Source organism: Corynebacterium tuberculostearicum (genome assembly GCF_013408445.1).
GTDB classification, from domain to species: Bacteria; Actinomycetota; Actinomycetes; order Mycobacteriales; family Mycobacteriaceae; genus Corynebacterium; species Corynebacterium tuberculostearicum.
In genome coordinates, this window is the sequence record NZ_JACBZL010000001.1 from 2,066,323 (window position 1) to 2,177,578 (window position 111,256).

Genomic DNA, 111,256 nt, shown 5'->3' on the forward strand with positions numbered 1-111,256 from the left:
GCAATTGTTAAACACGTGGTGGCCAACCACGGCGGCAACATCAAACTGTGGTCCCGGCCCGGTACGGGTTCCACATTCACCATTGAGTTGCCTATCTACAGGGAAGAAAAGCCAGCGCAGGATGCTGGCATGAAGGATAATGAGAAAAAGGATGCCGTCACTGCGGCGGCGCCTGGGCTCCCGCGGGCAGTAGCACGCGTCGCAGCACGTCGAAAGGATAAAGCACAATGACCACCATCCTCATCGTTGAAGATGAAGAGTCGCTGGCAGATCCGCTGGCATTTCTCCTCCGCAAGGAGGGCTTCGAGCCGATCATCGCGCACGATGGCCCCACCGCGCTGGAAAAGTTTGCCGCTAACGACATCGATATCGTCCTTCTAGACCTCATGCTGCCCGGCATGTCTGGCACCGAGGTATGCAAGCAGCTGCGCACTACCTCGTCCGTTCCGGTCATCATGGTGACCGCGCGCGATTCCGAGATCGACAAGGTCGTCGGCCTTGAGCTGGGCGCCGATGACTACGTGACCAAGCCCTATTCCTCCCGCGAGCTCATCGCGCGCATCCGCGCGGTGTTGCGCCGCGGCCACGATTCCGGCGCCGGTGCCGATACCGAGGCGGAGGAAGAAGTAGCCGAGCAGATCCTTGAGGGCGGCCGCGTCAAGATGGACGTGGAACGCCACACCGTTACCGTCGCGGACGAGCCGGTATCCATGCCTCTTAAGGAATTCGACCTCTTGGAGTACCTGCTGCGCAACGCCGGCCGCGTACTTACCCGCGGTCAGCTCATTGACCGCATCTGGGGCGCCGATTATGTTGGCGACACCAAGACGCTCGATGTTCACGTCAAGCGCCTGCGCTCCAAGATCGAGGAGCAGCCCTCCCGCCCGAAGCACCTGGTTACCGTGCGCGGCCTGGGCTATAAATTCGAGCTCTAGCTCTCCGCCTGCAGGCTTCCGGCCTTCACGCTGGCCGGGTGCTGCGTGAGCTGGACGCCGTGCTCGGCCGCCGCGGCGCGGGCCTTGCAGTGCGCGGCCAAAATCTCATAGGACTCCCGGCCCATGAGCGCTACCAGCTCGTCCTCGTGGGATTGCCACATCGGCAGCGGGTTGGCGTGGCAGGCGGCATCGGCCGAGCAATACCAATCAAAGTCTTCGCCGCCATTGCCCCAACCGCGGCGGTCATACTCGCCGATCTGCGTGCGCAAAATCTCCTGGCCATCCGGGCGCTCTTCATAATCCTCGTAGCGGCGCAGCGGCAGCTGCCAGCACACCTCGGGTTTGACCACCGTGAGCTCCTCGCCGGTATCGACAGCCCACTGGTGCAGCGCGCAGCCCGTGCCCGTAGCCCAGCCGGCGCGATTGGCAAAAATGCACGCGCCATCCACGATGGGTGTCTTCAGCGCCGGCTCCGGTTCGCCGTCCTCGCCGTCGAGCTCGTCCCACTCCAGCCACGGCTCCAACTCGTCCGTAGCGTCCTGCGCGAGGAACTCATCTACCCCCGCTGGGCGCAGCTGCCAATACTTGGCGGGCATGCGCGAGACGGCGTCGTAAAGCTGGTCGCGGTCTTCCTCATCGGCCATATAGGCGCCATGCACGCAGCAGCCCACCTCGGGCTGGCTCTTATCGATGCCCCGGCATGCCGACGTCCCAAATTGGCAGCTGTAGTGCGATTCCACCCATGTCAGGTCGATGGAAAAGACGTGGTGCGGGTCGTTCGGGTTGGTAAATTCGAACCACTCCCGCGGGAAATCGGGGGCCTCTTCGCGGCCCGCTCTTATCGACGCCGCCGCGGGCGAGCTCGCGGGAAAACCTAGGTATACCGTGTCAGATTTTGGGCGATTCACACCTAACCACGGTAGACCTACTACGCTATTAGTGTGCGATTAGGTGTATTAGACGTCGGAAGCAATACCGTCCACCTCGTTGCGGTCGATGCCGCGACGGGCGGACGGCCCACTCCGATGAGCGATTGGAAGACCCCGCTCCGGCTGGTAGAACAGCTGGACAAGAAGGGCAACATCCATGAAAAGGGTGTAAAGAAGCTGGTCAGCGCCGTAGCGGAGGCGAGCGAGCTGGGCGATAAGCTGGGCTGCGCTGAATTTATTGCTTTTGCAACCTCGGCGGTGCGCTCTGCGCCCAATTCCGAGGCCGTGCTCGATGAGGTGGAAAAGCAGACCGGCGTACGCCTGCAGATCCTCTCCGGCGTGGAAGAAGCCCAGCTGACCTTCCTTGCTGCCCGTCGCTGGTATGGCTGGTCCGCCGGCCGTATTACCAACCTGGACATCGGCGGCGGCTCGCTAGAGCTGTCCACCGGTACCGACGAGCACCCCGACCTTGCCTTCTCCCTCGACCTGGGCGCTGGCCGGTTGACCCATAGTTGGTTCGACACCGACCCGCCAGAGAAGAAAAAGGTAAGCGCGCTGCGCGATTTCATTGATGCAGAGCTTGAAGACGCCGCCCAGCAGATGAAGGCCATGGGCCCCGCTGGCCTTGCCGTGGGTACCTCCAAAACCTTCCGTACGCTGGCCCGCCTGACCGGTGCCGCACCTTCGTCTGCCGGCCCATACGTCAAGCGCACGTTGACTGCACCGGGTCTGCGCCAGTTGATTTCCTTCATCTCTCGCATGACTGCGGCAGACAGAGCAGACCTAGAAGGTGTAAGTTCTAACCGATCGCACCAAATCGTTGCCGGCGCTCTAGTGGCCGAGGCATCCATGCGGGCCTTGGACATCGAGAAGCTGGAAATCTGCCCGTGGGCGCTGCGTGAGGGCGTCATTTTGCGCCGGACCGACAAGGGATTGGAATAGGAAGAGATCATGGCTGACCAGAATAAGTTGACCGTGGCAGAGCTGCTGGCTCGCAATAACAAAGCCCGCGGCGAGAAGGAAAGCAAGAAAGACAACCGTTCTCGTCGCCACCGCCGCAGCCTGGATGAAGGCGGCATTTCCGTTGCTGAGCTGACCGGCAACCTCAAAAAGGTCAAGGCTTCTCCTGCCGAGGCCAAGCACACCTCCGTCTCCATCGACGAGGACGCTCCCGTCATCCGCGCCCCCAAGGCCGCCGACGCGACCGATGCCGGCGCCGCAAAGAAATCTACCGACAAGCCAGCTTCTCAGTCCGCAGCCACGACCGCCGCTCAGCCTGCCGCGCCGAAGGCTGCACCCAAGGCTGCACCAAAGACCGCCGCAGAGGCAGCACCAAAGGCTGCTCCTAAATCCGCGGACAAGCCCGCAGCCAAGTCTGCTGCCGCCGCGGCACAGGAGGCGCCGAAGAAGAATCAGCCTTCTGCGGATGACACCGCGGTAATCCAGCGCGTGGGTAAGGCGAAGGAGGAGGATGCCAAGACTGCTGCCGCCAAGCCTGCCGGGGCTGAGGCAGCTGCCGCGAAGCCCGTTGCCGAAAAGCCGAAGGCCGACAAGGGCGCGAAGGTGGCCGGAGCGGGAGCTGCGGCAGCTGGCGCTGGAGCGGCCGCTGCGGCGGCGGTGCCGGCGTCGAAGAAGGCGGGCGTCGCTAAGGATGCCGAGGAAACCGGCAACCTGCCCAAGGTCGAGGACGACGAAGAGTGGATCGAGGAAGAGCACGAGAAGCTCAACCCAGTTTCCATCCTGCTGATGATTGTCGCGGGCATCCTGCTGGCGATTGTCATCTTCAAGGGCTTTGAGATTCTGTGGGATAGCTTCCCACGCCTGGTCGTCGCCATCCTGGCGCTGTGCGTCACCGCAATTATGGTGGGCGTGACGCACGCCCTGCGCACCGCGCGCGACGGGTTCTCTATGTTCCTGGCCGGCTTTACCGGCCTCGTCCTTACCTTCGGCCCGCTGCTGTTGGTTATGCTCTAAGCCCCCGCTTGTCGATGCCCCGGTTACCCCACGCGGTAGCCGGGGTTCCGCATTTTTGGCATGGTGGAGGCTATGACAAAGATTGCAATTTTAGGCGGCGGACAAATCGGTGAGGCTTTGACCTCGGGACTCGTAGCTTCGGGCTTTGCGGGCTCGGATATCACGGTCACCAACCGCACCGAATCCCGCAGTCAGGAACTCAAAGAGACTTATGGTGTCACCACCACCAGCGATAATGCGGCGGCGGTAGACGGCGCGGATTATATCTTCGCGTGTGTGAAGCCCTACGCCATCCTGGACCTGCTCGAAGGTCTTGAACCGGCCAAGGATGCCGTGGTGGTGTCCATGGCCGCGGGCCTGACGCTAGAGCAGCTGCAGGGTGCGGCGGGCGAAGGCGTGCCGGTGGTGCGCGTTATGCCCAATACCCCCATGTTGGTGCGCCGCGGCATGTGCACCTGCGCGGCCGGCGAGCACGTGAGCGACGCCCAGATGGACGGCGTGCGCGAGCTGCTGGAGGCCGTCGGCGAGGTCGCGGTCATCCCGGAGAAGAATATCGACGCCGCCACCGCACTGGCGGGATCCTCCCCGGCCTATTTCTTCCTCGTGGCGGAAGCGCTTGTCGATGCCGGCGTGCAGCTCGGCCTTCCCCGCGACGTCGCTGAGAAGCTTGCCGCCCAGGCCGCAGCCGGCTCCGGTGAAATGCTGGCTAGCTCCGGCCGCTCGGCCACCCAGCTGCGCGCTGGCGTAACTTCGCCGGGCGGTACTACCGCGGCCGCTGTCCGCGAGCTGGAGGAGTCCGGCTTGCGCGGCGCGTTCTACCGCGCGGCAGAGGCCTGCTCCGATAAGGCCAAGGAGCTCGGCTAGTGCCGCCGTGTGCGACCTCCCCGTGGTGGGGGTGTACCCACCCGGGAGTGTTGGGGCGGGTGTTAAGCAGCGCTTTTAGGGGAAACCCTAATGAATGCTGTGAAAAAATTTGGCACTTGGGTCGCATTAGTCACATGTTTCACGATAGGCTAGGGCAAGCACGTGCGTGAAGTCCTGTGGGAGGGGAAGCCTACAGCGCGTAACGAGCTGAAGGGTTAGATATATATGGCAAATGAAGAAAAGGGAACCTTTCTGACGATCGCGGAGGTCGCCGAGATTATGCGCGTCTCCAAGATGACCGTCTACCGTTTGGTTCACGCAGGCGAAATGCCGGCTGTTCGCGTCGGACGCTCCTTCCGCGTTCACGAGTCTGCCGTCAACGAGTACCTGGAGGCTTCCGTCTACGGAGCCTAGGCTCGCGCCGCACAGACAGCGCCCACCTCTGTTGGCCCTCGTGGTCAGCGGTGGTGGGCGCTGTTGTTTCTCACTGTTGTTGTCGCGGGCACTTTTTGGTCACGGGCTGGGTGCTGGGTAAGATGGTGTGCATTCGTGTCGGCTCGCTGATGTGGCCCGCGGTCCGTGTGGCCACGGCGGCAAGAGTGCACCTTCGCCGTTTTAGCGCTGACAAGTTTGACAGTACGTACTACACGAAAGTGAGGACTCCATGGGTTCCGTCATTAAGAAGCGCCGCAAGCGCATGTCCAAGAAGAAGCACCGCAAGATGCTGCGCCGCACCCGCGTGCAGCGTCGTAAGCTGGGCAAGTAAACCCCAGCCCGCTTCTTGCCCTCCGCCATTGTGCGGAGGGCTTTTGCATGCTTGCCGACGTCCCCCCAGCGCCCGCTACCGCCCTCGCTACCGCCGGTAGTAGCGCCAGCCGCCATAGGAAAAGGCGGCGGTGGCCAGCGCCGGCAGGCCATAGGTGCGGATGGCGCGGCGCACGGAGCGATAGTCGCGCACGAGCCAGCCGCGGTCGCCAGCGATATCGCGCAGCTTGCGGTCTGGGTTAATGGCCACGGCGGTGCCGACCATGGACAGCATCGGCACATCGTTGGCCGAATCCGAGTATGCGGTGCAGCGCGAGAGATCGAGGCCCTCGATGGTCGCGAGCGCGGCCACGGCGTGCTTCTTGCCGGGCCCGTGGAGGATATCGCCGACCAGTCGTCCGGTGAACTTGCCGTCCTTGACCTCCGCGACGGTGCCGAGCGCGCCTGTAAACCCGAAGCGCCGGGCGAGCACCTGTGCCAGCTGGACCGGGGTGGCGGTGACCAGCCACACCTGCTGGCCGGCGGCTAGGTGCATCTCCGCCAGCTGCGTGGTGCCGGGGTAGGCGCGGCGGGCTAGCGAGGCGTCCACGATTTCCTCGCACAAATCCACCAGCTCGTCGACGCTGCGGCCTTTGACAAACTCCAGTGCCTGCGCGCGGCCGGCGGCCACGTCCTTGGCATTTTCGCTGCCGGAGACGCGGAACTTGAGCTGCTTCCACGCAATCGGCAGGATTTCAGAAAGCCGGAAGTAGCGCTTGCGCGCCAAGCCAAAGGCGAATTCCACGAGGGAAGAGCCTTGGATGAGGGTGTTGTCGACGTCGAAAAACGCTGCCGCGCCCACATCCACCGGCACGTCCGGGTCCTGGGCGGTGATGCGCTGCGCGCCAGCCGCGTCATAGGAGCCGGTCACCGAGTCCACGCCGGAAGCAAAATCCTCCAACTCCAGCCCGAATTCCTCCAGCGCCGCGGCGGCCGCGGCTTCACCGGCGGTGCGCTGCGATTCCTCGTCCAACGGGGCGAGCGCCTGGGTCTCCAAGAAATTGCGCAGGTTACCGCGCGAGGCGGTCCAATTGGCCAAGAAGTCGCGGGGGGATTCGGGGAACCCTGGGGGAGTGGTAGCGGACACGAGTGAGACAAACAGCTTTCGCAAACGCGGGGTGGACTAACGTGTCCATAGTAATGGTTTCGACCGCCGCCGTCCTTGTGAGGAGAATATGTCCCAGCATCTCGTCGAGCTCATGGTGCGCACCACCTGCGGTTCTTGCGCGCGCGTGAGGGAGCAGATCACCCCCGTCGTCAAGCAGGCAGGCGCGGAGCTTGCTGTGCGTAACGTGGATGAGGACGCGGAGCTGGCCATGGAGTTCGGTGACCGCGTGCCCGTTGTGGTCATCGACGGCGAAGAGTTTGCTTGCTGGGAAGTAGACAACGAGGAGTTAGCGGCCGAGCTGGCTGGTTGATTCGGGATCCGCGACACCGACGGGTAGTCTTTTGGAGGATTAAAATCAATCAAAGGGTTGAGGAGTGTTGTGCATGAGCGTGCTCGTCGTGGGCATGTCCCACCAATCGGCGCCGGTGGCGCTGCTGGAAAAGCTGAGCATGGATAGTGCGGTCCAGGATTCCGCCTGCGGGCAACTCGTGGCGGCCGAGCCACTTTCAGAGGCCATGATTATCTCCACCTGCAACCGCATGGAGGTCTACACCGTCACCAACTCCTTCCACGCCGGCGTGCAGGAAGTCGTGCGCGTGCTCACCCAGGTTTCCGGCGTGGGCGAGCAGGAGCTGCGCAACTACCTCTACGTGCGCTATGCCGACGCCGCGGCCGAGCACCTGATGTCCGTGACCTCCGGCCTGGATTCCATGGTGGTGGGCGAGCAGCAGATCATCGGCCAGGTGCGCAGTGCCTACCAGTCCGCCTCGGAGCAGGGCACGGTCGGCCCGCGCATCCACGCACTGGCGCAGGCCGCGCTACGGGCCGGCAAGCGCGTCCACTCCGAGACCGATATCGACGAAGCCGGCGCCTCCATGGTGTCCTTCGCCTTCGACCAGGCCCTGCAGCGCCTCGACGCCGAAGACCTGAGCGGCAAGACCGCGCTGGTCCTTGGCGCGGGCGCCATGGCATCCCTCGCCGCCACCCACGCCGGCCGGCTGGGCGTCAAAGAGCTGGTGTTGGCCAACCGCACCCGCGAGCGCGCCGAGCGCCTGGCCAGCCACGCCGAGGAGGCGGGCGTTGCCACCCGCGTCGTGGACTTTGCTGAGCGCGCCGCCGCGCTTTCCGACGTCGACCTTGCCATCTCCGCCACCGGCGCCGATAACTTCACCATCGAGGCCGCCGACCTCCCCGCCGGCCGCGATCTCATGCTCATTGATCTCTCCCTGCCGCGCGATATCGACGATGCCGCCGCCGCGGCCGAGGGCGTGGATCTGGTCAATATCGAGCGCCTGAGTAAGTCGCTCTCGGCCGCCTCCACCGATCTCGCGGCCGGCACCAGCCCGCACGCGCAGGCCCGCCACATCGTCGACGAAGAACTCGCGGCCTATACCTCGGCCCAGCGCGTGCGCGACGTCGCCCCAGCCGTGAGCGCCCTGCACCGTCGCGCGGCCGATCTCGTCGAGTGCGAGGCCGCGCGCCTGCAGCACAAGCACCCCGAGCTCGCGGGCAAGCAGCTCGAGGACGTTCAGCGCGCGCTCAAGCGCGTGGCCGATAAACTGCTGCATGAACCGACGGTTAGGGCGAAGAAGCTGGCGGCGTCGGAAAGCAGCGTCAGCAGCGAAAGCGCCCTGCAGGAGCTCTTTGGCCTGCAGCTGGAAGGCTCCGGGGTGTCCGTGGCCGTCAATGAATTGCCCACCATGACTAAGGAGGCCTAGATGTTTCAGATTGGTACCCGCGGCTCCAAGCTCGCCACCACCCAGGCCGGCCATGTGCGCGATTGGCTTATCGACGCCGGCTTTGACTCCCAACTCCACATCGTCACCACCGCCGGCGACGTCAACATGGCGCCCGTCGAGCGCATCGGCATCGGCGTATTTACCCAGGCGCTGCGCGAAGCGCTGTATGCCGGTGAATGCGATATCGCCGTGCACTCGTTTAAGGACCTGCCCACCGCGCCCGATGATCGCTTCCGCCTCGTCGTGCCGCAGCGCCAGGATTCCCGCGAGGCGCTCGTCGCCCGCGATGGCCTGAGCCTGGCGCAGCTGCCGCAGGGCGCGCGCGTGGGCACCTCCGCCCCGCGCCGCATCTCCCAGCTGGCCGCCCTCCGCCCGGACCTGGAGATTCGCCCGCTGCGCGGCAATATCGATACCCGCATGTCCAAGGTCACCGACGGCGAGCTCGACGCCGTCCTGCTGGCCTACGCCGGCCTGCTGCGCGGCGGCTACGCAGACCGCGCCACCGAAATCTTTGAGCCTTCCGTCTTCATGCCGGCGCCGGCCCAGGGCGCACTCGCCATCGAGGCCGTGGCCGGCACCGAGGCCGCCGCGGCCCTAGACGCCATTGTCGACGACCGCGCCTCGGCCGCCGCTGCCGGTGAGCGCGCCGTGCTGGCCCGCCTCGAGGCCGGCTGTACCGCGCCGGTGGCCGCCACCTCGCGCTGGGACGGCGACCAGCTCACCGTGCGCGGCGGCGTCTTCGCGCTCGATGGATCCCGCCAGCTCACCGCCACCGCCTCCGGCTCCGCGGCCGAAGCCGCCGATCTTGGCGCGCGCATCTCGGACGAGCTTTTCGCCGGTGGCGCGGCCGAGCTGCTGGGCAAGTAATTTCGCCTTTAGGCGCTAATAATTTAAGGTGTAGATACCACAGATCATTGTCCCGCAATGATCCGGCCCCCTTTAAGGGCATCCCAGGACGCAAGGCCTGGGATTTTGGCCGTTAAGACCGTGTCACCCACCGCCGGCGCGGGGAACCACACCGCATGCGATCATGTCCGTGCGCGGTGCCGCGCGCCCGATTTTAGAAAAGAACTTTATGAGCAATGCCGCGCCAGACACCCAATTGGGCAAGATCGTCTTTGTGGGCGCTGGTCCAGGTAATCCCGACCTGCTGACCGTCCGCGCCCGCGAGGTTCTGGCAAATAGTGCCATCGCCGTGACCGATCCGCAGGTCATGCAGGGCGTGCGCGATGCCGTCGCCGCCGCGCTGCCCGTTCCACAAGAGCTTCTCGACGCCGCCGAGGCCGAATACGCCCAAATGTGCGCCGATGCCAAAGCCAAGGGCGCGCGCCGCAAACCGCCGCGCCCCGCACCGCCGACGGCCGCGGTGCTGTACGAGCCGGCCGCAGATATCGTCGGCCAGCTGCGCGAGTGCTTGGTCGAGGCCGATGGCGAGGATGTGATCCGCCTGGTCACCGGCAACCCGCTGCACCGCGAGTCCATCAAGGCCGAGATCAACGCCGTGGCGTCTGCCGGCCTGGAATTCCAGGTGGTGCCGGGCATGTCCCTGCCATCCACCGTGCCGTCCTTTGCCGGCATTGCGCTCGGTTCGACCTATACCGAAGCCGACGTTACCGACGGCGCCGATTGGGACGCGCTGGCCAATGCCACCCAGCCCATCGTCCTGCAGGCCACCAAGGAAGACCTGCCGGTCATCTCCGACGAGCTGCAGCAGCGCGGCATGCCGGCCGAGACCGAAGCATTTGTCACCGTCCACGGCACCACCCGCCTGCAGCGCACCTACGAGACCACGCTGGGCACCATGGGCAAGCTCGACGCGGACCTCACCGGGCCGCTCGTGGTCACCCTAGGCCGCAGCATCGACGACCGCACCAAGTACTCGTGGTGGGAAAATCGCCCGCTCTACGGCTGGCGCGTGCTCGTCCCGCGCACCAAGGAGCAGGCCGGCCCGATGTCCGCGCGCCTGGCCGGCTACGGCGCTATCCCGCAAAACGTGCCCACCATCTCCATCGAGCCGCCGCGCAACCCGGCGCAGATGGACCGCGCCATCAAAGGCATCGTCGAGGGCCGCTATAAGTGGATCGTCTTCACCTCCGTCAACGCCGTGACCGCGGTGTGGGATAAAATTGCCCAGCTCGGCCTCGACGCCCGCGATTTCGCCGGCGTCCACCTCGCAGCCGTGGGTACCAAAACCGCGGCCGCCATCCGCGCCAAGGGCATGGTCCCGGAGCTCCTGCCACACAAGAAGAAGCAGAACGCCGAGGGCCTGCTCGATGTCTTCCCCAACTTCGTAGAAGACATCGACGCCGTCGGCCGCGTCCTGCTCCCGCGCGCCGATATCGCGGCCGACACCCTGGTTGACGGGCTCAAGGCCCTGGACTGGGAGGTCGACGACGTCGTGGCCTACCGCACCGTCCGCGCCGCCCCGCCTTCGGCCGAAATCCGCGACATGATCAAGACCGGCGGCTTCGACGCCGTCGCCTTCACCTCCGGGTCCACCGTGCGCAATCTGGTGGGCATTGCGGGCAAACCGCACCAGCGGACGATCATTGCGTGTATCGGGCCGTCGGCAAGAGCGGCCGCGGAAGAAATGGGCCTGCGCGTCGATGTGGTGCCCGAAGTTGCGGACGTGCCCGCGCTTGTCGACGCCCTCGCAGACCACGTCGCCGCCCTCCGCGCCGCCGGAAACCTGCCCGCGCCGCGCAAGAAACGCCGTTCGCGCAAGAAGGCTACTAAGGTCGACAAGGCATAAGTTTTAGTCTCGCTCTAAGGAGTACCCAATGAGCACCTTCCCAGCCCGCCGCCCACGCCGCCTGCGCACCACCCCGCAGATGCGCAACCTCGTGGCTGAAACCGAGGTCCGCCCCTCGGACCTGATTCTGCCCATGTTCATCGTGGACGGACTCGACGCCCCGCGCGAGATTCCCTCCATGCCGGGCGTCTACCAGCACACCTTCGACTCCCTGCGCCGCGCGGCCGAGGAGGCGTTGGAGGCCGGCGTGCCGTGCATCGACCTTTTCGGTGTGCCGCTCGATGAGGACAAGGACGACACCGGCTCCGTCGCCTGGGACCCGCAGGGCATTTTGAACCGCGGTATTTCCTGCCTGCACGAGGAATTCGGCGATGACCTTATCGTTATGGCCGATACCTGCCTCGACGAGTTCACCTCCCACGGCCACTGCGGTGTGCTGGATGACAAGGGCCGCGTGCTTAACGACGAATCCGTCAAGCTCTACCAAGACATGGCCCGCTCCCAAGCCCGCGCCGGCGCCCAGATCGTCTCCCCGTCCGGCATGATGGACGGCCAAGTTGCCGCCATCCGCGCCGATCTCGACGAGGCCGGCCACGAGGACGTGGCCATCATGGCCTATTCCGCCAAGTACGCCTCTGCCTTCTTCGGCCCGTTCCGCGATGCCGTCGGCTCCTCCCTCGAGGGCGACCGCCGCACCTACCAGCAGGATCCGCGTAATTTCCGCGAATCCCTGCTCGAGGCCGAGCTCGACATCGAAGAAGGCGCGGACTTCGTTATGGTCAAGCCCGGCCTGCCCTACCTGGACGTGCTCTCGGCCGTGGCGGAGACTTCTCCCGTGCCGGTCGCGGTTTACCAGGTCTCCGGCGAGTACGCGATGGTCAAGGCCGCGGCCGCCAACGGGTGGATCGACGGCGAAGCCATCATGCTCGAGTCCCTGACCGCATTCAAGCGCGCCGGCGCCGGCCAGATTCTGACCTACTTCGCTACCGAAGCCGCCCGCCTGCTCAAGTAAAGGACCCCTGTGACTGCTACGCCCCCGTCGCCCGCCCCTGCCCCTCGCGCGCAACGCCCGCCGCGGCAGCAGCAGCGGCCGGAGTCCGTGACGTACATGCTGTGGCTGTGGCTGGGTGCGCTATGCGGCGAGGCCGTGCACCAGGTGCTCAACGTGGTGCTCACGCTGCTCAACCACGACGTACTCATGTCGCAGGCCAAGGAGATGGCGAAGTCCGCACCGGCCGGCGTGGATGAAGCCCAGCTTTCCGACGCCTTCCTCCGCACCGCCGCCTACGGCTCCGTCGCCCTTTCGGCGGCCATTTCGCTTGCGATTATTGTGCTGCTGGCCTTTCTGTTGCGGTCCCTTGCTAACCGCAGCAAGCGGGCCGGCACCTCGCGCCGCGTGTGGTTCGCCTTCTCGCTCTACTTCGGCTTCCGCATCCTGCTGACCTTCATGGTCACCCCGGCCGGCGCGGACGTGCCCGATTGGCTCTTTGCCGCCGATGGCATGGTGCAGATCCTTGTCGGCGTCGCGGCGGTCCTCGGCCTGATTTTCTCCGTGCGGGCCGAGACCTTGGACTACACCGGCGAACTCGAGCAGATGCGCGAGCTGGAAAAGGAACTCGAGCAAGCGCAGCGCGAGAAGAAGCGCGCCGAGGAAGAGCGCAAGCGCTCCAAGGACGACCAGCGCGGCAACCGCGACGGCAGCAAGCGCGATCGCACCAACCGCACCGACCGCGTCGGCCGGTCTGATCAGGAGGATAAGCGATGAATAACACCGAGCGGCCCGGGCCCCGCGACTATAACCGCGCGGCCCGAAACACCTCCGCCAAGGAGAGCCTCGACGCGTGGCCGCGGCCGCTGCGCTGGGCATATTGGGTGCTCGTCGTCAGCGCCGTGATTATGCTGGTGAGCGGTATGGTGGGCATCTTCGGCTCGGGCGGGCCACAAGCAGAGCCGCAGAATGCGCAGGTCGCGGAGTACCTCCACTCCAATCGCCTGTTTGTCGCGGTGACCAATGCCGTCGGCGCCATCCTGCTTGCGCTCTTCGCAGCGCAGCTGGCCGGCGGGTCCAAGTGGGCGCGCCGCATCATCACCGCGGTCATCGCGTTCGCGCTGTTTACCAATATCGCCGCCCTCGCGCTCGGCATCGGCGGGCTCGGGCTGTTGATTATCCCCATCACCCTGATCGTCGCCCTCGCGCTGCTTTTCCAGCCGCAGTCCAACCGCTTCATCAAGGACCGCAGCCTGCGTGGCTAATTAGCCCTCACTCCAACTTTTGATTCATAATTGGGGCATGTCTCGACTCAATCGTGCCCCGCTTATCGACGCCGCCCTCGGCCGCACCCCCTCCCGACCCCCAGTCTGGTTCATGCGCCAGGCCGGCCGCTCGCTGCCGGAGTACCGCGCCGCCCGCGAGGGGATTAGCATGCTTGATTCTTGCTTCATGCCGGAGCTGCTGGCAGAAATTACCCTCCAACCGGTGCGCCGCCACGACGTCGACGCCGCCATTTTGTTCTCCGATATCGTCGTCCCGCTTAAAGCCGCGGGCGTCAAGGTCGATATCGTGCCGGGTCGCGGGCCGGTGATGGAGCAGGCGGTGAGGAGTAGGGAGGACGTCGGCAAGCTGCCGCTGCTAGAAGCCGACGTCCCCGAGGTTACCGAGGGCATCGCCCGCATCCTGGCCGAGCTCACCGAAACCCAAGCGCTCATCGGCTTTGTGGGCGCGCCGTTCACGCTGGCCAGCTACCTCATTGAGGGCGGGCCATCCAAGAACCACCAGCGCACCAAGGCCCTCATGCACGCAGATCCGGAGACCTGGCACATGCTCATGCGCCGCCTGGTGCCGACCATCACCCGCTTCCTGCAGGTGCAGGTCGACGCCGGCATTGACGCCATGCAGCTTTTCGATTCCTGGGCCGGCTACCTCAACGAGCGCGACTACCGCGAGTTCGTGCTGCCGTACTCCCGGGAAATCCTGGCTGGCGTGGAGATTCCACGCATTCACTTCGGCGTCGGCACCGGCGAGCTGTTGCCGGCCATGTCGGAGGCGGGGTCGGAAGTTATGGGCGTCGATTATCGCGTGCCTATGGACGCCGCGGCCGAGCGCGTAAGCGCCCGCGTATTGCAGGGCAACCTCGACCCGGCCATGCTTTTCGCCGGCGACGACGCCGTGCGTCAGGCCGTGCGCACCATCCGCGGCGAGGTCGATCGGGCCCGCGAGCGCGGCGATATCGACGGCCATATCTGGAACCTCGGCCACGGGGTCTTGCCAACTACCGACGCGGAGGCCATCACCCGCGCCGTATCCATCATCCACGAGGAGGGCTAAATGCGTATTGCGATTATTGGTGCTGGCCTGGCGGGCTTGACGGCCGCCTACGAGCTGCGCGACCACGACGTTGAGGTTTTCGAGGCCGCCGGCCGTATCGGAGGCAAGCTGTACTCCGTGCCGTTTAATGACGGCCCCACCGACATGGGCGCCGAGGCCTTCCTCGCCCGCCGCCACGACGCCGTGGAATTCATCGAATCCCTCGGCCTGGGCGGGAGCTTGGTCGAGCCCTCCGGCCTGCATTCGCTGGTGTATTCCGGCGAGCTTAAGCCGCTGCCGCGCGGCGGGATGATGGGCATTCCTTCGCACTCGGAGCCGGTCGCACACCTGGTCTCGGCTGAGACCGCCCGCCGCATCGATAACGAGGAGCCTTTCGAGTGGACGGCCGGCAGCGACGTCTCCGTCGGCCGCCTGGTGCGCCAGCAGTTTGGCGACGACCTCGTTGACCACGTTATCTCCGCCCTCCTCGGTGGCGTGTACTCCTGTTCGGCCGACGATCTGGGTGTGCGCGCGACCATCCCGGCGCTGGCCGAGACGCTCGACGCACTCTCCGCGCGCGGCCCAGTCACCCTCTCGGCCGCGGTCCGCTCGCTGGAAGAAGCCCGCGCGGCCAAGCCGAGCAGCGGCGGACCCGTCTTTCAGACCTTCCGCGGCGGCTACGCAGAACTCTACGAGGCGCTGGCCGATAAATCCCGTGCCAAGATCTACCTCGATACCTTCATCTCCGGGATCACTCGCGAGGGCGAGAAATTCCGCTTGTCCGGCGCACCCGGTGATACCGCCCCCTTCGACCGCGTGCTGGTGGCCACCCCGGCTCCGACCGCAGCGCGCCTGCTGCCCAAGGTGTCCTCGCGGGCGGCGGAGCGGCTGAAGAGCGTGAAGCTGGCGGCGTCGGCAGTCGTGGGCCTGAAGTTCGAGTCTGACACGGACCCGGCCGGCAACGCATTGCCGCAGAACTCTGGCATCCTCGTGGCTACGGACCAAGACGACGTGCACGCCAAGGCCTTCACGCTGTCCTCTCGCAAGTGGCCGCACCTGGCCGAGCGCGGCGGTGCCTTGGTGCGCGCCTCCTTCGGCCGCTTTGGCGACGACGCCATCGTCCGCGCCGAGGAGGACGACCTCGTTGACTATGCCCTCGACGACCTCCAGCGCCTCACCGGCTTCGACGGCCGCGCCGCGGGCGTTGCCGAGATTTTCACCCAGCGCTGGTTCGGCGGTTTGCCGCGCTTTGATGCCGGCCACCTGGAAACCGTGGCCGGCGCGCGCGGTGCGCTCGCAGCGACGCCGGGCATCGATGCCACCGGCGCTTGGGCCGGCGGGGTTGGGGTGCCAAACGTCATCGCGGACGCCCGCGCTGCTGCGGCTCGTATCGCTCGCTAGCTGCGGGGATCGCTAGCTGCGGGCATGCCAATGCGGCAGCAGGGCATCCTGCTGCCTGGCGGTTTAGGGGGCTAGTGGGCCGGTGACGGTGATGGCGCGGTGTGAGCCCAGGGCGGCTGCCACACCACGCGGCCTCGGCGCCGAACGAGGCGCCCGCGCACCGGTGGGGCATTAGGGTCATCGTCGTTGACGCCGTTGTGGTACGGGCAACAGGTCGCGAGGTTTGCCATATTGGTATCGCCGCCGTGCCGCCACGCCTGCAAGTGGTGCACCTGGCATTTATCCGCCGGATAGTTGCATTCGGCCCACGGGCATACCGGATTTTCCGCGGCGGCCATGAGCCGCTGCTTCTCGTTGGCCATGCGTTCCGTGCGGTAGAGGTTGACCGCGCCCTCAAAGGGGTGGACGAGGGTGATAAGCCCGCGGTCTGCCAGCGTGCGCGAGACAAGTTCCGCGCCAGTGAGGTGGGCGCCGTTGGTGAGCTGGATGGTGATTTCCTCGCCGTCGCCATCGATGATGCGGTCAAGCTCGTCGAGCGTGATGATCGCGTTGGTCGTAATGGTCGGACGGGCAGCCGGCGAGGCGCCGGCAGGGGAGAAGAGCTCCGCAACGGAATCGAGGGGAGCATCCTCATCCAGGCTGGATTCCAAATCCGCGATGAGCGAAGAGGGCCCGGTAATCGCGAGGGTCCACGGCGCGTCCTTGCGGCGGCGGATGCGCACGCCGGGGCGCGGCGGGGTCGGGGGATTGAGCTCGCGCAGCTTTTTGCGCGCCAGCTTTTCCATCTCATCGGTATCGGCGGCGGTGCGGCACAGCTCCACGCGCAGGCGCCAGGCATCGCGCTTGGTCTTAGCGCGGGATGCGTAGCGCTCGATTACCTCCAGCGTGGGCAGCGGGTGGGCGCGGTCGCGGGCGGCGGTAACCGCCTGGCGCTGCAGGCGGGCAAAGGAGGTGGGGGCAAAGAGGGCGTCGGCAAGCGTGAGCAAGGTGTGGGCCGTCTTATTGGGCGCACCGGCAGCGCGCAGCTGGTCTTCAGACATGCCAGCGCACCCGGCAACGATGTCGATGCCGGGCGCCAGGGCCGCGAGATAGGTCTGAAGAGCTGTCATGCCCCGCAGCCTAAGCCACGGCGCGCAACCTGTGCGAGGATGAGCGCGCGAAGCTGTGGATAACTAGGGCCCACAGGGCGAATTTTGGCCCGCACGCCCGACGGGCCTGTGGATAACTAGCCCTTATTGCGGAAAACGAAGATGGAGGAGAAGTCCTGATCGCCGTGACCCATGGCCTGCATTTCCTCAAAACGGCCGATGGCGGCGGTCAGGGCGGGCAGCGGCTTGGTGGAGGTCATCTCCATGAGCTTGGCGTCCTTGGCCAGGGCGTCGACGGTGAAATCGCCCGGGTCGGTATTGCGCTCGCCGGTGATAAACGGCGCCTTCATATTGGCGATGAATGACAAGCCGGTGATATCGAGCATCTGCAGCACCACCTCGGAGTCCAGGCCCTCGGACTCGCCGAGCTGTAGGGCTTCGAGCAGGCCCTCGGCGGTGACGGCGAGCGCGAGGTTCGCCAGCAGCTTTCCGATGGCCGCCGTGGCCGCCGCCTCCACTCCGATGAGCTTGTCTTCGCCCGCCCAGGACTCGGCGAGGGACATGGCTTGCTCGCGGCGGGCGTCGTCAGGCGTGCCCACATAGACGCCGAGCTTGCCCTCGCGGGCCGGGCCGAGCGTGCCGACGACCGGGGCGTGGACGTAGGTTTCCACGGCGGCGGCGAATTCGCGGGCATCGTTGGGCGAGACGGTGGTGGTGTCGATCCACGTCACGCCGGCGGGGATGAGCTGCGGCTCGACGACGACCTCGCGGACATCGTCCGGCCCGAAGAGCGAGGTAATAATGACCTCGGCGTTCGCTACGGCCTCGGTGGGCGAGGCGGCAAGCTCGGCGCCTTCCTCCACCAGCGGCTGGGCGCGCTCGGCGGTGCGGTTCCAGACGGTCAACTCGATGCCGTCTTGCTCGTTGAGCAGGCGGCGGGCTAGTTCGGTTCCCATGCGGCCAGTTCCAAGAAATGCAATCTTCATGGTTTCCTAGTGTGCCATCATTGGGTGCAGGTTCGCCGCGGCTTGCGCGAGCCCCGGACGAGGGAGCCGTACCCGGCAACGCGACAAGACGGCCAGGAAGCAACTATGGCGTGGTTCATCTTGATTTTCTCCGGCGCATTCGAGGCCGTGTGGGCGGCGGCGCTGGATAGGTCCGCAGGTTTTACTCGCCTGTGGCCCTCGTTCATTTTCCTCGTGGCCTGCGCGATTTCCATGGGCGGGCTGGCGTGGGCGATGCGCAGCATCCCGGTAGGCACGGCCTATGCGGTGTGGGCGGGCGTTGGCGCGTCGGTGGCGGTCATCTATTCCTTCGTCGCCGGACACGAGGCCGCGACGGTGTGGAAGGTGCTATTCCTCGCCATGATCATCGGCGGCATCGTTGGGCTGAAAGCAGTGAGCTAGAGGCCCGGAATCCGCGGCGCAGGCGGCAGCGGCGGCGCCGGCGGCGGGGCGGGCGCAGGCATAGCGGGCACCGCCGGCATATCAGGCACCGCGTCCTCGATGCGCCCGCGCACCTCGTGCGGCGGAATATTGAGGTTCGGCAGGCCGCTTTTGTCCCGCGCAGGTGGGCGTGGGGCCGGCGCCGCTGGTTGCGGGCGGGGTGCGGGCGCCGGTGCAGGCGCTGGCGCGGGCCGCTGCTGGGGCGCGGGAGCCGGGGCAGGACGCGAACCAGGCGCAGACTCAGGCGCCGGCGCCGCGGGCGATGGGGAAGGCCGCTCGGTCGGCGGCGAGGGAACCGGGGCGTCCTCCCGAGGCAGGTCGCGCGGGGCGAGCGGGCGGGGAGGGGGCTGCCAGGAGGGGGCGTCGGCAAGCGGGGTGGCACCCACCGAGGTAGGCAGCGGCCGCTCGGGCGCGGGCTGGGCGCAGCCGGCGAGGCAGAAAGCGGCCAGGATGGCGAAAATGAGAGTGCGCTGCATTGAAAATCCCCCCGAATTGAAAAGTGCAACGCCCCGAAGTTTAGCGGCTGACTGTGAATCGCGCACTCCAACTTTTGTATAGCGCGCGAATCGCTAGAATGTCAGACATGCCTAATACTTCCCAGTCGCAACAGTGGTTTGAGCGTTCCTCCAAGGTGATTCCGGGCGGGGTGAACTCGCCGGTGCGCGCGTTTGGCTCCGTGGGCGGCCAGGCCCGCGTGATTGAGCGCGGTGCGGGCTCGCGCCTGTGGGACGTCGACGGCAACGAGTACGTTGACCTGGTCAGCTCCTATGGCCCGATGATTCACGGCAATGCGCACCCAGAGATTGTGGAGGCCGTGCAGCAGGCCGCTGCGGTCGGCTTGAGCTTTGGCTCGCCCACCGAGGGTGAGGCTTTGCTCGCGGAAGCCATCGTCGCACGCACCGCGGCCGATAAGGTGCGCATGGTCAACTCCGGCACCGAGGCCACCATGTCTGCGGTGCGCCTGGCCCGCGGCTACACCGGCCGCGCCAAGGTGCTGAAGTTCGAGGGTTGCTACCACGGCCATGTGGATGCGCTGTTGGCCTCGGCCGGCTCCGGCGTGGCGACCTTTGCGTTGCCGGATTCCCCGGGCGTTACGGGCGCGACGGCGGCCGATACCATCGTCGTTCCTTATAACGATATCGAGGCCGTGCGCGAGGCATTTGCGCAGCACCCGGGCGAGATCGCCTGCATCATCGCGGAGGCTTCGGCCGGCAATATGGGCACCGTGGCACCAGAAGAGGGCTTCAACGCCGCGCTTGCCGACGTCGCCCATAGCGACGGCGCCCTCCTCATCCTCGACGAGGTCATGACCGGCTTCCGCACTTCCTATAAGGGCTGGTACGGCGTCGATGGCGTGGCGGCGGACCTGGTGACCTTCGGCAAGGTCGTCTCCGGTGGCCTGCCGGCCGCTGCCTTTGGCGGCCGCGCCGAAGTCATGGACTACCTCGCCCCGGACGGTCCGGTCTACCAGGCCGGCACGCTGTCCGGTAATCCGGTGGCCATGGCCTCCGGCCTGAAGTCTTTGGAGTTGGCCGATGAATCGCTCTACGAGCGCCTGCAGGCCAACGCGGATCGCCTGACCGGCATGATTTCTTCCGCGCTGTCGGCCGAGGGCGTAGCGCACCACATCCAGCGGGCGTCGTCGATGTTCTCCATCCGCTTTGCCGAGGGCGAGGGCCGCAACTTTGCCGATATGCAGGCGGCCGAGACCTTCCGCTTCACCCCGTTCTTCCACGCCCTGCTGGATAACGGCATCTACGTCGCACCGAGCCCATTCGAGACCTGGTTTGTCTCGGATGCACTTACCGACGCCGACTTTGAACTCATCGAAGCCGCCCTCAAGCCCGCCGCCCAGGCGGCGGCCGCCGCGCGTCCCGCACATTAAGTCCCGCACACTAAGGAGAGACATGACACGCACCATCGTTCACCTCGTGCGCCACGGCGAGGTCCACAACCCGGAGAAGATCCTCTACGGTCGCATCCCGGGCTATCACCTGTCCTCGCGCGGGCATTCCATGGCGGCGCGCACCGCGGAGTCTTTCCGCGACCACGATGTGACCTACCTGGCGGCCTCGCCGCTGCAGCGCGCCCAGGAAACCGCGCGGCCGATTGCGCAGGTAACGGGGCTAGACGTGGACGTCGATAAGACACTCATCGAGTCCGGCAACCGCTTCGAGGGCCTGCGCACAAAAGGCCTGCGTTCCGCGCTGTGGAACCCGCGCCGCTGGCCGCTGCTGGTCAACCCGCTGGAGCCCTCGTGGGGCGAGCCCTATGAGCAGATTGCCGAGCGCATGCTGGGCTCCATCGAGCGCGCCCGCACCGCCGCAGCCGGCCACGAGGCGATCTTGGTCAGCCACCAGCTGCCCATTGTGATGGTGCAGCGTACCGTGCTGGGCCAGCGCCTGCCGCACGCGCCGTGGAATCGCGAATGCGACTTGGCCTCGGTCACCTCTTTGCTTTTTGAGGATAACCAGGTCACCGATATCTTCTATTCCGAACCGGCGCAGGAGATTTAATGGCACTACAACGCAGGCGCGCAGTCGGCGCGGTGCTTGCTGCGGTGGCGGTAGCGCTGCCGCTTGCCGGTTGCTCGCAGGACTCCGATAAAGCGCAAAACGCGGTTGCTACCGGCGGCAACTTCGAGTTCATCACGCCCGGCGGCGAAAAGGTCATCAACTACGAGGAATCTGAGCGCAAGCCGCTGCGCACCTTCTCTGGCGAGGATGTGCGCGATAGGGATAAGACCATTTCCCTGGAGGACTATGACGGCGAAATCGTCGTGCTCAACTCCTGGGGCCAGTGGTGCGCTCCGTGCCGCGCCGAGGCCGATGACTTACAGGAAATTCACACCGAGCTGCAAAAACGCGATCTTGGCACCGTGCTGGGCATCAATGTGCGCGACTATAACCCGCAGGTGTCCAATGACTTTCTCAAGGATAATGGTCTGACCTACCCCTCCATCTACGATCCACCATTTAAGACCGCGGCGGCCCTGGGCGGCGTGCCCACCTCCGTGGTCCCGACCACCATCGTCTTGGACAAACAACACCGCCCGGCTACGGTCTTCTTGCGGTCCATCACCGCTCAAGATGTGATGGACGTAGTGGACAAATTAGAAAAGGAATAAATGGACAACGCAGCGAGCATCGGCAACTCTTTTGCCGAGGCCGCGACCTCCGGCCCACTCATTCTGGGCCTGTTCGCGGCCGCCGTGGCGGGGCTGGTGAGTTTTGCCAGCCCGTGCGTCGTCCCACTGGTGCCTGGCTATATTTCCTACCTGGCCGGCGTGGTGGGCGGCGAGGTTACGTTTGACGGTGAGTTGGGGGTGGGCGTCGGCAAGCGCAGGCAATGGGCCGTGGTACTGGCCGCCGCCTTGTTTATCCTGGGATTTACCGTGGTTTTCCTGCTGGCGACGGTTTCCGTATTCGGCGCGATTTCCGCGCTCCGGCTCAATGAGGAGACGCTCATGCGCATCGGTGGCGGCGTGACCATCCTGATGGGTGTGGTTTTCCTCGGCGCGATCCCGGCGCTGCAGAAGGACACCCGCATGGCGCCGAAGCGTTGGACCACCTGGCTGGGTGCGCCGCTGCTGGGCGGGATTTTCGCGCTGGGCTGGACGCCGTGCCTGGGCCCAACGCTGGCCGCCATTATTTCCGTATCGGCCGGCACCGAAGGCATGACGGCCGCGCGTGGCGTGCTGCTCATTATCTTTTATTGCCTGGGCTTGGGCCTGCCGTTCCTGCTGGTGGCGCTGGGCTCTGCGCGGGCGATGCGCTCGATTTCGTGGGCCCGCAAGCACTCGCATACCATCCAGATAATCGGCGGCGTGGCCATGATCCTCGTCGGCCTGGCCCTGGTAACCGGCCTGTGGGGCGAGTTTATTAGCCTCATCCGCCAGTGGACCGGCAACTTTGGCGCAACCCTGATTTAGGAGAGACGTGAAATATTTCCGCAAAGCCTGGCATTGGCTGACCAGCATGCGCACGGCACTGGCGCTGCTTTTCTTGCTGGCGCTGGCCGCGATTCCCGGTTCTTTGCTGCCGCAGCGCGATCTCAACGAGCAGAACGTGCAGGACTTTATTGAGTCCAATGGCAACGTGGCGAAGATCTACGACAAGCTGCAGCTTTTCGACGTCTTTTCTTCCGTCTGGTTCCAAGCCATCTTCGTCCTTCTCGCTATTTCCCTGGTTGGCTGCATCCTGCCGCGCTCCTGGGATCACTATAAGGCGTGGAAGACCCCGCCGACGCGCGCCCCGAAGTACCTCCACAAGCTGCCGCTGGCGGCCGAGGGGCACTCGGAAAAGAGCGAGGAGGAACTATCCGCGGAAATTACAAAGCGCCTGAAGAGGTGGCGCGTGGCCGAGTATTCCCCGGAGAAGGACCGTGCCGGCGTGCATACCTTTTCCGCGGAGCGCGGATACGGCCGCGAGCTAGCCAACCTTATTTTCCACGTGGCGCTGGTAGCCATCTTGGTCACGGTTGCCGCCGGCAAGCTGGTCAACTACGAAGGCCAGGTCATCGTGGTCACTGAGTCTGGCTCGCAGGGCGGCGACCAGACCCTGGATCAGTCCACGGAGTTCTGCAATACCTCTACGTCCAACTTCGACTCCTTCCGCGCCGGCCCGCTTTTCGACGGCACCGGGCTCCACCCTTTCTGCCTCGTCGCCCATGACTTCGCGGCCGAGTACCTGCCGAACGGCCAGGCCGAGATGTTTACCTCCAACGTCTCCTACGCGGAGGGCGATGAGATCTACAAGGATGACTCCGAGTGGAAGGATTATGAGCTCAAGGTCAACCATCCGCTTCGCCTGGCGCACAACCGCGTTTATTTGCAGGGCCACGGCTACGCGCCGACGGTCACGGTGGAATGGCCCAATGGTGAAAAGCGCACCCAGACCATTCAGTTCCAGCCGAATGACACGACCTTCTTCTTGTCCTCCGGCGCGATGCGCTTCGACCCACCGGCAGGCATGCACCCGGATCTCTATGACCGCCGCCAGAACCAGATCGCCATCCAGGGCCTGTTTGCGCCCACGGCCGAGTGGGCCGGCGAGAACGGCAAGCTGCTGCAGTCCGCATACCCCGGGCTGCAGGATCCGGCGATGGCCATCGATATCTACCGCGGCGATGCCGGCCTGGACACCGGCACCCCGCAGTCCTTCTTCTCGCTGGACCCGAACCTGGTGCAGTCCGGCCAGCTGCAAAAGATTGACCGCGTGAACCTCAACCAGGGCGAGGACGTCACCCTGGACGATGGCACGAAGATCACCTTCGACGGCGCCAGCGAGTTCGCCAATTACCAGGTCTCTTATGATCCTTTCCAGAAGTGGGTGCTGGCCTCCGCGCTGGTGATGCTCATATCCTTGGTGGGATCGCTGATAATTAAGCGCCGCCGCGTCTACATCCGCTTGCGGCCGAACGCGGCCGGCGGCACCGACGTGGAGATGGGCGGGCTTGCCCGCACCGACCGCGCCGGCTGGTCCGAGGAGTTCCACGAGCTGCACCGCGCGCTGCTGGAGCTGCCGGACCCAGACGAGGTCGAAGAAGACGAACTTTATACCGACGATTAGCGCTCCGGCCCGATCCAACAAAAGTTGGATTGGGCCGTTTCGCTGAGTAAGGTAATCAGCACTTATTCCGCACGTGTGAAGGCTAGGAGCATTCATGCAGATCGATCAGAATCTGTCTAATTTCTCGGATATCGCGGTGCAGACCGCCTTTGTGGTGTACTGCGTCGCGCTCTTTTTGTCGCTGTTTTACTACGGCCGCATGCAGGGCATCATCGAGGGCCGCCGCGCCGTGAAGTCTGAGGCCGCGAAGGTCTTGGTGGGGGCGGGCGCTGGGGGCGTCGACAAGCAGAGCTATGCCGGCGAGGTTGCCCAGTCTTCTTCCGGAATCACGGCCGATGAGCTGAAGGAAAAGGAACGCAAGGCCGATAAGCTCGGCGGCATGACCAGCGCGCTGATGTGGGTGGGCATTGCGTTGCACGCAGCGGCGATCGTGCTGCGCGGCCTGGCCACCGGCCGCTTCCCCTTTGGCAACCTGTACGAGTACGTGCTGATGGTGAGCTTCGGCGTGCTGCTGGTGGGTAATATGGCCATGCAGCGCAAGGAATGGCGCACCGTGTGGCCGTGGTTGCTTACCCCGACCCTCGCGCTGATGTTTTATGGTTCCACCAAGCTCTATGCCGAGTCCGCCCCGGTGGTGCCGGCGCTGCAGTCGCACTGGCTGCCCATCCACGTCACCGTGGTTTCTTTGGGCGCGTCCATCGGTATTATCTCCGGCATTGTCTCGCTGCTGACGCTGTTCCGTATGGCGCAACCGAAGCATGCCGAGCATGGCTTCTTCGGTGCGGTGGCCCGCCCGCTGCCTTCTGCCGCAAAGATTGACCAGCTGGCCTACCGCCTGGCTGTTATCACCCTGCCGACCTTGGGTCTGGGCATCATCCTGGGGGCCATCTGGGCCGAGTCCGCCTGGGGCCGCTTCTGGGGTTGGGACCCGAAGGAGACCGTATCCTTTGCCACCTGGATCCTGTACGCCGCGTACCTGCACGCGCGTGCGACGCCGGCCTTCCGCAAGGCGGCGCCGTGGATCAACGTCATGGCGATGGCGCTGATGGTCTTCAACCTGTTCTTTATCAATATGGTCGTCTCCGGCCTGCATTCCTATGCGGGGCTGAACTAGATGGCGGAGCATAATAGCCCGCGCCATAAGCAGGGCAAGCCGGCCGGCGATAATGCGGTGATTTTGGGCCTTGGCGCCCAATTCGCCGAGCGCCGCCGCGAGTTGGGCATTTTGCAGCAGCAGCTTGCCGACGCCGCCGGTATCTCCCGCTCCACCCTCCACACCATCGAGCACGGTGGTGCGGGCGTGCGGTGGGAAAAGATCACCGCCGTGGCTGAGGCCTTAGGCCTAGAGATGCGCTTCGTGCCGAAGGAATCCTAGTCCTTCTCGCCGTCGGCGTCGCGTTTGCGGCGCTGGCGGCGCTTTTCTTCTTCTGCCTCCTGTGCGCGGCGCTGCTTGAAGCGCTCCTTTTCCAGTTTCCAGAGGAATTCCTCGTCATCATCGGGGCCTTTGATAGCGCGGGGTTGTTCCACCTCGCGCTTTTTCCATGTCGAGGGCCCGAAGGCCTTCCAGACGAGGTAGGCGGCGAGGACAAAGAGTAGGAGGAGGATTATTCGGCCCATGCGTGCGATTCTACCTGCACCGCGTACAATCAACCCCCATGACGCATAACCCTGAGCCACCCAAGCCGGACCCAGAACTGCGCCGCCGTTCGCGCGCGGCGCTGTGGAAGTACGGGCTCGCCCGCGTAGTGCTTTTTATCGCTTTGACCGCGGTGATCGAGATTTTGGCCATCGCCATCGGCTTTGCCATCCCGGTGCTCGTTGCGGCGCTGCTGGCGCTCTTCGTGGCGCTGCCGCTATCGATGCTGATCTTTAAAAAGTGGCGCATCGAGGCCACTCAGACGCTGGCCGAGTACTCCGCCCAGCGCAAGGCCCACAAGCGCTGGGTTCAGGCGGAGCTGGAAGGCCGCGCCGCCCAGGACTAGACGATGATGAGTGCGGCGGCCTCGATAACGGCCCACAGCAGCATCGCGCGGCCGGTCAGGCCGAGCACCGGGATGAGCTCTGGGCCTTGGGTGCCGCGGTTGACGGTGCGGATGGCGCGCAGCGCAAGGGGGAAGTAGACCAAGCCAGCGAGCGCGAGCCAGCTGCCGAAGGCGATGCCAATGGTCAGCAGGAATGGCAGCAGGAGCAGCACCGTAAAGAGCAGGCGCGCCTTCTCGTTGCCGAGGCGCACGGCGAGGGTAATCTTGCCGGTCTCGGCGTCGGAAGGAATATCGCGGATATTATTGACTAAGTTCACCCCGGAGCTCATCGCGCCGATGCCCACGGCCAGCGCGAGGCCCGACCACGACAGGCGGCCAGCTTGCGTGAATTCGGTACCGAGCACGGCGACCAATCCGAAAAAGATAAAGACAGCAACCTCGCCGAGCCCGCGATATCCATACGGGTTCTTGCCGCCGGTATAAAACCACGCGCCCGCGATGCATAGCGCGCCCACTAGGATGAGCCACCACGCGTGCGCTGCAAAGGACAGCGCAATGCCGGCGAGCCCAGCCACGGCGAAGGCGGCGAAGGCCGCGAGTTTCACCTGCTGCGGGCGGGCCAGGCCACCGCCGGTCAGGCGCTGCGGACCGGTGCGGTCATCGTCGGTGCCGCGGATGCCATCGGAATAGTCATTGGCATAGTTCACGCCGATGATAAGTGCCCACGCCACGATGAGGGCGAGGAGCGCGCGGCCGAAGTGCGCGCCGTCGGCAGCCGCTGCGGCACCAGTACCAGCGATGACTGGGGCGAAGGCATTAGCCCACGTGTGCGGGCGTGCGCCTTGGAGCCAGTCTTTGGCAGTTGCGGGATAGGCAGAAAGTGACATGTCAGTTATTGTGCCACGCCACCGCGGGCATGCTGTGCACAAGGGACGCACACGGCGGATATATAAAAGCCACGGGTATGGCGGAAGCGCGTCGTACGTACCCAAGAAAGGACGGCTGTGGGCCACACCCGTGACAAAAGTTCAATGCGTTGAACTTTCTTAAAGTTATCATGTGAATCGCTCGCGGGGCAAGGCCTTTACTACGATGAATGTCATGCATTTAAGCGATCTCCCTGAACGTACCCAGGACTACCTCAAAGTCCTGTGGGACCTCTCCGAGCACTCCGGCGGCGCGCCCATCGCGCTCAAGGAGCTGGCGGGGCGATTGAACCAAAAGGTGCCCACGGCGTCGGAAGCCGTAAAGCGTCTCGTTGCCCAAGGGCTGGTGGAACATGAGCGCTACGCTGGCGTTTCGCTGACCCCAGAGGGCCAGGCACTGTCCATGGGCATGGTCCGCCGCCATCGTCTCCTCGAGACCTTCTTGGTCAAAGAGCTGGGGTACACCTGGGACGAGGTTCACGAGGATGCCGATCTCCTCGAGCATGCATGCTCCGATCGCTTCATCGATCGACTCGATCAGCACCTGGGCCATCCTCAGCGCGATCCCCACGGCGATCCCATCCCCGACGCGCAGGGCAGCATCGAGGACCTTGGCACGCTCACGCTTGACGACGTCCCCCTTCACACCCCTGTCACCATCGAGCGGGTATGCGACGGAGACACCGAGCTGTTGCGCTACCTCGACAGCCATGGCGTCGGCCTGGGCGTCGAGGTCGTAGTCGATTCCCGCGTTGCGGGCCTGCTCAACCTGCACGCAGGGGACGAGGAGTTCTCTCTTGCGGAAGTCGCGGCCGCCGACGTGACGGTGCGCGCTAACGAAGTCTAATCAGTTCTTAAAGAGCCCTGCGACACCACGACGGTCCACCTTGCCGGGGCCGGTCAGCGGCATCTCAGCAATGCGGATAATCTCGCGCGGAATCTGCCACCGAGGCAGGTCATCGAGCGCTTCGAGGATGTCGGTGCGCGAGGCCCAGCCGGTGTAAGCTGCGGCGATCATCTGGCCAAGACGTGGATCAGGGATGCCCACCACGCATACACTGTCGACGCCCGGTACCTGCAACAAGAGCTGTTCCAGTTGTTCTGGGTGCAACTTCAACCCGCCCGAGTTGATGATGCTGTCCAGACGTCCAGTGACGGTGAGTTGACCGTGGGCGTCGAGCTCCCCGGCGTCGGAAGTTGCGAACCAGCCACCGACGAAGTCGCGCGATTCCACATTGCGGTAGCCCTGCGCAATGGTCGGCCCGCCCAGGAAAATGCGGTTATCTTCCCCGATGCGCACCTCGGTGCCGGGCAGGGGAGTGCCGTTGTAGACGCAACCGCCCGCAGTCTCCGAGGAGCCATAGGTGGTTACCACGGTGATGTCGAGCTTGCGCGCAGATTCCAATAGCTGGGGATGTGGCGCTGCTCCACCTACCAGGATGGAGTTGAAACGGCGCAGTGCTTGGATGCCGTCCAGCGAATCGAGTGCCTTGTGCAGCTGCATCGGTGTGAGCGCGGTGTACATGCGGTCCTCGGTGTGGGCGAGTTCTTCTGCTGCGCGGGCGAACTCGGTGATGTTAAAGCCTTGGGACAGGTCGAGGCACAGTGGCTCCACACCCGCCACCAACGAACGCACGAGCACCTGGATGCCCGCGATGTGGTGGGCGGGCATGGCCAGTAGCCATTGGCCGGGGCCACCCAGGAAAGAATGGGTGGCATCCGCACTCGCCACCAGGTTAAGCGGGCTTAGCTGCGCACCCTTCGGTGTGCCCGTGGAACCCGAGGTGGACACCACCAAAGCAATGTCCTCAGCAATCGATTCGCCCGCGCGCATGTGGTTGCGCAGCAATTCCGTCCGCGTGCGGTCCGCTGCGGGAAGGGGTAAGAGCGTGGTCTGCCCAGCGATGGCCTTCTCGAGGTCATCCAAAATTCCTGCGGGATTGCGGGGATCGACTGGGAGTGGGGCGAGGATATGAGTCACGAATAATCAGGTTACCCGGGCATATCGCTCGTCCCGGGAGGCGGCGCGCCGGGCGTTTAGAGCAAGGCCCGCAGCCCCATGCTGAGCAAATAGAACACACCCGCCAGCACCGCGATGCAGCCGCCCGCCGACAAACTGAGTGCGGCCGCCAGCAAGAGCCCGCCGCATGCCAGCGCAATGCCCGCGATACCGGCACCGAGCATGAGCTGGGTCGGGCGCTTGATCCACGGCTGCAACGCCGCCGCCGGGGCTACCAGCAGCGCCAGGGACAAGATAGTGCCCACCGCGGGAATCACCACCACCATGGTCACGCTGATAAGCGTGAGGGTAAGCAAGTCATAGCAGCCGGGATTTCCACCTTGTGCGCGGAAGGACGTCTGGTCGAAGTAGAAGGAGACCAACGTCCGGCGAAATGCTACCAGCACGCCAAGGCTGACCACCACCAGGGCGCTGACAAACCAGACATCCTGCGCATTGACAGTGGTCAGCGAGCCCACGAGAAAGCTATCCACGTGGATAGGTAGCGGTTGGAACCAGCGCAGCAACAAGATGCCCAGGGAGAATCCCAGGGTGAGCGTCACGCCGGCGGCAGCGGTCGAAGAAATGCCCTCGACGGTACTCAACCACCGCATAAGCCAGGCCAAAGGTAGGCAGAACAGTGCCGCGCCCACCATCAAACCCGTGGAGAGATCCAAGCTCAGAAGGTTGGCCACCACTACGCCGAGCACCGCGCCGGGGAAGATTCCGTGCGACAGGCTCTCGGCGAAAAAGACGCGCTTGCCCATGACCATCAAGGTTCCAACCAAGCCAGATAAACATCCCACAGCAATGGCCTCAAGGAGGGGCATCCGCAGGATCTCTGGATCAAGATGAGACAGTCCCATTAGCTAAATACCCCCTTCAAGCCCGCTAGCGGCACGGTGACAACCAGCATCAAGCTGACGATTGCCTGCGGCGAAATCTGGTGCGCGGTTTGGGACAGCATGATGGCAAATCCCACCACCACTGCCAGCGTGGACAAGCCCGCAGCCCAGAAGCACATGCTGCGCGGGGATCCTGCGATCAAGCGCGCCGAGAGGCCTGGAATGACAATAAAACCGATAACCAGCAACACACCCACTGCCGAGCTAGCCGCCACCACGATTAGGCCAACCGCGACATTCGCAATGAGCTCATAAGCCGCCACGTTGACGCCCATGGCGCGGGCCGCTGCTGTATCGAAAGCGACGAGAATCTGCATGCGCCAGGTTGTCAGGATGAGCAGTGCCGCAATCACGCAGAGCGTGACGGAGGTTGCCAGCCTGGACTGCGTGACGTCGAGAAGCCGGCCAAACATGAGCGCCTCCAGCTGCCCGGACTTGTCGCCATAGGCCAAACTGATGACCACGCCGATGCCGTACATGAAGGTCAGCACCACGGCCGTTCCGGCTTCTATATCCAGCTTCCGCGCTGACTGGCGCCGCCCAGAACCCAGAGAAGCCAGCACCAGCACCGTCACCGTGGCCACCGCGGCCGCACCCGGCACGATGCCCGGGATGCCGCCCACGATGAGCCCTACCACGATGCCTGGAAAAACCGAGTGCACGAGGGCTTCCACCGTAAATTCCATGCGGCGGAGATTAACGAGGACGCTAATGACAGCCCCCACAATCGATAGGCACAGCAGGAAGAGGAAGGCATTGCGCAGGTACGGGGCGAAGAGAATCTGCTCCATTACAGTCGCGCACCTTGCTCCATATAGGTTTCCACTGCTTCCTCGGTTCCCATGGTGTGGACCTTGCCGTCGAGCACAAACGCCGCCCAGTCGCAGGTGTGCTGCGCCAAGATGGGGTCGTGAGTGGAGACGAGCAGGGCGATTCCTGCTTCCTTGAGATCCGCAATGATCTGAATCAGGATTCGGCGGCTTTCTTGATCAAGCCCGTTGAAGGGTTCGTCGAGAAGCACCAGCTCCGGGGCCGAAACCAACGCGCGCGCGATGAGCACGCGCTGGCGCTGCCCTCCCGAGAGCTGGCCAAACCGCGTCTCGGCGAGGTGCTCCATCCCCACTTGTCGCAGGGCATTGAGTACATGGCCGCGATAGCTACGCATGCTCGTGCACCTATGCCACCAGCTCACTGATGGCAAAAGGCCCATTTCCACGACCTTGTAAGCCGTGACGGGAAAACTCAGGTCGGAGTCTTGGTACTGCGGGACGTAGCCGAGCGAGGCGTCGATGGTGGCCATGCCGCGCAAGGCAGCCAGGCCAGTGATTGCCTTGAGCAGCGTAGACTTGCCCGCGCCGTTGGCCCCCAGGAGCGCCACGGCCTCGCTCGCGCGGATCTCAAGATCAACGTCGGTGAGGATATCCCGGGCGCCATAGCCGCAGGTGGCATTGCGCAGAGTGATTAATGGGGAAGACATATAGAGCTACTTGCGCTTGGCGACGTCGAATGCCTGCAGCGATTCCGGCAACGGTTGCTGTTCGGAGTCCCAGGCGCTGACCAGGGTGTTGATGTTGTGGACGATGGATCCGATGTAGGTCTCGCCCTCACTGCCTGGCACACCTAGCGAGTCGCCGTACAAAGCGTCGTCGGATGTAACCGCCTTGACGCCTGCGGCGCGGGCGATGGCCTCGATGGACTTCGAGCTGTTGGAATTCTCCGCAAAGATGGCCTTGGCACCGGACTCGCGGATCTGCTTTGCCTGCTCGTCGATGTGGCGCGAGGTGGCGTCCTGCTGGTTGTTGAAGTCAGACAGTGCGGAGCCGATGAACTTCACGCCGTATGCGTTTGAGAAGTAGCCGAAGGCGTCGTGGGAAGAGAAGAGCACGCGGTCTTGCTCAGGAACTGCGGACATGGAATCGCTGGCCCACTTGTCGAGGTCCTCCAACTGGTCGGTGTACTTCTTGCCGGCGGCGGTGAAGGCGTCCTTGGCCTGCGGGGAGGCCTGGGACAACGTGTTGACGATGTTGTCGACCTGAATCTTGGCCTGCTTCGGGGAGGTCCACACGTGCGGGTCGTACTTGAATTCTGGGGCCTCGCCGTCCTCCCCCGGGAAAGGCCACGGGCGCGGGCTCACGTGCTCGATGCCCTCGTCGATGGTGTACTTGCCGTTGCCATCGCCCATACCTTCGCTCTTGACGCCCGAGGTCACGGCCATGACGCCGTGGAAGCCGGAGGAGTCCACGGCTTGGTCGAGGAAGTGCTCGAGGTCGACTCCGTTGACGAACATGTAGTCGGCCTGGGAGAGCGCCTGCATCTGCTGTGGGGTCATCTCGTGCTCGTGGGCGCTGGCGTTGGGGGCGAGCAAACAGGTGAGGTCGAGGGTCACTGGGCCCTCGCCGGAGTTGGTCTCCGCACCCTGGGAGTCGACCTTGTGGAGCTTGAGGCCGCCGGCGGCTACCTGGGTGAGGTAGTCGCAGATCTGGGTAGTCGTGGCCACGGCCTTGACGGTGTCGCCGTCCTTCGGCTTTGCAGCGTCGATGGATTCCTTCGAGGCGCTGCAAGCGGCGAGGCTGGCGCCGAGTGCGAGGGCGCAGGTGCCTGCGAGAATGCGCTGTAGGGGCCGGCGTGGGGTGCTGTGATTTGAGCTCATAATGAACTTCCTTTGTATTAGGAGAAGTGAACTCAACAAACACTAGCACCCTTGAACTAGATTGTTCAACGTAATGAACTTAGGTGGTCCTATCTCTCCCTTAAGCTGCCAAAATTTAAAAATGCCTCTCACTTCAATGAGTGAAGTGAGAGGCTAGGAAGCGGTGGCCTTATTTGGCTACTTTTGCCTTTTTGCTGAAGGGGAGCTGATCCAGGGAGCGTATGCCGGGGCCGGCGGCGAGCATCAGGCCCGCGACGGCGACGGTCCATTCGGAGAACTTTTGCCAGCCCTGGGCGATGAGAATTACGCCCAGGGCGACGCGTGCTGCGAGCATGACGAATGAGTTGCAGAGTTTCATGTTCGACACTTTAAGTATTAACTATGGGCATGTCCACAATTGCTTGAGATGTCTCACTCCGGTCCGAGGGCGTCCCACGCCATTTACTCCGCTACATGTATGGATTGCGCGGGGTGTCCTCCTGATCGAAGGGACGCTCCCCGCTGTCCTGCGCATCCTTGATACGCTTGAGCATCCACACTCGCGAGACGATGACGCCCGCCAGTGCAAGTGTGGCCAAGCCGATGGCGAAAATCCACATCGTGCTAACTCCTGGCTAGTAGTAATACGGGAACTGCTCCCACTGCGGGTCGCGCTTTTCGAGGAATGCTTCTTTGCCCTCGACGGCCTCGTCGGTCATGTACGCCAGGCGGGTCGCCTCGCCGGCGAAGACCTGCTGGCCCATGAGGCCGTCATCGGTCAGGTTGAAAGCGAACTTCAGCATGCGCTGGGCTGTTGGGGACTTGCCGTTGATTTCGCGGCCCATCTGGATTGCGGCGTCTTCCAAGTCGGCGTGATCGACAACCTCATTGACCGCGCCCATCTCATACATCCGCTGGGCATCATAGGTGCGACCCAAGAAGAAGATCTCGCGGGCGAATTTCTGGCCCACCATCTTAGCTAGGTAGGCCGAACCATAGCCGGCATCGAAGGAACCCACGTCCGCGTCCGTCTGCTTGAAGCGCGCCTCCTGGCGGGAGGCGACCGTCATATCGCAGACCACGTGCAGCGAGTGTCCGCCGCCGGCCGCCCAACCATTGACCACGGCGATAACCACCTTGGGCATGGTGCGGATAAGGCGTTGGACCTCGAGGATATGTAGGCGGCCGCCTTCCACCTTCTCGCGGGCGGTGTCCACGGTGGATTCATCCGCGGTGGCGTCATCATGGGCGTGCTCGGTGGCGTAGCGGTACCCGGAGCGGCCGCGAATGCGCTGGTCGCCGCCCGAACAAAAAGCCCAGCCGCCATCCTTGTCGGACGGACCATTGCCGGTGAGCAAAATCGTGCCCACATCCGGCGTGCGGCGGGCGTGGTCAAGGGCGCGGTAGAGCTCGTCTACGGTATGCGGGCGAAAGGCATTGCGTACCTCCGGGCGGTCGAAGGCGATGCGCACGATGCCGTTCTTACGGCCCTCGCCGTTGAGCCGGTGATAGGTGATATCCGTGAGGTCTTCAAACCCCTCTACGGAATGCCACAATTCCGGCCGAAAGGGATTATCGGTGCTGTATTTTTTCTGCTCGCTCATAACGGCCAGCTTAGTGGCAAAAGAAGAATAGTCCCCATTCCCAACCCTCACCCACACACGCTGCCCAGCAGGCCGGTAATAATCAATACGCGATACTGCGAGGTTGTTGCCCCGCATAATACCCGTGTACGCCATACCAGCGCGGTACTCCATGCCATGGGGAGACTCGAACTCCCCGCCCCTTAAAGCGCTAAAGGGGGCCAGGGTCCCAGGATTTTCCCCTCCAGGGTGGGGGCCTGCTCGCTGCAGGTGTGTGGGCTACCATCGCGCGCTTTAGGCAGCGCGCGATATGACTATCCGTTTTTCAGTTCGGTATTCCAGTTCAGCTGCTGGATGCGGGTATCCAGCTCGCGGTACTGCTTAGACAAATCATCGACGCGCTTGCGCAGATCCGCCACCGGGATGGTGGAGACAAACTTGATCTCGGTGCGGGAATAGCGATCCGAGCGCGTGCCCGCCCGCTGCGCTAGGTCGTGGTAGATGCGGCGCTTGCGCAAGAGGCCGTCGCGAAGCGCGAGGGCTTCCATCAAGTTCCTCTTCTCATCAAAGGCGGTGGCGATATTCGTCGCATTGATGGCCTGCACCAGCTCATCGATGCGCCCGGCCACGCCGTCGAGCTCGCGCAGCAGCTCCTGCGGATCCTCATCCGGGGTATCGCCCTCCTGCACGCGGGCCACGGTGAGCAACCGCTCGTGCAGGCTATTGAGGCGCTCCTGTGCCTGGGCGCGCTCCGCCAATGCCTCAGCTAGCAGCATAATTCCTCCTTTATTGGTATGGGTTCCCAAAATAGCGCAGAGCGGGGGAGGGGTCAATGGCCGGCGGGCGCTACCATGAAGGCCATGCATATCGATGACGTCCTCGACCGCGCCCACGTAGTCTCCCTCCCGCTCGCCGTGCGTTTCCGCGGCATTACCACTAGGGAGGCCCTGCTCATCGAGGGCCCGGCCGGCTGGGGCGAGTTCGCGCCCTTCCTGGAATACGGCCCGGCCGAGTCCGCCGCGTGGCTGCGCGGCGGGCTCGAGGCCGCCTACGAGGGATTTCCGGAGCCGGTGCGCGATTCCATCGAGGTCAACGCCACCATCCCGGCCGTACCTGCCAGCGAGGTTCCGGCCGTGGTGGAGCGCTACCCCGGCTGCCGCACCTTCAAGATCAAGGTGGCGGAGAAGGGGCACACGCTTGCCGACGACGCCGCTCGCGTCCGCGCCGTCCGCGACGCCGTCACCCACCGCGGCGATATCCCTATCCTGCGCGTGGATGCCAACGGCGGCTGGAGCGTCGATGAGGCGGTTGAGGCCGCGCAGATGATGATGCCGCTGGACTATATGGAACAGCCCTGCGCCACCACCGAGGAGCTCGCCCAGGTCCGCGGCCGCCTTATGCGCGCCGGCCTCTTTGTGCGCGTCGCCGCCGATGAATCCATCCGGAAGGTCGCCGACCCTTATCGCGTCGCCGAGTTGCAGGCCGCGGATGTCGCCGTGGTCAAGCCCGCCCCGCTTGGCGGCGTACGCCGCGTCCTCGAAGTGGCCCAACACCTGCGCCAGCGGCATATGGATATCACGGTGGCCTCCGCGCTCGACACCTCCATTGGCATCAACATGGGCCTCGCGGCCGTCGCCGCCCTCCCGCGCATCTACGACGACGAGGACATCGACGTCACCCCAGCCGCCGCCGGCCTTGCCACCGGCTCCCTTTTTGAAGAAGACGTCACCGCCCCGCGCCCGCTTATCGATGGCCACCTTCCCGCCGATATCCTAGCCCCCGACCCAGACCGTCTCGCTGCGCTCGCCGCCCCCGCCGACCGCCGCGACTGGTGGTTCGATCGCGTTCGCGCCTGCTGGCCGCATCTTTCTGAATCGCACGTTTCTGACTAGGGCCTAGAGCAAGCTCTGGTGAAACCTCCACGCCGGGGTCGCCAGCGCCCGACGCACCTTTTGCGGCCGGCTCTTTAGCCCGCGCACGCTGCGCCGATGCGCCACCGTTTCCTGCACCGTCTCCACCACTAGTTTGAGGTGGTAGTCGGTGCACTCATCCGTAAACTTCAGCGGCGCCCATCCGTGCTGCACCGCGTGATTGGTCTTCCACGTCCCGATGAGGAATTCCCGGTGATTATTCTCCGGCGCGTGATAATAAAGCGAGTCCAAGTCCACCACCGTCGTCCCCGCTTCGAAGCCTAAATCCCAGGTATACGGCCCAAGCCGGAAATTTGGCACCGGCTTGAGCCCCACCCGCCGCATCTCGTGGTACATCCGCTGCTCCCATTTCGACGCCGTCCCCACCGGCGCCTGCTCCGCCAACTCGCGCACCGCGTCCCTTTTCTTACTGATCACCAGCTCTAAATCGGCCGCGAACCTCCCCCTTCCGTTGAGCCCGCGGTAGGCCTGCGCCAGTGCCTCTTTGAGCAGCCACTCGCTGCAGCGCTCGAAGCTCAATGCATCTGCTACCGCCTGTGCCGGCAACGCCATCCTTACACCCTTTATCCGATTCGCCGGCACCGGCCGCGACCTCACCGTATACACCACATCATCCGCTCGAATCCGGCAGTTTTTATCCACCCGGATCACCGCCGGCAGCTGCACCTCGCATAAGCCATAGGCCGCGAGCGCCGCCGTCCCCGAAAACACCGCATCCGGATAAAGCTGCGCCACCGCGGCTACTTTATCTTTCGCGCTCGCCTCTGCAGCGATATAACAGTTGCGCCGCAAGCGCAAAAGTGTTCCCCCACTAATCCTGCTGCGGATTTGATAGTCAGTAAGGCCTAAATCTAGTAATTCATTTCTCGTCCACATGACTCATTGGACTGGAAATCTTCCGGAAAGGTTCCACCTTCCTAGTTTCAACGATTTCGTCCATCTAGAACACCTAAACCGTCGACGGTTTTCGCCATATGGGTGGACGAAATCGTTGAAAGCCGGTGAACCGCTAGAGAGAACCGTTAAAAAACTGCTGTCAGGCTTGAGACTGCCCAACCTGCCACCTGTGAGTACGCTGGAAGGCATGTCTACTATCAAGGTTCGCGATGCTCACCTGCACAATCTGCGCAATGTCGACGTCGATATGCCCCGCGGCAAGCTCGTCGCGGTCACAGGTGTGTCTGGTTCGGGCAAATCTTCGCTGGCGTTCGGTACGATTCACGGCGAAGGCCAACGCCGCTACCTTGAATCGGTAGCACCCTTCGCACGCCGCCTCATTAGCTCGGCTGTCGACCCACAGGTCAGCCAGGTAGAGGGCCTACCGCCGACGGTCGCACTGCAGCAATCGACCTCCGGCGGCGGAGCGCGCTCTACGGTGGGCACGGTGTCCGCGCTCTCCAATAGCGTGCGCCTGCTTTATTCGCGCGCCGGGGATAACCCGGAGGGCCTATACTCCGATTCCTTCTCGCCCAATACCCCGGAGGGAATGTGTCCGCAGTGCCACGGCACAGGCGTGGTGCATGAGCCGACCGAGGACTCGATGGTCCCGGATCCCACCCTCTCCATCGAGGAAGGAGCCATCCAAGCCTGGCCGGGCGCCTGGGCCGGCAAGAACTTCCACGACATTTTGATGAACTTGGGCTATGACCTGGATTCGCCCTGGCAAGAGCTGCCGCAAGAAGACCGCGACTGGATCCTCTTCACGGAAGAGCGCCCCGTCGTCACGGTCAAGCCCTTGCGCGGAAAAGATCAGATTCAACGCAATTATGAGGGCACGTGGCGCTCGGTGGCCAGCTACCTCAATAAGACGCTGGCGGAGACCCAATCGGATACGCTGCGCAAGCGCACCCTGTCCTATATGGAATCCCGCGAGTGCGAGACCTGTGGCGGCCGCCGCCTCAACCCGGCCGCGCTGAAGGTGACCTATGCGGGCATGCCTATCGATGAGCTGGGCGCGCTGCCGCTGGATAGGGTGCATGAGGTGCTCAGCAAGCAGAACCCGGAGGAGAACTCGGCCGAGGATTTGTTGCTGCGGCAGATTTTGCCCGCGTTGACTTCGGCGCTGGAGCTCGGCTTGGCGCACCTCAGCCTGGATCGACCGACGCAGAGCCTGTCCGGTGGCGAGATGCAGCGCATCCGTTTGGCGGCGCAGCTGCGCTCCGGTCTCTTTGGCGTGGCGTATGTGCTCGACGAGCCCTCGGCCGGCCTGCACCCCGATGAGCGCGATGCGGTCATGGATATGTGCCGCCGTTTCATCGCGGCCGGCAACTCCGTGCTCTTGGTGGAGCATGACATGGATTTGGTCGCGCAGGCGGACTGGCTCGTTGACGTCGGCCCGCTGGCCGGCGAGTGCGGCGGCAACGTGGTCTATTCGGGCCCGGTCGCAGACTATGACGCGGACACCCCTACCGCCAACGCGCTGGCTCACCGCACACTCGCGCTTGCCGACGACCCCCGCACTCCCTCCTCCCACCTCGCCCTCCGCGGCATCAACGCACGCAGCATCGACAATTTGGATGTGGACTTTGGCTTGGGCCAATTCACGGCGGTCGCCGGTGTCTCCGGTTCGGGCAAGTCCACCCTGGTCAGCACGGTGCTGGCTGGGCTGTTGCGACAGTCCGCTACGGCCGTTTCCGATGAAGAGGAGACCGAGGACAAGGGCTGGTCCGTAGAGAGCACGGAGGGCTTTGACCGAGTAAAGCGCGTCGTGCAGATTACCCAGAAGCCCATCGGCCGTACCCCGCGCTCCACGCTGGCAACCTACACTGGGCTTTTCGATAACGTCCGCAAGCTATTCGCCTCCACCGATGAGGCCAAACAGCGCAAGTGGACGGTCTCGCGCTTTTCTTACAACGTAAAGCAAGGCCAGTGCCCCACCTGCGGCGGCGCAGGCAAGATCGAGGTGGAGCTGGTCTTCTTGCCGGGCTCGTACACCACCTGCCCGGAGTGCGGCGGCGCCCGCTTCAACGACGAGACCCTCGAGGTGACCTGGCAGGGCCGCACCATCGCGGACATCTTGGAGCTCACCGTGGATGAGGCCGCGGAGGTCTTCGCCGAGAAAGAAAAGATTTACCGCGCCATTGCTACGCTGCAGGCCGTCGGCCTGGGCTACCTCCGCTTGGGCCAGGGCGCGCCGGAGCTGTCCGGCGGCGAGGCCCAGCGCATCAAGCTGGCCACGGAGCTGCAACGTTCTCGCAACTCGCGTCGCGGCCACACGGTCTACCTGCTGGACGAGCCCACTACGGGCCTGCACCCAGCCGATATCGACCTGCTCAATACCGAACTGCACAAGCTGGCGGATGCGGGCCATACGGTAATCGTCGTCGAGCATGATCTTTCGGTCATGGCGCATGCGGACCGCATCATTGAGATGGGCCCGGGCGCTGGCGAAGATGGCGGCCGCATCATCGCGGATGCCACCCCGGCGCAGGTCGCTGCAGAGGATACCGCCACTGGCCGTGCCTTGAGCGCACGCCGAGCGCACTAAGCGGCGAGCCGCGGCTTCCCTGTTAGCTGTGGGAGACCTCTCTGGGATCTCACAGCAAAATGGGGTAGAGGTAGAGGGTATGACTTCTAAAGGCCCTCATGGCGATAATAATGAAACCCGCAGCTGGTCTAGCCCGGCGGATGATGCCACGCGCCAGATAGGCCGCGTGCCCGATAAAGCCGCCGGCCCCAGCCGCGACCAAGCGCGCCGCGAGCACCCCAAGCAGTACTTCCCAGGCGAGCAGCAGCCGCAGAATGAGACTCGTCAATTCGATGCGGCCGCCGGCTACCAGCAGGGCTCTGGCTATCAGCAGGGCTACGGTCAGCAGCAAAGCTACGGCCAGAACTATCAGCAGCCGGCCGGGCAGGCCTATGGCCAGCAATACGCGCAGCAGCCCGAGTACGAGCCGGTGCCGTCGAACTACGATCCGGACCAGCCGGAAAAGCGCAAGAAGAAGAGCGGCGGCGGTGGCGCCATGGCCGGCGTCTTCGCGGCCATCGCGGTACTTGCAGTGCTGGCTGCGGCGGTCCTGTTTTTCCTGTGGCGCAATGCCGCGGACGAGGCGGATAAGCCGGAACCCCAGCCGGTGACAGAAACGCTGACCACGGAGGTTCCCACCACCGTGACCCAGACCGAAGAGCCGGATTCGCAGGATGAGAACTCCAATAATCTGCCGAAGCTGCCGGACTTCCAGAATGACCTGCCGTCCGATATCCCGACCGAGCTGCCGCCAGAGGTACAAGACCAGTTGGATAAGGGCAGCGACGTGGACGTTGAGGGCCTCCTTAATGACCTCCTGGGCGGCGGCGAGCAGCCGGCCAACCAGAACTAAGCGCCCAGCACCTGCCCGGTAAGGGAAATGGCGCGCGGGCAGGTAAAATCGGGCGGCATGAATGAATCGATGCAGTTGGCTGAGAAGGTAGCCGCCCAACTGGCGCGCCACCTCACGGATGTCGTCCTGTGCCCTGGTTCGCGCAATGCGCCGCTGTCGCTGGCGCTATTGGCGCGTGATGATATCCGCGTACACACCCGCCTGGACGAGCGCGGGGGAGCGTTTACCGCCCTGGGCATGGCGCGGGTGCAGCGCCGCCACGTGGGCGTGGTGATGACCTCGGGAACTGCGGTGGCCAATACCTTGCCGGCCGTGGTGGAGGCGCACTATTCCCATACGCCGCTGGCCATCATTAGCGCGGATCGGCCGGAGCGCCTGGTGGGCACGGGGGCGTCGCAGACCATCGAGCAACAAGGCATCTTCGGCGTCTATGCGGATACCACCCAGGTCACCGGCGCGGACGATATCGCGGCGATGGCCCAGCGTTTCCGCGAAGACCTACAGGTGCACATCAATGTGGCTTTTGATGCCCCGCTTGTCGACGACACCCTGCCAGACCACACCTCCGGCGACGGCGTGCGCGAGCCCGCACCAGCCTTTGTCGACCACGGTGAGGTGGCCGTGGATTTGAGCAAGAACACCCTAGTCATTACGGGTGACGAGGCCTGGGAGGTAGAAGGCCTCCAAGATGTACCGACCATTGCGGAGCCGAGCGCGCCGGGTCCGTATCATCCGGTGCATCCAGCGGCGGCGCATATCTTCCGCAAGGCGCAGGTCTCCGCGAATGATTATGTGGTCAACACCAAGGTGGAGCAGGTCATCGTCGTGGGGCACCCGACGCTGCACCGTGGGGTGTTAGCGCTGATGAATGATCCGGATATTGAGCTAGTGGTGCTCTCGCGCACCAAGGACTTCACCAACCAGCGCGGCGACGAGGCCCGGCTTGGCACCACCGTCAAGGTCACCGGTGAGCCGAGCCGCGAGTGGATGAAGATCTGCGAAGGCGCAACCGATATGGCTGGACAAGCGGTGCGCGAGACCCTCGAGGATGAGGAACTGGGATTCACTGGGCTCCACGTCGCGGCCGCGGTGGGCGATACGCTCTCCGTCAATGACACCCTGGTGCTCGGCGCCTCGAACCCGGTGCGCGATGCCTCCATGGTGGGCCTGCCTTTCGACGGCGTGGATACCTACTCGCCGCGCGGGGCGGCCGGCATCGACGGCACCATCGCCCAAGCCATCGGCATTTCCTTGGCCACACAATCGCTGGATCCCACCAACTGGCGCGCCCCACGAGTAATGGCGCTCATGGGGGATGTCACCTTCTTGCACGACGCAAATAGCCTGCTCATCCCGGAAGACCAGGCGCGACCGGAAAACCTCACCATCGTGGTGGCCAATGACAATGGCGGCGGCATCTTCGAGACCCTGGAACAAGGCGCCGATGCGTTGCGCGAGTCCTTCGAGCCGGCGTTTGGAACGCCGCATGGGGTGGACGTCGGCAAGCTGGCAGAAGCCTACGAGGCAGACTACCGCGAGGTGACCACCCCGCAGGAGCTATTGGATACGCTGGCGGAGCTGAAGGAATACTCGACCGGGATTACCGTCGTGGAAGCCAAGACCACCCGTGCCACACGCCGGGCGCTCAATGAGAAGCTCACCGCAAAGGTAGGCCAGTAAGTGGCCCCGCCGCAGCACAAGCCGCACGCGGCCGTGGTGCCGCGCTATACGCCCGCGGTCTATCGTCGCCGCCTGCACCAGCTGACACTGGCGCTGTACCTGGCTGCGCTGGTGGGCGTGGTGGGCATGGTCATCGGGCCGGCGCTAAATGACCACGCCATCGCCAGCCACCCTGCGCGCGCTTTGGCCACGGTCAAGGATGTGGGCATGCTGCGCACCACGGTGGATTTCCAAGACAGTGAAGGGATTTACCACACCCCACAGCACGGGCTGCTCTATCCCAGTGGGCTGGGCGAGGGTCAGCAGGTGTGGGTGCACTACGCCCAGGACGACCCAGACCTGGTCAAGGTTGAAGGCCGCGAATGGACGCTGGCCATCATCCCGGCGCTCTCGGTAGGAGTGGTTGCCACGCTCATCGCGGCCGTGCTGTGGAAGCTGATTAGCTTCTTTACCCGCCGCGCGGAGAAATAATTAACCAAGATTTTCCGCTGGCTTCACCATAAACTTAAGAAGATGGGCCATGATGGTGGCATGCGTGTTGCGATCGTGGCTGAATCCTTCCTCCCCAATGTCAATGGTGTGACCAACTCCGTGCTGCGCGTTTTAGAGCACCTGCACGAGACCGGCCAAGAGGCCATCGTCATCGCGCCGGGCGCCCGTGAGGGACAAGAAGAGATTCCGGACTACCTAGGATTTCCCATCTACCGCGTGCCCACCGTGCGCGTGCCGCTGGTGGATTCGCTGCCGGTGGGCGTGCCTACCACGGCGGTCGATGAGGCCTTGCGCGACTTCAAGCCGGATATCATCCACCTGGCCAGCCCCTTCGTACTCGGCGCGGCGGGCGCTTTCTCCGCCCGCCAGCAGCGCGTGCCGGCCGTGGCGTTGTACCAGACCGATGTTGCCGGATTTGCCACCAAGTACCATGCCTCCGCGCTGGCCTATGGAGTGTGGGAGTGGCTGCGCACGATTCATAACTCCTGCCAGATGACGCTGGCACCGTCCTCGCTGACCATCCGGGACTTGGAAAAGCACCACATTAAAAACGTGCGTCACTGGGGTCGTGGCGTGAACGCAGAACTTTTCCACCCCTCCAAGCGCTCTGAGGAGCTGCGCCGCAGCTGGGATCCGAGCGGCACCAAGAATGTGGTGGGATTCGTTGGTCGCCTCGCCGCGGAAAAGGGCGTGCACCGCCTCTCGGCGCTCAACGGGCGCGAGGATATCCAACTGGTCATCGTGGGCGATGGCCCGGAGCGTCCGCTGTTGGAGGCGCAGCTTCCCGGCGCAGTCTTTACCGGTGCCCTTTCTGGCGAAGACCTCGCCGCCGCCTATGCTTCCTTGGACGTCTTTGTCCACGCCGGCGAGTTCGAGACCTTCTGCCAGTCCATCCAGGAGGCGCAGGCCTCCGGCGTACCGACCATCGGGCCGCGGGCAGGTGGCCCGGTAGACCTCATCGATGAGGGCTATAACGGCCTGCTGCTGGAGGTAAAAACCTTTGTGGAAGACCTCCCCAATGCGGTGGATGCTCTGCTCAATCCGGAGATTCACCAGGAGATGCGGGACAATGCCCGCGAGTCCATTTCCTCCAAGACGTGGAAGGCGCTGTGCGAGCAGCTCGTGGGCTATTACGAAGAGGTGCTGGAGGATACTCGCCGGGTGCCGCTGACCATTTTGGGCCAGCGTCCGGAGCTGCCGCGGTGGGCGGCTCGTGCCCTTGGTGCCCGCGTAGCCTAGACTGATCATTTGTGTCTAAGGCAGATCTGGATAAAAAGCCCTTCGATGTGGCGCGCATGTTTGACGCCGTGGGCGAGAAATACGACCTCACCAATACCGTGCTGTCCTTTGGGCAGGACGCGCACTGGCGCAAGCGTACCCGCGAGCGTTTGAACCTGAAGCCGGGCGAGAAGGTCCTGGACCTTGCAGCGGGTACCGCCGTGTCCACCGTGGAACTTTCCAAGTCCGGTGCGTGGTGCGTGGCGTGTGATTTCTCCCGTGGCATGCTGGCCGCCGGCCGTGAGCGCGACGTGCCCAAGGTGGCTGGCGATGGCATGAAGCTGCCGTTTGCGGATAACACCTTTGATGCCGTGACCATCTCTTATGGCCTGCGCAATATTCACGACTTTGAGCTCGGCCTGCGCGAAATGGCGCGCGTGACCAAGCCGGGCGGGCGCCTTGCGGTGGCGGAATTTTCCACCCCGGTGGTACCGATTTTTGGCACCGTGTACAAGGAATACTTGATGCGTCTGCTCCCGCCGGTAGCGCGCTTGGTTTCTTCTAATCCGGAGGCATATATCTACCTCGCGGAATCCATTCGCGCGTGGCCTGGGCAGGAGGAGCTCGCCGCGGTTATCAATCGCAATGGCTGGGCCGAGGCCGGTTGGCAGAACCTTACCTTCGGCATCGTGGCGCTGCACTCGGCGGTAAAGCCAGCCTAGGCGCTGCTCCGCCCGTGCCTGGGGGAGCAGGGGTTAAGCCGCGGTCGAATCCCAGAGTGGCGTATCGCGGCGAAGGGACGAGACCGTGCGGCCGGCGGCGCGCCAGGTGCGTGCGATGAGGTCGCGGTCATCGTCAGTAATGAGGTTGCCCATCAGGCGCGCGGCGGCCGGCATGAGTATGCGGCCAATGGGCCCGCGCAGGGCCAGTGGACCAGCCAGCGGTAGGAACTGTGGGTAGGTCAACAGGCGCGCGGCCGTGCGGGCCAAGAGGAAGGACTCGCCGTAGTGCTCGCGCAAGACGGCCGGCCAGGCCAGGGTGAAATCCTTCGGGCCGAGCAGGGCTACGGCCAGCGCGGCGGTCTCCAAGCCATAATCGATGCCCTCGCCGTTGAGGGGGTTGATGCAGGCCGCGGCATCACCAATGATCATCCAATTGGCGCCGGCCACGTTAGACACCGCGCCGCCCATGGGCAGTAAGGCAGAGGTAACGTGCTCAATTTCCCCGAGTCCCCACTCGGGGCGCTGTTGGGCGGCGTAGAACTCGAGCAGCTTCTTGGTGTTGATCTTGGCGGGGCGCTGCGCGGTCGACAACGCGCCGAGGCCGATATTGACCTGGCCTAGCTCGGAGCCGAGCGGGAAGATCCAACCGTAGCCGGGTTGCACCTCGCCTTCTTCGTCCTTGAGCTCAACGTGGGAGTGCATCCAGGGCTCAGTGGCATGCGTAGAGGAAGCATAGGAACGCGCGGCGATGCCATAGACCTCCTCGCGATGCCAGGTGCGGCCGAGCTTCTTGCCAAAAGTAGAGCGCACGCCATCGGCCACGATGATCCACTTGGCATGCACGGTGGCCTCACCCACGCGGAAGGAGGTCACGCGGTTGCCCTCGAGCACCGGATCGGTGGCGGGGGTGCCGGTGAGGAGGGTGGCGCCGGCTTCCCGGGCGGCGTCGGCAAGCAGGGCATCAAAGCGGAAGCGCGGCAGGGCCGTGCCCACTTGGGAGGGATAGGTCTCCGGCCAGGGCGCGGTAATATCACCGCCGTATCCGTGCAGCTTCAGGCCGCGATTGCGATAGGAGGCGTTGACCGCAATGCCGAGCTCAGCAAGCTGGTGCATCGCGCGCGGGGTAAGCCCGTCGCCGCAGGTTTTATCGCGGGGAAACGTCGCGGAATCAATAAGGAGGGTGTCATAGCCGGCGCGTGCGGCATGGATCGCGGCGGCGGCTCCGGCCGGCCCAGCGCCAATGATGGCGACCTCGACATAGGTTTGGGAATCGATCTGCTCCGACATGAGGACTATCATTGCATGAGTTCGACCCCTCGAGTGTGTTTAGGGGCGCAGTTTGGACTACGGTAGGTAATCGATTATCTCTGGCTTTTAGTTGCAAGGAACACTATTTAATGACTCACGGTCAATCGCATGCCACGCACGTGGATCTTGGTGATCCGCAGCTCAACGAGCGCATTGGTGCGGGCATGGAAGCAGTAGAAGACAAGCTGCGCAGTGAAATCGACCGCGGCCAGGACTTCTTAAAGGACAAGGTCAGCCACCTGTCTAAGGCCGGTGGCAAGCGCTTTCGCCCCATGATGGCGCTGCTGGCTTCCGAGTATGGTCCGCGTCCGGGCTGCAAAGAGGTTGTTAAGGCCGCCACCGTCGTGGAGATGGTGCACGTAGCCACCCTTTATCATGACGATGTCATGGATGAGGCGGACCGCCGCCGCGGCGTGGAATCTGCCAATTCGCGATGGAATAATTCCGTGGCCATCCTCGCCGGCGATGCGCTCTTGGCGCATGCCTCCCGCCTGATGAGTGAGCTGGATACCCACACCGTGGGCCACTTTGCCGATACCTTTGAAGAGCTGGTGACCGGCCAGATGCGCGAGACCATCGGCGCGGGTGAGGCCAATGCCGTGGAGCACTACACGGCCGTTATCCGTGAAAAGACCGCGGTGCTCATCGCCTCTGCTGGCTACCTGGGTGCCTACCACTCCGGTGCCTCGGCCGAGCATGCCGCAGCCCTGCACCGCATTGGTGGTGCCATCGGCATGATCTTCCAGATTGTGGACGATGTCATCGACATCTTCTCCGATCCCAAGGAGTCCGGCAAGACCCCGGGCACGGACCTGCGCGAGGGCGTCTTTACCCTGCCGGTTCTCTACGCCTTGGAGGAAGAGGGCGAAGTGGGCGACAAGCTGCGTGAGTTGCTTACTGGCCCGCTGCATTCCGACGCCGAGGTGGAGCGCGCCATCGAGCTCCTGCACCAGTCTGGCGGCCGTCAGAAGGCGCTGGAGGACATCAATGCCTACCTGCGGACGGTGGAGGAGCAGCTTGCCGTGCTACCGGAGAACTCCGCGAGCCAGGCCCTGCGCCAACTGGCGGATTACACCGTGCGCCGCGTGGGCTAGCTGCTTGGCGATGCCCCCTCTTTTCCCGCCCATTCTTCCCCCATGCGCTGGCGATTTGTAGGTGGGAGGGTGGTTCGTAGTAAAGTACTTACTCGCACCACACAGTGCATGCCAGGTTGCCCGAGCGGCCAAAGGGAGCGGACTGTAAATCCGCCGGCATTGCCTTCAGAAGTTCGAATCTTCTACCTGGCACAGAATAAACCCCGCAAGCAATAGCTTGCGGGGTTTCGTCGTACCTGCGGCCGTGAGGCGGATGCTACCGGCAGGGCGCCTGTCTGCGGGAGTCTTGAGCCCTGTGGAACACCGCATAGGCACCGACGAGGAATACAGCTAGGAATACCCCAGCGATCTTGAAGTAGAAAAATCCATTTCCTAACCTACGAGAAATATCTGGCAATGAGGTGGAATCCGATCCCGCCAGAGCCTTGGCCACGTATACCGCATTCAAACCGCCAATGAAATAGCCGAGGCAGAGCAATAATGAAATACCAACTGCAATCTTTAGCAAAACTGTTAAGGATGAATGGTGGGGTTCTGTACTCATCTAACTCCTCTCGTCTTGGCCTTCAGGACCAGCAAACTACACCGTTCTGAGGCGCTGTGTACCAACGGGCGTGCTCGGTAGCCATACCATCAGTCACAGAAAGTCACTGTAGAGATGAAGGTATGGGGTTTAGCGATAGGATATGGGATATGAAGAAGATCCGAACGATGCTGGACGGGGTAAACGAGATTCACCTTTTTCAAAGCCAGCGAGTAGCGCAGGCAGCGCAGCAAGCGCATCTGCGCAATCGGACTCGCAGTTATCGGGCGCACCGGAAAATAAACGCAGCGATTTCCCACCAGTTGGAGGAGCGCTCCCTGGCGTAAATAGCCTTTCTAACCGTGATGCCCCGTTGTCGTGGGACTGGCGGCAGCAAGCCCACTAGTCCGCACCCTCACAGATCCTAAGCAATCTCGGAAGGACCAGTTAGAGAGCGCGGAGCGGGGAGGGGTTTAAATCCCGAAGTAGGCGCGCAGGTCGGCCGCAATAGCATCGAGGCGGTCGGCGTCGGGGGATTCGAGGTAGCACTTCAGCTTCGGCTCGGTGCCGGAAGGGCGCACGATGACGCGGTCATCGTTGTCGGTGAAGAACTTGGAGCCTTGGGCGAACTTCTCCACCTTTGCCACGGGGGAACCGGCCAGTTCCGTGGGCGGGGTGGAAGCGACCTTGTCCATCGCCTGGGCGATGATGCTGAGGTCATCGACGCGGAAGGTCAGCGGCTGGGTGTAGAGGGCTCCCACGGTGGCGTAGATGCCTTCCAGGCGCTCTAGCAAGGTGGTTCCTGCGGCCTTGCACTCGGCCGCGAGGCTGGCGAGCACTACGGAGGTAGCGACGCCGTCCTTGTCGCGGACAGCGGTGGGGTCGGGGCAGAAACCAATGGCCTCCTCATAACCAAAGGCGAGGTCCGGGGTGCGGGCGATCCACTTGAAACCGGTGAGCGTCTCTTCGTGGCCGAGGCCATAGTGGGCGGCGATGCGCCCGAGCAGGCGGGAGGAGACGAGTGAGTTGGCGAAGTTGCCTGTCGCGCCCTGGCGGGCAAGGTAATCGCCCAAAAGGGCGCCGGTTTCATCGCCGGTGAGCTGGCGCCACGTGCCTGAGGACGTGGGCACAGCGGCGGCGCAGCGATCCGCATCCGGGTCATAAGCGATAAGAATATCGGCGCCGATCTCCTCAGCGTGGCGGATGCCCAAGTCGAGGGCGCCAGGCTCTTCCGGGTTGGGGAAAGAGACGGTGGGGAAATCGGGATCCGGTTGGGCCTGCTCAGGAACCAGCGAGACGCGGAAACCGCAGCGGGTCAGGAGCTTTTCGCCCAAGGCCGCACCGACGCCGTGCATGGCGGTCAGCGCGATGGTGACATCGGTATGAGCGCCCACGAGCTGCGCTGCGCGGTCGAGATACTCGGCGCGGGTATCGACATCCGCGATGTTCTCGGTGGAAAGTGGAATTTCATCGGCGTGGGGAGCCGCGGCGATGGCGGTGGCGATTTCGGCATCGGCGGGCGAAACAAGCTGTACGCCCTCTGCCGGTCCGGTGGCGATGCGGCCGCCCAGGTAGACCTTGTAGCCATTATCGGCCGGCGGGTTATGCGAGGCAGTGACCATAATGCCGGCATCCGCCTTGAGCGAGCGGACCGTGAAGGCGGTCAGCGGAGTGGGGTTCTGCGCTGGCAGAACCAAGGCCTTGCCACCGGCCGCGGAGATGACCTGTGCGGCATCGCTCTGGAACTGCGCGGAGCCGTGGCGGGCATCGCAACCAATGGCTACCACTGGGGCGTCCACGTGCTGTTTGAGCCAGGAGATAAGTCCGTAGGTGGTGCGGATGACTACGGCGCGATTCATGCGAGACTCGCCCGGGCCCACGGCGGCGCGCAGGCCTGCGGTGCCGAAGGCGAGGGGACCGGCGAAGGCGGCGGCGAGCTCGTCGTTATTGCTCTCTTCAATCCAGGTCATCACCTGGCGGGCGGTGTCCGGATCGGGGTCGTGCTCGGCCCAGGTGCGGGCGTAGTCATAATCCACGGTGGCGGCCTTTGACATGGCTTAGAGCTCCTCGAGGATCTTGGCGGAGGAAGATAGGCCCAGGCGGGTTGCGCCGGCCTCAATCATGGCCAAGGCATCCTTGGCGGTGCGGATGCCGCCAGAGGCCTTGACTCCTAGCTTGTCGCCTACGGTCTCGCGCATGAGCTTAACGGCGTGCACGGAGGCGCCGCCGGCCGGATGGAAACCAGTGGAGGTCTTGACAAAGTCCGCCTGGGCGGCTGCGGCGGCCTTGCAGGCGAGGACAATGGCGTCGTCGGAAAGCGCGGCAGACTCGATGATGACCTTGAGCACCTTGCCAGGGATGGCATCGCGTACGGCCTGGATTTCGGCCTGCAGGTCCTTGGCGCGGCCCTCGATGGCCAGGGGGATATTGATGACCATGTCCACCTCTTCGGCACCATCAGCAACCGCGCGGGCGGCCTCAGCGGCCTTAATCTCCGGCTTTACGGCACCGGAAGGAAAGCCCACGACGGTGGCGATGTGCAGGGAGTCAGGAACCTCGATGGGCAGGGCGGACGGGGAAACGCAGACGGAGTAGGTGCCCAGCTCGGCCGCCTCATTCACCAAGGCGCGGAATTGTTCTGGGGTGGCCTCCGGCTTGAGCAGGGTGTGGTCGATGATGGAAGCTACGTCGGTGCGGGAAGTCATAATTGTTCTCCTTAGCGGGTGAGGCGGGATTCGGAACGGGCCATCTTGAGGTCAGAGACGATATACAGGGCAATGCCGATGGCGGCGACGGCCGCGAGGATCCACAGCACGGTGTTATAGCTGGTGAGGTCCTGCAGCTTCGCCGTATAGGCAATTCCCAGCGGGATGGCGATATTGATGGTCAGGTTATAAAAGCCGATGGCGATGCCGGACTTGGCGGCGGTGATATTGCGCAGCGCGGTATTGACCAGCGGGGCGTACATCAGCGCAAAGCCGGAGGCAAAGGCCACGATGGCGAGAATGAGTACGGCGACGTGAAGCTGCACAAAGAGCGCGGCCGCCACCAGCGCGCCGGCAACCAGGGCGAAGGCGGTGTAGATGGTGGCGCGAGAGGACAAAACGGCACCGATCTTGCCGGAGAAAATGCCGATGAGGATGGCGCAAATATAGCCCGGGATCATCAACAGGGAGGCCTTATCGATGTTCATGCCGTGCAGGTCATGCGCGGCAAATGGCAGCAGGAAGATAAAACCCATTTGGGTGGAGTAGACGAAGAAGACCATGAGGATGGTCCACACGTAGCGGCCGTTAGTAAAGAATTCCGGGGTGACCACGGGGTGCTTGGCGTGGCCGATGTGGATGATGAAACCCACGATGCCAAGGGCGGCAAAGATGAGCCATACCCAGTTGAATTCTTGCATAAACATGGTCAGGCCGGTGGCGAAGGCCGCGATGAAAAACAGGCCCAGGGCATCGAGGTGGCCCTCCACGGCCTCATCTTCTGGCACCAGCTTGATAATCGGCGGGATGGCCAGGATGAGGATGAGCGGGATGAGGAACATCGCCGTCCATGAGACATAGGTGGAAATAAAGCCGGAGGTCAACGCGCCGATGAGCAGCCCGGCTTGGAAGGCAGCGGTAGAAAAGCCGAGGTAGGTCTTTTGGTCGGCCTCGCTCAGGTGCTTGGTCACGTAAATGACATAGAGCGTCTCCGCAGCGGCAAGGCCGGCGGTTTGGATGAGGCGGCCGGTAAGCACCATGGGCCAGAAGCTGGAAAAGGCGAAGGCCAAAAGCGAGCCCACGGCGATGAGGACAACGCCGGTGAGCATGAGCTTGCGGATGGAGATGGAATCCGCCAGCGCGGCGTAGACCACGGCGCCGATGCCGATGATTACGCCGGCGAGGGAAGCCTGGAGGGAGGCGGTTTTAACGGAGATGTCCAGCGCCTGGGCGATCGGCATGGTCATCGTCTTAAAGCCGTTATCAATAACCAGCGAGAAGACGAAGACAAAGAGCAGGATAGGTACGGCAACCTTGGGGTTTACCGCGGAGCCTGTCCGCTTGTCCTGCGGGGAAGCGGTGGGGTGGGTGGAAGTCACGGGGGAGAGGATCCTTTTAGTCGAGCGCGTTGAGCGGAAGCGCGAGTTCAATCATGGTGCGGAAGGCGGTCTGGCGCTCTTCCGCGGAGAGGTGGGTATCGTGCACCAGGTTGTCGGAGACGGTGAAAAGTCCCAGCGCGTCGACGCCGGCCTCAGCCGCGGTGGCATAAAGCGCTGCGGATTCCATCTCTACGCCGAGCACACCCATGTGCGCCCAGCGCTCGTTCACGTTCTGGTCAAAGTTGTAGAAGATATCCGAGCTCAAGATATTGCCTACGTGGATGTGGGCCTGCTGCTTTTCGGCCTGATCCACCAAAGCCTTGAGGAGCTTCCACGAGGCGGTGGGGGCGTAGCTGCCCGGCAGGTTGTACTGGCTCAAGAAGTTGGAATCAGTGGAGGCGGACGAAGCAACGATGACATCGTGCAGCTCAATGTCTTCCTGCATGGCGCCAATGGAGCCGACACGGATGAGCTTCTTTACGCCGTAGTTGTGGATGAGCTCCCAGGAGTAGATGCCGATGGAGGGAATGCCCATGCCGGAGCCCATCACGGAGATGGGCTTGCCGTTAAAAGTGCCGGTAAACCCCAGCATATTGCGCACGCCGTTGAACTGGACGGTATCTTCCAGGAAGTTCTCGGCGATGAACTTCGCCCGCAGCGGGTCACCGGGCAGGAGGATGGTTTCCGCAATGGGTGCGCCCTGCGGATTGATGTGTGGGGTGGCAATATCGGTAGCGGACATATCTTCGCTCCTTGGCATGGGGTGGGGGGATTTACAGACCAAGCTTAAACCCTCAGGACCCCGAGTCAATGGCCGTATTTGCGGGTGGTCAACAACTGTGGAGAGCCTCACTGGACTCAGCCACCAGCGTCCGTGCCGAGGTCACTGCCCGCGGTGAGCATTGCCACGCTTGCCGACGCCCCCTTTTCCCCACCTGCCAATCCACGTGCCTCCGCACGGCTGCCGACGCACGGGAGGGGGAGTGGCCGAGCGGCCCGCAGGGGTGATCTGCCATGCCGGTTCTCCAACTGCCTTCAAAAGGCGCGAAAAGGTGTCACAGGAGATAAGCATTTTTACGTTCTGACGTGGCGATTTGTGTAAAACGTTGAAAGCGGGTTAGATTATTGGAGTCCGCAACGGAGAGCACAACGAAATAGCGATGTGTTCAACGCTAGGATGTGCCCCCTTAGCTCAGTCGGCAGAGCGTTTCCATGGTAAGGAAAAGGTCGACAGTTCGATTCTGTCAGGGGGCTCCATTCATGTTTGGAGCAAGGAATTCCTCCAAGGTGAATATGGCGGTGTAGCTCAGTGGTAGAGCAAGCGACTCATAATCGCTGTGTCGCGAGTTCAATTCTCGCCATCGCTACCGGGAAAGAAAGGCGCCCGCAGGGCGCTTTTTTATTACCGCGCTGAAGGCAGTCCAGGCTGTGCCTAGTTTCGGATTGGAACTATGGCTCTGGTAAGGTCTTCAACGCTTGATGCTGAGGCATTGAGGAATAAAAGAATAGGGGCGTGGCGCAATTGGTAGCGCAACGGTCTCCAAAACCGTAGGTTGCAGGTTCGAGTCCTGTCGCCCCTGCATAGTAAACCCCGTCACCTCAGGTGGCGGGGTTTCTTCATGCCCTATTTTCTTCGTGACGCTTAGCCCGCCCACATGTTGTCAAGGCCACGTCCGGCAAATGCCGTGGTCAGCTTTTCATGCTGTGTAAGCTTTGCTAGGGTTGACAAAGTTATGGAGGTGCGCGTTAAGCGCCCTATTAGATTTAGTTCCCAAGGAGGGTTAGCTGTGAGCGATGAGCAGCAGCCGAAGAATTCGGGTGCATCGCGCCCGACCGGTAAGCGTCAGCTCTCTGGTGCGGCTACCACGTCCTCCGCGGACTACGCCGATAAGCACGTCGTCCGCGTCGAGGATAAGAACCACGATGACACCCCAGGTGGTGGCGTAGCCGCCTTCCCAGGCGAGGTCGTATCCGAGATGAAGAAGGTGGTGTGGCCTACCGCTAAGGAGATGCTGCAGTACACCCTCATTACCTTTGCGTTCCTTATCGTGCTGACCATTTTGGTCTGGGGCGTTGACACCCTGGCAGGTCTCGGAGTTGAGCAGGTTCTCTCAGATTAGTAAGATAAGCGCATAATCTTTTATCCCGCTGTTTCCGCTTAAAGGAACGGCGGGATACTTTTTGCCCATACGCGGGCGGGTAGGCTGGTCCTACGCAACGCGCCGAGGAATTTTTTGGAGTAAGAATTATGAGCGACGAGAACAACGTCGAAACCGTAGGCACCTCCCTGGAAGAGGCAATGCAGTCCAACGTGCAGGAGCAGGCGGCAGAGCACGCTAGCTCCGTGGAAGAAGCACAACAGGAAGACGCTACCCCAGCCGCTCCGGCAGCGGAGGAAGCTGAAGGAACGGCTGAGTCCACCGAGGCTGCAGGCGAGTCCGCCGAGTCCACCGACGCAGCGGAACCGGCAGCGACCGAAGCAGAGGCCGAGGGCGCGGCCCCCGAGGCCAGCGAAGACGAGTCCGAGGATGCCGCCTACCGCAAGCGCCTGCGCGCCTTTACCCGCGAACTGAAGAAGCAGCCGGGCCAGTGGTACATCATCCAGTGCTACTCCGGCTACGAAAACAAGGTAAAGACCAACCTGGACATGCGCGCCCAGACCCTCGAGGTAGAAGATTCCATCTTCGAGGTCGTTGTACCTATTGAGCAGGTCCTGGAGAACAAGGACGGCAAGAAGAAGATTGTGAAGCGCAAGCTGCTGCCAGGCTACGTCCTGGTTCGCGCTGAGCTTAACGACGCCGCATGGTCCGTCATCCGCGAAACCCCAGGCGTGACCTCCTTCGTGGGCAACGAGGGTAACGCCACCCCGGTCAAGACCCGCGACGTGGCTAAGTTCCTCATGCCCAACGAGGCGCCGTCCACCAAGGGCGATGCTGCCCCGAACGAGGCAGAAGGCGAGCAGGTTGTGGCTATGCCGGAGAAGGAAGTGGCCAAGAAGTACGCGCACGATTTCGAGGTGGGCGAGGCCGTGACCATCCTGTCCGGCCCGCTGGCCGCCGTATCTGCGACCATTTCCGAGATCGACCCGGAGACCGGCAAGATGCAGGGCTTGGTATCCATCTTCGGCCGCGAGACCCCGGTGGAGCTGTCGCCGACCGAGATCGAGCGCATCTCCTAAAAAGTGATTTTGTGCAGGGCGCACGGTGTTCTAAACTGGAACGTCGTGCGCCTTTGGCGTGCGTATAAGAAAACGTTTCATCCTCCGGTGGCCCACTGAAGGTGAGCATCCGGACGGGATCCCGTTATTCATCGTGGCGGACATCCCGGTAACACAGGAAAGAGGTAATTCGATGGCTCCTAAGAAGAAGGTATCCGGCTTCATCAAGCTGCAGATCGAGGCAGGCGCCGCTAACCCGGCACCGCCAGTTGGCCCGGCACTGGGTGCCCACGGCGTCAACATCATGGAGTTCTGCAAGGCTTATAACGCCGCTACCGAGAACCAGCGTGGCAACGTGGTTCCGGTTGAGATCACCGTCTACGAGGACCGTTCCTTCGACTTCAAGCTGAAGACCCCGCCGGCAGCTAAGCTGCTGCTCAAGGCCGCTGGCATCAAGAAGGGCTCCGGCGTCCCACACACCGACAAGGTCGGCTCTGTGTCTTGGGATCAGTGCAAGGAAATCGCAGAGACCAAGTTTGCGGACCTGAACGCACGTGACATCGAGAACGGCGCTCGCATCATCGCCGGTACCGCCCGCTCCATGGGCATCACCGTTGATGGCGCACCGGAGAAGTAAAAACTTTATGTGGTAGGGCCAGCTACGGCCCGCCGAACACCACACCAATCCAGAAAAGGAATTGTTAAATGAGCACCAAGTCTAAGGCTTATAAGGCCGCTGCGGAACTGGTAGATAAGTCCCGCCTGTACCGTCCGATCGAGGCTACCAAGCTGGCCAAGGAGACCTCCTCCAAGAACTTCGACGCCACCGTTGACGTCGTCTTCCGCCTGGGCGTTGACCCGCGCAAGGCTGACCAGCTGGTTCGCGGCACCGTTTCCCTGCCTAACGGCACCGGTAAGGACGTTCGCGTTGCTGTCTTCGCTGAGGGCGAGAAGGCTACCGCCGCTCAGGAAGCTGGCGCTGACATCGTTGGCACCGCTGAACTGATCGAGCAGATCAACGAGGGCAACATCGACTTCGACGTTGCTATCGCTACCCCGGATCAGATGGCCAAGGTTGGCCGCGTTGCTCGCGTCCTGGGCCCGCGTGGTCTGATGCCGAACCCGAAGACCGGCACCGTTACCGCAGACGTTGCTAAGGCAATCTCTGAGGTTAAGGGCGGCAAGATCTCCTTCCGCGTTGATAAGGCTGCTAACCTGCACGCCATCATCGGCAAGGCATCCTTCGATGCTGAGAAGCTGGCTGAGAACTACGGCGCCCTCATGGACGAGATCCAGCGCCTGAAGCCTTCTTCCGCTAAGGGCATCTACATCAAGCGCGCTACCATCTCCACCACCTCCGGCCCGGGCATCCCGGTTGACGGTTCCGTGGTCAAGGATTACACCGCGTAAGCAGTTCTAACGCACTGCGTTCAAATTTAAAGGGCTTCGAGGATTGCCTCGAAGCCCTTTTTCTATGTCTTAGCCCGCCTGCAGCTACACGGCGTCAATATCGTCTGGCACCCAATCGCCGCCGTCGTAGTAGACGTTGCGTGCCAAAGGAATTTGGTGCGAAGCAGACTCCAAGATGTGCATAAAATACCCGGCTGTATTCGGAATGGCGAGGGTATCTCCTACAGCAATGCCATCCGGGAAGTCCAGTTCGCGGCGCAGGATAACCTCGTCTTCAATGCAGTAGGCTCCGACTACAAAGCCGGTGCGTGGCTCGCGGGAGATTTCCTTTGCCGGGCCGGCCGTGGGTACCAGGAGGGGGTCGAGCAGGATGTCATCTGCGGCGGTCCGGCATTGGGTGCGATTCATCGCCACGCCGATAAGGGGCAGGCCATCAGAGCGTTCTTTGAGGAAGCTCACCTCGGTAAGGATGACTCCACAGCCGTCGAGGAGGCTGCGGCCGGGCTCCAGGTGAAGGGCGATGTCCCGCTCGCGCAGCTCCGTGCCAGCGGTGCCGTAGCCGGGGACATCACCGGAGAGGAGCTGGTCCAGCCACTGACCGCGCGTCGGTTCCTGCCAGAAAGGGTAAGTATTGGAGAGCGGATCCGATTTCCACGTGAACGGTTCACCGGTACCAGCGCGTTGGGAGGCGATACGCTCGAGGTAATTCTCCCACTGCTCGCGGGATTCTAGGTAGCTCATGGGCACGCCGCCGCCGATATCGATGAATTCTGCGGGCTGGCCCAATGCGCGTAGGTGCTCTACCAAGGCAATTGCCTCTGCAAGGGCGGTTCGGCGGTCGGCCTCGCTATAGCCATGCAGGTGCACGTGGACGCCCACAACACGAAGTTCCTGTGGCCACTCGGCTTGCCGCCATGCCGGCAGCCTTTCCCCGAAGCGGGTGGGAGGTAGGGAGTTCGGATCTGGAGCGAGGCGTGGTGCCACGCAGGCGGTGGTGTCTAATGCCCGCGCGATGGCGGCGATGCGGCGGGACTCGGCGCGAGAATCACAAGAGATAGTAACTCCCCGCGAAACCGCGAGGCGGAGCAAGTCGTCGGTTTTGATAGCGGCGCTGAGGATGATGCGCTCTGGAGCAACACCGCGGTCGAGCACTTGGCGGAGCTCGTTCTCGCTGGCTACATCCACCCCGAGCCCGGCATCGCGTGCAGCATCGACAAAGCACAGCGCCTTATTGGCCTTGCGTGCGAAAAACACCTGCGTGTCCACGCCGTGGGAAGCGCCCGCATCGAGCAACTCCTGGGCAGTGTGGCGCAGCGGAGCGGGATTCAACACGTTCACCGGAGAACCGTAGCGCGAGGTCAATGCGCTGACGTGCTGCGGGTTTTCGACAAGCTCACGCATCCACCGTTCCCACCGGGCGCGCAAGGGGACGGTGCCGTGGACGGGTAGTGGTTCTACAGGGGTGGTGGTCATGGGTTTCCTACTTTCTCCGCCCAGCGGGGGATGTCATCGTGCACGGAACGGTTAAGGGAGTCATGGCCGGGCAGGGAGAGCTCATTCATCCGGCCAATTTCCACCACGCCAGCAACGTCGTGGAAGGGGGAGGGGGTGGCTTGGGGAGCAACGGTGGCGTCGATAAGCAGGTCCACGCCGCCCTTTTCCCGCCAAGAATCTATCTGCCCAGGCATGCCTAGGTAGTCGGTATTCACCACACCGGAGTGGATCAACTCGAGCAGACGCCTAGCTGTGACCGGTGGCGGACCAAAAGCCACGCGCTCAAGGGTGCGTGAAAGCTCGCGAAAGCCGGGCATGGGGCCATGCACCTTGTGCCAATCGACGCATTCTTGGAATACCCCACGAAACGCTGCGCCCACGGCCGCGGCCGGGGTGAGCGGACCGGTACCTTCGGCCGCACGTAGGGAAGCCTCGAGCTCAGCGACGGCATCGCCAGTGAAATCCTGACCGTCGATAACTGAGGCGAGGTCCGCAGTTGAGAAGTCACCGAACTCGCCTGCAGCCCCGATGAGGATCTCACGCAGCTCCGCAGCGTTGTCGATATGCGCGCAGGCCTGCCGCCACCGCGGTGATACCTCCGGCAGCGGTGTCTCTGGGGAGGGCTTTACCTCCATGAAGCGCCCGCTGCGGCTAACCGGGTAGATGGTTTCGGCGGTATCGCCATACAGCAGGCACACATCGATGAAGCTCAAGGCAGCACCGCGTACGCCGATCCGCCGTGCGGAGCTGGGGAGATCGGCACCGAAGTAGAGACCGGTGACCGGTACGCAGGAGGCCTCATAGGCCAAAGAACCAGCGTGGAGATGGTCGTGGCCGGTACAGACTAGGACCTCGTCGAAGGGGGAGCCATCGACCATGAAACCTTCTCCGTCGGCGCTTACCGCGGTCACGCGGTGCGGCAGGTGCCGGATGCGAACGTGGGATGGTGCGCGGCGCACTGCTGCGGACCAGGTATCGGTGAGGAATTGGCCCACCTGAGCCCGCGGTGGAAAGGCATCGGTGGTGTCTTCGCCGCGGCGGGTGCGCCAGGCGTTGAAACTATCGTGGGCCGTGGTGACGATGGCGCAGTTGACGTTGAGACGCCACTGCAGCGGCTGCTGCGGACGGTAGACGGCGCCCGCACCGGCGGGGTAGGGATCAAAGACGGTGACATCGAGTGGAACGCGGGCGCGCTCGAGGAGCTCCTCTACGGCCCAGAGGCCACGCGGGCCACCTCCAATGATGGCAATGCGGCGGGCAGAACGAGAAGAGGTCACTGCGCCGACCCCTCGATGCGCGCGGCAAGTTCAGCGGGCGAAATGTCGAAGTTTTCGCACACCCAGGAGTCGTTATAAATGGTGTCGAGGTAAGGCTGGCCGCCGTCGTGCAGCACGGCAACCACTTCGGCCCCTGCCGGCAGGGAGGGCGCGAGGCGTTGGAAGGCGGCGATGACGGCACCGCCGGAAGCGCCAGGCAGCAGGCCTTCTGCTTGAGCGAGCTGTCGGGCGGCAACGATGGCATCGAGATCCGGAACTCGCTCCACGGAAGAAGGCGAAAACTTGGTGGATAGCTCGGTCACGATACCTGCACCGTAGCCGGGCAACATGCGGGTGCCACGCTCACCACCAAAAAGCACGGAGCCTTCGGCATCAACGCCGATTGTGTGGGTGTCGGCGCCCAACTCGGTGAGCTTGCGTACGCAGCCGCCAAGGGTTCCGGTGGTGCTCATAGCCACGAGCAGGTGGCTGGGCGCCTGGCCGAGCTGGTCCAGGATTTCAGTCATGGTGCCTTCCGCGTGGGCGTGGAAGGCGGCTTCATTGGAATACTGGTTGAGGTTGAAAGAATCGGGGATCTCTTCCAAAAGCTCGGCCACGCGGGTGCGGCGGGCGGTGAGCCAATCGCCGGTCTCTGGATCGGGATGGTCAAGCAATTCCACGTGTGCGCCATAGGCCCGCATGGTAGCCACCGTGGAGGCGTTGACGCGCGGATCCACCACACAATGGAACTTCATCCCCTGGAGCGGGGCTTGGCGAGCTAGCGCCATGCCCAGGTTGCCGGAGGAAGATTCCACCAGCGTCGAGCCTGGGCGGATATCGCCGGCTGCAAGGGCCGCCTGGATAAGCGCTCGCGCCGTCCGGTCTTTCGCAGAACCGCCAAGGTTGAATTGTTCGAGTTTGAGATAGAGGTGGACATCCGGCCGGGGACTAATCGCCTCTACTCGCATGAGTGGGGTATTGCCAATGGGCGGGTGCGCTTGAGAATGAATCCTGGGGCTCATCATTGGCCCCATGGTAGACCTTTACGTCCACCTTTTCTGCAGGCTTAGTCTTTGATCTCCGCATAGGCATCGAGCGCGGCCTGGCGCGATTCCTGCAGGTCCACGATAGGCGGGGCGGACAGTGCGGGTGCCCAGCGGCGCACGTACTCGCCGTCGGGGTCGAAGCGCTTGGCTTGCGTTTCGGGGTTGAAGATGCGGAAGAAGGGCGCGGCGTCATCGCCGCAGCCGGCCACCCACTGCCAATTAAACGGGTTGGAGGCGGCATCGGCGTCCACCAAGGTGTCCCAGAACCATTCTTCGCCCAGGCGCCAGTGGATGCCTAGGTTCTTGGTGAGGAAGGAGCCCACCACCATGCGCACGCGATTGTGCATATAGCCGGTGGCCCATAGTTCGCGCATTCCGGCGTCGACAAGCGGAATGCCAGTAGTACCTGCCTGCCAGTCCTTGAGCCGCGGGTCATCCCAGGACCAGTCGAAGCGGTCGAATTTCTCCCGCACGTTCTCGGTGGCGAGATTGGGCAGGTGGTAGAGACGGTGCCAGGCAAAGTCGCGCCACAGTAGCTCGGAGTGAAACTTGGCGGCCTCTGGTTCCTCGGCTGCGGCGAACCACACCTCGCGCGGGGAGACCTCGCCAAAGCGCAGGTGGGGCGAGAGTAGGGAGGTGGCATTGAGCGCGGGGATATCGCGCTCCTCGGCGTAGTTGGCCAGGTCCAGCTGGGCTAGTCGCTCGCGCGCGCCGGCCTCGCCGGGCGTCCAGTGCTCGGCCAGCGATGCGGCCCATGCCGGTTCGGTGGGCTGGGGCCAGGCAGATGCACTGCTTGCCGACGCCCCCATCTCCGGCACCCCCTCCGGTTCATCTCCCGCCACCTGGGAGGCGGCGGCCTTGGAGAAAGGAGTAAAAACCTTATAGGGCTGGCCCTGGCCATTGGTGACCTCCCAGGGCTCCACCAAGGTGAAGCCGGGCGAGGACGTCGCGGTGATGCCCTGGGAGGCCAGGGTTTCCTTGACGGTGGCATCGACCTCGCGCAGCGGGCCGTGGTAGCGGCGGGTCCACGTGACGGTGGTGGCTCCCAGTTCGGTGGCGAGGCGGGGGATTTCCTCGCGAGCATCGCCGGCGGCGCGAATGAGTTCTACGCCGTGGTCGGCAAGGTCGCTAGCGAGGGCATAGAGGGAACGTTCGCGCCACCACGTGGTCGCGCCGCCCAGCGGGCGGGTGCCGGGATAGGCAGGTTCGTCGAGGACGACGGCGACCAAGGGGGCGTCGCCAAGCGCGGCGGCCTCGGCCGCGCGGGAAAGGGCCTGGTTATCGTGCAGGCGCAGGTCATCGCGGAACCACATGAGGCTGGTCATGGCGGCCATCCTACGCGGCGGAAACGGCGATTTGGAGAAACCGCGGGTGGGGAGGTAGTGTTTTCCACGAAGTTTGAACGGCCACTTCACGGCCGAGTCAAAGTTCACCGAAGACCGTTGGTCATCCATTTGGATCGAAGGTTCTCCATCCTAGGAGGCGGCCCACGCAGGAGACACTTTGCGATTATTCGCGGCATTCTCTTATGTCGCGCGCCCTGTGCTCTTGCACGGGGCTTTTGTTGTTTCGGGCAACCGAAGCGAGGAAGGCCCCGGCGGAATAATAAAAGAGATGTTTTGGAAGGAGGCGAGAGACAATGGCAAACCCAAAGAACACTGCAGACCTGGCAGAGCTGAAGGAGAAGCTGGCTGGCGCTAACTCTGTTGTATTGACCGAGTACCGCGGCCTGACCGTATCCCAGCTGCAGGAGCTGCGTAACGATCTGGGCTTTGACGTTGAATACTCCGTCGCCAAGAACACCCTTTTCAAGATCGCTGCCAAGGAAGCTGGCATCGAAGGTCTTGATGATTTGCTGACTGGCCCGACCGCAATTGCGTTCATCAAGGGCGAGGCAGTGGATGCTGCGAAGGTCATCACCAAGTTCGCTGATGACAACAAGGCACTCATCATCAAGGGTGGCTACATGGACGGCAACGCACTGTCTGCCGACCAGGTTGAGGCCATCGCCAAGCTGGATAACCGCGAGACCACCCTCGCAAAGCTGGCTGGCGCTATGAAGGGTTCTATGGCGAAGGCAGCCGCTCTCTTCAACGCTCCTGCAACCAAGGCTGTACGCACCGTCGCAGCCCTGCAGGACAAGAAGGAAGCAGAAGCTTAAGTCGTCACAAAAGACGCACAATTACAACACCGTGTGCGCGGCATAAATCACGCGCAGCGCACACACAACACAGAAAGGACTTGCCATCATGGCTAAGCTCACCAAGGACGAGCTCATTGAAGCTTTCAAGGAAATGACCCTCATCGAACTGTCCGAGTTCGTTAAGGAATTTGAAGAGGTATTCGACGTTGAGGCTGCTGCTCCGGTTGCTGCTGTTGCAGCTGGCGCTCCGGCTGAGGGCGGCGCTGCTGCTGCTGAGGAGAAGACCGAGTTCGACGTCGTTCTGACCGACGCTGGCGCTAAGAAGATTGGCGTTATTAAGGCTGTTCGCGAGATCGTCTCCGGCCTGGGCCTGAAGGAAGCTAAGGAAATGGTCGAGGGTGCTCCTAAGGCTATCCTCGAGGGCGCTTCCAAGGACGACGCTGAGGCTGCTAAGGCTAAGCTGGAAGAGGCTGGCGCTTCCGTCGAGCTCAAGTAATTTCACTGAGCTTTACGCTTTCAAACCCCCCACTCTTACCGCCGCGCGCGGTGGGAGCTGGGGGTTTCCTCGTTTTATGCTCGCGGGCGCAATGCGGGTAGTACAGCAATGGCCAGTAGTGTCAAAGTATGAAACTATGGCATTGTGGAGTTCAGGAGGGGTAGCTTAGAGCGCTTTCACACAGATGGTAAGGGCCAAAGTACGTGCCCCCCTGAACTGCGAAGAATACTGCGCCGCAAACTCATCATGATTGACCGCGCAGCCTCTCTTGCCGATTTGAGGATTCCACCAGCGAATCACTTAGAGAGGTTGAAAGGGAAGTGGAGAGTAGTCTTCCGGTGGACAGGGAAAGGAGCTGTGGACGTTGACTTCATCGACTATCACAAATGAGGGAGAGGAAGCCTCGGATATCGTCCCCGTTCCACACCCTGGAGAGGTTCTGCGTGAGGAATTTCTGGAGCCGCTCGGACTGACTCAATACCGCTTAGCCAAGGATATTTTTAGCTCCAAGTCTCAAATTTCCAAGCTGGTGCGTGGGCGCATTGGGATTAGTGCGGAAATGGCGCTCCGTCTTTCCGCTTATTTTGGCAATTCGGCAGAGTTTTGGCTGGGGCTGCAAGAAGAGTTTGATCTCTGGTGCGCGCGGCAGACCACGGATACCAGCAGCATCATCGCTTGGAATACGCAGACGGCCTAAAACCAATCCGGCGTGGCGGGGCGGCCTGTAGAAACAAGGAATCGCCGCCACGGGCTGTAGAATTAGCCCCCATGCTGCCCAAGTCCCGCATTATTTCCGTCCTGCTCCTAGGCCTCGGCGTTGCGCTCATCGCCGCCGGAATTGTGGCGCCGGCGTTTTTGGATTACTCCCCGCGGCTGCCACTGAACCTGAAAAACAGTACGTGGACACTGCACGATGATTCTGCGGATTCGCAGCAGCTGTCCAAGGACGGCACCGCGCCGTATTCGGGCCCCATGACCTACCAAATCAACATGGATATCCAAGAGCCCTCGGACGAGGAGAAGGCCACCGTGCGCATTGGTGAGACCCGCATGCGCGGCGAAGGGGAGGGCCTTAATGACCTGAGCCAGGCCCAAGTGTGGACCTATCCCGTGGACCGCCTGAGCGGCGAGGCGGCGGGGGAGGCGTCGCTTAGCCATACGCTTGCTACGCCTTCGGATAAAGTCACGGTGGATGGCTACTGGCTCAAGTTCCCAGCAGGCGCAGAGAAGACCAACTACCCGGTCTTTGACCCGACGCTGCGCAAGGCCGTCGATGCAGTCTTTGAAGAAGAAACCACGATGGACGGCCGCACGGTCTACCGCTACCACCAAGAAATTGAGCCAACCAACGTCGCGCAGCTATTTGCGGCCGATGGCAATACCACCAGCCTGCCCAAGAAAGACGGCGGCGAGGAGCAGGGCTACCTAACCCACTCCGGCAGCCGAGACTTCTACGTGGACCAACAAACCGGCCTCGTGGTGGGCATGGATATGGATATCGATGATTACTACGCGGACCGCGAGGGCGTGGGCCGCGAGCGCGCCTTCGTCTTTAATGGCTCTACCTCCGAAGAGGACCAGCAGGCGCTGCTCAAAGAGGCGGCAGATTTCCCGCGCGACCGCGTGGCGGAGATCGTGCGGTGGGTTGCCATCGGCCTCGGCGCACTGTTGACCCTGCTCGGAATCATTGGCGCATTGGGCCTAATTGGCGGCAAGAATAAGCATGCCCGCCCGCGCCATAACCGCGGGCGCATCGGCGGGAGCGCGGTGCCAGCGAGCCGGTAAAAGCGCAGCTGGAAAACAAAATCGCCGCCGGGGTTGCGGTGTATTGAGATTTTAGTGGTAGGGTGCTCGGTGGTTGTCGCGCACAGTCGCGCGACGTGGACGCGTTAGCGCCGCGGCGAGCACGAGCTTGCCCCCTAGCGCGGTAGCGACACGCCCCAAGTGTGGTGTGTCTTTACATGGCAGGTCTTTTCCTATAAGCTGTTTCGTTGCGCTGGAATCTGGATCTTCGGTGCACATTTAGCCTTTCAGGCCGGTGATGGCAAAACCGACTTGACAAGGTGATTTTGTGCATTCTGAACCCAGACACTCCACAGCAGACCGAATGCTAGAATTACCAGCGGTTTTGCGGCTCGTCGGCCAGGGCGAGCAGGCAATCCGCGTGAGGTGCTGGAAGGACCCATCTTGGCAGTCTCCCGCCAGACCAAGTCAGTGGCCAATATCCCCGGAGCCCCGAAGCGATACTCGTTTGCAAAAATCAGCGAGCCTATCGCCCTGCCGGGTCTCCTTGACGTACAACTTGATTCCTTTGATTGGCTCGTTGGCGCGCCGGAGTGGCGCGAGCGCGAGCAGGCTGAGCGCGGCGATGACGCCCGCGTGACGAGTGGCCTCGAGGACATCCTCGAAGAGCTCTCGCCGATTGAGGACTACTCGGGCAATATGTCCCTGTCCTTGTCGGAGCCGCGCTTTGAACCGGTGAAGAACACCGTGGATGAGTGCAAGGAAAAGGACATCAACTACTCCGCGCCGCTGTACGTGACCGCAGAGTTTATTAATAACGACACCCAAGAGATTAAGTCGCAGACCGTCTTCATCGGCGATTTCCCGATCATGACGGATATGGGCACGTTCATCGTGAACGGTACCGAGCGCGTCGTCGTCTCTCAGCTGGTGCGCTCCCCGGGCGTGTACTTCGATCGCTCGATCGATAAGTCCACCGAGCGCCCGCTGCACTCCGTGAAGGTTATTCCTTCCCGCGGTGCATGGTTGGAGTTCGACGTCGACAAGCGCGACACCGTCGGCGTGCGCATTGACCGCAAGCGCCGCCAGCCGGTAACCGTGCTGCTTAAGGCACTGGGTTGGAGCGAGGAGCAGATCAGGGATCGCTTCGGCTTCTCCGAGCTCATGATGTCCACCCTGGAGTCTGACGGTGTAGCGAACACCGATGAGGCACTGCTGGAGATCTACCGCAAGCAGCGCCCAGGCGAGCAGCCCACCCGCGAGCTGGCTCAGTCCTTGCTGGATAACTCCTTCTTCCGTGCAAAGCGTTACGACCTGGCTAAGGTCGGCCGCTACAAGGTCAACCGCAAGCTGGGGCTCGGCGGCGACCACGATGGTCTGATGACCCTGACCGAGGAAGACATTGCCGTCACCCTCGAGTACCTGGTCCGCCTGCACGTAGGCGAGCGCGAGATGAAGGCACCGAACGGTGAGATGATCGCCCTGCACACGGATGACATCGACCACTTTGGTAACCGTCGCCTGCGTACCGTGGGTGAGCTCATCCAGAACCAGGTCCGCGTCGGCCTGTCCCGTATGGAGCGCGTTGTGCGCGAGCGCATGACCACCCAGGACGCGGAGTCCATCACTCCGACCTCCCTGATTAACGTGCGCCCGGTCTCTGCTGCTATCCGCGAGTTCTTCGGTACCTCGCAGCTGTCCCAGTTCATGGACCACAACAACTCGTTGTCCGGCCTGACCCACAAGCGCCGCCTGTCCGCGCTGGGCCCGGGCGGTCTGTCTCGTGAGCGCGCCGGCATTGAGGTGCGAGACGTTCACGCTTCTCACTACGGCCGTATGTGCCCGATCGAGACCCCTGAGGGCCCGAACATTGGCCTGATTGGTGCGCTGGCGTCCTACGCCCGCGTGAATGCTTTCGGCTTCATTGAGACTCCGTACCGCAAGGTTGTGGACGGCAAGATCACCGACCAGGTGGAGTACCTCACCGCCGATGAAGAGGACCGCTTCGCTATTGCTCAGGCCGAGGTCGAGCAGGACGCAGAGGGCAACCTTACCGGCGAGCGTATTGAGGTTCGCCTGAAGGACGGCGACATCGGACTTACCGACGCCGCCGGTGTGGACTACGTTGACGTCTCCCCGCGCCAGATGGTTTCCGTGGGTACCGCCATGATTCCGTTCTTGGAGCACGACGATGCTAACCGTGCCCTGATGGGTGCGAACATGCAGAAGCAGGCAGTGCCGCTGGTTCGTTCCGAGGCCCCGCTGGTTGGTACCGGCATGGAGCAGCGCGCTGCGTACGACGCTGGCGACGTTGTCATCACCCCGAAGGCCGGTGTGGTCGAAAACGTCACCGCTGATGTCATCACCATCATGGATGATGAGGGCCAGCGCGATACCTACATCCTGCGTAAGTTCGAGCGCACCAACCAGGGCACCAACTACAACCAGACCCCGCTGGTTTCCATGGGCGAGCGCGTAGAGGCCGGCCAGGTTCTGGCCGATGGCCCGGGTACCCACAACGGTGAGATGTCCCTCGGCCGCAACCTGCTGGTTGCCTTCATGCCGTGGGAAGGCCACAACTACGAGGACGCCATCATCCTCAACCAGCGCATCGTGGAAGAGGACATCCTGACCTCCGTCCACATCGAGGAGCACGAGATCGATGCTCGCGATACCAAGCTGGGCGCCGAGGAAATCACCCGCGAGATCCCGAACGTCTCCGAGGACGTGCTGAGCGACCTGGACGAGCGCGGCATCATCCGCATCGGTGCCGACGTCCGCGCTGGTGACATCCTGGTGGGTAAGGTCACCCCGAAGGGCGAGACCGAGCTGACCCCGGAGGAGCGCCTTCTGCGCGCCATCTTCGGTGAGAAGGCCCGCGAGGTCCGCGATACCTCCATGAAGGTCCCGCACGGTGAGGTAGGCAAGGTCATTGGCGTTGCTCGCTTCTCCCGCGACGATGATGACGATCTGGCCCCTGGCGTCAACGAGATGATTCGTGTCTACGTTGCCCAGAAGCGCAAGATCCAGGACGGCGATAAGATGGCCGGCCGCCACGGCAACAAGGGTGTTGTGGGCAAGATCCTGCCGCCAGAGGATATGCCATTCATGGAAGACGGCACCCCGGTGGACATCCTCCTGAACACCCACGGTGTGCCGCGTCGTATGAACATTGGCCAGGTCCTCGAGGTTCACTTGGGCTGGCTGGCACACGCCGGCTGGAAGGTCGATACCGAGGATCCGAAGAACGCCGAGCTGCTCAAGACCCTGCCGGAAGAGCTCTATGACGTTCCTGCAGATTCCTTGACCGCTACCCCGGTCTTCGACGGTGCTACCAACCACGAGATCGAGCGCCTGCTGGCTTCTTCCCGTCCTAACCGCGACGGCGATGTACTGGTGGATGAGCATGGCAAGGCCACGCTTTTCGACGGCCGCTCGGGCGAGCCATACAAGTACCCGATCTCTGTCGGCTACATGTACATGCTCAAGCTGCACCACTTGGTCGATGAGAAGATTCACGCCCGCTCCACCGGTCCTTACTCCATGATTACCCAGCAGCCGCTGGGTGGTAAGGCCCAGTTCGGTGGCCAGCGCTTCGGCGAGATGGAGGTGTGGGCAATGCAGGCATACGGCGCTGCCTACACCCTGCAGGAGCTGCTGACCATCAAGTCCGATGACGTCGTTGGCCGCGTGAAGGTCTACGAAGCCATTGTTAAGGGCGACAATATTCCAGATCCGGGCATCCCTGAGTCCTTCAAGGTGTTGCTCAAGGAGCTGCAGTCCCTGTGCCTGAACGTGGAGGTTCTCTCCACCGACGGCACGCCGATGGAGCTGTCTGGCTCTGATGACGATGACATGGATAGCCCATCGCTTGGCATTAACCTGTCCCGCGATGAGGGGTCCTCCGCTGACATCGCCTAGTTAGTTTCTTGGTCCACCGCGGGGAGGTTCCCGCGGTTGGGCATAAACGTTTCATTCATAAAAAGCCATCAATTCCTCGACAACGAGGATGAAAGGGAGACATTACGTGTTTGACGTAAATCTCTTCGACGAGCTCCGCATCGGTCTGGCCACCGCAGACGATATTCGTCGCTGGTCCAAGGGCGAGGTCAAAAAGCCCGAGACCATTAACTACCGCACCCTGAAGCCGGAGAAGGACGGCCTCTTCTGCGAGCGCATCTTCGGCCCCACCCGTGACTGGGAGTGCGCTTGTGGCAAGTACAAGCGCGTCCGCTACAAGGGCATCATCTGTGAGCGCTGTGGCGTTGAGGTGACCAAGTCCAAGGTTCGCCGTGAGCGCATGGGCCACATCGAGCTAGCTGCTCCGGTAACCCACATCTGGTACTTCAAGGGCGTTCCTTCCCGCCTGGGCTACCTGCTGGACCTGGCTCCGAAGGATCTCGAGCGCATCATCTACTTCGCGGCCAACATCATCACCTCCGTGGATGAAGAGGCTCGCCACAACGACCAGTCCACCCTGGAAGCAGAGATGCTCCTGGAGAAGAAGGACGTTGAGGACGATACCGAGTCCGAGATCGCAGAGCGCGCCTCCAAGCTGGAGTCTGACCTGGCTGAGCTGGAAGCAGCCGGCGCCAAGGCAGACGCCCGCAAGAAGGTACAGAACGCTGCCGATAAGGAGATGCAGCACATCCGCGAGCGCGGCGAGCGCGAGATCGCCCGCCTGGATGAAATCTGGAACACCTTCATCAAGCTGGCTCCGAAGCAGATGATCATCGATGAGACCATCTACGAAGAGCTGGTTGACCGCTACGAGGATTACTTCACCGGCGGCATGGGTGCAGAAGCCATCCAGACCCTGGTCCGCAACTTCGACCTCGAGGCTGAGGCCGAGGAATTGCGCGAGATCATCAACAACGGCAAGGGCCAGAAGAAGATGCGTGCCCTGAAGCGCCTGAAGGTCGTTGCTGCCTTCCTGCGCTCCGGCAACGATCCGGCCGGCATGGTGCTGGACGCCATCCCGGTTATCCCGCCAGAGCTGCGCCCGATGGTGCAGCTGGACGGTGGCCGCTTCGCTACCTCCGACCTGAACGACCTCTACCGCCGCGTCATCAACCGCAATAACCGTTTGAAGCGCATGATCGACCTGGGTGCTCCAGAGATCATCGTGAACAACGAGAAGCGCATGCTGCAGGAGTCTGTGGACGCGCTCTTCGATAACGGCCGCCGTGGCCGTCCGGTTACCGGCCCGGGCAACCGTCCGCTGAAGTCCCTGTCTGACTTGCTCAAGGGCAAGCAGGGCCGCTTCCGCCAGAACCTGCTGGGTAAGCGCGTGGACTACTCCGGCCGTTCCGTTATTATCGTTGGTCCGCAGCTGAAGCTGCACGAGTGTGGTCTGCCGAAGCTCATGGCGCTCGAGCTGTTCAAGCCGTTCGTTATGAAGCGCCTGGTAGAAAATGACTACGCCCAGAACATCAAGTCCGCCAAGCGCATGGTTGAGCGCCAGCGCCCAGAGGTATGGGACGTTCTGGAGCAGGCCATTTCTGAGCACCCAGTGATGCTCAACCGTGCACCTACGCTGCACCGCCTGGGTATTCAGGCCTTCGAGCCGAAGCTGGTTGAGGGTAAGGCTATTCAGCTGCACCCGCTGGCTTGTGAGGCGTTCAACGCCGACTTCGACGGTGACCAGATGGCAGTCCACCTGCCGCTGTCCGCTGAGGCACAGGCTGAAGCCCGTGTCCTGATGCTGGCGTCCAACAACATTCTGTCCCCGGCATCCGGTAAGCCGCTGGCCATGCCACGTCTGGACATGGTTACCGGCCTCTACTACCTGACCATGGACAAGTCCGAGGACGAGATCGGTGGCAACGGCCGCTTCCGCGAGGCAGAAGAGGACAAGCCAGCTACCGGCGTCTTCTCCTCCTACGCTGAGGCCCTCATGGCCTATGACCGCGGCACCGTTGGCCTGCAGGCTCCGATCAAGGTCCGCATCGATCACCTTCGCCCGCCGAAGGAGATCGAGGAAGAGCAGTTCCCGGATGGCTGGACCAAGGGCCAGGCATGGATGGGCTACACCACCATCGGCCGCGTCATGTTCAACGAGCTGCTGCCATGGAACTACCCGTACCTCGAGGGCATCATGGTCCGTAAGGGCGGCGGCTCCGGCAACAAGGTCCTCATCGGTGACGTGGTCAATGACTTGGCCAATAAGTACCCGATGATCACCGTTGCTCAGGTGCTGGACAACATGAAGGATGCCGGCTTCTACTGGGCAACCCGTTCCGGCGTGACCATCACCATGTCTGACGTTCTGGTTCTGCCGAATAAGACCGAGATCCTCGAGTCTTATGAGAAGGAAGCAGAGCGCATCGAGCGCAAGTACTGGGAGCAGGGCGCCCTGACCGAGCGCGAGCGCTACGACCGCCTGGTTGAGCTGTGGAAGGACGCTACCGATACCGTCGGTGAGGCCGTCGAGAACATGTACCCGGACCACAACCCGATTCCGATGATTGTGAAGTCTGGTGCTGCCGGTAACATGCGTCAGATCTGGACGCTGGCCGGTATGAAGGGCATGGTTGTGAACTCGCACGGTGATTACATCACCCGTCCGATTAAGACCTCCTTCCGCGAAGGCCTGTCCGTGCTGGAGTACTTCAACAACTCCCACGGTTCCCGTAAGGGCCTGGCCGATACCGCACTGCGTACCGCTGACTCCGGCTACCTCACCCGTCGTCTGGTGGACGTGGCCCAGGACGTCATCGTCCGCGAAGAGGACTGTGGCACCCGCCAGGGCGTCCGCGTCCCAATCGGCGAGGAGTCCGGCGACAAGGTTGTTCTCTCCGAGCTGTGGGAGACCTCCGCATCCGGCCGCGTTATCGCGACCGACGTCAAGGACGCCAACGGCGAGGTTGTGGCCGAGGCCGGCTCCGACCTCACCGAGGAGCTCACCCAGAAGCTGCTTGACGCTAAGGTCACCGAGGTCAAGGTTCGCTCCGTGCTGACCTGCCAGACCCCGGCCGGCGTTTGTGCTAAGTGCTACGGCAAGTCCATGGCTTCCGGCCAGCTCGTCGATATCGGCGAGGCCGTCGGCATCGTGGCTGCACAGTCCATTGGTGAGCCGGGTACCCAGCTGACCATGCGTACGTTCCACCAGGGTGGTGTCGGTGGCGATATTACCGGCGGTCTGCCGCGTGTTCAGGAGCTCTTCGAGGCCCGTAACCCGAAGAACCGCGCTCCTATCGCCTCCGTTGACGGCACCGTTTCCCTGTCCGATGAGGGCAACTTCTGGACCTTGACCATCACCCCGGATGACGGCTCTGATGACGTGGTCTATGAGAAGCTCTCCAAGCGTCAGGGCCTGGCTCAGGTTCGTCGCCCGATGGAGTCCAACCCAGACGCCATGATTGAGCGTTCCCTCAAGGACGGCGACCATGTTGAGACGGGTGACCGCCTGATGCGTGGTGCGGCTGACCCGCACGACGTGCTCGAGGTCCTCGGCCGCCGTGGCGTGGAGCAGCACCTCATCAATGAGGTTCAGGCTGTGTACCGTACCCAGGGTGTGGCTATCCACGATAAGCACATCGAGATCATCATCCGCCAGATGCTGCGCCGTGGCACCGTCATCGATGCGGGTACCACGGACTTGCTGCCGGGTAACCTCATCGACCTCTCTGAGGCCAAGCAGCTCAACGCTGCCCAGGTTGCAGAGGGCGGCGAGCCGGCTCAGCTGCGCTCGGAGATCATGGGTATTACCAAGGCTTCCTTGGCTACCGAGTCCTGGCTGTCCGCTGCATCGTTCCAGGAGACCACTCGCGTGCTTACCGACGCCGCTATTAACAAGCGCTCCGATAAGCTCATTGGCCTCAAGGAGAACGTCATCATTGGTAAGCTGATCCCAGCCGGTACCGGTATCTCCCGCTACCGCAACATCTCCGTCAAGCCGACCGAGGCTGCACGCAACGCTGCATACTCGATTCCGACTTACGGCGATTCCATCTACGGCGATGACGGCTTCGGTGAATTCACCGGTGCTTCCGTCCCGCTGGATGAGGACTTCACCTTCTAAACGAGAAGAAGCAAGCTCAATATAGAGCGCGAGAAACACCTCCGCTGTCTTGAAGTAGTCAAGATGGTGGGGGTGTTTTCGTATATGTTCCAGTTATATGGGATAACACCCATAACATTTTATAGGCGTATCCATGGGGCCCGTACCGGTAGCTATAGTAAACGTTTTATGATTACGCCGTTAACCTGCGGAAAGGCTGTGAACTCTTAATGTTTCGAGTGTTGCGGTTCCCAGTGAACATTAATATGATTCAGGTTGGAGACAGCCAACATCAATACAAAAGTCAATATTTGGCTCCAGGTATGAGTGTTGTCTATGTTGCTGTTCTTTGGACAATCCCTATTCTCATTCTAAGGAAGGGCTTTTCATGAAAATGAAGAGTTTTAACGGTGTAACTCGCCGTCGCGGCACTACAATCGCTGCCGCTGCTCTCTCTGTTGCTCTCGTAGCTCCATTCGTTCACCCGGTTGTTGCTCCGCAGAACGCTGCGGTTGCACAGGCTCAAGACACTGCTGATGCTTCTGTTCCCGGCAGCTCTGGCAATAACCCGATTGACGCCGACGCCATCGCTAGTGGAGATGTGACCAGCGGAAGTGGCCTGAAGAAGGTCAATGGTGCTCCAGTTTATAACGGTCACGTGTACCTGCTGGCGGGGCAGAACTCTCAGACCTCCGAAAACGATGGTAAGGCGCACGTTCCGGATGGCACAACGGTGTTGTTCCAGTGGATTGATGACGACGGCGCAGTTAGCCCGGTGTACTCGGCAAAGACCCACTTCTTGGAGTATGGCGGGGATGGCACCACCTCTGGCCCGGGTACTTTTGTTTTCGCTCCGGGATCTTGGACCGATAAAAACGGTAAGGAACACACTTACCGTATGAATGCAAAGGCGCGCATTTGGCTTGCCGAGGGTCAAACTGGTCGCGCTGGCCAGCCATTGCAGCAGGTGTACCAGTGGCCCGGCCGTTTCCCCGGTTTTTACGGTCCGGTCGGTAATGAGCCGAATGGTGCGTTTGGTCTTGCGGGCCAATATATGGCGCGTACCGCTCTTGACGTCGTTGAAGCGCCTGCGCCGTACATGACGGCTGATCCTAGTGAGTGGAAGATTGACACTGACGGCTACGATGTCGCTCCGGATAGCCGTGAGGATCCGAACCAGTTCTACATTGAGGGTCGCGTGTGGCTGGAATCCGAGCAGGAGCGTGGGCATATCGGACTTCCGACGTCTGCGGGTGAGCGATTCGTTGAAGGCTACAAGGTCGTTTCTACGATTTTGACTGATGAAGGCCTCCAGGCCGTGAAGCAGTTTGACGGTGAGCGCCCTGACGTGCGTGCTGACAAGATTCGTCAGCTGTTTGAGAACGACGCTAACCGCGAAAAGTTCATCGCGCAGACGGTGGTTAATGAGACGAATAAAGACGGCTACTACCGTGCTCACTTTGACACGGAAAACGAAGAGGCACTGAAGTACGCTTACCAGTTCGTTCAGGACCCCGAAGGTAACTGGAAGCCGACTTACGGTGCCCACGGTGCGAACCTTTTCCAGCCTTTGAACCAAAAGACTTCTGGTGCGGTGAAGAACCCCTTAGGGCGTCCTGGTTGGTATAACTCTCACCTTCCTGTTGCGGTTCGCTTCGTCGATCAGATCAAAGTTGTCAAGTTTGACGGGCAGGATGCTACTGGCGTGGCCGCGCCTGGTCAGAAGGCTGATATTGATGTAACCCGCGTCTTTGACGAGACCAATCCGGTTCGAGTTGTATGGCGTGACGAGCGTGGTCGTGAGCTGAAGGCTTGTGACGGTTTGACTGATACGGCCAGTGCTGAAGCGTGCTCCTTGGATATTCCGAAGGACATCAAAAAACCGCAGACTATTCGTGTTGAGCTCGAGGTAGATGGCAACGTTACAGCTTCGGACTCCTTTGTTGTGTCTTCTGCTCCGTCGATTACCACTGGTTCTGAGACGGATGAGGTTCCGGCTGATGGTTCGGAGAAGACCTTGGATGACAAGGTTAAGAACCCGACTGAGGGCATGACTGGTGAGGTCCAGGACAAGGACGGCAATCCGATTGATGGTGCCAAGGTTGAGATTGATCCGAAGACTGGTGACGTCAAGGTGACGGTGCCGAAGGGTACTAAGCCGCAGGATGCCAAGGTTGTTGTTAAGGACAAGGATGGCAAGCCGGTTGGTGATCCGATTGATGTGAAGATCACTGAACCGAAGGGTGAAACTCCGGCTCCGTCGATTACCACTGGTTCTGAGACGGATGAGGTTCCGGCTGATGGTTCGGAGAAGACCTTGGATGACAAGGTTAAGAACCCGACTGAGGGCATGACTGGTGAGGTCCAGGACAAGGACGGCAATCCGATTGATGGTGCCAAGGTTGAGATTGATCCGAAGACTGGTGACGTCAAGGTGACGGTGCCGAAGGGTACTAAGCCGCAGGATGCCAAGGTTGTTGTTAAGGACAAGGATGGCAAGCCGGTTGGTGATCCGATTGATGTGAAGATCACTGAACCGAAGGGTGAAACTCCGGCTCCGTCGATTACCACTGGTTCTGAGACGGATGAGGTTCCGGCTGATGGTTCGGAGAAGACCTTGGATGACAAGGTTAAGAACCCGACTGAGGGCATGACTGGTGAGGTCTTGGATGAGTCCGGTGACCCGATTGACGGTGCCAAGGTTGAGGTTGATCCGGAGACTGGTGACATCAAGGTGACGGTGCCGGAGGGTACTGATCCGCAGGATGCCAAGGTTGTTGTTAAGGACAAGGATGGCAAGCCGGTTGGTGATCCGATTGATGTGAAGATCACTGAACCGAAGGGTGAAACTCCGGCTCCGTCGATTACCACTGGTTCTGAGACGGATGAGGTTCCGGCTGATGGTTCGGAGAAGACCTTGGATGACAAGGTTAAGAACCCGACTGAGGACATGACTGGTGAGGTCCAGGACAAGGACGGCAATCCGATTGATGGTGCCAAGGTTGAGATTGATCCGAAGACTGGTGACGTCAAGGTGACGGTGCCGAAGGGTACTGATCCGCAGGATGCCAAGGTTGTTGTTAAGGACAAGGATGGCAAGCCGGTTGGTGATCCGATTGATGTGAAGATCACTGAACCGAAGGGTGAAACTCCGGCTCCGTCGATTACCACTGGTTCTGAGACCGATGAGGTTCCGGCTGATGGTTCGGAGAAGACCTTGGATGACAAGGTTAAGAACCCGACTGAGGGCATGACTGGTGAGGTCCAGGACAAGGACGGCAATCCGATTGATGGTGCCAAGGTTGAGATTGATCCGAAGACTGGTGACGTCAAGGTGACGGTGCCGGAGGGTACTGATCCGCAGGATGCCAAGGTTGTTGTTAAGGACAAGGATGGCAAGCCGGTTGGTGATCCGATTGATGTGAAGATCACTGAACCGAAGGGTGAAACTCCGGCTCCGTCGATTACCACTGGTTCTGAGACGGATGAGGTTCCGGCTGATGGTTCGGAGAAGACCTTGGATGACAAGGTTAAGAACCCGACTGAGGGCATGACTGGTGAGGTCCAGGACAAGGACGGCAATCCGATTGATGGTGCCAAGGTTGAGATTGATCCGAAGACTGGTGACGTCAAGGTGACGGTGCCGAAGGGTACTGATCCGCAGGATGCCAAGGTTGTTGTTAAGGACAAGGATGGCAAGCCGGTTGGTGATCCGATTGATGTGAAGATCACTGAACCGAAGGGTGAAACTCCGGCTCCGTCGATTACCACTGGTTCTGAGACCGATGAGGTTCCGGCTGATGGTTCGGAGAAGACCTTGGATGACAAGGTTAAGAACCCGACTGAGGGCATGACTGGTGAGGTCCAGGACAAGGACGGCAATCCGATTGATGGTGCCAAGGTTGAGATTGATCCGAAGACTGGTGACGTCAAGGTGACGGTGCCGAAGGGTACTAAGCCGCAGGATGCCAAGGTTGTTGTTAAGGACAAGGATGGCAAGCCGGTTGGTGATCCGATTGATGTGAAGATCACCGAGCCGAAGACCGATGCCCCAGACACCTCTAATGCTTCTGTAGTGCCTGACACTGTGACCGTTGTTGAGGGTCAGGAGGCTAAGCCGTTCGAGGTTGCTAAGGACATCCCAGAGGGCGGCCAAGTTAAGGCTGAGGGTCTGCCGGCTGGTTTGACCGTGAACCCTTCCACTGGTGAGGTCACCGGTACTCCAGCCAAGATTTCTGACTGGGGTAAGGATGAAGAAGAGCGCGATGTTGAGGTAACTGTTTCTGTCACCGATAAGGATGGCAAGGAAGTTGCTCAGGATACCAAGACTGTTACGGTTCAGCGTGATACCGATGGCGATGGCCAGCCGGATGTCACCGACACCGATGACGACAATGACGGTGCTACCGATGCAGAAGAAGAAAAGGCAGGCACCGATCCGAAGGATGATTCTTCTAAGCCTGCTCTGACTGATGAGCCTTCGGTTGTTACCGATAAGGTAACCGTTGTCGATGGTCAGGAAGCTGACCCGTTCGAGGTTGCAAAGAACATCCCAGAGGGTGGCAAGGTTGCTGCTGAGGGTCTGCCTGACGGCTTGAGCGTTGATGAGTCCACTGGTGAGGTCACCGGTACTCCGTCGGTTTCTGACTGGGGTAAGGATGAAGAAGAGCGCGATGTTGAGGTAACTGTTTCTGTCACCGATTCCGATGGCAAGGAAGTTGCTCAGGATACCAAGACTGTTACGGTTCAGCGTGATACCGATGGCGATGGCCAGCCGGATGTCACCGACACCGATGACGACAATGACGGTGCTACCGATGCAGAAGAAACTGAGGCAGGCACCGATCCGAAGGATGCAAATTCCAAGCCGGAAGCCAAGCCTGGTGATGACCAGGGAGCAACCTCCGTTGATAAGTCCGGTGTGAAGGATGTAAAGCCTTCCGGTGAAGACCAGAACACCGGCATCAAGGTGACCAACCCTGATGAGGGCACCAAGGTTTCTGCTACGGATAAGAATGGCAAGGACGTTCCTGCCAAGATTGATGACAACGGCAACGTTGTTGTTACTCCGGGTGAGGACGTTGAAGGCCCAATTACCGTAGTCATCGAGGACGAAGACCTTGATGGTGGTAAGGCCGAGGTTGAGGTCGGCGTTAAGGGCGAAGAGCCGGACAATCAGGGCGGTTCTTCCGACCTGACTGGCGGCTCCTCCTTGCCGGACCTGTCTTCTGGTTCTTCCAATGTTGATTGGAAGCGCTGTGCGCCGGCTGCTGCTGGTGTAGGCATCCCGCTGCTGTTCCTGCTGCCGATTGGTCTGGCTTCCCAGATGAACATCCCGGGCTTCTCCCCGCTGGTGAAGCAGGTTTCTGCTCAGATTGATGGCATCAACCGTCAGCTGGGTGCGCAGAACACTGCGCTGCAGAAGCAGCTGGGCATCTACAATGGCCCGCTGGCTCAGCAGGCAAATCAGATTAACCTGATGCTGAAGAAGGTTAGCCCTGAGGCTGGCCGCATTGGAGGTGGCATTGCACTGGCAGCCGCTGGTGCTCTGGCTCTGGGTCTGGTGGCAAACGCTTGTTCTCCGAACGGCGGTTCTTCCAGCTCCTCCAGCTCCTCTAAGTAATCGGTTCCGTGTGGGGCTTCGGCCCCACACTTCCGCGCCACGGGAAGGGCGTTAGCTTCCCGTCTGCTAGGGAATGAGATGCTGCCGGAGCCGGGGTGAGTCCCGGTTCTGGTGGGTGTCTTTCCTGCTAGGGCCGAGGAATGTGGTTTCAGTTTCGGAATTGCGAAAACTCCTGTATTGTTTCTGGCGTTAACATCGAAGTAAATATTTTGCTGAAATTCTCGCCCAATGCGGCTTAGTAATTTCATGGGACTTGGATTCTCCTGAGGTATTTTTTCCTTTCCTTAGAACCTTTGACTAGAGGATCCATGGAGCCCCGTCGCGGAAGTGAGAGGCCGCGGCGGGGCTCATTTTTGTTCTGGGCTGCTTGGGTGGGGGAGAAGGGGGCGTCGGCAAGCGGGGGCTTGTGGGGAAACTAATGCTGGTGCGCTGGGGAGGGCTTGCTAGGATGAATGCAGCTTTTGGTCAGGTTGTCTTAAACTCCTGGCGCAAGCGTTTGAGAACTACACACATCACGGGTGCTCGTCCGCTGCTATTGGGTAGCTGCGATGGGCTGAGACGCCGCCAGATGCGCGGTGAACCGTAGAACCTGATCCGGGTAATGCCGGCGAGAGGGAGGAAATTATGACTACTAATACACGTGTGTCCGCTGCCCCGAAGCGCAGCCTGAACTGGCGCGTGGTCGATATTGTGGTGGCGTCCGTTTTGGGCGTGGCCTGCGGAGTTTTATTCCTGGTATGGAATGCAGTGGGTTATGCCTGGTTTGAGGCTATGGATGCCGTGACCCCGGGCCTGGGAGGCATTGCTACTGGCATTTGGCTTATCGGTGGTGTGCTGGGTGGCCTGATTATTCGCAAGCCGGGTGCGGCCATCTATGTTGAGGTTTTGGCCGCCACCGTATCGGCGGTGCTGGGCTCCCAGTGGGGCATTAGCACCCTGTACTCGGGCTTGGCGCAGGGTATCGGCGTGGAAATCATCCTGGCGATCTTCCTATACCGCAAGTTTGGCCTGGGGGTATCTATTCTGGCTGGCATGGCAGCGGGCTGGGGTGCCTTTATCCTGGAGCTGTTTACCTCCGGCAACCTGGCTCGCTCATTTGAGTTCAACCTCATCTACTTGGTTACCTTGAGTATCTCCGGCGCTATCTTGGCCGGTGCGCTGGGCTTCTTCCTGGTGAAGGCCCTGGCCAAGACCGGTGGCTTGGATCGCTTTGCCGCAGGCCGTGAACAGCGCGCTTAGGGCGTGTTGCGTACGTGTCTGATTGTGCATCATTGGCGGGAAACGCCACCAAGATAACGGCCCGCGGATTCGGCTGGACCCATGCCGGGCGCAGCGAGCCGGCCCTGTCCGATATTGACGTAGTTATCGAGCCAGGCGAACGCGTGCTTCTCTGCGGTGACTCCGGATCGGGCAAGTCCACCTTCCTTGCAGCGATGGCCGGGGTGTTGGGCTCCGATGAGGAAGGAACCCGCACCGGTGAGCTTCTCTTGGAGGATTCCAGCGGCCTGGTGGAGGAGCCGGGGCACACCATCCCGGTGGGGCTGGTGCTTCAGGACCCGGATTCGCAGGTGATCTCTGCGCGCGTGGGCGATGATATTGCCTTTGGCTGCGAGAATTTGGCGTATCCGCGCGAGGAAATCTGGCGCCGCGTGGCCGCCGCTAAGGAACTGGTTGGCCCATTCGTGGATCTGGATTTCCCCACCGAGCGGCTCTCTGGTGGGCAGAAGCAGCGCTTGGCGCTCGCCGGCGTCATCGCTATGGGGGCGGGCGTGGTGCTTCTCGATGAACCCACGGCCAACCTTGACCCCGCCGGCGCACGCGATGTGGTGCGCGCCGTGTCTAGGCTGGTGGAAGAAACCGGCGCGACGCTCGTGGTGGTAGAACACCAGCACGCGGCGTGGGACGGCGTGCTCGACCGCGCAGTGGAGCTGGACCGCGGACGCATCGTGGCCGATACCTCCTTTGCCGAGGTGGCCCAGCGCCGCCAGGTCTCCGGCCTGCCGCAGGCGCGACGCCTCAGTGAGGCCGAGCTTGCCCAGCGCGACGCCGCGCTGTGGAGCACTGACCTCGTCACCCGCTATGGTCCGCCGCGCACCATTGCACTGCCGGCGGGAGCCTCCACGGTCATTACCGGGCCGAATGGTGCGGGTAAGTCCACCTGGTTGATGACCATGGCTGGGTTGCTGCCGGCAAAATCCGGTGAGATCGGGGTGGCCGATTTCGTGCGTCGCGGGGTCAAGGGGTCGCCGCTGCGCTGGAAATCGCGCGAGCTGGCGGACCGCATTGGCTTTGTCTTCCAGAACCCGGAGCACCAATTCGTCGCCCGCACGGTGGCCGAGGAACTACGGGTTGCGCCCAAGGTAATGCGCGTAGAACCGCCTGAGGAGAGAATCGCGCAGCTCGTGGAATCACTCCGGCTGGAGCATCTCTTGGGGGCCAACCCGTTTACGCTTTCAGGCGGCGAGAAGCGGCGCCTATCGGTGGCTACTGCCTTGGTCACCGCGCCGTCGGTGCTGCTCTTGGATGAGCCCACCTTTGGGCAAGACCCCCAGACCTTTGTGGAGCTGGTGCGCTTGCTGCGGCAATTGGCAGATGATGGCACCACCATCGCCTCTATTACCCATGACCCGCTATTTATCCAGGCCTTGGGGGATCACCGAGTGGAGGTTCACGGTGCCTAATCTTTTGCGCGGGGCTAACCCGCTAAGCCGCATCTTTTTGATGTTTATCTGGGTTACCCCACTATTGGCCTCCATTGACTGGGTCTCGGCCGCGGTATCGCTGTCGCTTACCCTGATCCTTGCGCCGCTGTGCGGGGTGTCATGGGTGCGGCTTTTTAAATCCGGGTGGTTCCTGTTTCTCATTGCGCCGATTTCTGGCATCTCGATGCTGTTGTACGGCGAGCCTGGTGGTAAAGAGTATTTCAGTTGGTGGCTGGTGCAGGTCACCGAAAATTCCCTGACCCTCGCGATCGCCATTACGCTGCGTGTCTTTGCAGTGGCGCTGCCCATGGTGGTCCTAGCCCGTGATATTGATCCGACCGAATTAGGCGATGCTCTCTCGCAGATCCTCAAGCTGCCCTCGCGCTTTGTTATTGGTGCGGTCGCCGGGGTGCGTATGATGACGCTATTTCAATCTGACTGGCAGTCGCTGGGTATGGCGCGCAGGGCGAGGGGGCTGACGGACGTCGGCAAGCTGCAGCATTTGCTGACCATGTCCTTTGGCCTTCTGGTAATTGCGCTGCGCCGCGGTGGCAAGTTGGCAACGGCCATGGAGGCGCGCGGTTTCGGCCGTACCCCGCCTGGCGGTGGGAAGCGCTCGTGGGCGCGTGAGTCGCGGCTGCGGGCCCGCGATGGGTGGATCATGGTCTGCGGCGCCGTCCTTGCTTTCGTACCGGTGGTAGTTTCGGTACTCACTGGGGCCTGGAGATTCTTCGGCCTATAACCCGCGAAAGCAGTGATTGAGCGACCATGGACTTTGATAGCCAACAAGAGCGACTTTTAGAGGACATCGTCAAGCTGGCCGCAGCCAGAAAGCGCGCCTTCAAGCCGGTGACCGTGCTTATCGACGGCCCCTCGGGCGCCGGCAAAACCTGGACCTCTGCCGCGCTGGCCGAGCGCACCAATTGGCGGGTGGTGCACCTCGATGAGTTTTACCCCGGCTGGCACGGCCTGGATAAGGGCTCGGACATGGTGGCCGAGCAGGTTTTGCGCACCATGAACCCCGGCTACTGGCGCTGGGACTGGGAAGCAGGTGCCCCGGGGGACTGGGCCAGCTTGGACGTGCGCGATGATCTCATCGTGGAGGGCGTGGGCTCCGTAACCGCCGCCAATATTGCCGCGGCCAAGGAGAGGGGAGCGGTAGTAAGCGTGCTTATCGACGGCCCCCGTGACCAACGCCGCGAACGCGCCATCGCCCGCGAGCCTGACTACGACCAGTGGTTTGAAACGTGGGAAGAACAGGAAAAGAACTACTTTGCCACCAAGGCCGCCGAGGCCGACCTAGTCTGGGAATGGTCCTAGCAGGAGGAAGCTGCCGATCGCGTTTTGTATAAAGCGCGGTCGGTTTGCTACTCTAAACGTCAGTTCACTATGCGTGCCATGATGGCGCGCGGTGAAGAGTCTGATCCTTAACAAGGCACCGGCCTTGGAAAGAGTTCTGGACATGCGGCAGCGCCCCGGGAAAGAGCGCCCATTTTTGCATGTTTGGTTCCTTTCTTTTGGTCTCGGTGCGATTCGACAGAAAGACTGTTAAATGCCAACTATTCAGCAGCTGGTCCGCAAGGGCCGCCACGATAAGCGTAAAGAGGTTTCCACCGCTGCGCTGAAGGGTTCCCCGCAGCGTCGCGGTGTGTGCACCCGCGTGTACACCACCACTCCTAAGAAGCCGAACTCCGCACTGCGTAAGGTTGCTCGTGTTCGCCTGACCACCGGTATTGAGGTTTCCGCCTACATTCCGGGTGAGGGCCACAACCTGCAGGAGCACTCCATGGTCCTCGTTCGCGGCGGCCGTGTGAAGGACCTTCCTGGTGTTCGTTACAAGATCATCCGCGGCGCTCTGGATACCCAGGGTGTCAAGGACCGTAAGCAGGCACGTTCCCGTTACGGCGCAAAGAAGGGACAGTAATAAACAATGCGTAAGAATGCTGCTCCGAAGCGTCCTGTAGTCAAGGACCCGGTATACAACTCCGAGCAGGTAACCATGCTCGTCAACAAGATCCTCCAGGACGGCAAGAAGTCCACCGCAGAGCGCATCGTCTACGGCGCTCTCGAGGCTTGCCGTGAGAAGACCGGTACCGATCCGGTTGGCACCCTGGAGAAGGCACTGGGCAACATCCGCCCAGACCTCGAGGTTCGCTCCCGCCGTGTCGGTGGCGCTACCTACCAGGTGCCGGTTGAGGTTCGCCCTGACCGCGCTAACACCCTGGCACTGCGCTGGATGGTGACCTTCACCCGCCAGCGTCGCGAGAACTCCATGATCGAGCGTCTCGCAAATGAGATCCTGGATGCCTCCAACGGCCTCGGCGCTTCCGTTAAGCGTCGTGAGGATACTCACAAGATGGCAGAGGCTAACCGCGCCTTCGCCCACTACCGCTGGTAATTTCAGCACCCACATCAATGGCCCAAGCAACGAGAAACAAGTTTCGCGCTGGCTGCCGGCAGTTTTCCTGCCGCGGCAACACAAAACTCCATATCTCTTGCTTGGGTCATTTTTTGCCCTAATGGGTGTGATCTCTGGGCGGTATACCTGCCCAGTCCAGCGGCATCGTGGAGTGTCCAGTACACTGAAGCGATGGAAGTCTAGGGGCAGGCTGCTCCGAGGACGGCCAAATAGTGGCAAAAATTTACATGACCTTATCCATGCAGGCGTCATAGCCAGAAACCTGGTCACGGCGTCGACGACTATTAAGTTGGGGTATAAACGTGGCACAAGAAGTGCTTAAGGACCTGAACAAGGTCCGCAACATCGGCATCATGGCCCACATCGATGCTGGTAAGACGACGACCACCGAGCGTATTCTCTTCTACACCGGTATCAACCGTAAGGTGGGCGAGACCCACGACGGTGCTTCCACCACTGACTGGATGGAGCAGGAGAAGGAACGCGGCATCACCATTACCTCCGCTGCCGTGACCTGCTTCTGGAATAACAACCAGATCAACATCATCGACACCCCGGGTCACGTTGACTTCACCGTTGAGGTTGAGCGTTCCCTCCGTGTTCTCGATGGCGCCGTCGCCGTCTTCGACGGTAAGGAAGGCGTTGAGCCGCAGTCCGAGCAGGTGTGGCGTCAGGCAGCTAAGTACGACGTTCCGCGTATCTGCTTTGTTAACAAGATGGACAAGCTGGGCGCTGACTTCTACTTCACCGTTCAGACCATCATCGACCGCCTGGGCGCCAAGCCATTGGTTATGCAGCTGCCTATCGGCGCTGAGGATGACTTCGACGGCGTTGTCGACCTGCTGAACATGCAGGCAATCACCTGGCGCGGCAAGGTTGAGACCGGTGCTGAGCCTACCTACGAGGAAATCCCAGAAGACCTCAAGGACAAGGCGGCTGAGTACCGCGAGAAGCTGGTTGAGACCGTTGCTGAGTCCGACGAAGAGCTCATGGAGAAGTACTTCGGCGGCGAGGAGCTGACCATTGACGAGCTTAAGGCCGGCATCCGCAAGCTCACCATCAACTCCGAGGTTTACCCGGTTTACTGCGGTACCGCTTACCGCAACAAGGGCGTGCAGCCACTGCTGGACGCTGTGGTTGACTTCCTGCCAAGCCCGCTGGACGTCGGCGAGGTTATCGGCCACGAGGTAGGAAACGAGGAGAAGGAGCTTACCCGTAAGCCTTCCGTTGAGTCCCCGTTCTCCGCACTGGCATTCAAGATTGCTGCTCACCCATTCTTCGGTCAGCTGACCTTCACCCGCGTTTACTCCGGCCAGGTCACCCCGGGTACCGAGGTTATGAACTCCACCAAGGGCAAGAAGGAGCGCATCGGTAAGCTCTTCCAGATGCACGCCAACAAGGAAAACCCTGTTGAGCAGGCAGATGCCGGTAACATCTACGCTGTTATCGGTCTGAAGGAGACCACCACCGGTGACACCCTGTGTGACAAGGACGACCAGATCATTCTGGAGTCTATGGACTTCCCGGATCCGGTTATCAAGGTTTCCATCGAGCCGAAGACCAAGGCTGACCAGGAGAAGCTGGGTACCGCTATCCAGAAGCTGGCGGCTGAGGACCCAACCTTCACCGTTGAGCTGGATGAAGAGACCGGCCAGACCGTTATCGGCGGCATGGGCGAGCTCCACCTTGACGTTCTGGTTGACCGCATGAAGCGCGAGTTCAAGGTCGAGGCAAACATCGGTAACCCGCAGGTTGCCTACCGTGAGACCATCCGCAAGAAGGTTGAGTCCATGGAATACACCCACAAGAAGCAGACCGGTGGTTCCGGCCAGTTCGCAAAGGTTATCTGCACCATCGAGCCGTACAACCCGGACCCGGAGACCCTGGAAGAGGGCGAGTCCGCAACCTACGCATTCGACAATGCTGTTACCGGTGGCCGCGTTCCGAAGGAATACATCCCGTCCGTTGACGCAGGTATCCAGGACGCTATGCAGTACGGCTACCTGGCAGGCTTCCCGATGGTCAACATCAAGGCCACCCTGGAAGACGGCGCTTACCACGACGTCGACTCCTCCGAGATGGCCTTCAAGCTGGCCGGCTCCCAGGTCTTCAAGGAAGCAATGGCCAAGGCTAAGCCGGTTCTGCTCGAGCCGATGATGGCCGTTGAGGTTGTTACCCCTGAGGAGTACATGGGTACCGTTAACGGTGACATCTCCTCCCGCCGTGGCCAGGTCTTCGCTATGGAAGACCGCTCCGGTGCGAAGGTTGTTAAGGCTAAGGTGCCGCTGTCCGAGATGTTCGGTTACATCGGTGACCTGCGTTCTTCCACCGCAGGCCGCGCAAACTTCACCATGGTCTTCGATTCCTACGCAGAGGTTCCTTCCTCCGTGGCACAGGAGATCATCGAGGAGCGCACCGGCGGCGCTAACTAAGCGCTAGCCCCGTCTCCTCCGCGGTTTAGTCGGGCTGGTACTCTTCGCCAGTAGATGCCAGACCCGCCGCGGGGCGGGACGACTGGGCCAGGGTAGCGGCGGGCTGAGTTTGCAGCTTAGGCTTCTAAGTTGTGAGTTGAGCCGGCCGTTACCCTCCCAGGATCCTTTTCAAAAGATTCTTGTCGAGGGAAATGGCCGCGATTTTTCGCGGGGTTACCTCCTATAACGGCGGTTTGAAAAAACCGCGACATAAATCTAGGATCGTGTAACTGGCACGTAAAGAAAGCGTCATTAGCGCTTTGCCCCACATACTGTGGGTCGGGTGCCAATGACAACTGTCAACCACGTGGCTGCGAAGGTCGTAGCCACCATATAGTCCAGGAGGACATACAGTGGCAAAGGAGAAGTTCGAGCGTACGAAGCCGCATGTGAACATCGGCACCATCGGACACGTCGACCACGGCAAGACCACCACCACCGCAGCGATCACCAAGGTTCTGGCTGACCAGTACCCTGAGGAGAACGAGGCATTCGCGTTCGACATGATCGACAAGGCTCCTGAGGAGAAGGAGCGCGGTATTACCATCAACATCTCCCACGTTGAGTACTCCACCCCGAAGCGCCACTACGCACACGTTGACGCTCCGGGCCACGCCGACTACATCAAGAACATGATTACCGGCGCTGCTCAGATGGACGGCGCTATCCTGGTTGTTGCTGCAACCGATGGCCCGATGCCGCAGACCCGCGAGCACGTTCTGCTCGCTCGCCAGGTTGGCGTTCCTTACATCCTCGTTGCACTGAACAAGTGCGACATGGTTGATGATGAGGAAATCATCGAGCTCGTTGAGATGGAGATCCGTGAGCTGCTCGCAGAGCAGGACTACGATGAGGAAGCTCCTATCGTTCACATCTCCGCTCTGAAGGCCCTCGAGGGCGACGACAAGTGGGTACAGTCCGTCGTTGACCTGATGGAAGCTTGCGACAACGCTATTCCGGATCCGGAGCGCGCTACCGACCAGCCGTTCCTGATGCCTATCGAGGACATCTTCACCATTACCGGCCGCGGTACCGTTGTTACCGGCCGTGTTGAGCGTGGCCGTCTGAACGTCAACGAGGACGTTGAGATCATCGGTATCCAGGAGAAGTCCCAGACCACCACCGTTACCGGTATCGAGATGTTCCGCAAGATGATGGACTACACCGAGGCTGGCGACAACTGTGGTCTGCTTCTGCGTGGTACCAAGCGTGAGGACGTTGAGCGTGGCCAGGTTGTTATCAAGCCGGGCGCTTACACCCCGCACACCAAGTTCGAGGGTTCCGTCTACGTCCTGAAGAAGGAAGAGGGCGGCCGCCACACCCCGTTCATGAACAACTACCGTCCGCAGTTCTACTTCCGTACCACGGACGTTACCGGTGTTGTTCACCTGCCAGAGGGCACCGAGATGGTTATGCCTGGCGACAACGTTGAGATGTCCGTTGAGCTCATCCAGCCGGTCGCTATGGACGAGGGCCTGCGCTTCGCTATCCGCGAGGGCTCCCGCACCGTCGGCGCTGGCCGCGTTACCAAGGTTGTCGAGTAATCGACACCCCGTAACCGCTCAGTAGAGCTTTAAAGAGTCCGCTCCACCTTCGGGTGGGGCGGATTTTTTGATCTCTGGTCACAAAGCTGCGCGCGGAGCAACCGCTTGTAGTTGATGCCCTATGCTTGGACTTTACGGGCAAAATGAAGCCTCCCGCGGCATCGTCTGTTCGGTATGCCGCGGGAGGCTTTAGGGCATCGCGCTAGAGGGTTTTAGTGCTTTTACTTCTCCCAGCCGATATCTTCCTTGGGGAGGATGGCGAAGCCGTTGGCGCCATAGTTGGCCAGGCCCTTCTTCACGCCGACCATCTGAGGGCCGTTAGCAAAGGGGAGGATTCCGTAGCGGCCAAAGGCCTCCGACTCGAGTTCATTGACGCGGTCAATCTGCTCGTCCTTGGTTGGCAGGTTCTGCAGCTCCTCAATCTTCTTATCGAATTCCTTGGTGCCGGTGCTCGACATGTTCAGTGTGGAATCGCTGGCGTAGGTCTGACCAAAGTAGGCGACGCCAAACGGGTCAGAGGAGGCAAACGCGGAAAGGAAGAGGTCGAAATCTCGCTCCGAGGTTACCTTGGAGAACTCGGACGACGGGCGCTCTTCAATCTTGAGGTCAACGCCGACGTCCTTGAGCATCTTTTGCACCGCTGCGGCGAGGGACTTCGACACTTCATCGTCGCCGATGAGGATGTAGCGCAGGGAGAGCTTCTCGCCGTCCTTAGCGTAGATACCATCATCGGCTTGCTGATAGCCGGCGTCCTCTAGCAGCTTCTTGGACTCCTCAGGATCGAACTTGATGACGTCCTTGATATTGTCCTTGTAGCCCTCCTGGGTGGAGTAGAGGGTAAGGGATCCTGGCATTTCCTCTTCGTAGCCTAGGCCGTTATAGCGGATTTCGGCCAGCTGATCGCGGTCGATGGCGGAGAAGACAGCGTGGCGTACATCCTCGTCCTTGAGCTGTGGTGCCTTGGAATTGAGGGTGAAGATGACGTTGGCGGGGCGCAGTGCGGCACGGATGTCGATGTCATCGCCCATCTCGCCGGCAATGGTGAGGCTGTTCTTATCGGCCACACCGGCGGCGTCGATTTCGCCGGCTTGGAAGGCGTTGATGGTGGCCTGGGATTCCATGACGCGGAAGCTTACCTTCTTCATCTTTGGCTTATCGCCCCACCACTTTTCGTTGGGCACGAGGCTGAGGGTGCCCCCCTTGAAGTCCACGTTGTCGACCTTGAATGGGCCAGCGCCGTATTGCGGGTTCAGCTTGCCCAGGTAGGCCTTGTCAAACTTCTCTGGGCTATCAATAGCGGGGTGGAGCAGTTGATTGAAGAGACCCTGCCACCACGGGTAGGGGCCGTCGAAAGTGACAACGACGTCCTTGTCGGTAGCTCCCTTTTCCACGGAGGTGATGCGCTCGTAGCCGTCGGTGGAGTTTACCTGGACGTCCTCGTCCTTGCCGTTGTTAAAGCGCCAGGTATTCTCAAAGGCCTTCCAGTCAATAGGCGTGCCATCGTTGAAGGTAGCATCCTTGTTGACCTTGAAGGTGACGACGGTGTTCTTGCCCTTCTTGTCTTCTTTGGCCTCGTCGATGTAGTCGGGGTTTGGGGTGTAGTTTCCCTCGCCGTCGTAAAGCGCCAGCTGTGGGTTGTACCAACCCCATACCGTGCGGGTATCGGCGGTCATGTTGGCGTGGAACATGTTTTGCTGCTCAGTGAGTTCATCGAGAGCGAGGGTGAGTTCGCCGTCGTCCTTGAGTTCGTCGCGGGACTTTTCGTTGTAGTCGCCAGCCGGATTAACCTCGATGTCGAGGCCGCCGACTGCCTTGGTGGAGTCGCCGTCCGAGTTGGCGGCGCAGCCGGTGAGGGCGAGGGCTGCGGCGGAGAGGGTAGCTACGGTAGCAATCCGGAAGCGAGTGAACTTTTTCATGGTGGGGTTTCTCCTTGAGTGAGAGGAAGGTGAAGGTTGCGGTAGCGGGGTAAGCTGCCACAGCACTTCAGGTGTGAGGTTAACTATATATAACGCGCGCTGTGTGGTGTGTCACTTTTGGGAAATTGGTGAGGCTTGTGCCGGGCCGGGCTTGCGTCGCCTGCGGGCAGCCTCCGGATCCGGAATCGGAATGGCATCCAGGAGCTTCTTGGTGTAGTCCGCTTGAGGGTTCTCGAAGATCTCATCGGTTGGCCCAGACTCCACAAACTGCCCCTTGTACATGACGGCCACCCGGTCTGAAAGGTGGCGCACCACGGACAGGTCATGGGCGACGAAAAGGTAGGACAGGCCCAGCTTTCGCTTGAGGTCCTCCAAGAGGTTGATGACGCCGGCCTGGATGGAGACGTCGAGTGCGGAGACGGGCTCATCCAGCACTAAGACCGAGGGGTTGGTGGCCAGCGCGCGGGCGAGGCCGATGCGCTGGCGCTGTCCGCCGGAAAAGTGGCTGGGGAAGCGATCCAGCTGGGAGGAATCAAGGCCCACGAGTCCCATGAGCTCGTTCACGCGGGCATCCACGTCGCCGTCATAGCCTAGGGAGTTGAGTGGTTCGGCGATGACCTCGCGCACGGTCAGGCGCGGGTTGAGGGAGCTCATCGGGTCCTGGAAGACAATTTGAATGTCCTTGCGGGCCTCGCGGCGCTCGGAATTGCTCATCCCGGCCGCGTCCTTCCCGTTGAGCACGACTGCGCCATTTTCGGGCTTTAAGTCCATGATTTCTAGCAGGGTGGTGGTCTTGCCGCAGCCGGATTCGCCCACGATGGCCATGCATTCGCCCTTGCGAATATCAAAAGTAAGGCCGTCCACTGCCTTGACCGTGCCCACGCGGCGCTTGACCAGCGCGCCCTTGGTAAGTGGGAATTCCTTGCGCAGGTCCGTGACCTCCAAGGTGGTGGGACGCTCCTCGCGGGGGATACCGGCCATGACGTCCTCCGCGAGCTGCGGGGGCTTGAACATGAGCTCGCCGCCGATTTTGCGGTCGTGGATCTCGGGCGCGCGCAGGCAGGCACTCTGGTGTGTGGGGGCGTCGTCAAGCGGGATAAGCGGCGGCTCACCATCGGAGCAGGCGGGCTGCGCCACGGGGCAGCGCGGGGCAAACTGGCAGCGCTGCTTGAGGTCCACCAGCACCGGCGGGCTGCCCACGATGGGTGTGAGCGGCTCTTCTGCGGACACGTCCGGGCGGGGCGTAGAGCCGAGCAGGCCCACGGTATAGGGCATGCGGGGTTGGGAGAAGATGGTATCCACATCGCCGCGCTCCACGGGTCGGCCGGCGTACATGACCATGACATCATCGGCCGTTTCTGCCACCACGCCCATGTCATGGGTAATCATGATGGTGGCGGCGCCGGTTTCGCGCTGGGCGAGCTTAATGACCTCCAGAATCTGCGCCTGAATGGTCACATCCAGCGCGGTCGTGGGCTCATCGGCGATGAGTACGCGCGGATTATTGGCGATTGCGATGGCAATTACCACGCGCTGGCGCATGCCGCCCGAGAACTCGTGCGGGAAAGACTTCAGGCGCAGGTGCGGATCGGGGATGCCCACGAGATCGAGCAACTCCGTGGCCTCTTTGAGGGCCTGCTTCTTGCCGACGTCCCTATGGGCCTGAATTGCTTCCACCAACTGCGATCCAATATCGAAGACCGGGGTGAGCGCGGAGAGCGGATCCTGGAAGATCATGCCGATGCCGTTGCCGCGGATCTCGGACATCTGCTTGTCGCTGAGACCGAGCAGCTCGCGGCCGTCGAACTTTACGGACCCGGTGATCTTCGCGTAGTCCGGCAGGAGCCCCATGATGGCCATGGAGGTCACGGATTTGCCGGAACCGGATTCGCCCACGATGCCGAGCGTGCGGCCGGGGTAGAGATCAAAATCCACGCCACGGACCGCGGAGACGGATCCGGCTTCGGACGGGAAGTTTACGCGCAGGTCTTTGACGGATAAGACGGGCGAGGTCATGCTTTACCTCCGGAATTCGAGTTGGGGTCGAGCGCATCGCGCAGGCCATCGCCAATGAAAGCCATGGACACGGTGAGCAAGGTCAGGGTTGCGGCAGGGAAGTAGAACAGCCACGGGGAGGATTGCACGGCGGCGGTGCCGCCCTGCAGGAGGGTGCCGAGGGAGACGTCGGGAAGCTTGACGCCCAACCCCAGGAAGGACAGGGCCGTCTCGGAGCCCACGGTGCCCACCACGCCGAAGACGAACTGGATGATGAGCAGCGAACCAATATTGGGAATGACGTGGCGCACGATGGTGCGCAGCTTGGACACGCCCATGTAGCTCGCTGCGCGGACGTAGTCTTGCTCGCGCACCGTAAGCGCCAGCGACCAAATCACGCGGGCCTGGTACATCCAGCCAAAGAGGATGAGCACGACGATAAGCAGCTTCCAATCGCCGCCGGAATCCGCGACTACCAGTGCGATGAGCAGGAAGGTAGGGATGGACAGCAGGAAGTGAATGACGGCCAGCACCGCCTTTTCGGCAATGCCTCCCCACAAGGCTGCAGCGGATCCAATGAACGCGGAGATGACCAAGGTGGCCAGGGATACCACGATGGCGATGGTCAGGGACCTGCCTAAACCGTGAATGGTCTGGGCATAAAGGTCATTGCCGGTGTCATTGGTGCCAAACCAGTGCTCGGGGCTCGGCGGCTCCGATAGCGCAAGGAAGTCCGGCTCGGTGTAGTCCCATTTGGCAAAGAATCCGCCAAAAAGCGCCGCAAGGACCAAGAAAGCCAGGATGATAAGGCCCAAGGTGGCGAGCTTATTGCGGAAGAAGCGGCGCAGGTACAGCTTGTAGCGCGAGGTGCCACGGGGCATCTGCTCCAGGGTGGCTACCTGCTCGGCCTCGGCGGGGGAGAAGGGGTCTCCCGAAGTGACCTCGCTGTGTGCGGTGATTTCCCCGCGCGGTTCCTGCTTGAAATAGTTGCGGTCTTTAGATGGGGTCATTTAACTCACCCTCACTCGTGGATCAAGCGCGACGACAACCAGGTCCGCCAATACCGCGGAGATGGCCGTCATGGCGGCGCCAAAGGCAGCGACGGCAGCTGCACCGTTGACGTCGTTCTTGCTAATGGTCTCGATGAAGTACTGGCCCATGCCGTTCCAGCCAAAGATGCGCTCGGTCATCACCGCACCGGTGAAGATACCCGGGATGGAAAAGGCCACCGAGGTTGCCACCGGGATGATGGAGGTGCGCAGTGCGTGCTTGCGAATCGCCTGTTGGCGGGTCAAGCCCTTAGCGCGGGCGGTGCGCACATAGTCCGCATCCAAGTTATCCAGCAGCAAGGTGCGCTGGGTCATGTGGTAGCTGGCGTAGCTAATGAAGACCAATGAAATGGTGGGAAGGATCAAGTGCTGTGCGGAGTCCACCAGCTTGGGAAAGAATCCTTCCACGTCCAGCGAATGGGAGCCGACCACATAGAAAATCTTCTTGCCGCTGAGCTCGTTGATTTTCAGTGCGCCCCACACCACGGCGATGGACGCCACTACCACGTGGGTATTCATCGCGATGATGGAAATGCCCTGCCAGATGCGGTCACCGGTCTTGTACTGGCGCGAAGCGGTGTAAACGCCCACTGCCACGCCGATGAGAATGGACAAAATGGTGGACAGTAGGAGTAGCTGCGCGGAAACCCAGATGCGGTAGCTAATTTCTGAATTCACCACTTCGCCCACCGGGGATTGGCCCCAGTCCCATTTGGTGAGGATATTGGTCAGCCAGGTCCACCAGCGTTGTATCAGCGGAGTATCGGGGCTGAGGTTATAGGGTTCGAGGAGGCTATTGATTTCCTCCGGTGAAAGCGGTGGGCGGCGGCCGGTGTAGTTGGACCGTGGGTCCAGGAAGCTGGCCGCCAAGAGATAGGCGAGGTTGGTAGCCAAAAAGATCATGAGTAACCAGCCCAAGGTCTTTTTGATCAGATATTTAGTCATAGAGATTCTCCGTGCGCGGTTAAGCAGGAAACGGGGTGCAAGGTGTATCCAACGAGCGAATCGTTGTATGTGACTAATCTAATAATCTGTTATCCAGAACACAATCAAATTAACCCCGTGACATAAATCCCCAATAATACGACAGGTATTACTGAACGTAGCTAGGGTGGAAAAATCTGCAATAAATACATTGTGAGCAGGCGATATGTGGCTCGAGATTGTTGAACACTTATAGTATTTATTTAATTGAATGAAATTAACTCGGGGGTGAAAATTTTCCTCTCGGCCCCGGCTGTCTGGCCGGCGCGGGTGCTGGGTAATCTTGGCGGATATGGATGACCCCACCCGCATCGATCCCACGCTTGAGTCCCTCCGCCGCGCCTGGGAGGGCCAGCCCGACCTTAGCCTTCCCACTTTCTTTGCCATGCTGGCTAATCAAGGCATTGGATGGGGCGCCACCGACACCGAACTCGTTGCGGAATTGGAGCGCCAGGCGGGCGTGCATCCGCCCTTGCTTCCCTTGGAGGGCGGCCGCATTGCGGCAGGGGAATGGCTCGTGCTTGCCGACGCCCCCTCCTACCGCATCACCGCCACCCCTACCCGCATCATCGTGCGCCGCCCCGATACCCAGCCCGTGGTGTGGGCCTATGAGTCCATTCGTCCCACGGGCCCCGGTCGCCCATTTACTATTCGGGATACCGAGGGCTTTGAACACCGCTTTGGCGTGGTCTCAAGCCTTATGCGGTTGAGTGCCGAGCGCCCAGACCTTAATGGCCTGAAGCGGCAGGATTTGGGTGATTTCGTCTTCGTCCTTCGCTTCGCAGCGGCCATCGGTGTGCTTGATCATGGGCTGCACCTATTCGCTAAGGAAAACCGCCGCGTAACTCGCCAGGACTACTCGTGGCAGCGCCTAGAAAAATGCCGCCCCGGCGAGGAACTGGAAGTGATCCTCGGGGGCGGCGAGTCGGCCCGCCTTGGGGCCGTTCAGGAAGTCTTGGTGGCGGAGACTCCGAACCCGCTATTCGGATAGGTCCTTCATCGGACCTACCTTGCTGAACTGCAGCTTGTAGATGGTGTCCAAATCGGCGTCAGGAAACGCTGCGCGGAAATCGCGCTCATTGGTTTCAACCGCACCGGTAAGGCGCTCCACCGGAGTGTCCGGATTTGCCGTCACCGTGTACTGCAGCGTGGGCCGCGCGCGGTCATAAGCCACGAGGCGCTCTACGTGATCTACGCCCTTGACTCCATCCAAATCTTGGGCCACGGCGCCGGCGATAGCGTTCATCGACGTCGTGATAGAGCCCTTGTCATCGGAAGAAGCGGACTCCACGTTATTAAAGCGGCGGTGGCGCAGGTTAGCCACCACAATCCACAACCCCAGAATAAGGAGCAGTGCGGAGCCACCGGCCAGCGCCCACACCCACCAGTCATTGTCCGCCAAGCTCTTCCACGTATCGTGGTCCACCCACAGGGCTAAGTATTTGGCAAATTCCACGTTGAAGTGGATCAAGATGGGCCACACGCCCAAAGCGATGAGGATGATTCCCAGCAGGCCCAGCAGAATGCGGTCAAAGGTAGCAAGTTTTCTAGACATTGTTATCCAACTCCGGAATCTTCTCTACAGCCACGGTGACCTGCGGCGGGTTCTTGAGATGAGCCAGGCAGCGCGTTACCGCCGTCTCTACCCGGCCTTGTAGCTCCGCATCGTCCGTATCGCCATTGACGGTGACCTTGGCCTTCTTGCTATCCGCGGAGGTCTGCGCCGAGGCCACGCCCGGAACCCGGCGAGCAGTAGCCGACGAGAGGCGGGCGATATCCACCGGTCGCATCCACATGGAGGCGGTGTCGGAGGCAAGTTGCATGTGCGTGGTGCGGCGCGTCTTCACTGCCGCGAAGAGGAAAATCAGGCCAACGACAATTGAGGCAACGCCGGCCCAGATCATCCAGGTCTGCAGCTCTTCAGTAGCAATGAGATTAAGTACCGGCTGTACCCAGGACTGGGCATCGGAGCCGGACCCTACCAGCCACGTCTCGCGCACGCCGACGACGCCCGCGGCGAGCAGTAGGAGCCCAAGGATTACGGCCCAAGTACGCGCCGCCGGAGAAGCCTTCGGCTGCTGCCCAAAGTGTTCAGGCATGTGCTGATCAGCCATTATTGCCTCCTTGTGGGCGATACGGGTTAATGGAAATGGCGCGCAACGGCTCGGGACGCGGCGCATTCACGTGCAACGGCCGAGGATTTGCCGGCGTGACCTCAATGCGCTTGAGCGGTTGCGGCCGCGGGGCCTTTACCGTGCGCGCAGGAGCAGACTTGGGAGCCTGTACACGGCGCGGAGACCACTCGTGGCGAATCTCAATCTCGCGCAGCGGCTGCGGACGAGGAGTTGTTACCTGAATCTTCCGTGCCAGTGGACGAACCTGCCCACTAGGGGCCAACCTGGCTGGGCGAGGCGCAGCCACGCTCTGCACGCGGACCGGCTTGGGCTCTCTGATCGGCCGCACCGTGTGGTCGTTCGGGGACGAAATCTCACGCAGCTGGTGGTCTGGAAGGTCAGCGGAAATGTTGCGTACCTCGGTCTCGCGCGGGGTATCCACGGACTGCACTGCGACGCCGGTGGCCGGCGCAGCGATGCCGCGCACCGGGGCCTCCTGCGGTGTGGCAATGCTGCGTACATTCACCGACTCTGCAGTGACCGGCTGCCATACCGGCGAGGGCTTGGTGTGCGGCGCAACGGCAGCAGCGACCTGGCGCTGCTCCACCTCTGCGGCAGTCACGCGCTCGCCCGGAACGGAACCGCCGACGGTGACATTGACGCGAGTTGTGGAATAACCGGTGTGCGCCGCGATGGCCTCCGAGATGGCGGCACGAGTATGCTCCGCCACCGTAGTAACCGGCGAGGGCCATACCACGCCGATAGTGGCGTTAACGGCCGCTACCTCACGCTCTGAGTCCATCTGGACCGAGACCCGTGGAAAACCGCGGCCGCCGATGCCCGCTAGCTTGGCCTCTATAGCCTTGGTGCCGGGCACGCTAGCAATCGCGGCGGTAACGATGCGTTCCATGGTCCGCAGCGAGATACGCGTGTGGCCCTGAGTGGAACTATCTGTCATTAACCTTGGCCTTTCTCCTTACCAATGAGGCCATTCCACACAGAAGTGAGATCGATACGGCCATCAAAGTGTGCTCCCACAATGCCGCCGATTGCGGCAAGGAGTACGGCGAGCAAGGTAGGACCCCAGCCTAGGTACAAGAAGAAGGCAAGAATAAGGCCGGAAATGATGCCCAAAGTGGTGTAATTCTTCATATCTATTCCTTCGATGGAGCAGCGGATAAGCCATCTACGGCGTCAGAAAACTCAACGTCAATGCGCTGCAGTTCGGGACAAGCCCCACGGGCGGCGGACCGAATATCTTCTGCCAAGGCATAAAGGTCCGGCGCGGCGCTGATATCAACGCGAATGTTGATCTGCAGGTGGCGATCATCGCGCGGGTCGGGCCGACGCATGCCGACTATGCGTTCGCCCGGTAGGTACAAACTCACCGAACCGAACGAACCGCCGTCGAGCGCGGCGACGCCGCGTACCTTCTGGACTGCCTCCGCAATAGCGCGGGCATGGCTTACCTCGAGCTCAAAACGTGCTCGGGGCTCAGGCATTGGGCTTAAGCCTGACCCTGGTTCAAAGCAGCCTGGTCTTCCGCCTCGGACTCATCCTTCGGCAGCTTTACGTCGTGAACAACAACGTTGACGCGCTCGACGCTCAGGCCGGTCATGCGTTCAACGGCATTCATGATGTTGCGGCGGATGGCCTCGGCAAGCTCGTGGATAGCTACGCCGTACTCTGCGGTGATGGCAATCTCGATGCGAGCGGTGCCGTCTGCAACCTCAACGTCCACACCCTGGCGGACGTCCTCAGAAGCACCGAAGGACTCGCGGATATTGCCGATCATGCGGGCTCCGCCGCCACCCAGGGAATCCACGCCGGAAACCTCGCGGGCAGCGATGCCGGCAATCTTGGACACCACGACATCATCGATGGTGGTGGTGCCGTACTGGGTCGACAGGTTGTTATTGACCTCGCGCTCCTCGGAAGCAGGAACCTGGTTGTCGGTGTTTTGTGCAGGAGTCTTGTTCTCAGACATGGGCGATTGCGCCTTTCTTTGTAGGGTGATGCATGAACGCGATATTTAGATATCTAGGCAGGACAAATTGTCCGAGGCCATTGCCTCCGAGCTTAGATACTTCTCAAGCGAGTGTGGGCTGTGAGCCAACAAAATTTTCCAAAACGTGATTTTTGGCACGGTTTAATGCGCGGCTTGAAAAACCGCAGCCCAACATGCTTAAATACAAAGGTTGCTTTAACAGGGCAGCGAGAACCGAGATTCGGTGATGGCGGCGGACGTCGCCAAGCGTGAGTCTCGGGGAGACGCTGAGCTGGTAAAGCGAACATGACACCTTCGTTGTCGCCATGGTTCAGGGAAACCTGAAGCATTGACTGGAAGGTCATCCAATCGGGCTAGGTCCGCGTTAGAGCAGTGACACCCCGAGAAGATGGACCGGAGAAGGGGCATGGCAAATAAACAGCGGCAGTAGACGAATTGGACACTCTCCACGTGTAATGCGTGAAAACCGTCCTCTTCACAATACTTTGACTACGGGTCTTGTACCCCGTCGAGAGCACTGCGTTCTGGCACTTGCCATGTACCGCAACTCTTGGTCGTCATGACAGTCAGACCACTGGCGTTGTGTCAGGCCCCAAGCCCGGACAACGTTATAGAGAAATCGAGAAGCAATTTCCCACCGCTTCACGCCCCGGAAACGCCGGGAATGTGAAAGTGGGGAAGCGAGGAAGAGGATAAGCGTGGCGGGACAAAAAATCCGCATTCGGCTGAAGGCCTATGACCACGAGGCTATCGACGCTTCTGCAAAGAAGATCGTCGAGACCGTTACCCGTACCGGTGCTCGTGTAGTTGGCCCAGTGCCGCTCCCAACCGAGAAGAACGTATACGCAGTTATTCGTTCTCCGCACAAGTACAAGGACTCTCGCGAGCACTTCGAGATGCGCACTCACAAGCGCCTGATCGACATTCTCGACCCAACCCCGAAGACCGTTGATGCTCTTATGCGCATCGATCTTCCGGCAAGCGTCGACGTGAACATCCAGTAAGCGACTTTGGTGGAGAACAAATAATGAGTGAAAACGAGATCAAGGGCATTCTGGGCAAGAAGCTCGGCATGACCCAGGTCTTCGACGAGGACAACCGCGTTGTGCCGGTTACCGTCGTCGAGGCAGGGCCATGCGTTGTCACCCAGATTCGCACCCCCGAAACCGATGGCTACAGCGCCATCCAGATCGCCTTTGGCGAAATCGACCCACGCAAGGCAAATAAGCCGGTTGGTGGACACTTCAAGAAGGCTGGCGTAACCCCGCGCCGTCACGTTGCGGAAATCCGCATGGACGACACCTCTGCATACGAGGTTGGCCAAGAGGTCAAGGTTGACATCTTCGAGGGCATCACCTTCGTTGACGTCACCGGCAAGACCAAGGGCCACGGCTACGCCGGCGCCATGAAGCGCCACGGCTTCGCAGGCCAGGGCGCAGCTCACGGTAACCAGGCCGCTCACCGCCGCGTTGGCGGCATCGGCGGCGCTGCTACCCCGGGCCGCGTCTTCAAGGGCAAGCGCATGGCTGGCCGTATGGGCCACGACCGCGTGACCACCCAGAACCTGAAGATTCAGAAAATCGATGCCGAGTCCAACCTGCTGCTCATCAAGGGTGCTATCCCTGGTGCGCGCGGCGGCCTCGTCACCGTTAAGACCGCAGTGAAGGGCGGTGCACACGCATGAGCAACCTCAAGCTAGACGTCCACACTTCCGAGGGTAAGACCAACGGCTCTGTAGACCTGCCAGCTGAAATCTTTGACACCGAGGCATCCATTGCTTTGATGCACCAGGTTGTTAACGCTCAGCTTGCTGCTGCACGCCAGGGCACCCACGCAACCAAGACCCGCGGCGACGTCCGCGGTGGTGGTCGCAAGCCTTTCCGTCAGAAGGGCACCGGCCGTGCACGCCAGGGCTCCATCCGCGCACCGCACTACACCGGTGGTGGCACCGTCCATGGCCCACAGCCACGCGACTACGCACAGCGCACCCCTAAGAAGATGATCAAGGCTGCTCTCTTCGGTGCACTGTCCGACCGTGCTCGCAACGAGCGCATCCACGTCATCGAAGAGCTCGTACCGGGCCAGAAGCCGTCCACCAAGTCGGCCAAGGCCTTCCTCGAGTCCCTGACCGAGCGCAAGAATGTGCTGCTGGTCATCGGCCGCGAGGACATCAATGCTCGTCGTAGCGCTAATAACCTGCCTAACGTCCAGATCCTGGACGCTGGCCAGCTCAACACCTACGACGTTCTCTACTCCGATGACGTTGTGTTCTCCGTTGAGGCGCTACACACCTTCATCAACCGCGCAACCGGCGCGGATAAGGAGGAGAACTAATGGCTAAGATTTCTAACCCACGCGATATCATCATCGCCCCGGTTGTATCCGAGAAGTCCTACGGTCTGATGGAGCAGAACGTCTACACGTTCTACGTCTCCACGGACTCCAACAAGTCCCAGATTAAAGATGCCGTAGAGCAGATCTTTGACGTGAAGGTCGACTCCGTGAACACCGTGAACCGTGCAGGTAAGCGTAAGCGTACCCGCACCGGTTACGGCCAGCGTAAGTCCACCAAGCGTGCATACGTGACGCTCCGTGAAGGCAGCGACTCCATCGACGTCTTCGGCGGCGGCGCTTAAGCGCCACCGGAGAGCCGAAAGGAAAAGGAAGAATTATGGCTATTCGTAAGTACAAGCCGACAACTCCGGGTCGCCGCGCATCCTCCGTTTCTGAGTTTGACGAGATCACTCGTTCTACTCCGGAGAAGTCCCTGCTGCGCCCGCTGAGCAAGACTGGTGGCCGTAACAACTACGGCCGCATCACCACCCGCCACATCGGCGGTGGCCACAAGCGCCGTTACCGTCTGATCGACTTCCGTCGTAACGACAAGGACGGCATTCCGGCAAAGGTCGCTCACATCGAGTACGACCCGAACCGCACCGCAAACATCGCACTGCTTCACTACGTTGATGGCGAGAAGCGCTACATCATCGCCCCTAAGGGCCTGAAGCAGGGCACCATCGTCGAGTCCGGCGCGAACGCAGATATCAAGGTTGGCAACAACCTGCCGCTGCGTAACATCCCGACCGGTTCCACCATCCACGCTGTGGAGCTCAAGCCGGGCGCTGGCGCTAAGCTGGCCCGCTCCGCTGGTGCTTCCATCCAGCTGCTGGGTAAGGAAGGCAAGTACGCAGTTCTGCGTATGCCGTCTTCCGAAATCCGCCGTGTGGACATCCGCTGCCGCGCGACCGTTGGTGAGGTTGGCAACGCCGAGCAGATGAACATCCGCTGGGGCAAGGCCGGCCGTATGCGCTGGAAGGGCGTACGCCCGACCGTCCGCGGTGTCGTTATGAACCCGGTTGACCACCCACACGGTGGTGGTGAGGGTAAGACCTCGGGTGGTCGCCACCCTGTGTCCCCATGGGGCCACAAGGAGGGTCGCACCCGCAACCCGAACCGTTACTCCAACAACATGATCGTGCGCCGTCGTCGCCCGAACAAGAAGCGCTAAGAGGAGGTAAACAATGCCACGCAGCCTTAAGAAGGGCCCGTTCGTCGATGAGCACCTCCTCAACAAGGTGGATGCTCAGAACGATGCAGGCACCAAGCAGGTCATCAAGACCTGGTCTCGCCGCTCGACCATTCTCCCCGATTTCATCGGTCACACCTTTGCCGTCCATGACGGCCGCAAGCACGTGCCGGTTTTCATCGAGGATTCCATGGTCGGCCACAAGCTGGGCGAGTTTGCACCAACCAAGACCTTTAAGGGTCACGTCAAGGATGACAAGAAGGGACGTCGATAAGCGATGAGTGAGACCATCACCTCCGCATCCGCCACGGCCCGCTACGTCCGCGTCACCCCGATGAAGGCACGTCGCGTGCTCGATCTGGTCCGCGGCAAGTCCGTAAGCGAAGCCCTGGCTATCCTGAAGTACGCACCGCAGGGTGCTTCCAAGCCAGTTGCCAAGGTCGTTGCATCTGCAGCCGCTAACGCTGAGAACAACTTCGGCCTCGACCCACGCACCCTGGTCATCTCCGAGGCTTATGCCAACGAGGGTCCGACCATGCGTCGTTTCCAGCCGCGTGCACAGGGTCGTGCATTCATGATTCGTAAGCGCACCAGCCACATCACCGTGGTTGTCGAAAGCCAGCAGGAAGGGGCCAAGTAATGGGCCAGAAGATCCATCCTCACGGCCTACGTTTGGGCATCACTTCCGACTGGAAGACCCACTGGTTCGCCGATAAGGACTACGCGAACTACGTAGCCGAAGACATCAAGATTCGTAACTACCTCAACAAGGGCCTCGAGCGCGCCGGCATTGCCGACGTCGTCATCGAGCGCACCCGCGACCGCGTCCGCGTTGACATTCACACTGCCCGCCCGGGCATCGTGATTGGCCGCCGCGGTGCTGAGGCTGACCGCATCCGCCGCGAGCTGGAAAAGCTCACCGGCAAGATGGTTGCCCTCAACATCCTCGAGGTCAAGCAGGTAGACGCAAACGCAACCCTGGTTGCTCACTCCATCGCGGAGCAGCTGGTTAACCGTGTCGCATTCCGTCGTGCAATGCGCAAGGCTATCCAGTCCGCTATGCGCCAGCCACAGGTTAAGGGCATCAAGATCCTGCTGTCCGGCCGCCTGGGCGGTGCAGAAATGTCCCGCGTTGAGCGCTACCACGAGGGTCGCGTTCCGCTGCACACTCTTCGCGCCGAAATCGACTACGGCACCGCAGAGGCCCACACCACCTTCGGCCGCATCGGCATCAAGGTGTGGATCTACAAGGGTGACGTCGTCGGTGGCGTACGCGAGTCCGAACTGAACGCTCCGGCACAGGGCCGTGGCCGTGACCGCAATGGTCGCTCCCGCCGCGGTGGCCAGCGCCGCCAGCGTGCACAGCAGAAGCAGGAGGGCTAATCCATGCTGATTCCTAAGCGTGTTAAGTACCGCCGTCAGCACCGCCCGAACCGTCGCGGCGTGTCCAAGGGCGGTAACCGCATCAACTTCGGCGATTACGCAATCCAGGCTCTCGAGCCGGCGTACATCACCAACCGTCAGATTGAGGCCGCACGTATTGCCATCAACCGCCACGTCAAGCGTGGTGGCAAGGTGTGGATCAACATCTTCCCGGACCGTCCGTTGACCCAGAAGCCGCTCGGCGTTCGTATGGGTTCCGGTAAGGGCCCGGTCGAGAAGTGGGTGGCTAACGTTAAGCCAGGCCGCGTACTTTTCGAGATGAGCTACCCAACCGAGGCCGTTGCTATTGAGGCTCTGCGCCGCGCAGGCCAGAAGCTTCCTTGCAAGGTCCGCATCATCAAGAAGGAGGACCAGTTCTAATGGCAACCGGTACCCCCGCCCACGAGTTCCGTGAGCTCGACAACGCTGAGCTGCAGTCCCGCCTGAAGGATGCGAAGGAAGAGCTGTTCAACCTCCGCTTCCAGAAGGCCACCGGCCAGCTGACCAACAACCGCCGCATCGGCACGGTTAAGCGCGACATTGCCCGCATCTACACCGTTCTGCGCGAGCGCGAGCTGGGCCTGTCCGTTGCTCCGGGAGCTGAGGCTTAATCATGAGTGAGGCTAACGTGACTGATTCCAAGAAGGCACCTACTCCGAAGAAGGAGAAGGTCAAGGGCGCTCCTAAGGTTCGCACCGGCTACGTAGTATCCGACAAGATGACCAAGACCATCGTTGTCGAGCTGGAAGACCGCAAGCAGCACGCCCTGTACGGCAAGATCATGCGCTCTAACAAGAAGGTTAAGGCGCACGACGAGGAAGAAACCGCAGGCATCGGCGATCTCGTACGCATCGCTGAGACCCGCCCGCTGTCCAAGGACAAGCACTTCCGTCTCGTTGAGATCATCGAGAAGGCTAAGTAAAAACTAGCCAGCACGAAGCCCCCGCTACCGAACCTAGAGTTCGGAGCGGGGGCTTCGCCGTTTTAGGACTTCTCTTGATTTCTAGCGGTCGTGGAAACACCTGACATGGGTTGGGTGATTGTGTGGAGTCGAAATGGGTTCCGGATTCTGTTGTCGTGGCGCGGTTTGCGTCGTTGGTTCGGGCTGGTAGTTCAATACGGGCGGCTGCTGGGGTGGTTGGTTTACCGCGGTCGGTGGCTTATCGGCTTGCTGGTGAGTTGGACTTGCCGCGCAAGCGCCGCAGGCGTATTAGCTCGGCTGACAGTCAGAAAATAGCTCGCCTGTGGCTTGAAGGTGTGGCACCAATGGATATTGCGCGCCAGCTTTCTATAGGCTCTACTCCGGTATATCGAATCGGTATTGAGCTTGGTTTGTGGAAACGCAATCCGTACGGCCGCAAAGCTGCGGCAACAACTCGCCGGTGTAGTTATCTGCAACTGCGTGTAAATGCTTTAGGACGCAAAGATGCCGCTTTAGCCTGTGGCATTCATCCGCGTAATGCTGCTGATATAGACAAAGGCGTCATTAAGCTTTCCACCGGGCGTGTGCCTTTTGTCCCGGATGGCCCGGATGTGGCGCTGTATAACAGGCTTATGCAGGTACTCGAGTACGTTGATGGTCGCCAAGCAGTTCCAGTCCAGGTTATTTCACAACAGCGTATCGATAGGCGTATTTCTTCGCGCTATCTATCGATAGAAGAGCGCGAGCTCATCTTTGATCTTGACCGGCAAGGCAAAGGCGTACGTGAGATAGCTCGGCGTCTTCAGCGCTCTGCTGGAACTATCAGCAAGGAACTTAAACGCAACCGGGATGAGTTTGGGGTATATCTTCCCACGTATGCGCACCGTAAATCGGTGTTGCGTAGGTTTAGACCGAAAAAGCGCAAGATTGATACCAATCCACGCTTGCGTGAGGTGGTTTGGGAAATGGTGAAAGACAGGTACTCGCCAGAGCAGATTTCTGGGCGGTTGCGCAGTTGCTACCCCGGTGATGAGACTATGTACGTGTGTCCTGAAACGATTTATCAATCTCTGTATTTCCAGGCTAAAGGCGAGTTGAAAAAAGAAATCGCTGCTGCACTGCGTCGCGGTCACGCCCAACGTCGACCTCGTGGCACGCGCAGCGCCCGCAAGCGGTTTGTTGACCCTATAGTGATGATTTCCGACCGGCCAGCAGAAGTAGACGACCGAGCCGTACCAGGTCATTGGGAAGGCGACCTCATTTTAGGCGCGGGCAATAAGTCTGCAATTGGGACTCTCGTAGAACGAACCACGCGCTATGTCATCTTGCTGCATCTACCTAATGGGCATAATGCTACCGAAGTAAATGCAGCACTTACTAAAGCGATCGCTGGCTTGCCAGATCATCTCAAAGGCTCACTTACCTGGGACCAGGGAAGTGAAATGGCCTGCCATAAGGCCTTTTCTGTAGCGACAAACTGTCCCGTGTTCTTCTGCGATCCTGGCTCGCCGTGGCAGCGGGGCACCAATGAAAACACCAACGGACTACTTAGGCAGTACTTCCCCAAAGGAACAGACCTAAGCCTCCACAGTGCAGCGGACCTAGAATTCGTCGCCATGCAACTCAACCGCCGCCCCCGCAAAACCCTGGGCTTTCAAACACCAGCCGAGTAAATGGCAGCACTGATAAACTCAACCGAAACATAGGAAGTGTTTCCACGACCACTAGAATCCGCCTCTTTACGGCCGGGCCCTGCCATAAAACCAGTAGGGAACCCATGTGACGTCGATGGTATCTAGGCCCCATTCATTCACTGCGAGGCCTCGCACGCTTTTTGCTAGGCTCCCCTCGCCGGAAACCCATACGTACCCTGGCCCCGACGCACCGGCATAGTCCGCTCTCAAGGCGGCAACGACAGCCTCCGCCTCCCCGTGCGCTTGGGTATGAATAATCCGCAGGCTGTGTACGCTCGGCTCCCATCTAGCTGCGAGGCCTGGCTCTACCTCGTCGTTGCTGGTAACCACGGCCATAACGTCGGTGGCCCGAAGCATTTCCGGATTATGGTCTTCTTGGTAGGCCAAAATGTGCCGCAGGGCGGGCAGGGCGGATGCGTCGGCGACTAGAAGTTGTGGCTTCTCGGTTGGCCGCCACAGGTCGTTGCAGGTGAAGAATCCCGCTGTATCCCCGGCTTGTGCGCGGCGAATCCACCGCGAGCCAGGTCCTGAATCACCGTGTGTCACCACGTCGACATCGACTGTGGCCTCCTCCGAGTGGAGCGCGCGGATGGTGTACCAGCGCAGGTCCGGCCGCCTCTCCTCGTCGATCGCGCTCACAGCCGAGCGGAGGTTTATGCCGTCGACGGGGAAGGGTGTAAACTCCTGTTCAGCTCGGGGCATGACGAGTCCGAAGAATTCATCGGGACCGGAGAGGGTGTATGTCCGGAAAGCCTCGGCGTAGAACGTGAGCCGGTGCAAGCGCGGACGGATCCGTTTATTGGCGGTCAAAGTAACGGGGATGAGTTCGTGCGCAGACATTGGGGCCGATTGTAGAGAAGGGTTCATGCGTCTACTAAATTACTATTTTAGTTTAGCCTTGCCTAATTGACCCTATGCGTTATAGGGTAAGCAAGGTTATTTTCCTCCTTTATTGAAAGGCTTAACCTCATGAGGATTTTCGGCCGTCGCACCATGGGCGCAGTAGCAATGCTTTCCGCCGGAGCCTTAGCTTTAGGCGGTTGCTCGCGTGGTGAGGGCGATGAAACAGCTCAGGCGACCGACGCTGCCAGCGAGCAGCGCGTGGCTAGCCTGGGTCTAGGTGATGCCGACACGCTGCTTGCCCTGGGGATCACTCCCGTAACGGTGGCGCCGTGGGGTGCTGAGGGCGATGGCGACCCTTCTGGCGTCGGCCCCTGGGCAGAGGAACTTTTGGGCGAGGCAAAGCCTGAGGTGATTTACAATACCGCAAGCGGATTTACCGCGGATACCTTTGAGCAGGTCACCGCGGCCGACCCCACCCAGATCATTGCGGTGAACCAGGCAGTGGATGCACGCACGAAGGGATCCCTGGAAGAAATCGCGCCTACCACCGTCAAGCCGAACGGCTATGAAGACTGGCAGGTACCCTGGGAAAAACAGGTAGAGACCATCGCGGATGCGGTGGGCAAAGAAAACGAAGGCGATAAGCTTATCGATGACACCGAAAAGGCCTTCGAGGAATTCCGCCACGCGCACGCGGAATTGAAGGATAAGTCTGCGGCCATCGTCATGCCTTATGACGGCAAAATTGGCCTATACACCGAGGAGGATGGGCGTGGACAATTTATTGAGGACCTTGGCATGGAGATCCCCGATGCATTGCAGGGCGATGGCGGCAGCTTCTTCGTCGACATTGCCTCAGAAAACTACGCGAAGCTTAACCAGGTTGATTACCTCTTTGTCCTGGACTACAACGGCTCCTCAGATGCCTTGAAGAAGGATAAGACCTTCCAAGGCCTCGACCTTGTCAAGGATGGTCGCGTGCGCTACTTGGATACCGATACCGGCAATGCCATGAGTATGCCGAACCCGGTGACCATTCCCTGGGCAGTAGATAAATTTGAAGAGAAGCTGTAATTGTCAGCAACCACGATGGACGGCCAACAAATCCTGCCGGTTTCCACAGCAGGTAGTCCTACTACCACACCGGTATTAGCGCGGGCACAGGGGCATAAGATGCTGCTTGTCGCCTTAATCCTCACCAGCCTGGCGTTGGCGGTGGCGTCTTTGGCGGTGGGATCTCGCTCGATTCCGCCCGGTGAGGTCATCGCTGCCCTGCACGGGGCAGGGGAGCAGGATATCCGCGATATCGTGTGGAACCTGCGCATGCCGCGCACCTTCTTGGCTTATTTCGCCGGCGCGGCCCTTGCTGTGGCAGGTGTGCTGGCGCAATCGTGGACCAGAAACCCGCTAGCGGATCCAGGATTTATTGGTGTTACCGCGGGCGCGTCCTTCTTCGTTGCCTTAGGCACGGCCATTGGTATTGCTACCTCCACCAGTATGCGGACCGCCCTCGCGCTCGTTGGCGCGGGTATTACTACGCTTCTGGTCTTAGCCGTATCGCGGCGGTTTGAGGATCCCCTGACGCTCATTCTGGTGGGCGCCGGCGTCTCCGCAGCTTTGGGATCGGGCGCGACGATCATCGGTCTATATTCCACGGACGTCCTCGATAGCATGCGGCGGTGGACTATCGGCTCGACCTTTGGCCGCGGCCCAGAAGATGTCGCGATCGCGGGCATAGGGCTAGTTATTGGCGTAGCGTGTGCGGCGATGGTGGCTAGACCCCTCGACCTTCTGGCAATGGGGGAGGAGTCCTCCCTCGCCTTGGGTGGGTCCCCCACTACCGCGCGGGCGGGCGCGGCGCTCAGCGTCGTGGTGTTGGCTGGCAGCGCAACGGCAGCAACGGGTCCCATTGCCTTCGTCGGTTTTGCCATTCCCCACATCGTGCGGCGGGTGGTGGGCCCTAGCGTTGCCACCTTGCTTTTGCCCTCTGCGCTCTTGGGCGGTTGTGCCGTGCTTGTCGCTGATATCACCGGCCGCCTCATTGCGGGGAACTCGGAGCTGGAGATGTCGATCGTCCTCGCGATAGTGGGCGCACCTTTCCTCATTTGGGGTGCTCACCGCGGCGTGGGCAGAGCATGGGGGCAATAAAGCATGACCGCAATCAGCACTATTTTAAAAGCTCAACAACGCCGCCGGCACGTGCGCGTGCTCGCTTCCACGCTGGCATTCGTCCTCATCGCCCTTAGTGCGTACCTAGTGTTACTGGGGCAAGGTCCCATGGCATTGAGTCCGCGGCAGGTCATCGATGTCCTCACCGGAGGCGGCAGCAAGAACCACATCAGGGTGGTGTGGGACTTGCGCCTGCCGGTTGCCATCGCCACCGTTATCGTGGGTGCCGTCCTCGGCTTGGCCGGTTCTTGGACGCAAACCATGGCTCGTAACCCGCTGGCCTCCCCGGATATTTTAGGCGTTACCGGCGGGGCGTCGGTGCTGGTGGTCTTGGGCACCGTGCATTCGCGCCCCAGTTTCGCCGAGGGTATCCCGGAGTTTTGGTGGCGGGCATGCTTGGCGATGATCGGCGCCCTCCTCGTTGTCATCCTCCTCGCTGTTCTGGGTGGCATCGGTACGAGCAACCGCATCGTCATTATCGGTATTGCGTTATCGCTGATGTTTAACGCCCTCGTCGCGTATTTAATGCGCAGCGCCCAGATCTTGCGCGCTGCGGAGGCGCAAACGTGGCTCGCGGGATCGACTGGATTTGTGCGCATGGAGGTCATCTTCCCCCTCTTGGCGGCATTAGCGCCGTTTCTCGCCATAGGTATCTGGTGCGCGCGGGAGCTGCCGCTGCTTGCCCATGATGATTCCTCCGCAACCACCCTGGGCGTAAACATCTCCCGCCAGCGCGCCCTGCTGCTTATTGCGGCAACCGGTATCAGTGCCGTGGTGGTCTCGGTGGTCGGGCCCATTGGGTTTATCGCGCTGTTGGCGCCGCACCTGGCGCGGATGGTGGCGCGCACCCCCACGCCATCACCGTTGGCATCAGCGGCCGCGGGCGCAGCATTGCTGACAGTGTGTGCTGTGATCGCCGGTGCTATCCCGGTAAATGCACCGGTGGGTGCGGTTTCCTCGGTCATCGGTGGTTGCGCCTTGGTGATAGTGGTGTGGAATGCGGCAGGTCGCAGCTAAACGTTGTGCCGCGGTACAGCAGGGGAAACAGACAAGCATCGCGCCGGATGGTGCTAAATAGTCAGACGTGGATGAAGGAAAAGAAATGAAGGATAATCAGCCTAATCAGCTTAAACAGACCACGACCCCGAAGCCTCGGTGCAGCCTCCACGCCACCGGCATTCATGCGGGATATAAGGATGGCGGGGATATCCTTGCCGGCGTTGATCTGCACGCCCGCGCCGGCGAAGTCACCACGCTCATTGGCCCCAATGGCTGTGGCAAGTCCACGCTGCTGAAAACTCTCTCGAAAATCCTGGCCCCGCGGCAGGGCAGCGTCATGGTGGGGGAAGCTGATTTACACGCGATGTCCGCGAAGGATGCCGCGCAGCAGGTGGCGCTACTGCCACAGCACCCCGTGGCTCCCGATGGGTTGCGGGTAGGTGAGTTGGTTGCACGCGGGCGTCATCCCTATCAGGGAAGGATGCGCGGCCTTTCCGCGACGGACCGGGAGATCATTGCGCAGGCTTGCGAGGCTACCGACATTGTGGACTTCCTCGATCGTGATATCGCTTCGCTATCGGGCGGGCAGCGCCAGCGCGTTTGGCTGGCGTTGGCCCTGGCACAAGATACGCCCGTGCTGCTTCTCGATGAACCCACGACCTTCCTCGACCCTGCCCATGCCATGCGCATGCTGGAGTTGGCCCGCGCACAGGCGCAGGCGGGAAAGACAGTGGTTGTAGTCCTACACGATCTCATGCTGGCGGGCCACTATTCTGATTCCATGGTGGTGATGAAATCCGGCGATATCATCGCTCGTGGGGCACCGAAACAAGCGCTGTCGCCGAAGGTATTGGCGCAGGCCTATGGCATCGAGGCTGAGGCCTGGGAGGATCCGCTTGGCGATGCCCCCATTATCGTTCCCCGCCGCGTCGTAGCGGCGCATTAGTGGAGAGCTGCCAATAGTGGCTGTGTGCTAGACGCTTTACTTGACCTTTCGTTGTACATCTAGAAAAGAAATTGCCACTACAAAAAGATTGAGCACGCTTCCCGCGCCGAGCAAAAAGGTGCCGATTCGATAGGAGCCTGTGCCTACGGCCGCCATATTGCCGTAGATATAGACCCAGATGCCCCAGCCGATGAGCAGAACGAGGCCGGCAAGACCAGAGAGCAGGCGCAGGCTGCGCGGGGAGGAGGGGGCGAAGAACTTGTAGGCGGCGTCTACAAGCGCGCAAGCTGCAAGCCCCAGACTCAGCCCGCCGGTCAACCAGACAGGAAGTAGAGCGGAGGCGCCAAAGACTACGGGCAGGATAAACGCCAGAAACGCGAGGATAAAGAGCGCGGCGTGCAACCACAGGGTGCGCTTGGTGTAGGTCATAGCGATGACTCTACTTCCTCGCGGCGCGGGGGATTGGCACCCTTCCGGGAGACGGTGATTCCTGCAGCGGCTGCGGCGAAGGAAAGCAGTTCCTTCCACTCTGCAGCGCCCAGTTGGGCGAGCGCGGAGGAGTCGAGTCCCCGCTCGTCAATTTGGGTCAGCAATGCGGCCATGATGGTATCACCGGCGCCGATGGTATCGGTCACAGGAACCTGTGCGGCCGGCACGTTTAGCTTGGTCTCACCGGCCTGCACGCTAAACCCCTCCCCGCAGCGGGTGACCACTACGATGGGAACCTGCGAAATGAGGTCGTCGCCCAAGAACTCGACTTCTTCATCGGAAAGCTTCAACAAAGTCACGTAGGGGGAGTAGTTCCGCCAAGAACTCGCGGTGCTCCGCAGTGGCGTAGAAAGGGCGGATATTCGGGTCGAGGGCGACCAGGGTTCCCCGCGCGGCAAAATCCTTGAGCAGTTGTGCATAGCGGGAGGCTCCCGGCTCAAGGGCGAGGGAGACCGTGCCGAAGCACGCTATATCGGCTGGGACCAGCTGTGGCTCGACCAGGCGGTCGGCCGTGCCCTCGATATAGAAGTTATAGGAGGCCGAGCCATCCTCGTGGATGGTCGTCACGGCAAAGCGGGGCGATGTTCTCGCCGAATTCGATATCGACGCCATCGAGGCCGCCGAATTTCCGGCAACTACCCCGGTGGTTGTCTCCAATTCGAAGAAGAACGGCCCCGTTATTCCTACCGAGGTCTTCCGCCCCGGCGAGCTCATTGGCTCCGGCACCGATATCTTCACCGTGGATCCCAAGCCCGCCGTAGTACCGGCACAGACAGCCTCGCCGGCTTCCGAATCCGCGTCTTAATGCGCATCCTTTAGAAGCCAACGGGGGGCTCTCGGGTCCATCACATTAGGTCCATAGTATCAGGCCGATCTGAGGAAAACCACTCCTCAGATCGGCCTTTTCCACCTCAATTCAGCCCGATCAGATCGGCCTTAACTCGGATGGGCCCTTGATTCTGCGTGAACGCAGTTTTAGTCAGGCATACAAAAAGCTGTGCCGGCCGGACCGTAGTCCGACCGGCACAGCCAGTCTCAGTTTCAGACCCTACTCAGTAGGGGAGTTCTTTCTTAAGCGAAGAACTTGCGGCGTGCAGCGAAGGCGCCAGCAGCAACCATTGCAGCTACGGTCAGAGCAGCCAGAGCCTGTGCAACGGAATTGGAGCCGGTCTCAGCAGCCATGCCGCGAACGGAGTCGGTGCCCTCGCCAGCAGCAGGTGCAGCCGGTGCGCCAGCCTGTGCGGCGTCACCCTCGGCCAGCTTGCCGCCCTGAGCAACAACCTCATCCTTGTTGGCGTTCAGCATCTGCTCGGAAGCAGCCTTCTCCTCAGCGGTTGGCTCCTGGCCCTTGCGTGCCTCGTCCTTG

114 protein-coding genes, 4 tRNA genes and 1 riboswitch (2 of these 119 running past the window's edge) are annotated in these 111,256 nt (G+C 61.5%); of the genes, 77 read left to right on the top strand and 41 right to left on the bottom strand.

Annotated elements, in window-relative coordinates:
- Window positions 1-231, top strand: partial view of a sensor histidine kinase gene (locus BJ985_RS09680; protein WP_179387328.1) — the final stretch only. Its footprint begins 1,032 nt before the window's first position; the window shows 231 of its 1,263 coding nt (coding positions 1,033-1,263); its start codon lies beyond the left edge, outside the window; it ends in the stop codon at window positions 229-231.
- Window positions 228-935, top strand: a complete 708-nt coding sequence (locus BJ985_RS09685; RefSeq protein ID WP_005327214.1) for a response regulator transcription factor — start codon at window positions 228-230, stop codon at window positions 933-935. Before BJ985_RS09680 ends, BJ985_RS09685 begins: the two co-directional genes overlap by 4 nt.
- Here BJ985_RS09685 and BJ985_RS09690 read toward each other — a convergent pair.
- Window positions 932-1,843, bottom strand: coding sequence for a DUF3109 family protein (locus tag BJ985_RS09690; protein WP_179387329.1), 912 nt, complete (start codon window positions 1,841-1,843; stop codon window positions 932-934). The two genes, BJ985_RS09685 and BJ985_RS09690, sit on opposite strands and share 4 nt — an antisense overlap.
- Before the next feature lie 33 nt (window positions 1,844-1,876).
- Between BJ985_RS09690 and BJ985_RS09695 the strand changes: the two genes are divergently transcribed.
- The 5 genes from BJ985_RS09695 to BJ985_RS09715 all read left to right on the top strand — a co-directional run bounded on the left by BJ985_RS09695 (window position 1,877) and on the right by BJ985_RS09715 (window position 5,468).
- The gene (locus BJ985_RS09695; protein ID WP_179387330.1) at window positions 1,877-2,806 is read left to right on the top strand and encodes a Ppx/GppA family phosphatase; all 930 of its coding nucleotides are present in this window, start codon (window positions 1,877-1,879) and stop codon (window positions 2,804-2,806) included.
- 9 nt (window positions 2,807-2,815) lie between these two features.
- Complete coding sequence (locus BJ985_RS09700; RefSeq protein WP_179387331.1) at window positions 2,816-3,838, top strand: Rv0497 family membrane protein; 1,023 nt, start codon at window positions 2,816-2,818, stop codon at window positions 3,836-3,838.
- 72 nt (window positions 3,839-3,910) lie between these two features.
- Window positions 3,911-4,702 (top strand): pyrroline-5-carboxylate reductase, encoded by a 792-nt coding sequence (gene proC, locus BJ985_RS09705; protein ID WP_236587043.1) that lies wholly within the window; start codon window positions 3,911-3,913, stop codon window positions 4,700-4,702.
- Window positions 4,703-4,927: 225 nt separating this feature from the next.
- Window positions 4,928-5,116 carry a helix-turn-helix domain-containing protein gene (locus tag BJ985_RS09710; protein ID WP_005276651.1) on the top strand — a complete coding sequence of 63 codons (189 nt, stop codon included), beginning with the start codon at window positions 4,928-4,930 and terminating at the stop codon, window positions 5,114-5,116.
- Window positions 5,117-5,366: 250 nt separating this feature from the next.
- Window positions 5,367-5,468 carry a 30S ribosomal protein bS22 gene (locus BJ985_RS09715; protein WP_003855542.1) on the top strand — a complete coding sequence of 34 codons (102 nt, stop codon included), beginning with the start codon at window positions 5,367-5,369 and terminating at the stop codon, window positions 5,466-5,468.
- 87 nt (window positions 5,469-5,555) lie between these two features.
- On the opposite strand, the gene BJ985_RS09720 is transcribed toward BJ985_RS09715, so the two are convergent.
- Window positions 5,556-6,593, bottom strand: a complete 1,038-nt coding sequence (locus BJ985_RS09720) for an HAD family hydrolase (protein WP_005327220.1) — start codon at window positions 6,591-6,593, stop codon at window positions 5,556-5,558.
- 88 nt (window positions 6,594-6,681) lie between these two features.
- On the opposite strand from BJ985_RS09720, the gene BJ985_RS09725 reads away from it, so the two are divergent.
- From BJ985_RS09725 to BJ985_RS09765, 9 genes are all read left to right on the top strand, one after another.
- Entirely contained in the window at window positions 6,682-6,924 is a 243-nt protein-coding gene (locus tag BJ985_RS09725) for a glutaredoxin family protein (RefSeq protein ID WP_150851354.1), read from the top strand.
- A gap of 73 nt (window positions 6,925-6,997) precedes the next feature.
- Complete coding sequence (locus tag BJ985_RS09730; protein WP_179387333.1) at window positions 6,998-8,332, top strand: glutamyl-tRNA reductase; 1,335 nt, start codon at window positions 6,998-7,000, stop codon at window positions 8,330-8,332.
- Window positions 8,333-9,220, top strand: coding sequence for a hydroxymethylbilane synthase (gene hemC, locus BJ985_RS09735; RefSeq protein ID WP_086588918.1), 888 nt, complete (start codon window positions 8,333-8,335; stop codon window positions 9,218-9,220).
- 208 nt (window positions 9,221-9,428) lie between these two features.
- Window positions 9,429-11,105, top strand: a complete 1,677-nt coding sequence (locus BJ985_RS09740; RefSeq protein WP_236587044.1) for a bifunctional uroporphyrinogen-III C-methyltransferase/uroporphyrinogen-III synthase — start codon at window positions 9,429-9,431, stop codon at window positions 11,103-11,105.
- A 28-nt stretch (window positions 11,106-11,133) separates the two neighbouring features.
- Window positions 11,134-12,117: a porphobilinogen synthase gene (gene hemB, locus BJ985_RS09745; RefSeq protein WP_005322998.1), complete on the top strand. Its 984-nt coding sequence runs from the start codon at window positions 11,134-11,136 to the stop codon at window positions 12,115-12,117.
- 9 nt (window positions 12,118-12,126) lie between these two features.
- Window positions 12,127-12,870 carry a hypothetical protein gene (locus BJ985_RS09750; protein ID WP_179387335.1) on the top strand — a complete coding sequence of 248 codons (744 nt, stop codon included), beginning with the start codon at window positions 12,127-12,129 and terminating at the stop codon, window positions 12,868-12,870.
- Complete coding sequence (locus BJ985_RS09755) at window positions 12,867-13,358, top strand: hypothetical protein (protein WP_005327229.1); 492 nt, start codon at window positions 12,867-12,869, stop codon at window positions 13,356-13,358. The genes BJ985_RS09750 and BJ985_RS09755 overlap by 4 nt, the downstream gene beginning before the upstream one ends.
- A 37-nt stretch (window positions 13,359-13,395) precedes the next feature.
- Entirely contained in the window at window positions 13,396-14,430 is a 1,035-nt protein-coding gene (gene hemE / locus BJ985_RS09760) for a uroporphyrinogen decarboxylase (RefSeq protein ID WP_179387336.1), read from the top strand.
- Complete coding sequence (locus tag BJ985_RS09765; RefSeq protein ID WP_179387337.1) at window positions 14,431-15,810, top strand: protoporphyrinogen oxidase; 1,380 nt, start codon at window positions 14,431-14,433, stop codon at window positions 15,808-15,810. It begins immediately after the preceding gene.
- A 71-nt stretch (window positions 15,811-15,881) separates the two neighbouring features.
- Here the strand turns inward: BJ985_RS09765 and BJ985_RS09770 are convergent, their stop codons facing one another.
- Window positions 15,882-16,919: an HNH endonuclease signature motif containing protein gene (locus tag BJ985_RS09770; RefSeq protein WP_179387338.1), complete on the bottom strand. Its 1,038-nt coding sequence runs from the start codon at window positions 16,917-16,919 to the stop codon at window positions 15,882-15,884.
- Between the two features lie 116 nt (window positions 16,920-17,035).
- On the bottom strand, window positions 17,036-17,884 hold the full coding sequence (locus tag BJ985_RS09775; protein WP_005327238.1) for an NAD(P)-dependent oxidoreductase: 849 nt from the start codon (window positions 17,882-17,884) through the stop codon (window positions 17,036-17,038).
- A gap of 31 nt (window positions 17,885-17,915) precedes the next feature.
- Window positions 17,916-17,981: riboswitch (guanidine-III (ykkC-III) riboswitch) on the top strand.
- Window positions 17,982-17,989: 8 nt separating this feature from the next.
- Here BJ985_RS09775 and BJ985_RS09780 point away from each other — a divergent pair.
- The 8 genes from BJ985_RS09780 to BJ985_RS09815 all read left to right on the top strand — a co-directional run bounded on the left by BJ985_RS09780 (window position 17,990) and on the right by BJ985_RS09815 (window position 25,288).
- Window positions 17,990-18,304: a DMT family transporter gene (locus BJ985_RS09780; RefSeq protein ID WP_179387339.1), complete on the top strand. Its 315-nt coding sequence runs from the start codon at window positions 17,990-17,992 to the stop codon at window positions 18,302-18,304.
- 613 nt (window positions 18,305-18,917) lie between these two features.
- Window positions 18,918-20,228 carry a glutamate-1-semialdehyde 2,1-aminomutase gene (hemL, locus tag BJ985_RS09785; protein ID WP_179387340.1) on the top strand — a complete coding sequence of 437 codons (1,311 nt, stop codon included), beginning with the start codon at window positions 18,918-18,920 and terminating at the stop codon, window positions 20,226-20,228.
- A 22-nt stretch (window positions 20,229-20,250) separates the two neighbouring features.
- Entirely contained in the window at window positions 20,251-20,859 is a 609-nt protein-coding gene (locus BJ985_RS09790) for a histidine phosphatase family protein (RefSeq protein WP_179387341.1), read from the top strand.
- Window positions 20,859-21,470: a TlpA disulfide reductase family protein gene (locus tag BJ985_RS09795; protein WP_179387342.1), complete on the top strand. Its 612-nt coding sequence runs from the start codon at window positions 20,859-20,861 to the stop codon at window positions 21,468-21,470. Before BJ985_RS09790 ends, BJ985_RS09795 begins: the two co-directional genes overlap by 1 nt.
- A complete protein-coding gene (locus BJ985_RS09800) occupies window positions 21,471-22,274 on the top strand; it encodes a cytochrome c biogenesis CcdA family protein (protein WP_179387343.1) in 804 nt (267 codons plus the stop codon).
- A gap of 7 nt (window positions 22,275-22,281) precedes the next feature.
- Entirely contained in the window at window positions 22,282-23,913 is a 1,632-nt protein-coding gene (locus tag BJ985_RS09805) for a cytochrome c biogenesis protein ResB (RefSeq protein WP_179387344.1), read from the top strand.
- Window positions 23,914-24,007: 94 nt separating this feature from the next.
- Complete coding sequence (ccsB, locus tag BJ985_RS09810; protein ID WP_179387345.1) at window positions 24,008-25,027, top strand: c-type cytochrome biogenesis protein CcsB; 1,020 nt, start codon at window positions 24,008-24,010, stop codon at window positions 25,025-25,027.
- Window positions 25,028-25,288 carry a helix-turn-helix domain-containing protein gene (locus tag BJ985_RS09815; protein ID WP_005322968.1) on the top strand — a complete coding sequence of 87 codons (261 nt, stop codon included), beginning with the start codon at window positions 25,028-25,030 and terminating at the stop codon, window positions 25,286-25,288.
- Here the strand turns inward: BJ985_RS09815 and BJ985_RS09820 are convergent.
- Complete coding sequence (locus BJ985_RS09820) at window positions 25,285-25,530, bottom strand: hypothetical protein (RefSeq protein WP_179387346.1); 246 nt, start codon at window positions 25,528-25,530, stop codon at window positions 25,285-25,287. The genes BJ985_RS09815 and BJ985_RS09820 overlap by 4 nt on opposite strands.
- Window positions 25,531-25,568: 38 nt before the next feature.
- Between BJ985_RS09820 and BJ985_RS09825 the strand changes: the two genes are divergently transcribed.
- Window positions 25,569-25,895, top strand: a complete 327-nt coding sequence (locus BJ985_RS09825) for a DUF4229 domain-containing protein (RefSeq protein WP_179387347.1) — start codon at window positions 25,569-25,571, stop codon at window positions 25,893-25,895.
- Here BJ985_RS09825 and BJ985_RS09830 read toward each other — a convergent pair.
- On the bottom strand, window positions 25,892-26,782 hold the full coding sequence (locus BJ985_RS09830; protein WP_179387348.1) for a 1,4-dihydroxy-2-naphthoate polyprenyltransferase: 891 nt from the start codon (window positions 26,780-26,782) through the stop codon (window positions 25,892-25,894). The two genes, BJ985_RS09825 and BJ985_RS09830, sit on opposite strands and share 4 nt — an antisense overlap.
- A 214-nt stretch (window positions 26,783-26,996) precedes the next feature.
- On the opposite strand from BJ985_RS09830, the gene BJ985_RS09835 reads away from it, so the two are divergent.
- The gene (locus tag BJ985_RS09835; RefSeq protein ID WP_034656208.1) at window positions 26,997-27,668 is read left to right on the top strand and encodes a metal-dependent transcriptional regulator; all 672 of its coding nucleotides are present in this window, start codon (window positions 26,997-26,999) and stop codon (window positions 27,666-27,668) included.
- Here BJ985_RS09835 and menE read toward each other — a convergent pair whose 3' ends face one another.
- The 9 genes from menE to BJ985_RS09880 form a co-directional block, all read right to left on the bottom strand.
- Window positions 27,669-28,802: an o-succinylbenzoate--CoA ligase gene (gene menE, locus BJ985_RS09840; RefSeq protein ID WP_005322961.1), complete on the bottom strand. Its 1,134-nt coding sequence runs from the start codon at window positions 28,800-28,802 to the stop codon at window positions 27,669-27,671.
- A gap of 56 nt (window positions 28,803-28,858) precedes the next feature.
- On the bottom strand, window positions 28,859-29,686 hold the full coding sequence (locus BJ985_RS09845; RefSeq protein ID WP_179387349.1) for a metal ABC transporter permease: 828 nt from the start codon (window positions 29,684-29,686) through the stop codon (window positions 28,859-28,861).
- Window positions 29,686-30,516 (bottom strand): metal ABC transporter permease, encoded by an 831-nt coding sequence (locus BJ985_RS09850; protein WP_049377866.1) that lies wholly within the window; start codon window positions 30,514-30,516, stop codon window positions 29,686-29,688. The genes BJ985_RS09845 and BJ985_RS09850 overlap by 1 nt, the downstream gene beginning before the upstream one ends.
- Complete coding sequence (locus tag BJ985_RS09855; protein WP_005322958.1) at window positions 30,516-31,202, bottom strand: metal ABC transporter ATP-binding protein; 687 nt, start codon at window positions 31,200-31,202, stop codon at window positions 30,516-30,518. Before BJ985_RS09855 ends, BJ985_RS09850 begins: the two co-directional genes overlap by 1 nt.
- Window positions 31,203-31,208: 6 nt before the next feature.
- Window positions 31,209-32,375, bottom strand: a complete 1,167-nt coding sequence (locus tag BJ985_RS09860) for a metal ABC transporter substrate-binding protein (protein ID WP_049377867.1) — start codon at window positions 32,373-32,375, stop codon at window positions 31,209-31,211.
- A 169-nt stretch (window positions 32,376-32,544) separates the two neighbouring features.
- Entirely contained in the window at window positions 32,545-32,733 is a 189-nt protein-coding gene (locus BJ985_RS09865) for a hypothetical protein (RefSeq protein WP_005322954.1), read from the bottom strand.
- A 91-nt stretch (window positions 32,734-32,824) separates the two neighbouring features.
- Window positions 32,825-32,974, bottom strand: a complete 150-nt coding sequence (locus BJ985_RS09870) for a hypothetical protein (protein WP_005322953.1) — start codon at window positions 32,972-32,974, stop codon at window positions 32,825-32,827.
- Between the two features lie 15 nt (window positions 32,975-32,989).
- Complete coding sequence (locus BJ985_RS09875) at window positions 32,990-33,958, bottom strand: 1,4-dihydroxy-2-naphthoyl-CoA synthase (protein WP_179387350.1); 969 nt, start codon at window positions 33,956-33,958, stop codon at window positions 32,990-32,992.
- 293 nt (window positions 33,959-34,251) lie between these two features.
- On the bottom strand, window positions 34,252-34,713 hold the full coding sequence (locus BJ985_RS09880; protein ID WP_005322951.1) for a DIP1984 family protein: 462 nt from the start codon (window positions 34,711-34,713) through the stop codon (window positions 34,252-34,254).
- Window positions 34,714-34,788: 75 nt separating this feature from the next.
- Between BJ985_RS09880 and BJ985_RS09885 the strand changes: the two genes are divergently transcribed.
- On the top strand, window positions 34,789-35,829 hold the full coding sequence (locus BJ985_RS09885; protein ID WP_373366776.1) for an o-succinylbenzoate synthase: 1,041 nt from the start codon (window positions 34,789-34,791) through the stop codon (window positions 35,827-35,829).
- A 3-nt stretch (window positions 35,830-35,832) separates the two neighbouring features.
- Here BJ985_RS09885 and BJ985_RS09890 read toward each other — a convergent pair whose 3' ends face one another.
- Entirely contained in the window at window positions 35,833-36,660 is an 828-nt protein-coding gene (locus tag BJ985_RS09890; RefSeq protein ID WP_236587045.1) for a hypothetical protein, read from the bottom strand.
- 292 nt (window positions 36,661-36,952) lie between these two features.
- Between BJ985_RS09890 and BJ985_RS09895 the strand changes: the two genes are divergently transcribed.
- The 6 genes from BJ985_RS09895 to BJ985_RS09920 all read left to right on the top strand — a co-directional run bounded on the left by BJ985_RS09895 (window position 36,953) and on the right by BJ985_RS09920 (window position 44,299).
- Complete coding sequence (locus BJ985_RS09895; RefSeq protein ID WP_179387353.1) at window positions 36,953-39,355, top strand: ATP-binding cassette domain-containing protein; 2,403 nt, start codon at window positions 36,953-36,955, stop codon at window positions 39,353-39,355.
- 79 nt (window positions 39,356-39,434) lie between these two features.
- Window positions 39,435-40,187 carry a hypothetical protein gene (locus BJ985_RS09900; RefSeq protein WP_179387354.1) on the top strand — a complete coding sequence of 251 codons (753 nt, stop codon included), beginning with the start codon at window positions 39,435-39,437 and terminating at the stop codon, window positions 40,185-40,187.
- A gap of 57 nt (window positions 40,188-40,244) precedes the next feature.
- Window positions 40,245-41,867: a 2-succinyl-5-enolpyruvyl-6-hydroxy-3-cyclohexene-1-carboxylic-acid synthase gene (menD, locus tag BJ985_RS09905; RefSeq protein WP_179387355.1), complete on the top strand. Its 1,623-nt coding sequence runs from the start codon at window positions 40,245-40,247 to the stop codon at window positions 41,865-41,867.
- On the top strand, window positions 41,868-42,338 hold the full coding sequence (locus tag BJ985_RS09910; RefSeq protein ID WP_080971157.1) for a DUF3592 domain-containing protein: 471 nt from the start codon (window positions 41,868-41,870) through the stop codon (window positions 42,336-42,338).
- Window positions 42,339-42,398: 60 nt separating this feature from the next.
- Complete coding sequence (locus tag BJ985_RS09915; RefSeq protein WP_034668267.1) at window positions 42,399-43,598, top strand: glycosyltransferase family 4 protein; 1,200 nt, start codon at window positions 42,399-42,401, stop codon at window positions 43,596-43,598.
- Between the two features lie 11 nt (window positions 43,599-43,609).
- Entirely contained in the window at window positions 43,610-44,299 is a 690-nt protein-coding gene (locus BJ985_RS09920; protein WP_005322922.1) for a demethylmenaquinone methyltransferase, read from the top strand.
- A gap of 33 nt (window positions 44,300-44,332) precedes the next feature.
- Here BJ985_RS09920 and BJ985_RS09925 read toward each other — a convergent pair whose 3' ends face one another.
- Entirely contained in the window at window positions 44,333-45,598 is a 1,266-nt protein-coding gene (locus BJ985_RS09925) for a geranylgeranyl reductase family protein (protein WP_179387356.1), read from the bottom strand.
- Window positions 45,599-45,696: 98 nt separating this feature from the next.
- Here BJ985_RS09925 and BJ985_RS09930 point away from each other — a divergent pair, with 98 nt between their 5' ends.
- Complete coding sequence (locus BJ985_RS09930; protein WP_005327943.1) at window positions 45,697-46,701, top strand: polyprenyl synthetase family protein; 1,005 nt, start codon at window positions 45,697-45,699, stop codon at window positions 46,699-46,701.
- 110 nt (window positions 46,702-46,811) lie between these two features.
- A tRNA-Tyr gene (locus tag BJ985_RS09935) sits at window positions 46,812-46,893 on the top strand.
- Between the two features lie 64 nt (window positions 46,894-46,957).
- On the opposite strand, the gene BJ985_RS09940 is transcribed toward BJ985_RS09935, so the two are convergent.
- Window positions 46,958-47,245, bottom strand: a complete 288-nt coding sequence (locus tag BJ985_RS09940) for a hypothetical protein (RefSeq protein ID WP_179387357.1) — start codon at window positions 47,243-47,245, stop codon at window positions 46,958-46,960.
- Between the two features lie 149 nt (window positions 47,246-47,394).
- Between BJ985_RS09940 and BJ985_RS09945 the strand changes: the two genes are divergently transcribed.
- Window positions 47,395-47,571, top strand: coding sequence for a hypothetical protein (locus BJ985_RS09945; protein WP_023020515.1), 177 nt, complete (start codon window positions 47,395-47,397; stop codon window positions 47,569-47,571).
- Window positions 47,572-47,697: 126 nt separating this feature from the next.
- Here BJ985_RS09945 and BJ985_RS09950 read toward each other — a convergent pair whose 3' ends face one another.
- Genes BJ985_RS09950 through deoD form a run of 4 tightly spaced genes read right to left on the bottom strand, consistent with a single transcriptional unit; the run spans window position 47,698 to window position 52,050 of the window.
- Window positions 47,698-49,278 carry a phospho-sugar mutase gene (locus BJ985_RS09950; RefSeq protein WP_179387358.1) on the bottom strand — a complete coding sequence of 527 codons (1,581 nt, stop codon included), beginning with the start codon at window positions 49,276-49,278 and terminating at the stop codon, window positions 47,698-47,700.
- Between the two features lie 3 nt (window positions 49,279-49,281).
- Window positions 49,282-49,929, bottom strand: a complete 648-nt coding sequence (gene deoC, locus BJ985_RS09955) for a deoxyribose-phosphate aldolase (protein ID WP_179387359.1) — start codon at window positions 49,927-49,929, stop codon at window positions 49,282-49,284.
- Window positions 49,930-49,940: 11 nt separating this feature from the next.
- Window positions 49,941-51,308, bottom strand: coding sequence for an MFS transporter (locus tag BJ985_RS09960; RefSeq protein WP_179387360.1), 1,368 nt, complete (start codon window positions 51,306-51,308; stop codon window positions 49,941-49,943).
- Between the two features lie 16 nt (window positions 51,309-51,324).
- Entirely contained in the window at window positions 51,325-52,050 is a 726-nt protein-coding gene (gene deoD / locus BJ985_RS09965; RefSeq protein WP_005327952.1) for a purine-nucleoside phosphorylase, read from the bottom strand.
- A 439-nt stretch (window positions 52,051-52,489) separates the two neighbouring features.
- On the opposite strand from deoD, the gene BJ985_RS09970 reads away from it, so the two are divergent.
- From BJ985_RS09970 to rplA, 7 genes are all read left to right on the top strand, one after another.
- Window positions 52,490-52,565, top strand: a tRNA-Thr gene (locus BJ985_RS09970).
- Window positions 52,566-52,603: 38 nt separating this feature from the next.
- Window positions 52,604-52,675 (top strand) — tRNA-Met (locus BJ985_RS09975).
- Window positions 52,676-52,815: 140 nt separating this feature from the next.
- A tRNA-Trp gene (locus BJ985_RS09980) sits at window positions 52,816-52,888 on the top strand.
- A gap of 207 nt (window positions 52,889-53,095) precedes the next feature.
- A complete protein-coding gene (secE, locus tag BJ985_RS09985; RefSeq protein ID WP_005327956.1) occupies window positions 53,096-53,428 on the top strand; it encodes a preprotein translocase subunit SecE in 333 nt (110 codons plus the stop codon).
- Window positions 53,429-53,556: 128 nt separating this feature from the next.
- Window positions 53,557-54,486, top strand: a complete 930-nt coding sequence (nusG, locus tag BJ985_RS09990; protein WP_179387361.1) for a transcription termination/antitermination protein NusG — start codon at window positions 53,557-53,559, stop codon at window positions 54,484-54,486.
- A gap of 172 nt (window positions 54,487-54,658) precedes the next feature.
- The gene (gene rplK / locus BJ985_RS09995) at window positions 54,659-55,102 is read left to right on the top strand and encodes a 50S ribosomal protein L11 (protein ID WP_005327961.1); all 444 of its coding nucleotides are present in this window, start codon (window positions 54,659-54,661) and stop codon (window positions 55,100-55,102) included.
- 68 nt (window positions 55,103-55,170) lie between these two features.
- A complete protein-coding gene (rplA, locus tag BJ985_RS10000) occupies window positions 55,171-55,875 on the top strand; it encodes a 50S ribosomal protein L1 (RefSeq protein WP_005322897.1) in 705 nt (234 codons plus the stop codon).
- 84 nt (window positions 55,876-55,959) lie between these two features.
- Here the strand turns inward: rplA and BJ985_RS10005 are convergent, their stop codons facing one another.
- The 4 genes from BJ985_RS10005 to BJ985_RS10020 are packed head-to-tail and all read right to left on the bottom strand — an operon-like array spanning window position 55,960 to window position 60,996.
- Entirely contained in the window at window positions 55,960-57,348 is a 1,389-nt protein-coding gene (locus BJ985_RS10005) for a type III PLP-dependent enzyme domain-containing protein (RefSeq protein WP_179387362.1), read from the bottom strand.
- Window positions 57,345-58,646, bottom strand: a complete 1,302-nt coding sequence (locus BJ985_RS10010; protein ID WP_179387363.1) for an FAD/NAD(P)-binding protein — start codon at window positions 58,644-58,646, stop codon at window positions 57,345-57,347. The genes BJ985_RS10005 and BJ985_RS10010 overlap by 4 nt, the downstream gene beginning before the upstream one ends.
- Entirely contained in the window at window positions 58,643-59,659 is a 1,017-nt protein-coding gene (locus tag BJ985_RS10015; protein ID WP_179387364.1) for a pyridoxal-phosphate dependent enzyme, read from the bottom strand. Before BJ985_RS10015 ends, BJ985_RS10010 begins: the two co-directional genes overlap by 4 nt.
- Before the next feature lie 32 nt (window positions 59,660-59,691).
- A complete protein-coding gene (locus tag BJ985_RS10020) occupies window positions 59,692-60,996 on the bottom strand; it encodes a cryptochrome/photolyase family protein (protein WP_023020527.1) in 1,305 nt (434 codons plus the stop codon).
- 314 nt (window positions 60,997-61,310) lie between these two features.
- On the opposite strand from BJ985_RS10020, the gene rplJ reads away from it, so the two are divergent.
- The 16 genes from rplJ (at window position 61,311) to tuf (ending at window position 86,814) form a co-directional block, all read left to right on the top strand.
- The gene (gene rplJ, locus BJ985_RS10025; protein WP_005322886.1) at window positions 61,311-61,832 is read left to right on the top strand and encodes a 50S ribosomal protein L10; all 522 of its coding nucleotides are present in this window, start codon (window positions 61,311-61,313) and stop codon (window positions 61,830-61,832) included.
- A gap of 88 nt (window positions 61,833-61,920) precedes the next feature.
- A complete protein-coding gene (rplL, locus tag BJ985_RS10030; RefSeq protein WP_179387365.1) occupies window positions 61,921-62,310 on the top strand; it encodes a 50S ribosomal protein L7/L12 in 390 nt (129 codons plus the stop codon).
- A 144-nt stretch (window positions 62,311-62,454) separates the two neighbouring features.
- Window positions 62,455-62,700, top strand: a complete 246-nt coding sequence (locus BJ985_RS10035; RefSeq protein ID WP_084771633.1) for a type II toxin-antitoxin system RelE/ParE family toxin — start codon at window positions 62,455-62,457, stop codon at window positions 62,698-62,700.
- Window positions 62,675-63,007 carry a HigA family addiction module antitoxin gene (locus BJ985_RS10040; RefSeq protein ID WP_179387366.1) on the top strand — a complete coding sequence of 111 codons (333 nt, stop codon included), beginning with the start codon at window positions 62,675-62,677 and terminating at the stop codon, window positions 63,005-63,007. Before BJ985_RS10035 ends, BJ985_RS10040 begins: the two co-directional genes overlap by 26 nt.
- A gap of 71 nt (window positions 63,008-63,078) precedes the next feature.
- Entirely contained in the window at window positions 63,079-64,095 is a 1,017-nt protein-coding gene (gene pgfA, locus BJ985_RS10045; protein ID WP_179387367.1) for a cell envelope lipid trafficking protein PgfA, read from the top strand.
- 384 nt (window positions 64,096-64,479) lie between these two features.
- Entirely contained in the window at window positions 64,480-67,974 is a 3,495-nt protein-coding gene (gene rpoB, locus BJ985_RS10050) for a DNA-directed RNA polymerase subunit beta (protein ID WP_005327976.1), read from the top strand.
- A gap of 106 nt (window positions 67,975-68,080) precedes the next feature.
- On the top strand, window positions 68,081-72,076 hold the full coding sequence (locus tag BJ985_RS10055; RefSeq protein ID WP_179387368.1) for a DNA-directed RNA polymerase subunit beta': 3,996 nt from the start codon (window positions 68,081-68,083) through the stop codon (window positions 72,074-72,076).
- 367 nt (window positions 72,077-72,443) lie between these two features.
- Entirely contained in the window at window positions 72,444-77,678 is a 5,235-nt protein-coding gene (locus tag BJ985_RS10060) for a putative Ig domain-containing protein (protein WP_179387369.1), read from the top strand.
- A 624-nt stretch (window positions 77,679-78,302) separates the two neighbouring features.
- The gene (locus BJ985_RS10065; protein ID WP_005322871.1) at window positions 78,303-78,917 is read left to right on the top strand and encodes an ECF transporter S component; all 615 of its coding nucleotides are present in this window, start codon (window positions 78,303-78,305) and stop codon (window positions 78,915-78,917) included.
- 14 nt (window positions 78,918-78,931) lie between these two features.
- Entirely contained in the window at window positions 78,932-80,359 is a 1,428-nt protein-coding gene (locus BJ985_RS10070) for an ABC transporter ATP-binding protein (protein WP_040424891.1), read from the top strand.
- The gene (locus BJ985_RS10075; protein ID WP_005322868.1) at window positions 80,352-81,122 is read left to right on the top strand and encodes an energy-coupling factor transporter transmembrane component T family protein; all 771 of its coding nucleotides are present in this window, start codon (window positions 80,352-80,354) and stop codon (window positions 81,120-81,122) included. Before BJ985_RS10070 ends, BJ985_RS10075 begins: the two co-directional genes overlap by 8 nt.
- A gap of 26 nt (window positions 81,123-81,148) precedes the next feature.
- Window positions 81,149-81,700 carry a nucleoside/nucleotide kinase family protein gene (locus tag BJ985_RS10080; protein ID WP_005322867.1) on the top strand — a complete coding sequence of 184 codons (552 nt, stop codon included), beginning with the start codon at window positions 81,149-81,151 and terminating at the stop codon, window positions 81,698-81,700.
- A gap of 232 nt (window positions 81,701-81,932) precedes the next feature.
- Window positions 81,933-82,304 (top strand): 30S ribosomal protein S12, encoded by a 372-nt coding sequence (gene rpsL / locus BJ985_RS10085; protein WP_005322866.1) that lies wholly within the window; start codon window positions 81,933-81,935, stop codon window positions 82,302-82,304.
- 6 nt (window positions 82,305-82,310) lie between these two features.
- Complete coding sequence (gene rpsG, locus BJ985_RS10090) at window positions 82,311-82,778, top strand: 30S ribosomal protein S7 (RefSeq protein ID WP_005322865.1); 468 nt, start codon at window positions 82,311-82,313, stop codon at window positions 82,776-82,778.
- Between the two features lie 323 nt (window positions 82,779-83,101).
- Window positions 83,102-85,231 (top strand): elongation factor G, encoded by a 2,130-nt coding sequence (fusA, locus tag BJ985_RS10095; protein WP_005322864.1) that lies wholly within the window; start codon window positions 83,102-83,104, stop codon window positions 85,229-85,231.
- A gap of 392 nt (window positions 85,232-85,623) precedes the next feature.
- Window positions 85,624-86,814, top strand: a complete 1,191-nt coding sequence (tuf, locus tag BJ985_RS10100; RefSeq protein ID WP_179387370.1) for an elongation factor Tu — start codon at window positions 85,624-85,626, stop codon at window positions 86,812-86,814.
- A 221-nt stretch (window positions 86,815-87,035) separates the two neighbouring features.
- Here tuf and BJ985_RS10105 read toward each other — a convergent pair whose 3' ends face one another.
- From BJ985_RS10105 to BJ985_RS10120, 4 genes are all read right to left on the bottom strand, one after another.
- Window positions 87,036-88,730 (bottom strand): ABC transporter family substrate-binding protein, encoded by a 1,695-nt coding sequence (locus BJ985_RS10105; RefSeq protein WP_179387371.1) that lies wholly within the window; start codon window positions 88,728-88,730, stop codon window positions 87,036-87,038.
- A gap of 111 nt (window positions 88,731-88,841) precedes the next feature.
- Window positions 88,842-90,746, bottom strand: a complete 1,905-nt coding sequence (locus BJ985_RS10110) for a dipeptide ABC transporter ATP-binding protein (protein WP_179387372.1) — start codon at window positions 90,744-90,746, stop codon at window positions 88,842-88,844.
- Window positions 90,743-91,735 (bottom strand): ABC transporter permease, encoded by a 993-nt coding sequence (locus BJ985_RS10115; protein WP_005322860.1) that lies wholly within the window; start codon window positions 91,733-91,735, stop codon window positions 90,743-90,745. Before BJ985_RS10115 ends, BJ985_RS10110 begins: the two co-directional genes overlap by 4 nt.
- Window positions 91,736-92,719 carry an ABC transporter permease gene (locus tag BJ985_RS10120; RefSeq protein ID WP_179387373.1) on the bottom strand — a complete coding sequence of 328 codons (984 nt, stop codon included), beginning with the start codon at window positions 92,717-92,719 and terminating at the stop codon, window positions 91,736-91,738. It lies immediately after the preceding gene.
- Between the two features lie 331 nt (window positions 92,720-93,050).
- Here BJ985_RS10120 and BJ985_RS10125 point away from each other — a divergent pair, with 331 nt between their 5' ends.
- Entirely contained in the window at window positions 93,051-93,749 is a 699-nt protein-coding gene (locus BJ985_RS10125) for a hypothetical protein (RefSeq protein WP_179387374.1), read from the top strand.
- Here the strand turns inward: BJ985_RS10125 and amaP are convergent.
- Genes amaP through BJ985_RS10155 form a run of 6 tightly spaced genes read right to left on the bottom strand, consistent with a single transcriptional unit; the run spans window position 93,738 to window position 96,859 of the window.
- Window positions 93,738-94,313: an alkaline shock response membrane anchor protein AmaP gene (gene amaP / locus BJ985_RS10130; RefSeq protein ID WP_150850533.1), complete on the bottom strand. Its 576-nt coding sequence runs from the start codon at window positions 94,311-94,313 to the stop codon at window positions 93,738-93,740. The two genes, BJ985_RS10125 and amaP, sit on opposite strands and share 12 nt — an antisense overlap.
- Window positions 94,306-94,872 (bottom strand): DUF6286 domain-containing protein, encoded by a 567-nt coding sequence (locus BJ985_RS10135; protein WP_150850532.1) that lies wholly within the window; start codon window positions 94,870-94,872, stop codon window positions 94,306-94,308. The genes amaP and BJ985_RS10135 overlap by 8 nt, the downstream gene beginning before the upstream one ends.
- Window positions 94,865-95,830, bottom strand: a complete 966-nt coding sequence (locus BJ985_RS10140) for an Asp23/Gls24 family envelope stress response protein (protein WP_179387375.1) — start codon at window positions 95,828-95,830, stop codon at window positions 94,865-94,867. Before BJ985_RS10140 ends, BJ985_RS10135 begins: the two co-directional genes overlap by 8 nt.
- On the bottom strand, window positions 95,830-96,024 hold the full coding sequence (locus tag BJ985_RS10145; RefSeq protein WP_005322852.1) for a hypothetical protein: 195 nt from the start codon (window positions 96,022-96,024) through the stop codon (window positions 95,830-95,832). Before BJ985_RS10145 ends, BJ985_RS10140 begins: the two co-directional genes overlap by 1 nt.
- Window positions 96,025-96,026: 2 nt before the next feature.
- Window positions 96,027-96,374, bottom strand: a complete 348-nt coding sequence (locus tag BJ985_RS10150) for a hypothetical protein (protein WP_049378862.1) — start codon at window positions 96,372-96,374, stop codon at window positions 96,027-96,029.
- A 5-nt stretch (window positions 96,375-96,379) separates the two neighbouring features.
- Window positions 96,380-96,859 carry an Asp23/Gls24 family envelope stress response protein gene (locus BJ985_RS10155; protein WP_179387376.1) on the bottom strand — a complete coding sequence of 160 codons (480 nt, stop codon included), beginning with the start codon at window positions 96,857-96,859 and terminating at the stop codon, window positions 96,380-96,382.
- Between the two features lie 719 nt (window positions 96,860-97,578).
- On the opposite strand from BJ985_RS10155, the gene rpsJ reads away from it, so the two are divergent.
- The 12 genes from rpsJ (at window position 97,579) to BJ985_RS10215 (ending at window position 104,423) form a co-directional block, all read left to right on the top strand.
- Window positions 97,579-97,884 carry a 30S ribosomal protein S10 gene (gene rpsJ / locus BJ985_RS10160; protein ID WP_003848085.1) on the top strand — a complete coding sequence of 102 codons (306 nt, stop codon included), beginning with the start codon at window positions 97,579-97,581 and terminating at the stop codon, window positions 97,882-97,884.
- Window positions 97,885-97,907: 23 nt separating this feature from the next.
- Entirely contained in the window at window positions 97,908-98,564 is a 657-nt protein-coding gene (gene rplC / locus BJ985_RS10165) for a 50S ribosomal protein L3 (RefSeq protein ID WP_005322848.1), read from the top strand.
- Complete coding sequence (rplD, locus tag BJ985_RS10170) at window positions 98,561-99,214, top strand: 50S ribosomal protein L4 (RefSeq protein ID WP_005322847.1); 654 nt, start codon at window positions 98,561-98,563, stop codon at window positions 99,212-99,214. Before rplC ends, rplD begins: the two co-directional genes overlap by 4 nt.
- Complete coding sequence (rplW, locus tag BJ985_RS10175) at window positions 99,214-99,516, top strand: 50S ribosomal protein L23 (RefSeq protein WP_023020550.1); 303 nt, start codon at window positions 99,214-99,216, stop codon at window positions 99,514-99,516. Before rplD ends, rplW begins: the two co-directional genes overlap by 1 nt.
- Window positions 99,517-99,551: 35 nt before the next feature.
- Window positions 99,552-100,388 carry a 50S ribosomal protein L2 gene (gene rplB / locus BJ985_RS10180; protein WP_005322845.1) on the top strand — a complete coding sequence of 279 codons (837 nt, stop codon included), beginning with the start codon at window positions 99,552-99,554 and terminating at the stop codon, window positions 100,386-100,388.
- A 13-nt stretch (window positions 100,389-100,401) separates the two neighbouring features.
- Window positions 100,402-100,680, top strand: coding sequence for a 30S ribosomal protein S19 (gene rpsS, locus BJ985_RS10185; RefSeq protein ID WP_005276936.1), 279 nt, complete (start codon window positions 100,402-100,404; stop codon window positions 100,678-100,680).
- A gap of 3 nt (window positions 100,681-100,683) precedes the next feature.
- Window positions 100,684-101,046, top strand: coding sequence for a 50S ribosomal protein L22 (gene rplV / locus BJ985_RS10190; protein ID WP_005276938.1), 363 nt, complete (start codon window positions 100,684-100,686; stop codon window positions 101,044-101,046).
- A complete protein-coding gene (gene rpsC / locus BJ985_RS10195) occupies window positions 101,046-101,789 on the top strand; it encodes a 30S ribosomal protein S3 (RefSeq protein ID WP_023027807.1) in 744 nt (247 codons plus the stop codon). The genes rplV and rpsC overlap by 1 nt, the downstream gene beginning before the upstream one ends.
- A gap of 3 nt (window positions 101,790-101,792) precedes the next feature.
- Window positions 101,793-102,209 carry a 50S ribosomal protein L16 gene (gene rplP, locus BJ985_RS10200; protein ID WP_005322843.1) on the top strand — a complete coding sequence of 139 codons (417 nt, stop codon included), beginning with the start codon at window positions 101,793-101,795 and terminating at the stop codon, window positions 102,207-102,209.
- On the top strand, window positions 102,209-102,439 hold the full coding sequence (gene rpmC, locus BJ985_RS10205; RefSeq protein ID WP_005322842.1) for a 50S ribosomal protein L29: 231 nt from the start codon (window positions 102,209-102,211) through the stop codon (window positions 102,437-102,439). The genes rplP and rpmC overlap by 1 nt, the downstream gene beginning before the upstream one ends.
- 2 nt (window positions 102,440-102,441) lie before the next feature.
- A complete protein-coding gene (gene rpsQ / locus BJ985_RS10210) occupies window positions 102,442-102,750 on the top strand; it encodes a 30S ribosomal protein S17 (protein ID WP_005322841.1) in 309 nt (102 codons plus the stop codon).
- Window positions 102,751-103,094: 344 nt separating this feature from the next.
- Entirely contained in the window at window positions 103,095-104,423 is a 1,329-nt protein-coding gene (locus tag BJ985_RS10215) for an IS30 family transposase (RefSeq protein WP_444546586.1), read from the top strand.
- A 66-nt stretch (window positions 104,424-104,489) separates the two neighbouring features.
- On the opposite strand, the gene BJ985_RS10220 is transcribed toward BJ985_RS10215, so the two are convergent.
- Window positions 104,490-105,311 (bottom strand): siderophore-interacting protein, encoded by an 822-nt coding sequence (locus BJ985_RS10220; RefSeq protein WP_179387377.1) that lies wholly within the window; start codon window positions 105,309-105,311, stop codon window positions 104,490-104,492.
- Between the two features lie 102 nt (window positions 105,312-105,413).
- On the opposite strand from BJ985_RS10220, the gene BJ985_RS10225 reads away from it, so the two are divergent.
- The 4 genes from BJ985_RS10225 to BJ985_RS10240 all read left to right on the top strand — a co-directional run bounded on the left by BJ985_RS10225 (window position 105,414) and on the right by BJ985_RS10240 (window position 109,401).
- On the top strand, window positions 105,414-106,361 hold the full coding sequence (locus tag BJ985_RS10225) for an ABC transporter substrate-binding protein (protein WP_179387378.1): 948 nt from the start codon (window positions 105,414-105,416) through the stop codon (window positions 106,359-106,361).
- A 99-nt stretch (window positions 106,362-106,460) separates the two neighbouring features.
- The gene (locus tag BJ985_RS10230; protein ID WP_236587046.1) at window positions 106,461-107,435 is read left to right on the top strand and encodes a FecCD family ABC transporter permease; all 975 of its coding nucleotides are present in this window, start codon (window positions 106,461-106,463) and stop codon (window positions 107,433-107,435) included.
- Between the two features lie 3 nt (window positions 107,436-107,438).
- Window positions 107,439-108,473 (top strand): FecCD family ABC transporter permease, encoded by a 1,035-nt coding sequence (locus BJ985_RS10235; protein ID WP_179387380.1) that lies wholly within the window; start codon window positions 107,439-107,441, stop codon window positions 108,471-108,473.
- Window positions 108,474-108,558: 85 nt separating this feature from the next.
- A complete protein-coding gene (locus BJ985_RS10240; protein ID WP_005328001.1) occupies window positions 108,559-109,401 on the top strand; it encodes an ABC transporter ATP-binding protein in 843 nt (280 codons plus the stop codon).
- Between the two features lie 36 nt (window positions 109,402-109,437).
- On the opposite strand, the gene BJ985_RS10245 is transcribed toward BJ985_RS10240, so the two are convergent.
- Genes BJ985_RS10245 through BJ985_RS11790 form a run of 3 tightly spaced genes read right to left on the bottom strand, consistent with a single transcriptional unit; the run spans window position 109,438 to window position 110,457 of the window.
- Complete coding sequence (locus BJ985_RS10245) at window positions 109,438-109,830, bottom strand: multidrug transporter (protein WP_179387381.1); 393 nt, start codon at window positions 109,828-109,830, stop codon at window positions 109,438-109,440.
- Entirely contained in the window at window positions 109,827-110,189 is a 363-nt protein-coding gene (locus BJ985_RS11785) for a PfkB family carbohydrate kinase (protein ID WP_236587047.1), read from the bottom strand. The genes BJ985_RS10245 and BJ985_RS11785 overlap by 4 nt, the downstream gene beginning before the upstream one ends.
- Window positions 110,164-110,457 (bottom strand): carbohydrate kinase family protein, encoded by a 294-nt coding sequence (locus BJ985_RS11790; protein WP_236587048.1) that lies wholly within the window; start codon window positions 110,455-110,457, stop codon window positions 110,164-110,166. Before BJ985_RS11790 ends, BJ985_RS11785 begins: the two co-directional genes overlap by 26 nt.
- On the opposite strand from BJ985_RS11790, the gene BJ985_RS10255 reads away from it, so the two are divergent.
- Window positions 110,447-110,695: a PTS sugar transporter subunit IIABC family protein gene (locus BJ985_RS10255; RefSeq protein ID WP_236587049.1), complete on the top strand. Its 249-nt coding sequence runs from the start codon at window positions 110,447-110,449 to the stop codon at window positions 110,693-110,695. The genes BJ985_RS11790 and BJ985_RS10255 overlap by 11 nt on opposite strands.
- Window positions 110,696-110,961: 266 nt before the next feature.
- Here BJ985_RS10255 and BJ985_RS10260 read toward each other — a convergent pair whose 3' ends face one another.
- Window positions 110,962-111,256 carry the 3' end of a hypothetical protein gene (locus BJ985_RS10260; RefSeq protein ID WP_179387382.1) on the bottom strand. It continues 614 nt past the right edge of the window, so 295 of the gene's 909 nt are visible here — the last part of the coding sequence; its start codon lies off the right edge, out of view; it ends in the stop codon at window positions 110,962-110,964.

What these genes read in the sequence shown, in the direction of transcription:
- BJ985_RS09775 (WP_005327238.1), bottom strand. Translation starts at nt 17,884, where the DNA reads ATGAAGATTGCATTTCTTGGAACTGGCCGCATGGGAACCGAACTAGCC.
- rplJ (WP_005322886.1), top strand. Translation starts at nt 61,311, where the DNA reads ATGGCAAACCCAAAGAACACTGCAGACCTGGCAGAGCTGAAGGAGAAG.
- BJ985_RS10135 (WP_150850532.1), bottom strand. Translation starts at nt 94,872, where the DNA reads ATGGCTGATCAGCACATGCCTGAACACTTTGGGCAGCAGCCGAAGGCT.
- rpsG (WP_005322865.1), top strand. Translation starts at nt 82,311, where the DNA reads ATGCGTAAGAATGCTGCTCCGAAGCGTCCTGTAGTCAAGGACCCGGTA.
- BJ985_RS09725 (WP_150851354.1), top strand. Translation starts at nt 6,682, where the DNA reads ATGTCCCAGCATCTCGTCGAGCTCATGGTGCGCACCACCTGCGGTTCT.
- pgfA (WP_179387367.1), top strand. Translation starts at nt 63,079, where the DNA reads ATGCTGCCCAAGTCCCGCATTATTTCCGTCCTGCTCCTAGGCCTCGGC.
- hemL (WP_179387340.1), top strand. Translation starts at nt 18,918, where the DNA reads ATGTCAGACATGCCTAATACTTCCCAGTCGCAACAGTGGTTTGAGCGT.
- BJ985_RS09765 (WP_179387337.1), top strand. Translation starts at nt 14,431, where the DNA reads ATGCGTATTGCGATTATTGGTGCTGGCCTGGCGGGCTTGACGGCCGCC.
- BJ985_RS09895 (WP_179387353.1), top strand. Translation starts at nt 36,953, where the DNA reads ATGTCTACTATCAAGGTTCGCGATGCTCACCTGCACAATCTGCGCAAT.
- BJ985_RS09825 (WP_179387347.1), top strand. Translation starts at nt 25,569, where the DNA reads ATGACGCATAACCCTGAGCCACCCAAGCCGGACCCAGAACTGCGCCGC.
- BJ985_RS09830 (WP_179387348.1), bottom strand. Translation starts at nt 26,782, where the DNA reads ATGTCACTTTCTGCCTATCCCGCAACTGCCAAAGACTGGCTCCAAGGC.
- BJ985_RS10245 (WP_179387381.1), bottom strand. Translation starts at nt 109,830, where the DNA reads ATGACCTACACCAAGCGCACCCTGTGGTTGCACGCCGCGCTCTTTATC.
- BJ985_RS10020 (WP_023020527.1), bottom strand. Translation starts at nt 60,996, where the DNA reads ATGACCAGCCTCATGTGGTTCCGCGATGACCTGCGCCTGCACGATAAC.
- BJ985_RS10065 (WP_005322871.1), top strand. Translation starts at nt 78,303, where the DNA reads ATGACTACTAATACACGTGTGTCCGCTGCCCCGAAGCGCAGCCTGAAC.
- BJ985_RS09800 (WP_179387343.1), top strand. Translation starts at nt 21,471, where the DNA reads ATGGACAACGCAGCGAGCATCGGCAACTCTTTTGCCGAGGCCGCGACC.
- deoC (WP_179387359.1), bottom strand. Translation starts at nt 49,929, where the DNA reads ATGACTTCCCGCACCGACGTAGCTTCCATCATCGACCACACCCTGCTC.
- BJ985_RS09770 (WP_179387338.1), bottom strand. Translation starts at nt 16,919, where the DNA reads ATGACAGCTCTTCAGACCTATCTCGCGGCCCTGGCGCCCGGCATCGAC.
- rplA (WP_005322897.1), top strand. Translation starts at nt 55,171, where the DNA reads ATGAGCACCAAGTCTAAGGCTTATAAGGCCGCTGCGGAACTGGTAGAT.
- BJ985_RS10230 (WP_236587046.1), top strand. Translation starts at nt 106,461, where the DNA reads ATGCTGCTTGTCGCCTTAATCCTCACCAGCCTGGCGTTGGCGGTGGCG.
- BJ985_RS09900 (WP_179387354.1), top strand. Translation starts at nt 39,435, where the DNA reads ATGACTTCTAAAGGCCCTCATGGCGATAATAATGAAACCCGCAGCTGG.
- BJ985_RS09700 (WP_179387331.1), top strand. Translation starts at nt 2,816, where the DNA reads ATGGCTGACCAGAATAAGTTGACCGTGGCAGAGCTGCTGGCTCGCAAT.
- rpsC (WP_023027807.1), top strand. Translation starts at nt 101,046, where the DNA reads ATGGGCCAGAAGATCCATCCTCACGGCCTACGTTTGGGCATCACTTCC.
- BJ985_RS09780 (WP_179387339.1), top strand. Translation starts at nt 17,990, where the DNA reads ATGGCGTGGTTCATCTTGATTTTCTCCGGCGCATTCGAGGCCGTGTGG.
- BJ985_RS09925 (WP_179387356.1), bottom strand. Translation starts at nt 45,598, where the DNA reads ATGATAGTCCTCATGTCGGAGCAGATCGATTCCCAAACCTATGTCGAG.
- proC (WP_236587043.1), top strand. Translation starts at nt 3,911, where the DNA reads ATGACAAAGATTGCAATTTTAGGCGGCGGACAAATCGGTGAGGCTTTG.
- nusG (WP_179387361.1), top strand. Translation starts at nt 53,557, where the DNA reads ATGAGCGACGAGAACAACGTCGAAACCGTAGGCACCTCCCTGGAAGAG.
- hemB (WP_005322998.1), top strand. Translation starts at nt 11,134, where the DNA reads ATGAGCACCTTCCCAGCCCGCCGCCCACGCCGCCTGCGCACCACCCCG.
- menD (WP_179387355.1), top strand. Translation starts at nt 40,245, where the DNA reads ATGAATGAATCGATGCAGTTGGCTGAGAAGGTAGCCGCCCAACTGGCG.
- BJ985_RS09755 (WP_005327229.1), top strand. Translation starts at nt 12,867, where the DNA reads ATGAATAACACCGAGCGGCCCGGGCCCCGCGACTATAACCGCGCGGCC.
- hemE (WP_179387336.1), top strand. Translation starts at nt 13,396, where the DNA reads ATGTCTCGACTCAATCGTGCCCCGCTTATCGACGCCGCCCTCGGCCGC.
- rplC (WP_005322848.1), top strand. Translation starts at nt 97,908, where the DNA reads ATGAGTGAAAACGAGATCAAGGGCATTCTGGGCAAGAAGCTCGGCATG.
- BJ985_RS09815 (WP_005322968.1), top strand. Translation starts at nt 25,028, where the DNA reads ATGGCGGAGCATAATAGCCCGCGCCATAAGCAGGGCAAGCCGGCCGGC.
- BJ985_RS09790 (WP_179387341.1), top strand. Translation starts at nt 20,251, where the DNA reads ATGACACGCACCATCGTTCACCTCGTGCGCCACGGCGAGGTCCACAAC.
- rplB (WP_005322845.1), top strand. Translation starts at nt 99,552, where the DNA reads ATGGCTATTCGTAAGTACAAGCCGACAACTCCGGGTCGCCGCGCATCC.
- BJ985_RS10155 (WP_179387376.1), bottom strand. Translation starts at nt 96,859, where the DNA reads ATGTCTGAGAACAAGACTCCTGCACAAAACACCGACAACCAGGTTCCT.
- BJ985_RS09855 (WP_005322958.1), bottom strand. Translation starts at nt 31,202, where the DNA reads ATGTCTTCCCCATTAATCACTCTGCGCAATGCCACCTGCGGCTATGGC.
- BJ985_RS09740 (WP_236587044.1), top strand. Translation starts at nt 9,429, where the DNA reads ATGAGCAATGCCGCGCCAGACACCCAATTGGGCAAGATCGTCTTTGTG.
- BJ985_RS09795 (WP_179387342.1), top strand. Translation starts at nt 20,859, where the DNA reads ATGGCACTACAACGCAGGCGCGCAGTCGGCGCGGTGCTTGCTGCGGTG.
- BJ985_RS10150 (WP_049378862.1), bottom strand. Translation starts at nt 96,374, where the DNA reads ATGCCTGAGCCCCGAGCACGTTTTGAGCTCGAGGTAAGCCATGCCCGC.
- rplV (WP_005276938.1), top strand. Translation starts at nt 100,684, where the DNA reads ATGAGTGAGACCATCACCTCCGCATCCGCCACGGCCCGCTACGTCCGC.
- BJ985_RS10060 (WP_179387369.1), top strand. Translation starts at nt 72,444, where the DNA reads ATGAAAATGAAGAGTTTTAACGGTGTAACTCGCCGTCGCGGCACTACA.
- rpmC (WP_005322842.1), top strand. Translation starts at nt 102,209, where the DNA reads ATGGCAACCGGTACCCCCGCCCACGAGTTCCGTGAGCTCGACAACGCT.
- BJ985_RS10110 (WP_179387372.1), bottom strand. Translation starts at nt 90,746, where the DNA reads ATGACCTCGCCCGTCTTATCCGTCAAAGACCTGCGCGTAAACTTCCCG.
- BJ985_RS10235 (WP_179387380.1), top strand. Translation starts at nt 107,439, where the DNA reads ATGACCGCAATCAGCACTATTTTAAAAGCTCAACAACGCCGCCGGCAC.
- hemC (WP_086588918.1), top strand. Translation starts at nt 8,333, where the DNA reads ATGTTTCAGATTGGTACCCGCGGCTCCAAGCTCGCCACCACCCAGGCC.
- BJ985_RS09715 (WP_003855542.1), top strand. Translation starts at nt 5,367, where the DNA reads ATGGGTTCCGTCATTAAGAAGCGCCGCAAGCGCATGTCCAAGAAGAAG.
- BJ985_RS10125 (WP_179387374.1), top strand. Translation starts at nt 93,051, where the DNA reads ATGGATGACCCCACCCGCATCGATCCCACGCTTGAGTCCCTCCGCCGC.
- BJ985_RS09870 (WP_005322953.1), bottom strand. Translation starts at nt 32,974, where the DNA reads ATGTGGATTTTCGCCATCGGCTTGGCCACACTTGCACTGGCGGGCGTC.
- BJ985_RS10115 (WP_005322860.1), bottom strand. Translation starts at nt 91,735, where the DNA reads ATGACCCCATCTAAAGACCGCAACTATTTCAAGCAGGAACCGCGCGGG.
- amaP (WP_150850533.1), bottom strand. Translation starts at nt 94,313, where the DNA reads ATGTCTAGAAAACTTGCTACCTTTGACCGCATTCTGCTGGGCCTGCTG.
- BJ985_RS09945 (WP_023020515.1), top strand. Translation starts at nt 47,395, where the DNA reads ATGAAGAAGATCCGAACGATGCTGGACGGGGTAAACGAGATTCACCTT.
- BJ985_RS10120 (WP_179387373.1), bottom strand. Translation starts at nt 92,719, where the DNA reads ATGACTAAATATCTGATCAAAAAGACCTTGGGCTGGTTACTCATGATC.
- deoD (WP_005327952.1), bottom strand. Translation starts at nt 52,050, where the DNA reads ATGTCCGCTACCGATATTGCCACCCCACACATCAATCCGCAGGGCGCA.
- rplD (WP_005322847.1), top strand. Translation starts at nt 98,561, where the DNA reads ATGAGCAACCTCAAGCTAGACGTCCACACTTCCGAGGGTAAGACCAAC.
- BJ985_RS09865 (WP_005322954.1), bottom strand. Translation starts at nt 32,733, where the DNA reads ATGAAACTCTGCAACTCATTCGTCATGCTCGCAGCACGCGTCGCCCTG.
- BJ985_RS09930 (WP_005327943.1), top strand. Translation starts at nt 45,697, where the DNA reads ATGACTCACGGTCAATCGCATGCCACGCACGTGGATCTTGGTGATCCG.
- BJ985_RS09820 (WP_179387346.1), bottom strand. Translation starts at nt 25,530, where the DNA reads ATGGGCCGAATAATCCTCCTCCTACTCTTTGTCCTCGCCGCCTACCTC.
- BJ985_RS09915 (WP_034668267.1), top strand. Translation starts at nt 42,399, where the DNA reads ATGCGTGTTGCGATCGTGGCTGAATCCTTCCTCCCCAATGTCAATGGT.
- rplK (WP_005327961.1), top strand. Translation starts at nt 54,659, where the DNA reads ATGGCTCCTAAGAAGAAGGTATCCGGCTTCATCAAGCTGCAGATCGAG.
- rplL (WP_179387365.1), top strand. Translation starts at nt 61,921, where the DNA reads ATGGCTAAGCTCACCAAGGACGAGCTCATTGAAGCTTTCAAGGAAATG.
- BJ985_RS10015 (WP_179387364.1), bottom strand. Translation starts at nt 59,659, where the DNA reads ATGGGGCCAATGATGAGCCCCAGGATTCATTCTCAAGCGCACCCGCCC.
- BJ985_RS09685 (WP_005327214.1), top strand. Translation starts at nt 228, where the DNA reads ATGACCACCATCCTCATCGTTGAAGATGAAGAGTCGCTGGCAGATCCG.
- BJ985_RS10080 (WP_005322867.1), top strand. Translation starts at nt 81,149, where the DNA reads ATGGACTTTGATAGCCAACAAGAGCGACTTTTAGAGGACATCGTCAAG.
- BJ985_RS09860 (WP_049377867.1), bottom strand. Translation starts at nt 32,375, where the DNA reads ATGAGCTCAAATCACAGCACCCCACGCCGGCCCCTACAGCGCATTCTC.
- BJ985_RS10105 (WP_179387371.1), bottom strand. Translation starts at nt 88,730, where the DNA reads ATGAAAAAGTTCACTCGCTTCCGGATTGCTACCGTAGCTACCCTCTCC.
- BJ985_RS10005 (WP_179387362.1), bottom strand. Translation starts at nt 57,348, where the DNA reads ATGACCACCACCCCTGTAGAACCACTACCCGTCCACGGCACCGTCCCC.
- BJ985_RS10140 (WP_179387375.1), bottom strand. Translation starts at nt 95,830, where the DNA reads ATGACAGATAGTTCCACTCAGGGCCACACGCGTATCTCGCTGCGGACC.
- BJ985_RS10145 (WP_005322852.1), bottom strand. Translation starts at nt 96,024, where the DNA reads ATGAAGAATTACACCACTTTGGGCATCATTTCCGGCCTTATTCTTGCC.
- BJ985_RS10215 (WP_444546586.1), top strand. Translation starts at nt 103,095, where the DNA reads ATGGATATTGCGCGCCAGCTTTCTATAGGCTCTACTCCGGTATATCGA.
- BJ985_RS09845 (WP_179387349.1), bottom strand. Translation starts at nt 29,686, where the DNA reads ATGGGACTGTCTCATCTTGATCCAGAGATCCTGCGGATGCCCCTCCTT.
- BJ985_RS09940 (WP_179387357.1), bottom strand. Translation starts at nt 47,245, where the DNA reads ATGAGTACAGAACCCCACCATTCATCCTTAACAGTTTTGCTAAAGATT.
- BJ985_RS09835 (WP_034656208.1), top strand. Translation starts at nt 26,997, where the DNA reads ATGCATTTAAGCGATCTCCCTGAACGTACCCAGGACTACCTCAAAGTC.
- BJ985_RS10220 (WP_179387377.1), bottom strand. Translation starts at nt 105,311, where the DNA reads ATGAACCCTTCTCTACAATCGGCCCCAATGTCTGCGCACGAACTCATC.
- BJ985_RS10225 (WP_179387378.1), top strand. Translation starts at nt 105,414, where the DNA reads ATGAGGATTTTCGGCCGTCGCACCATGGGCGCAGTAGCAATGCTTTCC.
- BJ985_RS09885 (WP_373366776.1), top strand. Translation starts at nt 34,789, where the DNA reads ATGAAGGCCATGCATATCGATGACGTCCTCGACCGCGCCCACGTAGTC.
- rpsL (WP_005322866.1), top strand. Translation starts at nt 81,933, where the DNA reads ATGCCAACTATTCAGCAGCTGGTCCGCAAGGGCCGCCACGATAAGCGT.
- BJ985_RS09730 (WP_179387333.1), top strand. Translation starts at nt 6,998, where the DNA reads ATGAGCGTGCTCGTCGTGGGCATGTCCCACCAATCGGCGCCGGTGGCG.
- BJ985_RS09880 (WP_005322951.1), bottom strand. Translation starts at nt 34,713, where the DNA reads ATGCTGCTAGCTGAGGCATTGGCGGAGCGCGCCCAGGCACAGGAGCGC.
- BJ985_RS10255 (WP_236587049.1), top strand. Translation starts at nt 110,447, where the DNA reads ATGGTCGTCACGGCAAAGCGGGGCGATGTTCTCGCCGAATTCGATATC.
- rplP (WP_005322843.1), top strand. Translation starts at nt 101,793, where the DNA reads ATGCTGATTCCTAAGCGTGTTAAGTACCGCCGTCAGCACCGCCCGAAC.
- ccsB (WP_179387345.1), top strand. Translation starts at nt 24,008, where the DNA reads ATGCAGATCGATCAGAATCTGTCTAATTTCTCGGATATCGCGGTGCAG.
- rplW (WP_023020550.1), top strand. Translation starts at nt 99,214, where the DNA reads ATGGCTAAGATTTCTAACCCACGCGATATCATCATCGCCCCGGTTGTA.
- rpsS (WP_005276936.1), top strand. Translation starts at nt 100,402, where the DNA reads ATGCCACGCAGCCTTAAGAAGGGCCCGTTCGTCGATGAGCACCTCCTC.
- BJ985_RS09850 (WP_049377866.1), bottom strand. Translation starts at nt 30,516, where the DNA reads ATGGAGCAGATTCTCTTCGCCCCGTACCTGCGCAATGCCTTCCTCTTC.
- BJ985_RS09950 (WP_179387358.1), bottom strand. Translation starts at nt 49,278, where the DNA reads ATGTCAAAGGCCGCCACCGTGGATTATGACTACGCCCGCACCTGGGCC.
- BJ985_RS10240 (WP_005328001.1), top strand. Translation starts at nt 108,559, where the DNA reads ATGAAGGATAATCAGCCTAATCAGCTTAAACAGACCACGACCCCGAAG.
- BJ985_RS09875 (WP_179387350.1), bottom strand. Translation starts at nt 33,958, where the DNA reads ATGAGCGAGCAGAAAAAATACAGCACCGATAATCCCTTTCGGCCGGAA.
- BJ985_RS09710 (WP_005276651.1), top strand. Translation starts at nt 4,928, where the DNA reads ATGGCAAATGAAGAAAAGGGAACCTTTCTGACGATCGCGGAGGTCGCC.
- rpsQ (WP_005322841.1), top strand. Translation starts at nt 102,442, where the DNA reads ATGAGTGAGGCTAACGTGACTGATTCCAAGAAGGCACCTACTCCGAAG.